84 protein-coding genes and 4 pseudogenes (1 of these 88 running past the window's edge) are annotated in these 115,343 nt (G+C 61.4%); 35 read left to right on the top strand and 53 right to left on the bottom strand.

All coding sequences use genetic code 11. The features are described from left to right. From CWE01_RS04345 to CWE01_RS04325, 5 genes are all read left to right on the top strand, one after another. A protein-coding gene (locus tag CWE01_RS04345; protein WP_100939303.1) for an ABC transporter ATP-binding protein crosses the window boundary here: on the top strand, window positions 1–790 show its 3' portion. Its footprint begins 791 nt before the window's first position; only the last 790 of its 1,581 coding nucleotides appear in the window; the start codon falls outside the window, past its left edge; its stop codon occupies window positions 788–790. 36 nt (window positions 791–826) lie between these two features. Beyond that, on the top strand, window positions 827–2,242 hold the full coding sequence (locus tag CWE01_RS04340) for a sigma-54-dependent Fis family transcriptional regulator (RefSeq protein WP_100939302.1): 1,416 nt from the start codon (window positions 827–829) through the stop codon (window positions 2,240–2,242). Window positions 2,243–2,572: 330 nt separating this feature from the next. Next, complete coding sequence (locus CWE01_RS04335; RefSeq protein ID WP_100939301.1) at window positions 2,573–3,964, top strand: GntP family permease; 1,392 nt, start codon at window positions 2,573–2,575, stop codon at window positions 3,962–3,964. A gap of 10 nt (window positions 3,965–3,974) precedes the next feature. Beyond that, a complete protein-coding gene (hbdH, locus tag CWE01_RS04330; protein WP_100939300.1) occupies window positions 3,975–4,745 on the top strand; it encodes a 3-hydroxybutyrate dehydrogenase in 771 nt (256 codons plus the stop codon). A gap of 177 nt (window positions 4,746–4,922) precedes the next feature. Beyond that, complete coding sequence (locus CWE01_RS04325) at window positions 4,923–6,878, top strand: acetoacetate--CoA ligase (protein ID WP_100939299.1); 1,956 nt, start codon at window positions 4,923–4,925, stop codon at window positions 6,876–6,878. Window positions 6,879–6,920: 42 nt separating this feature from the next. On the opposite strand, the gene CWE01_RS04320 is transcribed toward CWE01_RS04325, so the two are convergent. From CWE01_RS04320 to CWE01_RS04275, 10 genes are all read right to left on the bottom strand, one after another. Continuing rightward, the gene (locus CWE01_RS04320) at window positions 6,921–8,438 is read right to left on the bottom strand and encodes a tyrosinase family protein (protein WP_100939298.1); all 1,518 of its coding nucleotides are present in this window, start codon (window positions 8,436–8,438) and stop codon (window positions 6,921–6,923) included. Window positions 8,439–8,536: 98 nt separating this feature from the next. Next, a complete protein-coding gene (locus CWE01_RS04315) occupies window positions 8,537–9,043 on the bottom strand; it encodes a hypothetical protein (protein ID WP_100939297.1) in 507 nt (168 codons plus the stop codon). Between the two features lie 74 nt (window positions 9,044–9,117). After that, a complete protein-coding gene (locus CWE01_RS04310) occupies window positions 9,118–10,401 on the bottom strand; it encodes a hypothetical protein (protein ID WP_100939296.1) in 1,284 nt (427 codons plus the stop codon). A 195-nt stretch (window positions 10,402–10,596) separates the two neighbouring features. Next, window positions 10,597–11,631 carry an arginine N-succinyltransferase gene (gene astA, locus CWE01_RS04305; RefSeq protein WP_100939295.1) on the bottom strand — a complete coding sequence of 345 codons (1,035 nt, stop codon included), beginning with the start codon at window positions 11,629–11,631 and terminating at the stop codon, window positions 10,597–10,599. Further along, window positions 11,628–12,566, bottom strand: coding sequence for a citrulline utilization hydrolase CtlX (gene ctlX, locus CWE01_RS04300; protein WP_100939294.1), 939 nt, complete (start codon window positions 12,564–12,566; stop codon window positions 11,628–11,630). Before ctlX ends, astA begins: the two co-directional genes overlap by 4 nt. A gap of 320 nt (window positions 12,567–12,886) precedes the next feature. After that, window positions 12,887–13,366, bottom strand: coding sequence for an Lrp/AsnC family transcriptional regulator (locus CWE01_RS04295; protein ID WP_100939293.1), 480 nt, complete (start codon window positions 13,364–13,366; stop codon window positions 12,887–12,889). 12 nt (window positions 13,367–13,378) lie between these two features. After that, the gene (locus CWE01_RS04290; protein ID WP_100939292.1) at window positions 13,379–14,140 is read right to left on the bottom strand and encodes an ABC transporter ATP-binding protein; all 762 of its coding nucleotides are present in this window, start codon (window positions 14,138–14,140) and stop codon (window positions 13,379–13,381) included. Window positions 14,141–14,292: 152 nt separating this feature from the next. Beyond that, window positions 14,293–15,003: an ABC transporter permease gene (locus CWE01_RS04285; protein WP_100939291.1), complete on the bottom strand. Its 711-nt coding sequence runs from the start codon at window positions 15,001–15,003 to the stop codon at window positions 14,293–14,295. After that, complete coding sequence (locus tag CWE01_RS04280) at window positions 15,000–15,725, bottom strand: ABC transporter permease (RefSeq protein WP_100939541.1); 726 nt, start codon at window positions 15,723–15,725, stop codon at window positions 15,000–15,002. The genes CWE01_RS04285 and CWE01_RS04280 overlap by 4 nt, the downstream gene beginning before the upstream one ends. A gap of 76 nt (window positions 15,726–15,801) precedes the next feature. Next, on the bottom strand, window positions 15,802–16,581 hold the full coding sequence (locus tag CWE01_RS04275; RefSeq protein WP_100939290.1) for a transporter substrate-binding domain-containing protein: 780 nt from the start codon (window positions 16,579–16,581) through the stop codon (window positions 15,802–15,804). Between the two features lie 495 nt (window positions 16,582–17,076). Between CWE01_RS04275 and CWE01_RS04270 the strand changes: the two genes are divergently transcribed. Together CWE01_RS04270 and CWE01_RS04265 are read left to right on the top strand one after the other, a co-directional pair. Then, window positions 17,077–18,183, top strand: a complete 1,107-nt coding sequence (locus CWE01_RS04270; protein ID WP_100939289.1) for an enoyl-CoA hydratase/isomerase family protein — start codon at window positions 17,077–17,079, stop codon at window positions 18,181–18,183. 3 nt (window positions 18,184–18,186) lie between these two features. Next, window positions 18,187–19,338, top strand: a complete 1,152-nt coding sequence (locus CWE01_RS04265) for an acyl-CoA dehydrogenase family protein (RefSeq protein ID WP_100939288.1) — start codon at window positions 18,187–18,189, stop codon at window positions 19,336–19,338. Here CWE01_RS04265 and CWE01_RS04260 read toward each other — a convergent pair. The 7 genes from CWE01_RS04260 to CWE01_RS04230 all read right to left on the bottom strand — a co-directional run bounded on the left by CWE01_RS04260 (window position 19,262) and on the right by CWE01_RS04230 (window position 27,421). Next, complete coding sequence (locus CWE01_RS04260; protein WP_256579302.1) at window positions 19,262–20,512, bottom strand: transporter substrate-binding domain-containing protein; 1,251 nt, start codon at window positions 20,510–20,512, stop codon at window positions 19,262–19,264. The two genes, CWE01_RS04265 and CWE01_RS04260, sit on opposite strands and share 77 nt — an antisense overlap. A gap of 176 nt (window positions 20,513–20,688) precedes the next feature. After that, window positions 20,689–21,462 (bottom strand): enoyl-CoA hydratase, encoded by a 774-nt coding sequence (locus tag CWE01_RS04255; protein ID WP_100939287.1) that lies wholly within the window; start codon window positions 21,460–21,462, stop codon window positions 20,689–20,691. 15 nt (window positions 21,463–21,477) lie between these two features. Next, window positions 21,478–22,605, bottom strand: coding sequence for an acyl-CoA dehydrogenase (locus CWE01_RS04250; RefSeq protein ID WP_100939286.1), 1,128 nt, complete (start codon window positions 22,603–22,605; stop codon window positions 21,478–21,480). A gap of 8 nt (window positions 22,606–22,613) precedes the next feature. After that, window positions 22,614–23,804 carry an acetyl-CoA C-acyltransferase gene (locus CWE01_RS04245; protein ID WP_100939285.1) on the bottom strand — a complete coding sequence of 397 codons (1,191 nt, stop codon included), beginning with the start codon at window positions 23,802–23,804 and terminating at the stop codon, window positions 22,614–22,616. 11 nt (window positions 23,805–23,815) lie between these two features. After that, window positions 23,816–24,583, bottom strand: coding sequence for an SDR family NAD(P)-dependent oxidoreductase (locus tag CWE01_RS04240; RefSeq protein WP_100939284.1), 768 nt, complete (start codon window positions 24,581–24,583; stop codon window positions 23,816–23,818). Window positions 24,584–24,630: 47 nt separating this feature from the next. Then, entirely contained in the window at window positions 24,631–26,277 is a 1,647-nt protein-coding gene (locus CWE01_RS04235) for an AMP-binding protein (RefSeq protein WP_100939283.1), read from the bottom strand. A 127-nt stretch (window positions 26,278–26,404) separates the two neighbouring features. Then, window positions 26,405–27,421 (bottom strand): AraC family transcriptional regulator, encoded by a 1,017-nt coding sequence (locus CWE01_RS04230; RefSeq protein ID WP_100939282.1) that lies wholly within the window; start codon window positions 27,419–27,421, stop codon window positions 26,405–26,407. Between the two features lie 154 nt (window positions 27,422–27,575). Here CWE01_RS04230 and CWE01_RS04225 point away from each other — a divergent pair, with 154 nt between their 5' ends. The 3 genes from CWE01_RS04225 to CWE01_RS04215 all read left to right on the top strand — a co-directional run bounded on the left by CWE01_RS04225 (window position 27,576) and on the right by CWE01_RS04215 (window position 31,016). Further along, a complete protein-coding gene (locus CWE01_RS04225) occupies window positions 27,576–28,451 on the top strand; it encodes an alpha/beta fold hydrolase (protein WP_100939281.1) in 876 nt (291 codons plus the stop codon). 113 nt (window positions 28,452–28,564) lie between these two features. Further along, window positions 28,565–29,878, top strand: a complete 1,314-nt coding sequence (locus CWE01_RS04220; protein ID WP_100939280.1) for a dicarboxylate/amino acid:cation symporter — start codon at window positions 28,565–28,567, stop codon at window positions 29,876–29,878. A gap of 223 nt (window positions 29,879–30,101) precedes the next feature. Further along, entirely contained in the window at window positions 30,102–31,016 is a 915-nt protein-coding gene (locus CWE01_RS04215; protein ID WP_100939539.1) for a LysR substrate-binding domain-containing protein, read from the top strand. Between the two features lie 268 nt (window positions 31,017–31,284). Here CWE01_RS04215 and leuD read toward each other — a convergent pair whose 3' ends face one another. The 7 genes from leuD to CWE01_RS04180 all read right to left on the bottom strand — a co-directional run bounded on the left by leuD (window position 31,285) and on the right by CWE01_RS04180 (window position 36,689). Next, window positions 31,285–31,899 (bottom strand): 3-isopropylmalate dehydratase small subunit, encoded by a 615-nt coding sequence (gene leuD / locus CWE01_RS04210; RefSeq protein ID WP_100939279.1) that lies wholly within the window; start codon window positions 31,897–31,899, stop codon window positions 31,285–31,287. Beyond that, on the bottom strand, window positions 31,896–33,317 hold the full coding sequence (leuC, locus tag CWE01_RS04205) for a 3-isopropylmalate dehydratase large subunit (protein ID WP_100939278.1): 1,422 nt from the start codon (window positions 33,315–33,317) through the stop codon (window positions 31,896–31,898). The genes leuD and leuC overlap by 4 nt, the downstream gene beginning before the upstream one ends. 200 nt (window positions 33,318–33,517) lie before the next feature. Then, window positions 33,518–34,018, bottom strand: coding sequence for a hypothetical protein (locus CWE01_RS04200; protein WP_100939277.1), 501 nt, complete (start codon window positions 34,016–34,018; stop codon window positions 33,518–33,520). 327 nt (window positions 34,019–34,345) lie between these two features. Continuing rightward, a complete protein-coding gene (locus tag CWE01_RS04195) occupies window positions 34,346–34,813 on the bottom strand; it encodes an RDD family protein (protein ID WP_100939276.1) in 468 nt (155 codons plus the stop codon). Window positions 34,814–34,941: 128 nt separating this feature from the next. Next, window positions 34,942–35,601 carry a DUF799 domain-containing protein gene (locus CWE01_RS04190; protein ID WP_100939275.1) on the bottom strand — a complete coding sequence of 220 codons (660 nt, stop codon included), beginning with the start codon at window positions 35,599–35,601 and terminating at the stop codon, window positions 34,942–34,944. Beyond that, on the bottom strand, window positions 35,598–35,969 hold the full coding sequence (locus tag CWE01_RS04185) for a DUF4810 domain-containing protein (RefSeq protein ID WP_100939274.1): 372 nt from the start codon (window positions 35,967–35,969) through the stop codon (window positions 35,598–35,600). The genes CWE01_RS04190 and CWE01_RS04185 overlap by 4 nt, the downstream gene beginning before the upstream one ends. Window positions 35,970–36,005: 36 nt before the next feature. Beyond that, window positions 36,006–36,689, bottom strand: coding sequence for a CsgG/HfaB family protein (locus tag CWE01_RS04180; RefSeq protein WP_100939273.1), 684 nt, complete (start codon window positions 36,687–36,689; stop codon window positions 36,006–36,008). 759 nt (window positions 36,690–37,448) lie between these two features. Between CWE01_RS04180 and CWE01_RS04175 the strand changes: the two genes are divergently transcribed. Continuing rightward, window positions 37,449–37,796, top strand: coding sequence for a DUF6124 family protein (locus CWE01_RS04175; RefSeq protein WP_100939272.1), 348 nt, complete (start codon window positions 37,449–37,451; stop codon window positions 37,794–37,796). A gap of 195 nt (window positions 37,797–37,991) precedes the next feature. On the opposite strand, the gene CWE01_RS04170 is transcribed toward CWE01_RS04175, so the two are convergent. The 7 genes and pseudogenes from CWE01_RS04170 to CWE01_RS04140 form a co-directional block, all read right to left on the bottom strand. Then, the gene (locus CWE01_RS04170) at window positions 37,992–38,270 is read right to left on the bottom strand and encodes a hypothetical protein (protein WP_371917128.1); all 279 of its coding nucleotides are present in this window, start codon (window positions 38,268–38,270) and stop codon (window positions 37,992–37,994) included. 249 nt (window positions 38,271–38,519) lie between these two features. Further along, window positions 38,520–39,215 (bottom strand): annotated as a pseudogene (locus CWE01_RS04165) (transposase). Between the two features lie 83 nt (window positions 39,216–39,298). Continuing rightward, entirely contained in the window at window positions 39,299–39,826 is a 528-nt protein-coding gene (locus tag CWE01_RS33245; RefSeq protein ID WP_157815183.1) for a hypothetical protein, read from the bottom strand. 634 nt (window positions 39,827–40,460) lie between these two features. Continuing rightward, entirely contained in the window at window positions 40,461–40,694 is a 234-nt protein-coding gene (locus tag CWE01_RS04155; RefSeq protein WP_100939269.1) for a toxin C-terminal domain-containing protein, read from the bottom strand. Between the two features lie 70 nt (window positions 40,695–40,764). Then, window positions 40,765–41,001 (bottom strand): annotated as a pseudogene (locus tag CWE01_RS04150) (transposase); the annotation flags it as partial. Window positions 41,002–41,455: 454 nt separating this feature from the next. Further along, the gene (locus CWE01_RS04145; protein WP_100939268.1) at window positions 41,456–41,707 is read right to left on the bottom strand and encodes a hypothetical protein; all 252 of its coding nucleotides are present in this window, start codon (window positions 41,705–41,707) and stop codon (window positions 41,456–41,458) included. Window positions 41,708–41,709: 2 nt separating this feature from the next. Beyond that, entirely contained in the window at window positions 41,710–53,034 is an 11,325-nt protein-coding gene (locus CWE01_RS04140) for a hemagglutinin repeat-containing protein (RefSeq protein WP_100939267.1), read from the bottom strand. 594 nt (window positions 53,035–53,628) lie between these two features. Between CWE01_RS04140 and CWE01_RS34155 the strand changes: the two are divergent. From CWE01_RS34155 to CWE01_RS04080, 13 genes and pseudogenes are all read left to right on the top strand, one after another. Beyond that, window positions 53,629–54,762, top strand: a pseudogene (locus tag CWE01_RS34155) (cache domain-containing protein); the annotation flags it as partial. A 333-nt stretch (window positions 54,763–55,095) separates the two neighbouring features. Then, window positions 55,096–55,623 (top strand): annotated as a pseudogene (locus CWE01_RS34150) (methyl-accepting chemotaxis protein); the annotation flags it as partial. A gap of 138 nt (window positions 55,624–55,761) precedes the next feature. Further along, on the top strand, window positions 55,762–56,226 hold the full coding sequence (locus CWE01_RS04130; RefSeq protein ID WP_100939265.1) for an SRPBCC family protein: 465 nt from the start codon (window positions 55,762–55,764) through the stop codon (window positions 56,224–56,226). Window positions 56,227–56,302: 76 nt separating this feature from the next. Next, window positions 56,303–57,322 carry an alpha/beta fold hydrolase gene (locus tag CWE01_RS04125; protein WP_100939264.1) on the top strand — a complete coding sequence of 340 codons (1,020 nt, stop codon included), beginning with the start codon at window positions 56,303–56,305 and terminating at the stop codon, window positions 57,320–57,322. Between the two features lie 14 nt (window positions 57,323–57,336). Then, window positions 57,337–58,290, top strand: coding sequence for a D-2-hydroxyacid dehydrogenase family protein (locus tag CWE01_RS04120; protein ID WP_100939263.1), 954 nt, complete (start codon window positions 57,337–57,339; stop codon window positions 58,288–58,290). A 512-nt stretch (window positions 58,291–58,802) separates the two neighbouring features. After that, window positions 58,803–60,368, top strand: a complete 1,566-nt coding sequence (gene glgA, locus CWE01_RS04115; RefSeq protein ID WP_100939262.1) for a glycogen synthase GlgA — start codon at window positions 58,803–58,805, stop codon at window positions 60,366–60,368. Window positions 60,369–60,382: 14 nt separating this feature from the next. Further along, window positions 60,383–62,191, top strand: a complete 1,809-nt coding sequence (gene treZ, locus CWE01_RS04110) for a malto-oligosyltrehalose trehalohydrolase (protein ID WP_100939261.1) — start codon at window positions 60,383–60,385, stop codon at window positions 62,189–62,191. Continuing rightward, on the top strand, window positions 62,188–64,269 hold the full coding sequence (gene malQ / locus CWE01_RS04105; protein ID WP_100939260.1) for a 4-alpha-glucanotransferase: 2,082 nt from the start codon (window positions 62,188–62,190) through the stop codon (window positions 64,267–64,269). Before treZ ends, malQ begins: the two co-directional genes overlap by 4 nt. After that, a complete protein-coding gene (locus tag CWE01_RS04100) occupies window positions 64,266–67,007 on the top strand; it encodes a malto-oligosyltrehalose synthase (RefSeq protein WP_100939259.1) in 2,742 nt (913 codons plus the stop codon). Before malQ ends, CWE01_RS04100 begins: the two co-directional genes overlap by 4 nt. A 16-nt stretch (window positions 67,008–67,023) precedes the next feature. Next, window positions 67,024–67,293, top strand: a complete 270-nt coding sequence (locus tag CWE01_RS04095; RefSeq protein WP_100939258.1) for a DUF2934 domain-containing protein — start codon at window positions 67,024–67,026, stop codon at window positions 67,291–67,293. A 193-nt stretch (window positions 67,294–67,486) separates the two neighbouring features. Continuing rightward, the gene (gene glgX / locus CWE01_RS04090; RefSeq protein ID WP_100939257.1) at window positions 67,487–69,646 is read left to right on the top strand and encodes a glycogen debranching protein GlgX; all 2,160 of its coding nucleotides are present in this window, start codon (window positions 67,487–67,489) and stop codon (window positions 69,644–69,646) included. 140 nt (window positions 69,647–69,786) lie between these two features. Next, window positions 69,787–70,539, top strand: a complete 753-nt coding sequence (locus CWE01_RS04085) for a PIG-L deacetylase family protein (protein ID WP_100939256.1) — start codon at window positions 69,787–69,789, stop codon at window positions 70,537–70,539. Between the two features lie 306 nt (window positions 70,540–70,845). Further along, window positions 70,846–71,883 carry an autotransporter outer membrane beta-barrel domain-containing protein gene (locus CWE01_RS04080; RefSeq protein WP_100939255.1) on the top strand — a complete coding sequence of 346 codons (1,038 nt, stop codon included), beginning with the start codon at window positions 70,846–70,848 and terminating at the stop codon, window positions 71,881–71,883. A 3-nt stretch (window positions 71,884–71,886) separates the two neighbouring features. Here the strand turns inward: CWE01_RS04080 and glgB are convergent, their stop codons facing one another. From glgB to CWE01_RS04065, 3 genes are read right to left on the bottom strand one after another with little or no spacing between them, the layout of a single operon-like run. Further along, window positions 71,887–74,115: a 1,4-alpha-glucan branching protein GlgB gene (gene glgB, locus CWE01_RS04075; RefSeq protein ID WP_100939254.1), complete on the bottom strand. Its 2,229-nt coding sequence runs from the start codon at window positions 74,113–74,115 to the stop codon at window positions 71,887–71,889. Beyond that, on the bottom strand, window positions 74,115–77,447 hold the full coding sequence (gene treS / locus CWE01_RS04070; protein WP_100939253.1) for a maltose alpha-D-glucosyltransferase: 3,333 nt from the start codon (window positions 77,445–77,447) through the stop codon (window positions 74,115–74,117). The genes glgB and treS overlap by 1 nt, the downstream gene beginning before the upstream one ends. Before the next feature lie 40 nt (window positions 77,448–77,487). After that, window positions 77,488–79,485 (bottom strand): alpha-1,4-glucan--maltose-1-phosphate maltosyltransferase, encoded by a 1,998-nt coding sequence (locus CWE01_RS04065; protein WP_100939252.1) that lies wholly within the window; start codon window positions 79,483–79,485, stop codon window positions 77,488–77,490. 251 nt (window positions 79,486–79,736) lie between these two features. Here CWE01_RS04065 and CWE01_RS33510 point away from each other — a divergent pair, with 251 nt between their 5' ends. The 4 genes from CWE01_RS33510 (at window position 79,737) to mapR (ending at window position 83,396) form a co-directional block, all read left to right on the top strand. Then, the gene (locus CWE01_RS33510) at window positions 79,737–79,895 is read left to right on the top strand and encodes a hypothetical protein (RefSeq protein ID WP_177101859.1); all 159 of its coding nucleotides are present in this window, start codon (window positions 79,737–79,739) and stop codon (window positions 79,893–79,895) included. Between the two features lie 71 nt (window positions 79,896–79,966). Continuing rightward, complete coding sequence (locus CWE01_RS04060; protein ID WP_100939251.1) at window positions 79,967–80,206, top strand: DUF3203 family protein; 240 nt, start codon at window positions 79,967–79,969, stop codon at window positions 80,204–80,206. Window positions 80,207–80,413: 207 nt separating this feature from the next. After that, window positions 80,414–81,826 (top strand): cytochrome c oxidase accessory protein CcoG, encoded by a 1,413-nt coding sequence (gene ccoG / locus CWE01_RS04055; RefSeq protein ID WP_100939250.1) that lies wholly within the window; start codon window positions 80,414–80,416, stop codon window positions 81,824–81,826. Between the two features lie 151 nt (window positions 81,827–81,977). Further along, window positions 81,978–83,396 carry a GntR family transcriptional regulator MpaR gene (gene mapR / locus CWE01_RS04050; RefSeq protein ID WP_100939249.1) on the top strand — a complete coding sequence of 473 codons (1,419 nt, stop codon included), beginning with the start codon at window positions 81,978–81,980 and terminating at the stop codon, window positions 83,394–83,396. A 6-nt stretch (window positions 83,397–83,402) separates the two neighbouring features. On the opposite strand, the gene CWE01_RS04045 is transcribed toward mapR, so the two are convergent. The 11 genes from CWE01_RS04045 to CWE01_RS03995 form a co-directional block, all read right to left on the bottom strand. Next, window positions 83,403–83,978 carry a GNAT family N-acetyltransferase gene (locus CWE01_RS04045; RefSeq protein WP_100939248.1) on the bottom strand — a complete coding sequence of 192 codons (576 nt, stop codon included), beginning with the start codon at window positions 83,976–83,978 and terminating at the stop codon, window positions 83,403–83,405. 122 nt (window positions 83,979–84,100) lie between these two features. Further along, window positions 84,101–84,847, bottom strand: a complete 747-nt coding sequence (locus CWE01_RS04040) for an SDR family oxidoreductase (RefSeq protein WP_100939247.1) — start codon at window positions 84,845–84,847, stop codon at window positions 84,101–84,103. A gap of 95 nt (window positions 84,848–84,942) precedes the next feature. Then, complete coding sequence (locus tag CWE01_RS04035) at window positions 84,943–85,296, bottom strand: gamma-glutamylcyclotransferase family protein (protein ID WP_100939246.1); 354 nt, start codon at window positions 85,294–85,296, stop codon at window positions 84,943–84,945. 63 nt (window positions 85,297–85,359) lie between these two features. After that, window positions 85,360–85,632, bottom strand: coding sequence for a DUF971 domain-containing protein (locus CWE01_RS04030; RefSeq protein WP_371917127.1), 273 nt, complete (start codon window positions 85,630–85,632; stop codon window positions 85,360–85,362). Beyond that, the gene (locus CWE01_RS04025; RefSeq protein ID WP_100939244.1) at window positions 85,632–86,600 is read right to left on the bottom strand and encodes a HEAT repeat domain-containing protein; all 969 of its coding nucleotides are present in this window, start codon (window positions 86,598–86,600) and stop codon (window positions 85,632–85,634) included. Before CWE01_RS04025 ends, CWE01_RS04030 begins: the two co-directional genes overlap by 1 nt. Next, the gene (locus CWE01_RS04020; RefSeq protein ID WP_100939243.1) at window positions 86,597–87,451 is read right to left on the bottom strand and encodes an ABC transporter ATP-binding protein; all 855 of its coding nucleotides are present in this window, start codon (window positions 87,449–87,451) and stop codon (window positions 86,597–86,599) included. The genes CWE01_RS04025 and CWE01_RS04020 overlap by 4 nt, the downstream gene beginning before the upstream one ends. After that, window positions 87,448–88,245: an ABC transporter permease gene (locus CWE01_RS04015; protein ID WP_100939242.1), complete on the bottom strand. Its 798-nt coding sequence runs from the start codon at window positions 88,243–88,245 to the stop codon at window positions 87,448–87,450. The genes CWE01_RS04020 and CWE01_RS04015 overlap by 4 nt, the downstream gene beginning before the upstream one ends. Window positions 88,246–88,255: 10 nt before the next feature. Next, window positions 88,256–89,662 carry an ABC transporter substrate-binding protein gene (locus CWE01_RS04010; RefSeq protein ID WP_100939241.1) on the bottom strand — a complete coding sequence of 469 codons (1,407 nt, stop codon included), beginning with the start codon at window positions 89,660–89,662 and terminating at the stop codon, window positions 88,256–88,258. A gap of 137 nt (window positions 89,663–89,799) precedes the next feature. Continuing rightward, complete coding sequence (locus tag CWE01_RS04005) at window positions 89,800–90,045, bottom strand: ferredoxin family protein (RefSeq protein ID WP_017125004.1); 246 nt, start codon at window positions 90,043–90,045, stop codon at window positions 89,800–89,802. 136 nt (window positions 90,046–90,181) lie between these two features. Beyond that, window positions 90,182–91,906, bottom strand: a complete 1,725-nt coding sequence (locus tag CWE01_RS04000; protein ID WP_177410452.1) for a fumarate reductase/succinate dehydrogenase flavoprotein subunit — start codon at window positions 91,904–91,906, stop codon at window positions 90,182–90,184. 5 nt (window positions 91,907–91,911) lie between these two features. Then, the gene (locus CWE01_RS03995; protein ID WP_100939239.1) at window positions 91,912–92,661 is read right to left on the bottom strand and encodes a GntR family transcriptional regulator; all 750 of its coding nucleotides are present in this window, start codon (window positions 92,659–92,661) and stop codon (window positions 91,912–91,914) included. Window positions 92,662–92,894: 233 nt separating this feature from the next. Between CWE01_RS03995 and CWE01_RS03990 the strand changes: the two genes are divergently transcribed. After that, on the top strand, window positions 92,895–93,860 hold the full coding sequence (locus tag CWE01_RS03990) for an aliphatic sulfonate ABC transporter substrate-binding protein (protein WP_100939238.1): 966 nt from the start codon (window positions 92,895–92,897) through the stop codon (window positions 93,858–93,860). A 4-nt stretch (window positions 93,861–93,864) separates the two neighbouring features. On the opposite strand, the gene CWE01_RS03985 is transcribed toward CWE01_RS03990, so the two are convergent. From CWE01_RS03985 to CWE01_RS03955, 7 genes are all read right to left on the bottom strand, one after another. Further along, complete coding sequence (locus tag CWE01_RS03985; protein WP_100939237.1) at window positions 93,865–95,310, bottom strand: efflux transporter outer membrane subunit; 1,446 nt, start codon at window positions 95,308–95,310, stop codon at window positions 93,865–93,867. Then, window positions 95,307–96,368, bottom strand: a complete 1,062-nt coding sequence (locus CWE01_RS03980; RefSeq protein WP_100939236.1) for an HlyD family secretion protein — start codon at window positions 96,366–96,368, stop codon at window positions 95,307–95,309. The genes CWE01_RS03985 and CWE01_RS03980 overlap by 4 nt, the downstream gene beginning before the upstream one ends. 20 nt (window positions 96,369–96,388) lie before the next feature. Next, the gene (locus tag CWE01_RS03975) at window positions 96,389–97,930 is read right to left on the bottom strand and encodes an MFS transporter (protein WP_100939235.1); all 1,542 of its coding nucleotides are present in this window, start codon (window positions 97,928–97,930) and stop codon (window positions 96,389–96,391) included. Window positions 97,931–98,081: 151 nt separating this feature from the next. Further along, window positions 98,082–98,987: a LysR family transcriptional regulator gene (locus tag CWE01_RS03970; RefSeq protein WP_100939538.1), complete on the bottom strand. Its 906-nt coding sequence runs from the start codon at window positions 98,985–98,987 to the stop codon at window positions 98,082–98,084. 101 nt (window positions 98,988–99,088) lie between these two features. Further along, entirely contained in the window at window positions 99,089–99,475 is a 387-nt protein-coding gene (locus CWE01_RS03965; RefSeq protein WP_100939234.1) for a nuclear transport factor 2 family protein, read from the bottom strand. Window positions 99,476–99,625: 150 nt separating this feature from the next. Next, window positions 99,626–102,514: an acyltransferase domain-containing protein gene (locus CWE01_RS03960; protein ID WP_100939233.1), complete on the bottom strand. Its 2,889-nt coding sequence runs from the start codon at window positions 102,512–102,514 to the stop codon at window positions 99,626–99,628. A 483-nt stretch (window positions 102,515–102,997) separates the two neighbouring features. Further along, the gene (locus CWE01_RS03955) at window positions 102,998–104,122 is read right to left on the bottom strand and encodes an MFS transporter (RefSeq protein ID WP_100939232.1); all 1,125 of its coding nucleotides are present in this window, start codon (window positions 104,120–104,122) and stop codon (window positions 102,998–103,000) included. A 196-nt stretch (window positions 104,123–104,318) separates the two neighbouring features. On the opposite strand from CWE01_RS03955, the gene CWE01_RS03950 reads away from it, so the two are divergent. From CWE01_RS03950 to mrdA, 5 genes are all read left to right on the top strand, one after another. Next, the gene (locus tag CWE01_RS03950; RefSeq protein ID WP_100939231.1) at window positions 104,319–107,339 is read left to right on the top strand and encodes a UvrD-helicase domain-containing protein; all 3,021 of its coding nucleotides are present in this window, start codon (window positions 104,319–104,321) and stop codon (window positions 107,337–107,339) included. Window positions 107,340–107,642: 303 nt separating this feature from the next. After that, window positions 107,643–108,635, top strand: coding sequence for an aliphatic sulfonate ABC transporter substrate-binding protein (locus tag CWE01_RS03945; protein WP_100939230.1), 993 nt, complete (start codon window positions 107,643–107,645; stop codon window positions 108,633–108,635). Window positions 108,636–108,669: 34 nt separating this feature from the next. Then, entirely contained in the window at window positions 108,670–109,515 is an 846-nt protein-coding gene (locus CWE01_RS03940; protein WP_100939229.1) for an ABC transporter permease, read from the top strand. Further along, a complete protein-coding gene (locus CWE01_RS03935; RefSeq protein WP_100939228.1) occupies window positions 109,512–110,225 on the top strand; it encodes an ABC transporter ATP-binding protein in 714 nt (237 codons plus the stop codon). The genes CWE01_RS03940 and CWE01_RS03935 overlap by 4 nt, the downstream gene beginning before the upstream one ends. A gap of 592 nt (window positions 110,226–110,817) precedes the next feature. Continuing rightward, the gene (gene mrdA / locus CWE01_RS03930) at window positions 110,818–112,710 is read left to right on the top strand and encodes a penicillin-binding protein 2 (RefSeq protein WP_100939227.1); all 1,893 of its coding nucleotides are present in this window, start codon (window positions 110,818–110,820) and stop codon (window positions 112,708–112,710) included. 150 nt (window positions 112,711–112,860) lie between these two features. On the opposite strand, the gene CWE01_RS03925 is transcribed toward mrdA, so the two are convergent. After that, window positions 112,861–113,490 (bottom strand): LysE family translocator, encoded by a 630-nt coding sequence (locus tag CWE01_RS03925; protein ID WP_100939226.1) that lies wholly within the window; start codon window positions 113,488–113,490, stop codon window positions 112,861–112,863. A 177-nt stretch (window positions 113,491–113,667) separates the two neighbouring features. Between CWE01_RS03925 and CWE01_RS03920 the strand changes: the two genes are divergently transcribed. Beyond that, window positions 113,668–115,293 carry an NADP-dependent glyceraldehyde-3-phosphate dehydrogenase gene (locus CWE01_RS03920; RefSeq protein ID WP_100939225.1) on the top strand — a complete coding sequence of 542 codons (1,626 nt, stop codon included), beginning with the start codon at window positions 113,668–113,670 and terminating at the stop codon, window positions 115,291–115,293. Window positions 115,294–115,343: the final 50 nt, after the last annotated feature.

Below are 115,343 nucleotides of genomic sequence, written 5' to 3'. Positions count from 1 at the left end.
CGACAACGAGGTAGTCTTGCAGGCCGAGGATATGCGTGTGCGCTTCCAGGTCGGTGGCGGGCTGTTCCAGCGCAAGGAATACCTGCAGGCGGTGGACGGCATCAGCCTCAGCGTGCAGCGCGGCAAGACCCTGGGGATTGTCGGCGAGTCCGGTTCCGGCAAGTCGACCCTCGGCCAGGCGATCCTGCGTCTGCTCGATTCCAAGGGCAGCATCCGTTTCCAGGGCACGGCCCTCGACGGCCTGAACCAGAAACAGCTGCGGCCCTGGCGCAAACAGATGCAGGTGGTCTTCCAGGACCCGTTCGGCAGCCTCAGCCCGCGCATGTCGGTGGCGCAGATCATCAGCGAAGGCCTGGAGGTGCACTGCGCCAACACCCCCGCCGAATGCGACGCCCTGGTGATCCGCGCGCTGGAGGAAGTCGGTCTCGATCCGCAAAGCCGCCACCGCTATCCCCACGAGTTTTCCGGTGGCCAGCGCCAGCGCATCGCCATTGCCCGCGCCCTGGTGCTCAAGCCGGCGCTGATCCTGCTGGACGAACCGACCTCGGCGCTGGACCGCACGGTACAGAAACAGGTGGTCGCCCTGCTCCGCGATCTCCAGGAAAAACACGGCCTGACCTACCTGTTCATCAGCCATGACCTGTCGGTGGTACGCGCCCTGGCCCATGACCTGATCGTGATCAAGGACGGCCAGGTGGTCGAGCGCGGCGCTACCTGCGCGGTGTTCGATGCGCCGCAGCATCCCTATACTCGGGAACTGCTCGCCGCTACCCTGCTGACCCCGACCTGATCGATCGCCGCCTTGCCGGCAATGGACGAACCTGCCATGACCGACACTGAAAGCCTCAAGGACTACCAGCAGGTTCGCCTGCTGGCGATTCGTTCGCTGTTCGAAATCATCGAGCAATCCAGCGAAGGCACAGTGATCGTCGACCGTGATGCCAATATCGTCTGGATGAACGAGCGTTATGCCCGCCGTTTCGGCCTGGCCAATGCCAGCGAAGCCATCGGCCGCCCTTGCGAGAGCGTGATTCCGAGCAGCCTGCTGCGCGAGGTGGTACGCACCGGCCAGCCGATCCTGCTGGATTTGCAGGACACGCCCAAGGAACCCCTGGTGGTCATGCGCCTGCCGATCCACGACGCCGCCGGGACGGTGATCGGCGCCATCGGCTTCGCCCTGTTCGACGAGTTGCATAGCCTGTCGCCCGTGCTCAAGCGCTACCAGGGCATGCAGGCCGAGCTGGCCTCGACCCGTTCGCTGCTGCGCTCGCGGCAGACCAAATACAACTTCGCCCATTTTATCGGCACCAGCGCCGCCAGCCTGGAGGTCAAGCGCCGGGCCCGGCGTGGCGCCAGCAGCGACTCACCGGTCCTGCTGCTGGGGGAAACCGGCACCGGCAAGGAACTGCTCGCCCAGGCCATCCACAGTGCTTCGCCTCGGGCGCACAAGGCCTTTGTCAGCATCAACAGCGCGGCGATTCCGGAGACTTTGCTGGAGGCCGAGTTCTTTGGCACCGCGCCTGGGGCTTTCACTGGCGCCGATCGCAAGGGTCGGCCCGGCAAGTTGCAGATCGCCCAGGGCGGCACGCTGTTTCTCGATGAGATCGGCGATATGCCGCTGCCGCTGCAAAGCAAGTTGTTGCGGGTGTTGCAGGAGAAGGAGTTCGAGCCGGTGGGCTCCAACGAGGTGCTGCGCAGCGATGTGCGGGTGATCGCCGCTACGTCCACCGATCTGGAGGCGGCTATCCAGCGCGGCGAGTTTCGCGCGGATCTGTATTACCGGCTCAATGTCTTGCCGATTCAGGTACCGCCTTTGCGTGAGCGTCTGGAAGATTTGCCGGCGTTGAGCGAAGCGATTCTCGAAGAGCTGCGCAGTCATCATGAGCTGGCAGCCGAGGCCCTGGAGTTGCTGGGCCGGCACGCCTGGCCGGGGAATGTCCGCGAGTTGCGCAATGTGCTGGAGCGGGCGGCGCTGTTGAGTGACGCGCAGGTGTTGAGTGCGGCCGATATTGGTGGGGCGATTGGCACGTTCAAGGCGTTGGAGCGGCCGCCGGTACGGGCCATGGAACCGCTGGGCAACGAGACGTTCAGCGCGGCCCGTGAGCGTTTTGATCGGCAATTGATTGAAGCGACGTTGGCGCAATGTGCCGGAAAAGTAGAAGACGCCGCGAGCAGGCTGGGCCTGGGAAGATCGACCCTGTACAAGAAAATGCTTGCCTTGGGTCTCTCGCATTCTCAATAGCGAGACACAATTCCCAATATGGAGACACTCTCCTGTGGGAGCGGAGCTTGCCCGCGAAGAACGATAACGCGGTCTCCCTGAAAGACCGCGTCGCCTGCATTCGCGGGCAAGCTCCGCTCCCACAGGAAATCAGCGACCCTGATCATGGGGAACACTCTCATGATCGATTCGAGAGGCAGATCGTCTCACTTCAGAGACAGGCTCATGAAATACCTTTATAAAAAACAATAAATCCCTTTTATTTCAACGACTTAAATAAATGGCACAAAACTCGCAAACCCCACAGGAGATTCAGACCTAACCTACAAAAATAACAATTGGAGACACACCATGAGTGTGATCATCGCCCTCGCGGCGCTGGCATTACTGATGCTGGCTGCCTACCGTGGCTACAGCGTCATCCTGTTTGCCCCCATCGCCGCCCTCGGCGCCGTCCTGCTCACCGACCCTTCCGCCGTCGCCCCCGCCTTCACTGGGGTGTTCATGGAAAAAATGGTCGGCTTCGTCAAACTCTACTTCCCGGTCTTCCTGCTCGGCGCCGTGTTCGGCAAGCTGATCGAGCTGTCCGGTTTCTCGCGCTCCATCGTCGCCGCTGCCATTCACCTGTTCGGCACCCGCCAGGCAATGCTGGTGATCGTGCTGGTCTGCGCCCTGCTCACCTACGGCGGCGTCTCGCTGTTCGTGGTGGTGTTCGCGGTCTATCCCTTCGCCGCCGAGATGTTCCGCCAGAGCAATATCCCCAAGCGCCTGATGCCGGCGACCATTGCCCTCGGCGCGTTCTCCTTCACCATGGACGCCCTGCCCGGCACGCCGCAGATCCAGAACATCATTCCCAGCACCTTCTTCAATACCACTGCCTGGGCCGCGCCCTGGCTGGGACTGATCGGTACGATCTTCGTGTTCTGCGCCGGCATGCTGTTCCTCCAACGCCAGCGCAACAAGGCCCAGCACGCCGGCGAAGGCTATGGCACCGAACTGCGCAACGAACCGGAAACCGCCGAAGACATCCGCCTGCCCAACCCCTGGATCGCCCTCTCGCCGCTGTTGCTGGTAGGCATCATGAACCTGCTGTTCACCCAGTGGATTCCGCTCTGGTACGGCAAGACCCACACCCTCAGCCTGGCGGGCATGGCCACGCCGGTCCAGACCGATATCGCCAAGATCACCGCCATCTGGGCGGTGCAGGCCGCTCTGTTGGTGGGCATCATCATGGTGCTGATCTTCGGCTTCCGGACCCTTCGCGGCAAGCTGGCCGAAGGCAGTAAAAGCGCGGTGAGCGGTGCCCTGCTGGCAGCGATGAACACGGCCTCGGAATACGGCTTCGGCGCGGTCATCGCCTCGCTGCCGGGCTTCCTGGTGCTGGCCGACTGGCTCAAGAGCATTCCCAATCCGCTGGTCAACGAGGCCATCACCGTCACCCTGCTGGCGGGGATCACCGGTTCCGCTTCCGGCGGCATGAGCATCGCCCTGGCGGCGATGTCCGACAGCTTCATCAGCGCCGCCCACGCCGCGAATATCCCGCTGGAAGTCCTGCACCGGGTCGCGGCCATGGCCAGCGGCGGCATGGACACCCTGCCCCACAACGGCGCGGTGATCACCCTGCTGGCCGTCACCGGGCTGACCCACCGGGAAGCCTATAAAGATATTTTCTGCATTACCCTGATCAAGACCGCAGCGGTCTTCGTGGTGATCGCAACCTTCTATGCCACCGGCATCGTGTGAGGAATCGACTATGAGTCTCAAAGGTAAAACCGCCCTGGTCACCGGCTCCACCAGCGGCATCGGCCTGGGTATCGCCCTGGGTCTGGCCCGGGCCGGGGCCAACGTGGTACTCAACGGTTTCGGCGACGCCAATGCGGTGATCGCCGAGGTCGAGCAGTTTGGCGGTCGGGTCGGCCATCACCCGGCCGATGTCAGCGACCCGGCGCAGATCGCCGAGATGTTCGCCTACGCCGAGCGCGAGTTCGGCGGGGTGGATATCCTGGTCAACAATGCCGGTATCCAGCATGTCGCCACGGTGGAGGAGTTCCCGGTGGAGCGTTGGGATGCGATTATCGCCATCAACCTGTCGTCGGTGTTCCACAGCACGCGCCTGGCGCTGCCGGGAATGCGCGCCAAGGGCTGGGGGCGGATCGTCAATATCGCCTCGGTGCATGGCCAGGTCGGTTCCGTGGGCAAGTCGGCCTATGTCGCGGCCAAGCACGGGGTGATCGGCCTGACCAAGGTGGTGGGCCTGGAAACCGCCACCAGCAATGTCACCTGCAATGCCATCTGCCCGGGTTGGGTGCTCACCCCGCTGGTGCAGAAACAGATCGACGACCGCGCCGCCGGCGGGGTCGATCCGCAACAGGCGCAACACGATCTGTTGGCGGAGAAACAGCCGTCGCTGGAGTTTGTCACCCCGGCGCACCTGGGCGAGTTGGTGCTGTTCCTGTGCAGCGAGGCCGGTAGTCAGGTGCGCGGCGCAGCATGGAATATCGACGGGGGCTGGTTGGCACAATAGTTGATTGCCTGACATGAGCTCCTGAGAGCACCACCCCACCTGTAGGAGCTGGCTTGCTGGCGATGGCGTCCGTGAATTCAACGCTGGATTCACTGGCCTCATCGCCAGCAAGCCGGCTCCTACAGGGCTGCGGGTGTCAATAAAGGTTGTGTGCAGAAAAACAACAAAGGAAAGACCATGGCCGAAGTCCTCTGGCGCCCCGACGCCGAGCGTGTCAGCAAGACCCGGATCGAAGCGTTCCGGCGCTTCGTCAATCATCGCCACGACCTGCAACTGGACGACTACCCCACCCTGCACCGCTTCAGCATCGAGCGCCGGGAGGATTTCTGGCAGGCCATCGTCGATTTCTTCGACGTCGAATTCCACAGCCCGGCCAGCGCGGTATTGCGCGAAGGCCCGCAGATGCCCAGTGCCGAGTGGTTCCCGGGCGCCACCCTGAACTTCGCCGAACACCTGCTGCGCCGCCGTGACGAGCACCTGGCCGTAGTCGCGGTCAGCGAAGACGGACGCCGGGAAACCCTGACCCACGGCGAACTCGCGGCCCAGGTCGCGGGCTTGCAAAAAAGCCTGCGGGCCGCCGGCGTCGGTATTGGCGACCGGGTCGCGGCCTGCATGCCCAACACCTGGCAAACCCTGGTGGGCATGCTCGCCACCACCAGCCTCGGTGCGATCTGGTCCTGCTCCTCACCGGACTTCGGCACCCAGGGCGTGATCGACCGCTTCGGCCAGATCGAACCCAAGGTGTTGATCACCTGCGCCGGCTATCGTTATGCCGGCAAACTGATCGACCAGACCGCCAAGCTCAACGAAATCCTCGAACGCCTGCCCGGCTTGCAACAACTGGTGATCGTCCCTTACGCCCGTCCCGAAGCGCGCGTCGAAGACTTCCGTACCCAGGCCAACGTGGCGCTATGGAACAACTTCTACCAGGCCGGCGGCGATCCCGAATTCACCCCGGTGCCGTTCGCTCATCCGCTCTACATCCTCTATTCCAGCGGCACCACCGGGGTGCCCAAGTGCATCGTCCACAGCACCGGCGGGGTCTTGCTGCAACACCTCAAGGAACACGGTCTGCATGTCGATCTCGGGCGCGACGACTGCCTGTTCTACTACACCACCTGCGGCTGGATGATGTGGAACTGGCTGGTCTCGGGCCTCGCGGTCGGCGCCACCCTGGTGCTCTACGACGGCTCGCCGTTTCACCCCGGCCCGCAACGCCTGCTGGACCTGATCGACAGCGAAGGCATCAGCGCCTTCGGCACCAGCCCCAAGTACCTCGCCGCCCTGGAGGACGCCGGGCTCGCCCCACGCCAGAGCCATCGCCTGGACAGCCTGAAAACCCTGCTGTGCACCGGCTCGCCGTTGTCGCTGCGCAGCTACGACTACGTCTATCGGCAGATCAAGGAGGAACTCTGCCTGTCCTCCATGTCCGGCGGCACCGATATCGTTTCCTGCTTCGTCAGCGGCAACCCGACACTGCCCGTGGTGCGCGGGCGGATGCAGAGCAAGAGCCTGGGCATGGCGGTGGAGGTCTGGGACGATAACGGCCAGCCGGTGCTCGATGCCAAAGGCGAGCTGGTCTGTACCCGGCACTTTCCGGCCATACCGGTGGGTTTGTGGAACGACCCCCGGGGCGAGAAGCTCAAGGCCTCCTACTTCAGCCAGTTTCCCGGAGTCTGGGCCCAGGGCGACTATGCCGAGGAATTCGCCGACGGCGGGATGGTGATCCACGGCCGTTCCGACGCTGTGCTCAACCCCGGCGGCGTGCGTATCGGCACGGCGGAAATCTATCGGCAGGTGGAAAAGGTTGAACAGGTGCTGGAGAGCATCGCCATCGGCCAGCAATGGCAGAGCGATGTGCGGGTGGTGCTGTTCGTCCGCCTGCGCGATGGCGTCGAACTGGACGAGGCCCTGGAGCAACAGATCCGCCAGGTGATCCGCGCCAACACCACGCCTCGGCATGTACCGGCGAAGATCCTCGCGGTCACGGACATCCCGCGGACCCTCAGCGGCAAGATCGTGGAACTGGCGGTGCGTAACGTGGTGCACGGGCAGGCGGTGAAAAACACCGATGCCCTGGCCAATCCCGAGGCACTGGAACAGTTCAGGGACCGGCCGCAGTTGCGTGACTGATGCCTCCTGTAGGAGCGAGCAAGCTCGCTCCTACAGAAAAGCTCACAGTGTTTGCAGCGAGATATTACCGATCGTCGGCGCCGACCCAGGGTTGGGATCGCCCACCGGCACCAACGTGACCGCAGGCGCATCGGTGAGGGTGCCGACCTTGAGCAGTTTCTGCATCTGTTCGCTGACCAGGAAGGCCACGTCTTTCGACCCGGCATGATGACCACCATGCATCGCCTGGTTACCCACTCCGAACATGCTGATGGAACCCACCCGGTACTCAGGATCCGGCGCGGCACCTGCCGGCAGTCCCAGATACACGTCATAGCTGTTGCCAGGTTCGCTGTCGGCCGCAATCGCCTCGAACGACAAGGCATATTCACGGATCGCCGGCTGGGCCTTCAATTGCAAGGCAAAGGTGCGGGCCGCCGGTTGCGCGGCGTTGGTGCTGGTACTGAGCGAGTGGGTCACCAGGGCCACCGTCGTCGCCTTGCCACCCAGACTGATGGCATTCGCTGTGGCGGACGGTGCGGCGGCCACCAGGCTTTGCGCCTGCAACTGGAATTTCTTCTGCGTCGTGGTGAACTGCAGGCTTGCCTTGGGTCGCTGCGGATATTCCGAATAGATGTAGGGGTACGGGCAGGTTGTCGTATCGAGCACCTGGCTGACCTTGGTGGTCACGGCCTTGCCCGCCTTGTCGGCAAACACCCAGGACTCACTGAGGAACTTGCTATCGCTCGGATTTTTCCCGCCGCTTCGGTTCCAGCCGGCCCAGATGCGATCGATATTGGCGTGGTGAACCCAGAAGACCGGGTCGTAGGCCGCCCATGGAACCGCGCCCATCCCCAGGCTGTTGCCCACGTCACCGTGAAGGCTGCCGTGTGGGTTGTTGTCGATGTTGTTGCAGAAACCGAACTTTCCGCTGTAGTCCGACCACTTCATGCAAGACAGATCGAGCGGCGAACCATTGTTGACCACCGGCTTGCCGGCATTCGAATTGGGGTTGCGGTCCGGGCGATAGAGCGAACCGAACACCGGGTCATCCTTGAGCAGGAACTGCTTGGGCATCACGCTGTAATTGTTGCCGGCGGCACTGTAAGGCCCGGTGTAGTCCCAGAACGGAAGGGTAAATTTCGGCTCTCCCGACACTTCACGAATGATCTGCTCGAAATACAGGACATACATCCGGTGCCAGGGCAGGAAAGCGTCGTTGTTGCCACTGGAGTGGGGCTCGCAGGTCCACCACATGGACTGGGCCAAGGCTTTCTGAGGGCTGCTGCCACTGCCGAAGACCTCGGTGATGGTCTGTGCTTTCGGATACTTGGAGGGCATTGCGTGGGTGTACCACTGAAACGTCCAGGACAACGGATCAGTAGTCGGCTTGGCCATCATCTTCTTCACAGCGGCGGCGTAGATCCTTAACATCTTGTCCCCTTCCGGGGAGAGCACGTTATAACGCACCAGAGCCTGGGTTGAACCCGCCCAGGCTTTTTGCATCAAGCCCAGCGGCAACATTGCCATCCCACCGCCCAACGCACCCGCTTGCAGCAATTTCCTTCGACTGATAGTCATACTTCGCTCCTTGACAGTACTAATTGATTTCCCAAATCAACAGCAAGGTCAGACTAGCAGCGAGTGAAGATTCCTCAACGAAAGATGGAACTTTTACATCAGTGCGGAGTCTCGACGATCGACACTGCCTCGATCCTCGGCTTGCGGCCTTGCTCCTCGATGGCCACGGGGATCAGTGTCAGGGTGGGCAGCGCCGCCAACCGTCCGGCTTTGCGCAGACGCGCAAGGGTTTCGTCGAGCAGGAAAGCCACCTCTTTGGGGCGCTGGGTATCGAAGTGGTCGGGGGCCCCATAGAAGCTCACATCACCGAGATACCCCGGGTCCGAGTCATCGGGTTGCACGCTTGGCGGCAGATTCAGGTAAAGCCGGTAACCGGCCGCCGGTGCTTCGAGCGCCCAGATCCCGGACAGCGCCAGCGCCAGTGGCCGCGCCCCTTTCCAGGCAAGCAAACCGCCCTTCCCCGCGCCGCTACTAGAACGCAACGCCACCTCGGTTCGCGCCGCCCCCAACTCGACAGGCTGTTGCGTACGATAGAGCACGTTTTCCGCCCAACTGTTGGAAGACAGCAACAACAGCACGCCGGCCAGCGCCTTGAGTCGCCACATGATTCGTTCTCCGCAACCGATCCCTCTTCACTATGGCACCGCCACAGCGTCAGCAGGACATTGCAGCCCAACGGTCAGCCCCGGTAGCGCACCACCACCGCCCTGAAACCACCGAACAACGAATGGCCGGCCACCAGGATCCGCCCATCGTCTTGCACGGCCAGGCTGGTGACCGTATCCAGGCTGTGACCCAGGCTCGTGCGCACCCAGCCGCGCCCGGCGGCGAAGTCCCGATCCAGTTGCCCATCGGCCAGGTAACGCGCCAACACAAAGTCCGAGCCAAAACCCATTACCGTCGAGCCCGCCACCAGAATCGAACCGTCGGGCTGGACCACGAGATCGGCCCAAAGGCTGCCCGGGGTATCAAGCTCAAGCAGGGCCGCATCCGCATCGTTAAAACCGAAGTCCGTGCCGCCATGGGCGCTGAACCCCTGCAAGGCACCGCGCATGGGGCTGAAACGGTTGCCGACACAGAGCAGTCGCCCGTCGTTGCCAGCAGCCAATTTCGTCACCAGGGAACTGGCCCCGGCAAAACCGAACGAGAGAAATCCCAGGTCGCCAAAGCCATGATCGAGACGCCCGTCGGCCTCGTAGCGCACCATCAGTCCCAGTTGGGGAAAGTCCACCGAGCCGCCCACCAGGATCTTGCCGTCGGCCTGGACCCGGACGCAGCTCAGCCAGGAGTTCATCAACAAATGCCGCACCACGACAAAACCACGCCCGTTGAACGTCGGGTCCAGGGTGCCGTCGGGCTGAAGACGGATCAATAGTCCGACATAGTCGGCGAAGGTGTAGGTGTGATTGGCGATCAGCAGGATCTTGCCGTCCTCCTGCACCGCGCCCGCGCAGGCCTCGACGCCCGGCAGCCCTGGCGGCAACCAACCGTCCCGCGGGCCTTCGGCGAGGCCGCCGGGCAAACGCAACACCTTCACGCCCTGGTCGCCGAAGGTCGGGTCCAGGCGCCCATTGGCGTCGAACCGCGCCACGCCCGGCAAGGAATGCTCGTGGTCCAGGTAGTGCAGGCCGAACAGCAGGATGCGTCCATCGGCGAGCAACTGCACACTGCTGGCCATGGCCTCGACACCGGCCTGGAAGCAGCCGGAGACAAAACCACCGTGACCGAAGGAGGCGTCTGGCGCGCCGTCCTCATGCAGTCGTGCCAGGCCAAAACGACAACCGTCGGCAAAACCTACCTTGAGCGCCACCAGGACCTTGCCATCGGCACAGGCCACCACGTCATTGGCCAGGCTCGACAGACACCCGGGGAACTGCAACCTGACCATACCCGACTGCCCAAACGTCGAATCCGCTTCGCCCGCCGGGCCAAGTCGATAGCCTCGCAGCTCCTCCAGTATCATGAGCGGGTCCTCCCTGGGATTGGCGCCCTTTCATGCCGCGCCGGCAGGCAGGGCTGCCGGGTATTCAATCGCTCATCCCCGCGTTCCACAACTGTCAGAAATGACAGTTCTACCGTTTTTTCGAGCCAGAACACTGACTTTGCGATCCTTTTTCACTCCCCCGGGCATTCGAAGCGTTTTCAGGGCAGGAACCGGTCAAGCGGCAGCCTGTTGCACGCGGCGCGCCGACAGGGTCACGGCGCGCACCGAAGCCCCCGCCTCCAGCCCAAGCGCCTTGGCGGTCCGGGCCTCGACCACCAGGGTTCCCGCGGCGACCCGGGCCGGCGCCGCCGCAATCCGACACTCGGCGAACTGGCGATTGTGGATCAGGTAGGGCTCCGCCTGCTCACCGGGCGTACCGATACTCAGCACCAGCACCTGGCTGTCGCGCACGGCGCGAATCTCATCGGTGGCACACTCGATCAACGGCCCGCCGTCGAAGATGTCGACGTAGTCCTTGAAGCCGAACCCTTCGGCCTTGAGCATGCCCAGCGCCGGTTCGGTATTGGGGTGGACCCGGCCGATCACCGCCTGCGCGGTTTTCGGCAGCAGGCAGGTGGGCAGCGGGAACTTGGGCATCAGTTCAGCGATAAAGGTCTTGTTGCCCTGGCCGGTGAGGAAGTCGGCGTCGGCAAAGTCCATCTTGAAGAAGTGTCGCCCCAGGCCTTCCCAGAACGGCGAGATGCCCTGCTCGTCGGAGTAGCCGCGCATCTCGGCGATCACCTTGTCGCCGAAGCATTCGCGGAATTCGGCGAGGAACAAAAAGCGCGCCTTGGACAGCAGTCGGCCGTTCAGGCCCTCACGGTGCCTGGCACCGAGAAACAGCGAGCACAGTTCGGAATGACCGGTCATGTCGTTGCCCAGGAACAGGGTCGGCAGATGCCGGTTGATCGACAGGTTCTTCGACGCAGCGACCAGCAAACCGACCCGGTAGTTGTACCAGGGTTCGCGCAGGCCGACCGCGCCGGCCAGGGCGCAGATACCCACGACTTCGCCTTCGGCGGCTTCAAGGACGAACAGGTAGTCGGCATCGCCCCGCTCGGCGATGCCGGCGAAGGTTTTCTGCGCCCATTCCAGGCGATGTTGCAGGCGCTGCGGGTCGGCGGGCAATGTGGTCAGGCCGGCGCCGGCGCTTTGTGCCAGGGACAACAAGGCCGGGAGGTCGGACAGGCGGGCAGGACGGACAATCATCGGGCGCACTCCACGGTGGTGGGATGTCTGGGCAGGAACACTTCGGCCAACATGCAGCGGGCACTGCCGCCGCCAATCCGTTCGATGGTGTCGATCTTGACCGGCAAGGGCGTGGCATGGCGTTCGATTTGTCGTCGCTGCCCGGCATCGAGCGCCACCCAGGCCGTGCGCGACATCACCAGCAGCGGCTCGCCCCGGCGGTTGTGCACTTCCAGCATATTGCCGGCGAAAGACTCCAACTGGTTCCAGTCCAGGGCCAGGACTTCCTTGCCGCTGGACTCCAGGCGCTGCTGCAGGCCAACACGCTCGGCCTGATCGCTGACGGCCTGCAGGCAGGCCACGGCCAGATGTCGGCCGACGCTCATCATCACGTTGGTGTGGTAGATCGGCACCCCGGCCCGGTCCACGGCATTGAACGCGCACAGTTCGTAGCCCAGGTGATCGAGCACCGGCTGCAAGGCCGCGGCATGGGTGCGGGTGGAATAGCCGGCGTAGCAGATCCGTTGTTCGCGGTCGAAGACCATGCTGCCGGTGCCTTCGAGAAACAGGCCCTGGGCTTCCAGGCCGGAAAAATCCGCGCACTGCAGCACCTGATGCTGCTCACGCAGCCAGTCGAGCACGCCCTTGTTGCGCTCCAGGCGGCGGTTATGTCCTTGCATCGGATAGATCACCAGGGTGCCGTCGGGGTGGCTGCTCCAGCAGTTGTTGGGAAAGATCGAATCCGGGGTATGGGGCAAGGCGCGGTCGTGGTGTACCAGGACCTCGACATTGTGCGCACGCAAGGCCGCGACATACTGGTCGAATTCCTCGAGCGCCTGCTGCTGGACGTTTTCGTCGGGCAGGGCCTGCTGCTGGAAGCGGTTGTTGGCGGCGGTATCGGGATTGAAGGCGAAGCTCGCCGGACGAACCATCAAGACGGTGTGGGTGGTTTGCATGGGCACGAATTCAATGAGGGGTTGAGGTGCTCATTGTCTGTTCGAGACGGGAGAAAACCCGGTTGATAAGGTGGGGGCGAAGGCTGGAAACGGCTGAAAGATTTGCGTGGTGCAGCAGAATCGGCGAGCGGATGAAACACCTCACAAGAGTGACATTCAGCGCCGTTCTTTAGGGCCTCTTCGCGGGCAAGCTCCGCTCCCACAGGATCTCGGTTGTACGCCGACTTTGAGCATGACACCGACATTGTGGGAGCGGAGCTTGTCGGAACGCCGCACCGCCGCGAAGGACTATAACGCGGTCCCCCGCCAGGCACCATTCGCTATTCCATCGAGGTCTTGACCATGGCCAACTCAGGGTGGCTGACCAGCTTGTCGATATGCAGCTCCGGGTCTTCCAGCCAGGTTTCCGTCAGGACCCGGTAATGCTCCATGTCACGGCAACGCATGCGCAGGCTGTAGTCGAACGCACCGCTGATCAAGCGACACTCCAGCACCTGCGGGCAGGCCCGGGTCTTGGCCTCGAAAGCCTTCTGCGCCGCCCGCCCGCTCTGGTTCGACAACGCCACCAGCACCAGCAGCGACAAGCCCGCCGAGAGTTTCTTCTCGTCGATAATCGCCCCGTAGCCGCGGATCACACCCAACTGCTCCAGCTTGCGCACCCGTTCCAGGCAAGGCCGGGGGGTCAGGTGCACACGCTCGGAGAGCTTCTGATAAGTGATACGCCCATCGTGGCGCAGCACCTCGATAATTGCCTGGTCGATGCGATCCAGGACGATCGACAGGTCACGAACATCCGCCATAAATGGCTTGCCTCACTTCAAACGGCCAGAAAGAAACTGTTGTAGACGCTCGCTTTGCGGATCGTCGAGCATCTGGGCACTGCCCTGCTCTTCGACCCGGCCTTGATGGAGGAACAGCACCTGGCTGGAGACCTGCCGGGCAAAGCCCATCTCGTGCGTCACCATGAGCATTGTACGACCTTCCTCGGCCAACGCCTGAATCACTTTCAAGACCTCGCCCACCAGTTCCGGGTCCAGCGCCGAGGTCGGCTCGTCGAACAGCAGGATCTGCGGCTCCATGGCCAGGGCCCGGGCAATCGCCACCCGCTGCTGCTGACCGCCGGAGAGAAACGCCGGATGCTGTCCGGCCACCCGCTGGGGCAAGCCGACCTTGTCGAGATAGGCCCGGGCCCGCTCCTCGGCGTCCTTGCGCGCCACGCCCAGCACCCGGCATGGCGCCAGGACAATGTTCTCCAGTACCGTCAGGTGGCTCCACAGGTTGAAATGCTGGAACACCATGGCCAGGCGGGTATGCAGGCGCTGCAACTGCGCCGGGCTGGTGACCTTCATGCCGCCCGGCGCCGGATGGGTGGCGATCAACTCGCCGTCCAGCTCGATGCGACCTTCGTCGGCGCGTTCGAGGAAGTTGATGCAACGCAACATGGTGCTTTTGCCCGAGCCGCTGGCGCCGATCATGCTCACCACATCGCCGGAGCGGGCCTGGAGCGATACGCCCTTGAGGACTTCGTTATCGCCGAAGCGTTTGTAGAGGTTTTCGATATTCAATTTGTACATGGAGTACTCCCGGGCCACGACCCTGGAAAAATGGGAGAAACACGGTCCCTGTAGGAGCCGGCTTGCTGGCGATGGCGTCCTCGAATTCAACGCTGGACTCACTGGCCTCATCGCCAGCAAGCCGGCTCCTACGGGTTGTGCGGTGTGTGCAGTCAATGCGCCGGGCCGAGGAAACCCAGCCAGCGCCGTTCCGCCAGCCGGAACAGACCCACCAGGCCGAAGGACAAGCCCAGGTAGAGCAGCCCGGCAATCCCGAAAGCCTGGAAGGTCATGAACGTGGCGGAGTTGGCGTCCCGGGCGACCTTGAGGATGTCCGGGATGGTCGCGGTGAACGCCACCGACGTCGCATGCAACATCAGGATCACTTCATTGCCGTAGTACGGCAGCGCCCGACGCAACGCCGACGGCAGGATCAAACGCACGGCCAGGCGCCAGCCGCTCAGGCCATAGGCGTGGGCCGCCTCGATCTCACCATAGGGAATGCTGCGAATCGCCCCGGCGAAAATCTCCACGGTGTAGGCACAGGTGTTGAGCACGAACGCCAGCAAGGTGCAATTCATAGCATCACGGAAAAAAGCTTCCAGCAAGGGCTGCTCACGAACCACCGCCATGCCGTAGACCCCGCTGTAGCAGATCAACAGCTGGATATAGAGCGGCGTACCGCGAAAGACATAGGTGAAGACCTGCACCGGCCAGCGCAGCAACGGGTTGCGCGACACCCGCAGCAACGCCAACGGCAACGACAGCACAAACCCGATGGCGATGCTCGCGCACAACAACCAAAGGGTCATGGCCAGGCCCGTCAGGCCCTCGCCGTCGGTGAACAGGAAGGGTTGCCAGTATTCCCGGAACAACTCGATCATCGCGCCGACTCCCGCACACCGAGGTTGAAACGCCGCTCCAGGCAACGCAGCACGTAGTTCGAGGCGCTGGTGATCAGCAGGTAGAGCAGCGCCGCCAGCACCAGGAAATACATCATGTTGAAGGTGCTTTTACCGGCGTCCTGGGCGACCTTGACCAGATCGGCGAGGCCGATGATCGACACCAGTGCCGTGGCCTTGAGCAAAACCAGCCAGTTATTGCCCAGGCTCGGCAAGGCGAAACGCATCATCTGCGGGAAGACCACACAGCGAAACCGCTGCCAGGCGCTGAGCCCATAAGCCGTCGCGGCCTCGGTCTGGCCCTGGGGAACACTCAGGATCGCGCCACGAAAGGTCTCGGTGAAATACGCGCCGTAAATAAAGCCCAGCGTCACGACACCCGCCACGAAGGGATCGATTTCCAGGTAGGGCCAGCCCATGGCCTCGGTCAGATGACTGAGCCAGCCCTGCAGGCTGTAGAAAATCAGCAGCATCAGCACCAGGTCCGGAACACCGCGCACCAGCGTGGTGTAGAGGGTCGCCGGCAGATTGAGCAGCCGCAGCGGCGACAACCTGGCCGTGGCACCGAGCAAGCCCAGGATCATGCTCACCAGCAGCGACAGCGCCGAGAGCTGGGCGGTGACCCACACGCCATGCAGCAGCAGCGGGCCATAGCCTTGCAGGCCGGAAGCATCCAGGCCTAAGAATTCGAGAAAGGTCGTCACATCGATCACCCGTCTTCCAGCGCCACGACCCCGCGCCGCACGGCCAGCAGCCGTACGGGGGGCATGGTCGTTGGGATCAGTTGTTGTAGAGGTCCAGGTCGCCGAAGTATTTCTTCTGCAGTTGGGCGTAGATGCCCTTCTCATGCAGCGCCTTGATCGCGCCGTTGAGCATGCCTTCAAGCTCGTCGTTGCCTTGGCGCACACCGATGGCGATGTCCGTCGGAATCATCGGATCGCTGATCCCCACGCTGTTCTGGAAGGCCGCGCCCTGGGGCGACTTGAGGAAGCTCATCTCGGCTTGCAGCTTGTCCTGGATCGAACCGTCGAGACGGCCGTAGACCAGATCGGCATAGACCTGATCCTGATTCTGGTAGGCACGGATCCTCACTCCACCCGGCGCCAGGCGCGCCTTGGCGTAGGCTTCCTGGATGGTCCCCTGCATATAGCCGATGGTCTTGCCCTTCAGGGATTCGGCGGTCGGTTGCAGCCCCGAATCCCTGCGGGTGACGATGGCGGTCGGGCCGGCGTAGAGCTTGTCGGTGAAGTCGATCTGCTTCTTGCGCGGTTCGGTGACGGTCATCGACGACTCGATGGCGTCGAACTTGCCGGCCTTGAGTGCCGGGATCAGGCCGTCGAAATCATTGCTGACCCAGACGCACTTGAGCTTCAGTTCAGCGCAGATGGCATTGCCCAGGTCGATACCGAAGCCCTGCACGCCACCGTCGGCGGTGCTCGATTCAAACGGCGGGTAAGACGGATTGGTGCCAAAGCGCAGCTCTTTCCATTCCTTGGCGCTTGCGCCGCCACAGCAAAGCGCCAACGCCAGTACAGGTAAGGTCAGCCATGTATGAGTCATCTTCAGAGTCCCGGATTATTTGGAGTTATTGCATGCAGGCGCGGGCCAGCACACTTTTGGACAGGGGCAGAGAATGGTCGCGGCCGAGGCCGCGCGATCGTTCTTGTTGTTATTGAATGAGCCCTGGCCTGCAAGGATCGGGGCTCGTCCTCTTGCGGCCGTTCGGCGAACGTCACCGCAAGGAGGCCAGAATGCCAACTCGAAGCACCGGGCGGGTGTCGTAAGACCACGCCGAAACAGCCGGAAAAAGCCCGTGACGGGACGGTCACAGCCGATCCTGTTGCGACGCGCTTCCCAGTGGCGGCGTTATTCGCGTTGAAGCCCAGGCACGGCTAAGGTCTAGAGACGGCATCCGCACACGGAATCGATCCAGGCAAAAATGCAGATTCGACCTGCGAATATTCGGGTTGTACACGGCAAATTTGCACTGTTACGATCGGGCATCGTTCGCCCGCCGAACACACCAAAAAAGACAATAAAAGCAGGGAGTTAGTAATGACTGCTCGGGTTTCATCCTCCGCCACCCCGGACCTCGACACCACCGGCGCCGACGTCCTGGCCGACGTGCGCAACCATATCGGTCACCTGACCCTCAACCGCCCCGCCGGCCTCAATGCCCTCACCCTGGACATGATCCGCGCCCTGCAGCAGCAGCTCGACGCCTGGGCCCATGATCCCGAGGTGAACGCGGTGGTGTTGCGCGGTGCCGGTGAGCGGGCCTTCTGTGCCGGCGGCGATATCCGCTCGTTGTATGACAGCTACCAGAGTGGCGGGCGCCTGCACGAAGACTTCTTCGTCGAGGAATACGCACTGGACCTGGCGATCCACCACTACCGCAAACCGGTGCTGGCGCTGATGGACGGCTTTGTCCTCGGCGGCGGCATGGGCCTGGTGCAAGGCGCCGACCTGCGGGTGGTCACCGAACGCAGTCGCCTGGCCATGCCGGAAGTCGCCATCGGTTATTTCCCGGATGTCGGCGGCAGTCATTTCCTGCCACGCATTCCCGGCGAACTGGGCATCTACCTGGGGGTCAGCGGCGTGCAGATCCGCGCCGCCGATGCCCTCTATTGCGGCCTGGCCGACTGGTACCTGACCAGCGACAAACTGGCCCAGCTGGACGAGCGCCTCGACCACTTGCAATGGCACGAAACGCCGCTCAAGGACCTCCAGGGCCTGATGGCGAAACTCGCCGTGCAAATCCTCCCCGATGCGCCGCTGGATGCATTGCGCCCAGCCATCGACCACTTCTTCGCCCTGCCGGATGTTCCGAGCATGGTCGAGCAACTGCGCGAAGTGACCGTTGCCGACAGCCATGAATGGGCCCGGGAAACCGCCGACCTGCTGGAGACCCGCTCGCCCCTGGCCATGGCCGTGACCCTGGAAATGCTTCGCCGTGGCCGCCACCTGAACCTGGAAGACTGCTTCGCCCTGGAACTGCATCTGGATCGCCAGTGGTTCGACCGTGGCGACCTGATGGAAGGCGTGCGCGCCCTGCTGATCGACAAGGACAAGTCCCCGCGCTGGAACCCACCGACCCTGCGCGAACTGGATGCCGAGCATGTCGCCAGCTTTTTCCATGGCCTCGAAGTGAGCGGAAACTGAACCATGCACGATATCGAACTGAGCGAAGAACAAGTGATGATCCGCGACATGGCCCGGGACTTCGCCCGTGGCGAGATCGCGCCCCATGCCCAGGCATGGGAAAAAGCCGGCTGGATCGATGACGGCCTGGTCGCCAAGATGGGCGAGTTGGGCCTGCTGGGCATGGTGGTGCCCGAAGAATGGGGCGGCACCTATGTCGACTACGTGGCCTACGCCCTGGCCGTGGAAGAGATTTCCGCCGGTGACGGCGCGACCGGCGCGCTGATGAGCATTCACAACTCGGTCGGCTGCGGCCCGGTCCTCAACTATGGCAGCCAGGCCCAGAAGGAAACCTGGCTGGAACGTCTCGCCACCGGCCAGGCGATCGGCTGCTTCTGCCTCACCGAACCCCAGGCCGGCTCCGAAGCCCACAACCTGCGGACCCGCGCCGAACTGAAGGACGGCGAGTGGGTGATCAATGGCGCCAAGCAGTTCGTCAGCAACGGCAAGCGTGCCGAACTGGCGATTGTGTTTGCCGTCACCGATCCCAATCTGGGCAAGAAAGGCCTCTCGGCATTCCTGGTGCCCACCAATACGCCAGGTTTTATTGTCGACCGTACCGAACACAAGATGGGCATCCGCGCCTCCGACACCTGCGCGGTGACCCTCAACCAATGCCGCGTGCCTGAAGCCAACCTGCTGGGTGAACGTGGCAAGGGCCTGTCCATTGCCCTGTCGAACCTGGAAGGCGGTCGTATCGGCATCGCCGCCCAGGCGCTGGGCATTGCCCGAGCCGCATTTGAAGCGGCGCTGGCCTATGCGCGGGAGCGGGTGCAGTTCGACAAGCCGATTATCGAGCACCAGAGCATCGCCAACCTGCTCGCCGACATGCACACCCGGATCAATGCCTCACGCCTGCTGATCCTGCATGCGGCACGCCTGCGCAGCGCCGGGCAGCCGTGTTTGTCGGAGGCTTCACAGGCCAAGCTGTTCGCCTCGGAAATGGCCGAGAAGGTCTGCTCCTCGGCCATGCAGATTCATGGTGGGTACGGCTACCTGGAAGATTACCCAGTGGAGCGCTATTACCGGGATGCGCGAATCACCCAGATCTATGAAGGGTCCAGTGAGATTCAACGGATGCTGATTGCCCGGGAACTGAAGCACTATCTGGTTTGACCAACGCCTGGCACTCCACCTCCACCCGCGCATCCATCAGTAGCTTGCCGGCCTGGAAGGTGGTCCGTGCCGGTCGACTGCCGGCCTTGAAGTGCTGCATGTACACGTCGTTCATCGCGGCAAAATCCTTGATATCGGCGAGGATCACCGTACACCTCGCGACGTTTTCCATGGACGAGCCGTTGCGCTCCAGCGTCCCGCGTATCCGCTTCAAGGTCTGCTCCATCTCCCCCCGAATACCGCCACTCACCAGCTTGCCGGCATCATCGCTACCCAGCACACCCGACAGATATAGCCACTCGCCGACACGGACCACTTCGGAAAACGGCAGACTCGGTTGTTCGCCCAGAAATTGCAGCTTGGGCCGCCGCGTGGCAGCAGACCACTCAGGCAGATAACGGGAAACAATGGCCGCGTACTGGCCTGAATCCTTGAGCGACTGCAACGCCCGGTTCAGTGCTTCGCGCAGCTCCCGGTCCTGCTGACGCACACCGATGGCAACCGCGCTGCCCAGGCGTTCATCGATCACCACGGGGCCGGTAAATTCGAAATCCTTGCCCTGCGGTGTTTTCAAAAAGGCTTCGGCGATTTCCAGGGTGTCCTGCAACGTGGCGTCGATTTCACCGGCCTGCAAGCTGCGAGCAAGTTCATCGTTCAAGGCGTAACTGCGAATGGCAATACCCTGCGCTCCCCACCGGGCTTTTGCGTAAGCCTCACGGTTGGTCCCCCTCAACACACCGATCGTCCTGCCCTTGAGCGAGGTGACATCCGGTAGCAGGCCGCTGCCCTTGCGCGCAACCAGGCGGCTGCTCAGCGAGTAGAGCGGATCGCTGAAGTCGATCTTCTGGCGGCGCTCGGGCGTCGGGGTCATGGGCATGATCGCATCGAATTTTCCGGCTTCGAGCCCCGGAATCATTCCCCCATAGTCCTGGTCGACCCAGACGCAACTGCGCTTGAGCTCGGAACAGAGGGCATTGCCCAGCTCGATGTTCAGGCCAACCAACTCGCCTTGTGCATTGCGACTTTCGAACGGAGGGACCAGGGCTTCGACACCAAAACGGATCTCGGCCCCCGGGCTTGTGGCGGCCACACAAACAGTGGAGGCGCTCAACAGGACAATCGCGATAAAACCGCCCCTGCAGAACATACGTGACCACTTGGCAAAAACATCCATAGCAACGTCCTTCAGATAGAGAGATCGAAGGGTGCCGATGACACCCGCCTGTAGTGAACAAGCGATCTTTCTACGAAGGCGTTACTGCCTCAACAGGACCTATCTTCAAAGATTGTGGGACAGGTCCGAGTTTACTCGCGTAAATCCAGACCCATCCCTGACGGGAACAGGACGCCTCAACGATCCTTGAACTGCGCCTCACGCTTGGCAACAAACGCCGCCATGCCTTCCTTCTGATCCTGGGTCGCGAACGCCGCGTGGAATACCCGGCGCTCGAAACGCACACCTTCCGACAGGCTGACTTCAAACGCGCGATTGACGCTTTCCTTGACCATCATGCTGATCGGCACCGACTTGCTGGCAATCAACGCCGCCACCTTCAGCGCCTCCTCCAGCAGCTCATCGGTCGGCACGATCCGCGCCACGATCCCGCAACGCTCGGCTTCCACGGCATCGATAAAGCGCCCGGTCAGGCACATTTCCATGGCCTTGGCCTTGCCCACCGCGCGGGTCAGGCGCTGGGTGCCGCCCATGCCCGGCAGCACGCCGAGGTTGATTTCCGGCTGGCCGAACTTGGCGTTGTCACCGGCCAGGATAAAGTCGCACATCAGCGCCAGTTCACAGCCGCCGCCCAGGGCAAAACCGGACACCGCGGCGATAATCGGCTTGCGTCGGTTGGCCACCCGGTCGCTGTCGCTGAACAGGTCGTCCAGGTAGATCTGCGGGTAGGTCAGCTCGGCCATTTCCTTGATATCGGCACCAGCCGCAAAGGCTTTTCTCGATCCGGTCAGGACGATGCAGCCGATGTTCGGATCGGCTTCGAGGGTGTCCAGCGCCTGGTTCAGTTCGCTGACGATCTGCGCATTCAGGGCGTTGAGCGCCTGCGGGCGGTTCAGGGTAATCAGGCCGACACGGTCCTTGATGTCCAACAGAATGGTTTCATAACTCATCGATAGATTCCTTGATCACAGGTTGCGCGAAATGACCATGCGCTGAATGTCACTGGTGCCTTCGTAAATCTGGCAGACCCGCACGTCGCGGTAGATCCGCTCCAACGGGAAGTCGCTCAAATAGCCATAGCCGCCCAGGGTTTGCAAGGCTTGGGAGCAGACCTTCTCGGCCATTTCCGAAGCGAACAGCTTGGCCATGGAGGCCTCCACCAGCGCCGGTTTGCCGCTGTCACGCAGGGCGGCGGCGTAATGCACCATCTGCCGGGCCACGGCGATCTGGGTGGCCATGTCCGCCAGGCGGAAGGCCACGGCCTGGTGCTCGATAATCGGCTTGCCGAAACTTTCCCGCTCTCGGGCATAGTCGCGGGCGGCCTCGAAAGCGGCCCGGGCCATGCCCACCGATTGCGCGGCGATACCGACCCGGCCACCTTCCAGATTGGCCAGGGCGATACGGTAACCCTCGCCCTCCTCGCCCAGGCGGTTGGCCACGGGCACCTTCACGTCTTCGAAGAGAATCTGGCAGGTGTCGGAGGCATGCTGGCCGAGCTTGTCCTCGACCCGGGCGACGATATAGCCCGACGAGTCGGTGGGTACGATAAAGGCGCTGATACCACGCTTGCCCGCGGCCGGATCGGTCACGGCGAAGACGATCACCACCCCGGCGTTCTGCCCGGAAGTGATGAACTGCTTGCAGCCGTTCAGCACATAGTGGTCGCCCTCAAGCCTGGCGCGGGTCTTCAGGCCGCTGGCATCGGAGCCGGCCTGGGGTTCGGTCAGGGCGAAGGCGCCGAGCATGGCGCCGCTGGCCAGTGGCGGCAGGAAACGGGCTTTCTGCTCCTCGGTACCGAACTTGAGGATCGGCACGCAGCCAACCGAATTGTGCACGCTCATGATGGTCGAGCAGGCACCGTCGCCGGCGGCGATCTCTTCCAGGGCCATGGCGTACGCCAGGTAGCCGGTGTCGCAGCCGCCCCACTGCTCCGGGACCAGCATGCCGAAAAAACCCAACCCGGCCATTTCGCCGATGGCCTCCTTCGGAAAGCGGTGCTCGCGGTCCCATTCGGCGGCGAAGGGTTTCAGGCGTTCCTGGGAAAAATCCCGGGCCGCTTCGGCGATCTGTTGTTGTTCATCGCTGGGTAACATGACAACTCCTAGTACAGGCACTCGACGGCCATGGCCGTGGCTTCACCGCCGCCGATGCAGATGGCCGCGACCCCACGCTTCAGGCCTTTCTGGCGCAGGGCCGAAAGCAGGCTTACCAGGATCCGCGCGCCGGACGCACCGATCGGATGGCCGAGGGCACAGGCGCCGCCGTGGACGTTGACCTTGTCGTGGTGCAGCTCGAGCTTCTGCATGGTCACCAGGGTGACCACGGCGAAGGCTTCGTTGATTTCAAAGCGATCGACCTGGTCCAGGGACCAGCCAGTCTTTTTCATCAACTTCTGGATCGCGCCCACTGGTGCCACCGGGAACAGGCCCGGGGTATCGGCGAACGCCGCATGCCCGCGAATCACCGCCAGGGGGGTGAGGCCACGTTTCTGCGCTTCGGACTGACGCATCAACACCAACGCCGCTGCGCCGTCGGAAATCGAACTGGAGTTCGCCGCCGTGACCGTGCCACCCGGGCGGAACGCCGGTTTCAGGCTGGCAATCTTGTCCAGCTTGGCCTTGGGTGGCTGTTCGTCGTCGCTGATCAGCCGCTGCTCCTTGCCCACGGTGACCGTCAGCGGCACGATTTCCGCACGGAAACGGCCCTCGCTGATTGCCTCTTGGGCACGGGTCAGGGAGGCCACGGCAAAAGCGTCCTGGGTTTCACGGCTGAAGCCGTGGCTTTCGGCGCAGTCCTCGGCGAAGGTGCCCATCAGGCGCCCCTTGTCGTAGGCGTCTTCCAGGCCGTCGAGGAACATATGGTCGAGCACCTGGCCGTGGCCCATGCGGTAGCCGCTGCGGGCGCGGTCCAGCAGGTACGGCGCGTTGGACATGCTTTCCATGCCCCCGGCCACCACCACATCGGCGCTGCCGGCCACCAGCATGTCATGGGCGAGAATGGTCGCCTCCATGCCGGAACCGCACATCTTGTTCAGGGTGGTGCAGCGGGTCGACTTGTCCAGCCCGGCGCCGAGGGCTGCCTGGCGGGCCGGGGCCTGGCCGAGGCCGGCGGACAGCACGCAGCCGAACAGCACGTGCTCGACTTCGTCCGGCGCCACTTCCGCGCGCTCGACGGCGGCACGGATCGCCGCGGCGCCCAGTTGCGGCGCTGTGAGGCTTTTCAGGTCGCCCTGGAAGCCGCCCATGGGGGTGCGCACGGCACTGACGATAACAATGGGATCGTGGGTAGTCATGATCGATTCTCCTATTTCGCGGCCATGCGCAAGGCACCGTCGAGACGGATCACCTCGCCATTGAGCATGCTGTTTTCAATGATGTGCCGCACCAGCGCGGCGTACTCGGCAGGCTTGCCCAGGCGTGGCGGGAATGGCACGCCGGCCGCGAGCGAGGCGCGGACTTCGGGGCTCATGCCGGCCATCATCGGGGTTTCGAAAATGCCCGGGGCGATGGTCATTACACGGATGCCGAAACGCGCCAGTTCACGGGCGGCCGGCAGGGTCAGGCTGACAATGGCGCCCTTGGACGCAGCGTAGGCGGCCTGGCCGATCTGCCCGTCATAGGCGGCGGCGGAAGCGGTATTGATGATCACTCCACGCTCGCCGTCGGCATTCGCCTCGGTCTCGGCGATGGCGGCAGCAGCCAGGCGCAACAGGTTGAAGCTGCCGATCAGGTTGACGTTGATCACCTGACTGAAGCTTTCCAGCAGGTGCGGGCCGTTCTTGCCGAGGATCTTTTCGCCGCGCACGATACCTGCGCAGTTGACCAGCCCGTGCAGGCCGCCGAAGGCCTCGACCGCGGCCTGGACCGCCGCCTGGGCCTGGGCTTCCTGAGTGATGTCCGCGACCACGCTGCGGGCTTGCGCGCCGAGCTTTTTCGCCTGGGCGGCGACAGCCTCGGCATTGAGGTCCACCAACATCACCTTGGCGCCGGCGGCTACCAGCATTTCGGCGGAGGCCGCACCGAGGCCGGAAGCCCCGCCACTGACCATGAAAGCCTTGTCTTTGATATCCATTGCATTGTCCTTCGTTAAAACCGTCAATAATTCTGATGACCGTGTATTCAGGTCCCGGCCTGGGCCTTGGCGATTTCCTGATTACGCAAGATAAAACGCTGCAACTTGCCGCTCGGGGTCTTGGGCAGTTCGTCGACGAATTCGATTTCCCGTGGGTAGGCATGGGCCGCCAGGCGCTTGCGCACATACAGGCGCAACTCCTCGGCCAACTGTGGCTCGGCACGGTAGCGCGCGTTGAGCACGACAAAGGCCTTCACCACCTCGGTGCGCTCCGGGCAAGGCTTACCGACCACCGCCGCCTCCACCACGGCCGGGTGCTCCACCAGGGCGCTTTCGACATCGAACGGGCCGACCCGATAGCCCGAGGTGGTAATCACATCATCGCTGCGCCCGACAAAGCTGATACTGCCGTCCGGATTCAGTTCCACGGTGTCACCGCTGAGGTAGTACTGGCCGACAAAAGCCTTGGTCTCGAAACCCTGGTAGCCGTTGAACCAGAACATCGGCGACCGGGAACGATCCAACGCGAGAATCCCCGGTTGCCCGATATCCAGCTCGCGCTGCTGTTCGTCCAGCACCACGATACGATGCCCAGGGGACGCGAACCCCGCGGAGCCGATATGCACCGGGTGCTCAAGGCCGTGGTGATTGCACAGCACCATGCCCATTTCGGTCTGGCCGTAATGGTCGAGAATGGTCACCCCCAGGTTTTCGGCGAACCAGCGGATCACCTCCGGGTTGAGCGGCTCGCCGGCACTGCTGACCACCCGCAGGCGGCCCTTGATCTTGCTGGAGAAGGCCTCGCCGGCGGCAATCAGCAGGCGGTAGGCGGTGGGCGACCCGGTGAGGTTGGTGATGCCGTATTTCTCGATGATCCGGCAGGTGCTTTCCACCGTGAACGGGCCATCGTAGAAGGTGATCGGGTGGCCCATACCCAGCGGCCCGGTGATGCCGAAGTAGAGGCCGTAGGCCCAACCCGGATCGGCGACATTCCAGAACGCGTCTTCAGGGCGCAGGTCGACCGCGTCGCGGGTGTAGTTCTGGAACGCGATGATCGCCTTGAGCGGTACTTCCAGGGGTTTCGCCGGGCCGGTGGTACCCGAGGTGAACATCAGCAGGAACGGGTCTTCGCCGGTGAGCAATACCGGCTCGCAGTAGGCCGGATGGTTATCCAGTTCGGCCCAGAAGCTGAAATCACCGCGCACGATGCCCTGCCCTTTGGGGCCGCCGACCGTGACGATGGCCGGGCAGTCGGCGACTTCGCTGAGCTTGTCGCGGTTGGCGGCATCGGTAACCACCAGCTTGGCCCCGGAGCTGCCCAGGCGGTGCTCGATGGACTTGGGGCCGAAAGCGGTAAACAGAGGCTGGTAGACGGCGCCGATGCGCCAGGTGGCGAACAGCGTGATCAAGAGTTCGACATTGCGCGGCAACAGCGCGGCGACCCTGTCGCCACGGCGCACGCCCTGGGTCAGCAGGAAGTTGGCGAAACGCGCGGCCTTGTCCTGCAATTCACTGAAAGTGTAGATCGCACTGCTGCCGTCGCGGCCTTCCCAGAACAGCGCAATATGCCCCGGCAAGGCATGCCGGTCGCAGCATTCGATACAGGCGTTGAGCGCCGTCAAAGTCCCTTTGAGGCCCGCTTGGGCCGCTTGCTGATAATCGAATTCCGCGGTAGCAGTCTGATAATCGCGCATATCCAGAATCTCTCGGTCTTGTTATTGGAAGGAACCGTAGAAAAATCCTGGAAATAGTCGCGCTGTCAGGGACTTGGGACAATGGTCAAAGCTTTCAACCTGATTGACTGGTTTGGCCAATAACGGCCTAGTGCGCCTCGTTGAGAATCAGGCTGCGGTAATGCCCCGGGTTGGAACCGGACCATTTGCGAAAGGCCTTGTAGAACGAACTGGCGTCGGCAAAGCCCAGCCGGGTGGCGATCTCGGCAAAGCTGATCGACGGCTCCGCCAGCCAGGCAATCGCCCACTCCTTGCGCACGTTGTCCTTGAGGCCCTGGTAGGTCTGCCCCTCTTCCGCCAGCCGCCGGCGCAAGGTCGAGGCCGACATGCACAATTGCACGGCCAGGCCTTCGGTTTCCGGCCAGTCTTCAGCCGGCAGCTGGCGCAGGTCCAGCTTGATCCGGCTGGCCAGGCTCTGGGCATCGCGGTACTTGACCAGGATATTGGCCGGCGCCAGCGCCAGGAAGCGTTGCAGTTCCTCGGCACTGCGCTTGATCGGCAGATCCAGGCAGTCGGCGGAAAAGATCATCCGCGTGCGCGGCCGGTCAAAACGCAGGTTCTCGGAAAACATCACCCGATAGTCCTCGCAGTAATCCGGCTCGGCGCAGTGCAGCTCGATGGCCAGGATCGGAATACGCCGCCCGGCCAGCCAGCAGGCCACGCCATGGACGATCATCCAGTAGGCGAAATAGGTAAACGGCCGTCGCCCCTCGCCTTCCGGCTCCAGCAGGACGATTTCCGCCAGGCTTTGCTGGCGCACCAGTTGCGCCGGCAGACGTTCAAGCATCAACGAGAGGAAATCCAGCACCGAGTCCAACCCGGCTGCCACCGTCGGCTGCGCCATCCCGGCGCGGCACAGGTAGGCGAAGCTGCCGGCGCGCAGCTTGCGCGGGTCCATGCCGAAGAATTCGTCATCGTTGCGCCGCGCCAACAGACGCCACAAGCGCGCATAGTCGCTGGCCGGCACCCGGGCATCAGGCTGTTCCAGCAGCGTCGAGTCGATCCCGACCTTGTCCAGCACCTGCACGGTGTCCGCACCGGGGGCGCAACTCTGCAACAGTGCCTCATGCACCAGATGGATGGAGATGGTGTCTTTTTCCGACATTGGCCGTCACTCGAGCCCTGTACTGATCCGTGTGCCGGCTATCTTAACAGTGCCGCGACCCAACACACTTCATGAACAAGCGCACCACGCTTTGCGCCTTGCCCCGTGCGCTGTGGGTCTTAGGATGTACACAACAATCATAAGGAGTCACTCCATGTTCGCCGGATTCCAGAAAGACCAGCGCCACGTCAACGGTGTGGACATTGCCTACCGCATCGGCGGCAACGGGCCGGGCCTGCTCCTGCTGCACGGCCACCCGCAGACGCATGTCATCTGGCACAAGATCGCAGGCGACTTGGCCAAGCACTTCACCGTGGTCGCCGCCGACCTGCGCGGCTATGGCGACAGCGCCCGGCCAGCGGCCGACGAGCAACACCTCAACTATTCCAAACGCGAGATGGGCCGCGACGGCGTGGCCCTGATGGACTCCCTGGGTTTCAGCGAATTCTCGGTCCTGGCCCACGACCGCGGCGCCCGCGTTGCCCATCGCCTGGCCCTCGACCACCCTCAGGCCGTGCAACGCATGGTGCTGCTGGATATCGCCCCGACCCTGTCGATGTACGCCCAGACCGACGAAGCCTTCGCCCGCGCCTACTGGCACTGGTTCTTCCTGATCCGCCCGGCACCGCTGCCGGAAACCCTGATCGAAGCCAATCCGGAACAGTACCTGCGCAGCGTGATGGGCAGCCGCAGTGCCGGCCTCAAGCCCTTTACCGACGAAGCCTTCAGCGAATACGTGCGCTGCATCAGCCTGCCCGGTAGCGCCCGGGGCATCTGCGAAGACTACCGCGCCAGCGCCACCGTCGACCTGGAACACGACCGCGCCGACATCGAGGCCGGACGCCAGTTGAATATGCCGCTGCTGGCGCTCTGGGGTGCCGAAGGCACTGTCGGCCGCTGCTTCAACCCGCTGCACGAATGGCAGCAGGTTGCTACCGATGTACGGGGCAAGGCCTTGCCCGGCGGTCACTACCTGGCCGAAGAAATCCCGGAACAGCTGCTCGGCGAAGTCCTGACCTTCCTGCGCTGAACAGCCTGACTCAAAGGACCTGATCCACCCCTTCCCCCTGGGCTGCCGCCAACGGCCCGGACGGGATTGGCTTGCCCGCTCTCCCCCCCGAAACCCGCGACGAGACAATAACAATGACAATCCGCAAACTGCTGGGAACCCTGTATATCCAGGTGGTCATCGCCATCGTGCTGGGGGTGCTGATCGGCCACCACTGGCCGCAGACCGGCATCGACCTCAAGCCCCTGGGCGACGGTTTCATCAAGTTGATCAAGATGATCATCGGCCCGATCATCTTCTGCACCGTGGTCTCCGGCATCACCAGCATGCACGACGTAAAACAGGTCGGGCGGGTCGGCGGCAAGGCCCTGCTGTACTTCGAGATCGTCTCCACCTTCGCCCTGGCGATCGGCCTCGTGGCCGCCCATGTCCTGCACCCCGGCTCGGGTTTCAACGTCGATGTGAAAACCCTCGACACCTCGGCCATCGCCAACTTTGTCGGCCAGGCCCAGCATGGCGAAGGCATCACCGGCTTCCTGCTGCATGTGATTCCCACCACCTTCTTCGACGCCTTCTCCCAGGGCGAGATCCTGCCGGTGCTGTTCGTCTCGATCCTGTTCGGCCTGGCGCTGGTGATGGTCGGTGAAAAAGCCCGTCCGCTGGTCGGCGTGATCCACCAGGCCAGCGAGGTGTTCTTCCGCATCGTCGGCATGATTGCCCGGGTGGCACCCATTGGTGCGTTCGGCGCAATGGCCTTCACCATCGGCAAATACGGCCTGGGCTCGCTGCTGCCGCTGATGAAGCTGGTCGGCACCTTCTATCTGACAGCCTTCATCTTCATCACCTGCGTACTGGGCAGCATCGCCCGCTATGCCGGTTTCAGCATCTTCCGCCTGCTGGGCTACATCAAGTCGGAACTGCTGATAGTGCTCGGCACCAGCTCGTCGGAGTCGGCCTTGCCGCAGCTTATCCAGAAGCTGGAAAGCCTGGGCTGTTCCAAGGGCGTGGTCGGCATCGTGGTGCCCACCGGCTACACCTTCAACCTCGACGGCACCAATATCTACATGACCCTGGCGGTGCTGTTCCTGGCCCAGGCGACCAATATCGACCTGACGCTGGAGCAGCAGCTGACCTTGCTGGCGGTGACCATGCTCACTTCCAAGGGCGCCGGTGCGGTGGTCGGTGCCGGGTTCGTCGCCCTGGCCGCGAGCCTGGCGGTGGTGCCGACCGTACCAGTGGCGGCGATGGTGCTGATCCTCGGGGTGGACCGATTCATGGCAGAATGTCGCTCCTTGACCAATATCATCGGCAACGCCGTCGCCTCGCTGGTGGTGGCTGCCTGGGAAGGCGAACTGGACCGCAGCAAGATGGCACCGATTGCCCTCAAGCGTGGGCGCAAGGCCCTCGAAGCCCAGGCGGCGGCCGATTCCGCCAAACAGAGTGCATAAACCTGCTGATACCGTCCACGGCTAACGCGGTCATTGCAGGAGCCGGCTTGCTGGCGATTCAGACGACACAGTTTGACAGGACACCGCGTCGATCCCATCGCCAGCAAGCCGGCTCCTACAGGGTTCGTGCCGCTCTCGAAATCTCGCTGGAGCGACGATCATCGGCCCAGCTCATCCAATGCTATTCTGGCGGCTCCTGCCGCCAGCGTTCGTTGCTTTTCCCATGAACCAAAAGAAAGACACCGTGCCCCTGCCCGAAGACCTGCGCGTATTCCTCACCGTTATCCGCAAGGCCGGTTTTGCCGCCGCGGCCGATGAGCTGGGACTGTCGCCCGCCTACGTCAGCAAACGTATCCAGATTCTCGAAACCACCCTCGCCACCCGCCTGCTGCACCGCACCAGCCGACGTATCGCCCTGACCGAAGACGGTGAACGAGTGCAACGCTGGGCCGTGCGCATTCTCGAAGATTTCCAGCAACTCAACGACGAACTGTCCGAGGCCCACGACAGCCCCAGTGGCCGCCTGCACCTGTGCAGCAGCTTCGGTTTCGGGCGCAATCACGTGGCCCCGGCGCTGTCACTGTTGGCCGAGCGTTACCCGGACCTGGAGATTCGCCTGGACCTGTTCGACCGCGTGGTGGACATCGTCAGCGAGGGTTTCGACCTGGAGATCCGCGTAGGCGACGACATTCCCGGCCAGCATATCGGCCGACGCCTGGTGAGCAATCGCCGGGTACTCTGCGCGGCACCGGCCTACCTGGAACGACGTGGCACACCGCAGCAACTGGGCGACCTGGAACAGCACGACTGCCTGGTGCTCAAGGAGCGCGACAACGCCTTCGGCATCTGGAACCTGGAGCGCGACGGCAGCCAGGACAGCGTGCGGGTGCGCGGGCCGTTGTCGTCCAACAGCGGTGAGATTGTCCTGCAATGGGCACTGGACGGGCGCGGCATCCTGCTGCGCTCGCTATGGGACGTCAAACCGCTGCTGGAACAGGGCCGACTGGTGCGGGTGCTGCATGACTACACCCAGAGCGCGAATGTGTGGGCGGTGTATCCGACGCGTCTGGCGTATTCGGGAAAATTGCGGGTGTGTGTGGAGTTTTTGCAAGAGCATTTTCGACAGTTGTCGATCTAACCGCCTTCGGGACTCGCCAAATAAACCCCATGTGGAGAGCGGACAATCTCTAATGCCGTTCAATTAAGGCAGTTTGAAGTCAAACGCGGACTTGTGGTGAGCGGGCTTGCCCGCGCTCGGCTGCGAAGCAGTCGCAAAACCTGTAACTACGTTCTATCTGATACACCGCGGTCATAGGTTTTAGGGCCGCTCCGCGCCCCAACGCGGGCAAGCCCGCTCGCCACAATGAATCGGTGGTCCCCTCCGAATCGGCGAGCCGGCCCAGGGTTCAGCTCAACCAGGGATTCGCCTGCAAATGCGCCCGCTCGAACGCCTTGATTTCCTCACTACGCTGCAAGGTGCTGCCAATGGCATCCAACCCCAGCATCAACGCCGTCTTGCGCAACGTATCGATCTGGAACTCGATGACACTGCCATCCTGCAAACGGATCTGCTGAGCCTCAAGATCAATGCTGATCTCGGCACCCTGCGGCTGGCTCACCACCTGCCCCAGACGCTGCGCAGTCGCTTCGTCCAACGTGATCAACAACACCCCGTTGCGCTGGCAGTTATCGTAGAAAATCCCGGCAAAACTGCTGCCGATCAACGCCCGAACCCCCATCTGCTTCAACCCCCACACCGCATGCTCACGACTGGAACCACAACCGAAGTTCGGTCCCACCACCATGAAGCTCGCGCCTTTCCAGGCCGGCTGATTCAGCACGAACTCGGGATTGAGTTCACCCGAAGGTAAAAACCGCAAATCGAAGAACAACCCACGATCCAGCCCGTTGCGATCGATCCCCTTGAGAAACTGCTTGGGCATGATCACATCGGTGTCGATATTGGCCGCCAGCATCGGCGCGGCCTTGCCGGTGACTTGGGAAAACGGCTGCATGCTCATGGCCTTGGCTCCAGGTGGCGAATATCGGTCAGGTGTCCGGCAATGGCTGCCGCGGCCACCATCGCCGGGCTCATCAAATGCGTGCGAGCCCCGGCGCCCTGGCGTCCTTCGAAATTGCGGTTGGTGCTGGAGGCGCAGCGGTCGCCGGGCTCCAACACGTCATCGTTCATCGCCAGGCACATCGAGCAACCCGATTGCCGCCACTCGAAACCGGCGTCGATAAACACCGCCGCCAAGCCTTCGGCCTCGGCCTGATCGCGTACCTGGGTCGACCCTGGCACGATCATCGCCCGCACATGCTTGGCCACGTGCTGGCCACGCACCACACGGGCCGCGTCACGCAGGTCCTCGATCCGCGCATTGGTGCAGGAACCGATAAACGCATGGCTGATCACGATCTCGTTCAGCGGCATGCCGGCTTCCAGCCCCATGTAGTTCAGGGCACGGCGCATGTCCTGGCGCAGGATCAGGTCGCTGATGTCCTGCGGGTCCGGCACGTTCGCCCCGATGGGTGCGGCCTGGTCCGGGCTGGTGCCCCAGGTGACCATGGGTTCCAACACGCCGGCATCGAGTTCGACTTCACGGTCGAACTGCGCACCGGCATCCGTGTGCAGCTCCCGCCAACGGGCCACCGCCTGCTCCCACAGCTCGCCCTTGGGCGCCCGGGGCTTGTCCTTGAGGTAGGTGAAGACTTTCTCGTCCGGCGCCATAAAGGCCCCGCGTGCCCCCGCCTCCACCGCCATATTGCAGATGGTCATGCGCGCCTCGACGCTCAGGGCATCGATGGTCGAACCGCAGAATTCAATGGCGTAACCGGTGGCCCCGGAAGCGCCGATCTTGCCGATCAGCGCCATGATCACGTCCTTGGACGTCAGCCCCGGTGCCAGCTCACCGCTGACCGTCACCCGCATCGTCTTCAGGCGCTTGTAGACCAGCGTCTGCGAGGCCAGCAGATGTTCGATTTCCGAAGTACCGATCCCGAAGCCAAATGCACCGAGAGCGCCATAGGTGGTGGTATGGCTGTCACCGGCGGCGACCACCATGCCTGGCAGGATAAAGCCCTGCTCCGGGGCGATCACATGCTCGATGCCCTGGCGTTTGTCGAGCACATCGAACAGTTCGATACCGAAGTCGGCGCAGTTCTCGGCCAGGTACGACACCTGCCGGGCACCACCGGCGTCCGGCATGGCGGCGACGCGCTTGGGCGCGGTGGGATTCACATGGTCGACCACCGCCAGCGCGGTTTCGGCGCGCCAGACACCCCGCTTGGCTTCGCGCAGGCCGCTGAAGGCTTGCGGGCTGGTGTATTCATTGATGACCTGACGGTCGATATACAGCAGGACATGGCCCTGGTCATCGAGGCGACACACCGTATGGGAATCGATGTGCTTGTCGTAGAGGGTTCTTGTTTGAGTCATGGTGGCGCTCGCAGAAATGAAAGTACGCGAGGCTGTCGGATCACGGCGGCAGGCCGACAGACGTCACAGTCATCATAGGCGGCGGGAACGGACCATCAATGGCGGGAGGGTGATGGCTGGGAACATGGATCGTGTTTGATCGGCGCTTGCGTTGCGCAAGCGCCTGGCCGACGAAGACGGCCATCAATACGGCAAGGGTTTCAGACCTTGGTATTGATCGACATGCTGGCGCCGGAACTGGCGAACTGCTGCAGGTTCAGCAGCACGTTAATCGCCTTCTTGTATTCCGGGATCATATGGTTGGAGAACTGATCGCTCGAACTGCCGCTTTGCAGTGTGCTGATCTGGCTGGCGAAATAGTCCAGCGCGTTGAATTTCTCGCCGGCCTTGCCTTTCGCCCCGGCGCTGGACAGCAGGCCGGCGGTGGTGGCGCTGATCAGGCCATTCTCCTGGAGGATAGTGCTGTACTTGGCCAACTGATCCGGGGTGACCGATTTCGGGTCGAAGCCCTGGAACTGCGACTGCAGCTTGTCCTTCTGCATCTTGGTGGTGTCGAGGGCGGTCGGATCCCTCGGGATGTTGTTGAGCACCTGCTTGTTCTTGATTTCCTGCATATTGGCGCTCTTCGCATCGGCGGCCTTGCGCTCAAAGACCCGTGTACTGAGCGCCGTGGCCCAGGCGACTACTGATCCGCCGCTCATGCCTGACCTCCGGCCATACGGCCGCGGGGGGTGTCACCGTGCTGCTGAGGTCCTTGCAAGGCGGGCATAAGCTGAGTCCTGTCAATGGTGGAAATAAGGGATGAGTAGGATCATGTAACGAAACTGTACCAGTGAATATACAATCTTTGTTACAGATCGCCCATCGAAAAGATGTATTGGAATTGTGGGGTGGTTTGGGAGCGCCAGCGGGCTCCTAAACAGGGGGTACTAGACCTTGGCGGACCCAGAATGTGCGATGCAGCGCAGACCTGTAGGAGCCCGGCCTGTCGGCGATGATGCTGACTCTGCCCCTATCTCCCTTCATTCTCAGTTAGCGTTTTCAACCGGAGGTGTCTTTCTGGCGTTGATCACCATGGTCATGGCAAGCATGTCGCCAAGGCGCCGTCGGAAGCCAAAAAACACGAAAACCGCATCCAGCATGCTGAATAGTACCTTCGGCACGTTGCGCAAGAACGACTGGAACACCGAGCATGGGGTATTAAACGGAAAGCCGACAACCGAAATATTCATCAGTCGTTTGCCCACCGTCTGCCCATTCGGCAACGCATCACCGAACAAAAAATAAACAAAGGCTGCAATTTGCAAAGCATTTCCCGTCCAATAAAACATAACCCCCACAAAAGTGTAATGGGGGAAAAAGAAAAGACCCAATACACGCTTCACAACGATAAGTAGAAAAACAATAAACAGGTCAATCATGCAAGCAAGCAATCTCTTCCCGGGACTGGCAAGATCATAGAAAAATGTTGAAGTATTAGTATCCGAGATACCCATCGCAGGTTTCCTTGGTTCAAATTTGTGGCTCAGCACCCTGCTATAAATCCTGGTGCGAAGCGAAGTGCGGGGGATAAAAGCACTATAAAGGGGGCAGATTGCGATCCGCCTCCCTTTTACTCTCGGCCTCAGTCCGTGCCGTACTTCGGCGAGCGTGGGCCATACAACAAACCTGCTGGATGCCCCGCGGACAACAGCCGCTGACTGGTGATCCCGGCAATGGGATGGCTCACGTCGTTGGCACTGTTGATGATCTGCTTGACCGCTGCGGTGATCAGCGCACCGACCAGACCGCCACCACTGTTGTTATTCCCCTCCTCGCTGGAAGCCGTGGCGCTGCCGGTCCAAAGCGCGGTCCCGGTCTTGAGGTCCACCAGCCTGGCACTGGCCGTCACAATGGTCGCGCTGCTGATCACCCGGTACTGCGTACCGTACTGGGTCACCGTGATGTACAAGGCCGCATCCGCGCCGAAGATTTCCTTCAGCTTTGCCGGCGAAGTGTTGTGGATGTCGGTTGGCGTGTTCAGGCCGTTCTGCTGGAAAGTTTCATCCACCAGCGCCACCGGCATGACGTAATAACCGGCTTCCGCCAGCGGGAATGTCACCTGGGACAACAGGCTGTAGGTGGCCTTGATATCCGGAGATTCGTTCAGGGGTGGCAATACCAGGATCGTCCTTGGGCGAGCCTGCTTGTAGGCCGAATAATCCACCGTCTTGGGGGCTGCGCAACCACCCAGCAGACTCACCAGCAGCAGAGCGGCCAATGCATTCAGAAAACGCGGATTCATTGCTTGATCCCCTTCTTGGCGTTGCTCAACAAAAAGTCCATGTAAGCCGTCGATTCTGGGAACAACGCTTTCTCGGTCTGGAACTGCTGCACCATCTGGTCGTCCTTGCCAAGGCTGCCGTAGAGCATGCCCAGGTGGGCGTGATAACCCGGTGGCGCGGCTCGATTGGTGGCCTTGATCTTCTGCAAGTCGGCTTCCAGGGCCTCGACTTGCGCCTCCTTGGCCTCACCGTTGAAGTACTGGTAAACCTGAGGCTGATAGCCTTCCCACTGATACAGCGTCTTGACCTGCGGAGCGCAGCCCGCCAACAAGGCGCCGCCTGCTGCTATTGCCACGATGTAACCTAGCAAACCGAACTTTTTACCCATGACGCGTGAAGCTCCCTGTCCTTGTTGTAGAAATACTTATGGCCGGCCCGGTTTCCAGGCACCACTGTCGATCGCCTGAACCATCTTGTTCACGGCTTCGCGCATGGCCAGGTCCAGGACCTTGCCATTGAGGGTCGAGTCGTAGCTGGCAGTCCCGCCGAAACCGATGACTTCGCGGTTGGACAGCGCGTACTCACCCGCGCCCTGGCTGGAATACACCACTTCCGAGGTGACGATATTGACGATATTCAGGGCGACCTTGGCGTAAGCCACCTGGGTCTTGCCGCGACCGAGAATGCCGAACAACTGGCGATCGCCGGTTTCCTTGCGGCCGAACTCGGTGACGTCGCCGGTGACCACAAAATCCGCGCCCTTGAGTTTCTGGGACTGGGACTTGATATTCGCTTCCTGCTGGATCTCCGCCAGGTTGTCGCGGTCCAGCACGCTGAAGCGGTTGGTCTGCTGCAAATGAGTGATCAGGATGGTCTTGGCCTGACCGCCGAGACGGTCGACACCATCGGAAAAGATCCCACGCATATAGCTGGAACGGTTATCGAACTTGCCGACGGCGATGGGGGTACGAACACCGGCGTAAGCCTGGTTGGCGGTTTCCACTTGCTGCACCGGCAACGCTCGTGAGCTCTCGGTGGCACAGCCGCCGATGGACGTCAGCGTGATCGCTGCCATCCCAAAAATGACGACCTGTGAGATTTTTTTCATGCAACACACTCCTGGGAAAAATCGGACCTGGGGATATTGGGAAACGGACGGATATTTCAGGCGAACAGCAAGGCTACGGCCTTCACCGTGGGCGAAGCCGGACCTGTGATCATCAAGGGGCTATCACCGGAGGCTGCTGAAAGCGCTCCAGGGTTTTGAACGGGGAGATTTCGAAGAAACGAAGAGGCTCGGGTAACGGCACGGCATGGCCGCGGGGGACCTCATCCCGAGGGTGGAAACACACATGTTCATTCCTTGAAACATTTGATATCAAATTAGTGGCCGCATCATAAGGTGGTGACAATATGGCGTCAAGAAATCAGAAGGCTGAATGCGGGCCAAGCGCACAAGCCACGCAAGGCCCTCTGCGCCAAATATCGACGATATATTCCGCAAGCTTTTTTATGTGGAGAGATAAGTGAGGTTGCAATCGGGTTATCCAACCAAGATAACTCTCTTTCCCTTGAGTGAAATTTCCTAGAAAATCCTGAGCGCTTGTTTGTGCCTGATCTCGCGGCTAGGCTTCATTTCGTCACTGCCAATTCAGTGATCGGGTTTAGCAGCCCAGTGAGATCAGGCGCACGGCGCCACCTTCTACGAGGCGCTTTTTTTCAGCCTCCGTTTTATGGTGGTCGTGCGCAGGGCACTTCGGTGCGCCGGGTTTCCTGATCACCGGTCTGCTAACCTGCGTACGGCTGCCACCCTCTCGTTTAGCAGCGATGGTGACGGCTCCCTCAACAGATCGGGAGTACTCACTCTATGTTCAAGGTCACCCCCAACCCACCTACTTTATCCAGTGCCGATGCCATCGATCCGCAAGCAGCTGAGCGTGCATTTGCCCATTACAACCTGACGCCCGGTGCAAGTCCGAACCCCACCCGTGCGACCTCCACACGGGATCTGTTACCTGAGGCGAAAAGCCAGGAAGAGGCCTTGGTCAATGCTTACTCCATCCTACAATCCGCTGCGGCCACGGCCTATGAAAACGCCGACAACCAGACCGGCGCCAATCGCAAGGTGGCAATGGGTGTGGTGCATTTGATTGAACTGGCGCAATTGTGGGTGGATTCGGTGCTGGATAAACGTATGACAGATGTCAGTGGCTGATACCACATCGGGTCCGGGACGGGGAGCAAGCCTCCCCGTTTCGTGAACACCACTCGACATTTCAGCTTATTGCTATAAAGAAACGTGGGTATGTTGGGCTCAGTTACCCCTTCTCTCGAAGACCGGTCTGCTTCACTTTCTGCTTTCGACTCAAGTACTTAGCTGTTAAGTAAGCGCCATCACCCACCTTCTCCTTTAATATTTAAAGTTAGTCACAACCTTTTCACCGCGCTTATAAGAAATCACAAACGAAGTCCAGTCCTCGCCGCGCTCCTTTGCACTGCTCTTTAGTTTTCTTACCAAGCCATATAAAACCGCGCCATTGAAATCGGTTTCGGCATTTGTCACCTCAACATCATTATTCTCAACGGTAAGCTCGGCGTCCATATAACCCTCACCAACTTCAATTTCATAACGAAAAGAGTCATAGCCATTCACAATCCCGCACTCAACCAAAGCAAAAATCTCTTTCACCAACTCAAGATCCTTACTAATCATTCAATACCCCCAGAAATTTTATTAGCCTCATTCTCAAAGAATAAAGTCTTAGTTTTTCCATCTATAGTATAAGTCAATTCCATGGTATCAGGTCTCGCCGAACCAGGATCTACCCGATTAAATTTTACGGTCGTCTGCCCCACAGTTTGATTAGGGAAAAAGGGACGGGAAAAAGCGGGAAAAAGGGGATGGGAAAAAAGGGGACAGATTTATTTTTCAGATTTTTTAGATACAACGGGCTGGCCTTCCTTGCCCACGCAGCTCTATCCGTAAGCCCATAGCCGCCTCAATTTCATCAATAAAACGAGTGCTCCCAGTCAGCTCCCCGCGCTGTAAAGCTTCTCGAATCAATCTCAACTCTCCAGATGAAACACCCTGACTCACAAAGTCCCAATATTTAAGTCTCCGTTCCTCCAAGGTATGAGCGAGAGCTTCAAAACAAGGATCCGTGTCAAGCCAATTATCGCGAGCCTGCTCACCAAAGTGTAACGAGTAACTTGACCAAACATAATCTTCGGGTTGAGAAACCATTCTAGCGCGAACTGGATTTAGCTCAATGTAACGACTGCATGCAAGCAGATAGCAATCTGATTACACAAGGCTTGATTTGTAACGACCTTCCCACAGCGTGCCGGAACGCCCTTCCAGCTTATTTCGATAGCGCGTCATTCGTGCAGCCAAAGCTTTCATCAACTGCCCTAGACCAGCAGTAGACTCATCGGGAGCCAGTAACAGATGTACATGATTAGTCATCAGACAGTACGCGTAGACCTTGACCCCGAATGCGTTCTTAAGCTCACGCAAATCGTACAGATAACGCTGAAAATCACCAGCCTCCGCAAACACAACCTGACGATTGTGCCCTCGCTGAACAATGTGATGAGGGTAGTTTGGTAAGACAACACGTCCCATTCTTGGCATAAAACCTCCTTCCGTGGAGGTATCAGCATAGCAAACGGAGGAGAAAATAAATCTGTCCCCTTTTCCTCTGTTCCTCTTTTCCTCTATCCGCCCACTACAACAAAACTCTCCAAATACCCCACACCCAAACCAGCATTTATAGAAGCCGCCACTTTTCTTAGCCGAACTAAAAAACCATCAAAGTCCACAGAAAATCTCAAACACTTATTTTCGAAATACATAGAGACCTCTCCACCTTGGGCACCAACCCCCAATAATACAGATGGAACATCTACACCTCGAAGTGCAAATCGAACGTCATGCCGAGTACGATACTCATACAACAAATCCTCTTCAACATCGGATAGTTCATTGTCCAATGCGCTACAAACTGACTCAACCAGAGCGCCCGCTTCAACAAAAGGAAACCTCTCAGACAAAATATCCTTTTCATTAAGAAGAAGCCAATCAATCAAGCCCCAAGCACCCCAATTTACATTAAAAATTATAAATTCGACTCCAGCACAATCTCGCACCTTCAATACAATCCGCGACAGTAACTCACCCTTTGCCGGAACGATATTTCTATCGCCGCTTTGAATCGGATAAAGCTCCAAAGTTAAATTACTCACATTTTCCCCTTCCGCAATCGGTTATACTCAGCCGAACCAAAAAAGAGACTGGGCGTGAACCATGAAGCCCGAGTGGCGTCCGGCTATCCCCGCCTGAGCGTGTTGTAACCTGGTCGTCTCCAAGTGAGCCCGCTGGGTCTGAACGTGCTTTGCCGAGCCACAGTTCTGTGACATGTTTTGAACATTGGCGGCATCAACGTTTCTCTGGGTAGTTACTGTCAGGGCGGCATATATTGTATCGCGGCCGTTTGATCCATATGGGCGTCAGGCACGACTCGTTCGTAGTCAGCAAGGAGGAAACAGGTTCAACGGTCAATTTGAGCTGAAGAGTAAACCCTGCAGTTAAAAAACCGCAGGGAATGGTTATTTTCAGACTTGACTCAAGACTGGCCAATGAGCGCCCCCCCTTTCGCTCTTAATTCCTGCGAATTATACATATCTCGTCTCGCAATTCACCAGCAGACATACCCCTCCATATTTTTTGACGAGACTTATAGGTTTTTTTGTCTCCCCGTCATCAACTGAAATTTCGACCAAGAGTTCCTGATCCTCGAACCCTTGAAGCTCCTTTATCAATTGTTTAACTGTCTTTCCCCTGACAATCCAATCCGGTTGCCCAGCATCATTTTTCATATTAATCACCTATACGGTTGAGATTGACATCAAAAGTTCCTGCCCGCGTTTCCTTACTCCCAAGAGCCTTAACCGAATCTGCCATTTTCCACGTTCCACCATTATGCCCATCAAGATCTCTAGTAATGTAATCTTTCCCGTTCTTAAATACAGCCTGGCCACCGTGAACAGTTTCATTAATCTTCTCAAAGCCTAAGCAGAAAAAGCAGAAACAGGGGACAGATTTATTTTTCAGATTTTTTAGATACGACGGGCAGGCCTTCCTTGCCCACGCAGCTCTATCCGTAAGCCCGTAGCCGCCTCAACTTCATCAACCGCCCTAGACCAGCAGTAGACTCATCGGGAGCCAGTAACAGATGTACATGATTAGTCATCAGACAGTACGCGTAGACCTTGACCCCGAATGCGTTCTTAAGCTCACGCAAATCGTACAAATAACGCTGAAAATCACCAGCCTCCGCAAACACAACCTGACGATTGTGCCCTCGCTGAACAATGTGATGAGGGTAGTTTGGTAAGACAACACGTCCCATTCTTGGCATAAAACCTCCTTCCGTGGAGATATCAGCATAGCAAACGGAGGAGAAAATAAATCTGTCCCCTTTTCCCGTCCCCTTTTCCGGATTGAAATGGCGCAACTGTGGGTGGATTCGGTGCCGGATAAACGTATGACAGATGTCAGTGGCTGATACCACATCGGGTCCGGGACGGGGAGCAAGCCTCCCCGTTTCGTGAACGCCATTCGACATTTCAACTTATTGCTATAAGAAAAAGTGGGTATGCTGGGCTCAGCGGCCCCTTCTATCGAAGACCTGTCTGCTTCACTTTCTGCTTTCGACTCAAGTACTTAGCCGTTAAGTAAGCGCCATTAAAATCCGCCCCCTTTTTCCAGTAACACTCTTCATATTAATCACCTATACGACACGCGATCTTGCTACACTGACCGGTTGAGCCTGACACTCGATCTCCTGCAACTCGGTCAGTTTTTAAATCCCACTACAACTTGCCTTTAAACCTATCGGGCAGATACTCCTGACGCACCATTTCCTTCAGAGTATCGGTCACTCCTGAAAGAAAATATGAAAGCTCCTCTTTGGACTCACAAACAGTTAAAGCAGCAATATCGGAGTCGCTAAACCTCTCCATGACAAGCCTCATACAATCGGCAAATACCATTAACTCGCCCTCTGAAACCTTAAGATCAAAAAGTGTCACGCTTGCTATGCACTCTTTACTTATAATTTCCATAATCACCACTTTACATAATCAGAAAATTGATTTTCAAATTTTTTCAACTCATCTTGAGAGGCCCGAGCCCACTCCCCCCTCTGAATCCGGCTGTTTGTATTAGCGTTAGGATTTGAAAACGAAGTCACCACCTCCCCATTTGGCTCTAAAATATGTATCCGACCATTACCACCCTTGATGACCCAACGCCCATCATCTTGAACGAGAATATCTGATGGGCGTGCCGTTTGAATATCATTGACGACCAATCCTACTGGACGCCCTTCAGCATTCCTAATTTTAGCATGCTCGCCGTATGTGATTTTGCTGCCATCGCTATTATACATAACGTCAGGCGAAGGAAGGTCCGTCACCGGATTGGTATAGCCAGTCCCTTTAGAGTCAACGATTTGACTGCCACCAGTATTCGTAGGCGAGGAAGGTTGAGCCCCCCCCAAAAATCCTCCACTCGCAGGGTTGGGGCCCTGAATATCGACAATCGGGTTGACCAGCTTTTGATTTTCATCATTAAGCAAGAAACCAGGGAAATGTGTACCAAATAGAAACTTCCAAAGTTCAATCGATATCCTGGCCTGCTCTGTCGCTGACTTTCCCACTTTAGAAGCAGCACTTGCAACAGCATTAGCGGCCTCTCTCATACGCTCTAAATTCTCAGGTGTTGCTGCAGCAGAAGCAAGCAACGCACCTAAAGCGGAAGCAGCACCAAGAGCAACAGGGACTAATGGACCAAAATACAAGACATCTAATTTTTCCTGCTTATTCAGTTCAGCCAGAAGCTGTATAGACTTCAAAGCACCGTTAAGATCCGTGCCAGACATGTCGGTAAGGCGCGCCAAAAGAGCTTCCGCATTTGCATCAAACTCCACATTTGCATTAACTAATAGAGCCCGCAGCACCTCAGCCCTTTTGACAGGATCACTGCTCATGAGTTTCTGACGATTCTCCCTTGCCTGCATGTAGAAAATGGTGCTCTTCATTTCCTTATCATTAATTGAATCATCTACTAGCAGCGGCATTACCATAAGCAAATCGATCAGACTAATCGCAGCGTTTTCGCTTTTCTCACCGTACGACGCGATATTTTTTTGCCACTGATTAAATGTTTCTTTCGGACTTAACACCGCTGCTACAGATGTGCCTGAAGCGTAGATATCAGTTCTCTTTTCTTTATCCCTAGTGACTTCATACGATTTATCTACATTTCGATTTAATCCTGCGACGGAGTTACTACCTGTCTCAGCATCTTTACGAACGGCAACTTCACCAGCACCCACAGTTGCTCGCACAATTTGTTGACGATCTTTTTCATAATTATAACCCTCAATACTCCACCCATTCTTACCCTCCGCCCCCTTACCGACCTGGCTACTATCTTGGACACCACCATCGCCGTTATTGTAAGAGCCGCCAATATTCAGGTAATAGCCGTGTTCTTTGTCCTTTCCGGCAATATCGCTGAAGCCTAAGGTGCGGGTATCCAGTTTAAGATTACCGCTATCAGAAGCAATGAGTGCGCCATCAATTTGGGTGTGGCTTTCTGTACGAACATCAACTTTATCTTTCGCAGTAATGCTTGTTTGCTGCTGGACCCAATTTGTTTTACCCGCTGTCTCACCGTAACCAACCGAACCGCTAGCACTCACTCCCAGCCCTACAGTGACGGTAGCGTTGATGTCAAACTCTTTGCCTTTGATCGTCCCCGTATCCACTGCCGAGGAAACATTGAGATCACCACCAACTCGGCCGACAACCTCATTGCCACGTAAGTTGGCACCTTTAATATTTGTGTCCTTCCCACTGGTAAAGCTGAGGCGATCTCCAGCATAAAGATAAGCCTCCTGCTGATGCTCTCCCTCTCGTTCAAGATTGCCCTTACCCAGACTGACACTGGCATATACACCCACCCCCTGAGAACCGACGGAAAAACCAACTTCTCCACCTCCGCTGCTCCTGTTGTTCTCGCTGGAACTACTGTTCTGAGCAGAACGAATATTCAGTTCATTTCCGGCATTGAGATCGATATCCCGACCGGTATTGACTTGGGTCCCGATAAGACTCAGGTCATTGCTGGCCTGCAGATTTACATCCCTTCCGGCACCAAGCTGGGTGACCGCTGATGAGCTTTGGCTGCTATCACCGCTCGCTACGCCATGGCTCCCGCCTATGCCGACTTTAAAGCCACCACTGGTCCCGCCATGGATCCCTCCCCAACTCTGACTTTCCTGGGTATCCTGACCGGTACTGCCTTTAGCAACATCAAGAGTAATATCACGCCCCTTGATGTTGATGTCGCGCCCAGTATCCAATTGGCCGCCGCGCATCAATACATCATTGTTTGCAGTGATATTAAGATCGTTACCTGCATTCAGCGTGGAAGAGCGGTTGGTTTGCTCAATGACCTGCTGGGTAGCACTTTGCTTGCTATTGCCGATCTTATCGTCAGCAGTTGGGCCTGCGAGAAACTGACTGACCGCATCTACAGCCTTAAGCGTGCTTGAGCCCTTGCTGACATCGTCCTCTCCCTTGCCAGCTCCGTTGACGGCGTCTTTAGTTTTACCGAAATTGTGGTTGATGGTCGCACTAACCCCGTTCCGTTCGACCTCGCGCTGTTGTTCTGTAAGCAGTGTTTCACGGGCTGCATCAATGTTGATGTTGCGTCCAGACGCCAGATTGATGTCATTGGCGGCTCTGAGATCAGAGCCAACCTGATTGATATCGCGCTTGGCGTTAACAGTCAGGTTCTCACCTGCATCGATCTGACTGGCGGCGGCAGTTTGTTGCTCTTTCCGATTTTTCTCGTTCTTGATCTCCGTCCCGACAAAAGCAGTGATGCCGTTATCGTCACCGGAAAACCCAATGCCAGACTGTTTTTTCTTTTCCCAGTCCTGCTGCGCAGTGCTGTTCTGTGCCGCAACGACATTCACATCGCGCCCAGCATCCAGACTGACGTTACGCCCTGCCTTGATACCGCTGCCACTCACGTTGATATCGCGCTCGGCCTGCAAGGTTGCGTCACGATCAGCAATGACATGACTGCCCACACTGGTACTGCTTTGAGCCTCACGACCGGCCTCTTTGGCCGAGGAGAAGGAAATGAAACCGCCCGAGACAGAAAGGCCGGTTTTCTTCTTGTATTCCTCAGTTTTGCTGTAGGCGGTGTCGTTGGCCGAAACCAGGTTGATGTCACCCGCCTTGTTAACGAGGCCTGCTCTCAACTCAACATCGTTACCAGCCGCCATCTGACTGGCGCGAAGACGGATATCGTTGCCAGATGCTACAACCACATCGTTGCCAGCATCCAGCTCGCTACCTACCTGAGAAGCCGTCGTTTGCAGTTGGCTCTTTCCGCTTTTGGAGAGCCCCAGGAACCCAGAGCTGGTTTTCTTGCTATAGGAACCGTGTTCTTCAACACCTGAAAGCACCGCCACATTATTGGTCGCAGCCAATATCAGGTCGTCACCCGCCTTGAGTTTACTACCAATGATGCTGAGGTCCCGGCCGCCGTTGATGCTGACGCTGCCGTTTGCTGCCTTGGTAGCGTTAACCGTCAGGTCGTGTCCAGCATCGATCACCGAAGCTACGTTGGTGCTGTCGTAGCTCTCAACCTGCTTACTGCTGCTTCGACCAAACGACCCACTGCTCTTTTTGTAATAGTAATAAGAGCTTTCGTTCTTGGCGGAAGCGATGGTCATGTCCTGGACCGCATCCAAGGCAATATCGCCACCTGCCTTTATACGACTGGCAATAATGTCGAGGTCTTTACCTGAGTCGACAGAAATATTGCCCCCCGCTTTGAGCTCGCTGGATTGCTGGCTGACACTGCGCGTTTCCAGTGTGCTTCTGCCCCGTGAGGCAAATTGACTTTCGTTTGCAGCAGACTCAATGCGGATGTCGCCATCGGAAGCTAACGCCATATCGCGCTTGCTTTCGATAGCACTGGCGATCGCACTGATATCACGCCCAGCACTCACTTGCAGGTCACGGCCAGCCGTCACGACCGCGCCATGCTGGGTGATCTGTTGATTCAGATAGAAGTCGCCTCGAGCGTCCATCGTGCGCTCTGCTACCGCGTTGACGTTCACGTCGCGACCAGCGCTGAGCTTCATGTCCGAGCCGCTGCTGAGCACGGATGCACTGTTGGAAATATCTCGACCGGCGCTGATGCTCAGATTGTTGGAAGCTTCAATGCGCGCAGAGCTGTCCAGGAGGTCGCGGTGCTCGCGGTCTTGTGCGAAACCTGAATCGAAGTGGCTGATATCGCGCTGGTTGAGCACATCTGCATGCGTTGCGGTAAGACTCACATCGCGCCCGGCAATGATGCCGCCTGACTTGTTGACGATGCTGTTGCCCGCCAACAGATCCAGGCGATTGGCCGATTCGATCAGACCGTTGTTGACCAGATCATTGTCCGCAGAGGCCTTGAGGTTGTTACTGGCACGCAAGGTCCCGCTGCTTTCCAGGTTCTCCCCGGCAATCAGGGTGACATCCGTACCCTGAATCAACGCTCCATTCGGCGCCAAGCGGTTGGTGGCTTGGGCCAGGTAGAGAACCGGCACCAGCACTTCCTCGCCGTTTACGACCTGCCTTTCCATCCAGACGATGTCGTGAGTCAGGGCCGCGACCTGCTGGGCCGTCAGGCTTACGCCGACCGACAGATCAAGCTGCTGCTTGCTACTGATGGCATTGTCCATCAGGTACTTGAACAGTTTTTCGTCCGAGGTTTGTCCGTCGATAAAACGTTGCCCGGTACGCGCAACCACCGCCTGCTGAATCAGTTTCTGCTCGTAGAAACCGTCCCCCAGGCGCTTGGCGCTTTCATCGGGTTTATAGCCCAATCCGGCTAACAGATAGTCCGAGCTCATGAACTGTTTGAGGTCGGTCAAAACCGGGTTGGTTTCAATCAGGTACTTTTGCGGATTGGACCTGCCTGAAGTGTCGGGCAATCCCTGAACACGGGTCAAATTTTGGCCGCCCACAGAAGCGACCACACCCTCTGCCCCCGATAGCTGGACGCCACGCACCTGCGCATTTGGCAAGCTTTGCTGACGTGCGACAGTACTGATCGTGTCGCCTATGTTCCAGTTTGGTAACCCGGCGTTAGTTTGGTCTCCCTGCTGACCCGACCCACTCTGACCACTTAGGCGAAACAACCCATTTGAACCGCTCGGGAGCGTAAAGCCAGGCAACGACAGTGGATTGACCTGTTGCTTAGCTAAATCAGGTGGCAGCTGTGAATTCAAGCTAGTGACAGTCGCACGGGTCGCTTTTTCTACGGCCGTATTTTGCGCGCCATTATCCTTCCCAACGAAGGCAGTACTATTATATAGAACCCCATTTTGAATAGTGTTTTTTGCATTAATTTCTACGGCCTGTCCCGCTTGAACAATCGAGGCCACATTTGCGCCACGCGTATATATTGTAGACATACTGTCTAGCCGGAAATTTGTAATAAATGCCGGGACCGGGACTTCTGGACCAACCCCAAACATTGGATTATAGCGCCCCGAATCAGCGTCCCGGCCATAATTAATTTGCTGAAAACAAGCGGCATCACCGCCTCCACAGTTTGGATCTTGATACCGGTACTCAGTCCTTGAATTTCTCTCCGCATAACGTGTCAACACTCCATATGATCCCGCATAGTCGGCGATAACAAGATTATAAAGAGCCCAAGGGTCCCCCGAACTCACATAGTTCCTAGTACGGGTAAAGTCTCCCGATTCTATCGATGTATTCTCAAAAGAATCAACGTTCAGTCTTATATTTTTACCCGCAGAAATAACAGAGCCAAAATTTGAGAAGACGGTTGCATCACCCAAAAAGTCTCCCCTAACCGAAACCGACGACACGTCCCCTACGGCCTTTGAGTCAGAGTGCCCAGCCTCAATCACTTCAAACACAAGTGGAGTGTCCCACATATTGCCGGGACCAGCCCCGAGAGACATCTTTATGTCACCCGATATGATTTTCTCCTGAGTTTCAAAAGACTTGACCCTATTATCAAACAGTTTTGTCGCCAGCAAAAAATCACCGTCAACACTAATGGTGGACGCGAGATTTTTTACACTATTAGCCCTACCACCGTCCGTCCCTGTCAGGTTTAAGTTTCCGAGGCTATACAGTGCAGCATTGTCGTTGGTGAAATCGTTCACCCTCACATCCATATCCGAGCCACTGAAAATCAACCCGTGATCATTCAGTAGTGCCGGTGTACTCAGCGAAAGTGTCTTTGAGCTGCCCAGCGTTCCGTAGTTATTGACTCCCCCTGCACTAACACTCATCCCAGCCGCAGAAGTGATCCGACCAGAGTTGTTCAATTGACTACCGACGTTGAGGGTCGTATCACCACCACCGGCGATGCTGCCGGTACTGCCCAGGCTCAGTTGCGCAGCACTCAGGCCCAAGGTGCCCAGACTGCTCAAACGGCCATTGCCGGTATAGCTGCCACCCAGGCTCAGGTTGACGTTGCCGTCACTGGCAATCAGACCATCGTTGTTCCAGTTGCCGCCGGTACCGGTCAGGCTGTTGGCCGCCAGCAACTGTCCGCTGCCAGTCTGGGTCAGGTTGTTGACGTTGAGCGTCAGGCGTCCGGCCTGAATCACGCTGCTGTTGGTCCAGCTGTCAGCCGTCAGGGTCAGGCCGCCACGTGTGATAAAGCTGCCACCGGCGTTGGTGATGTTGGCGGTGGCGGTATCAAAGGTGCCATTTCCCAGGTGCAACAGACTGCCACCCTGGTTCATGAAACTGCCAACGCCCAGGGTCAGATCGCTGTTGGCGGTTTCCAACTTGCCGTTGCTGTTGTCGAACAACCCGCCGATCTGGAATTCGGTCTTGCCGCTACCGCCCAGTGCACGCAACTGGCCCGTCTGGTTATCCAGGCTCGCGGCAGTGATCGAAAGGGTACTGTCACTCTCGATAATGCCCAGGCGGTTGTTCAGGGCGCCCACGAGGTTCAGGTTGATCTGGCGGCCGGAAATCTGACCGTCGTTATCACCGCTGTTATCGAAGTTGTTGCCCGAGACCTGGACCAGGCCTTGGGCATGGATCGCGCCATTGCGGTTGTCGAAGTCCCCTGCCCCGGTGTCGACCAGCGCATCACCCGTTTGCGCGGCAATGCGACCACCGTAGTTATCGAGTCCGCCCCAAGCTTGCAAATCCAGGCGCTGGGCCTGAATCAGGCCGCCCTGGCGGTTGTTGTTCAGGTCATAGCCGTTTTTCAGTACGCCGACGACACGGGTCGTCAACGCTCCACTGATGCTCGACAGCAGGCCACCACGGCTGTCGAGGTTGGTCGTCTTGATGAACAGGTCGCCGTCCTGGGCGATCACCTTGCCACTCTGGTTGTCGATATCACCGCTGACGTCGAGGCTGACCGCGCCCTTCCCTTGCAGCGAGCCTTTACCGTTGCCGAGGCTGGCGGCGCTCAGTTGCAGGTCGCCGTTACGGCTGGCGATCAGGCCGCCATTGCCGTTCTGTACCGCACCGGCTGAGGTGATCAGCAGCTTGTCATTGGCACTGACAAGGCCGCCATTGCTGCTGTCCAGGCCACCGGTGAGCAAGGTCAGCAGGCTTTGACTGGAGAGTTCCCCCCCCTGGTTGTTGATCTGGTTGCTGCGTTGCACCACCAGCGGACCGACGCCGGAGAGTTTGCCATGAGTGTTGGTCAGCGTACCGAGCAGATCGAGGGTGACCGCCGCACCGCTACTCAGGCTGCCGTTGCTGTTATCGAGGTCGGTACCGGTGAAACTCAACGCCTGTTGCGCCTGAACCGTGCCGTTATTGTTCAGGGCCATGGCGTTCAGCGTCAGCAGTGTTCCGGCGTCGATCAGGCCACCCTGACCGTTATTCAGCAGCCCCGTGATAGTCAGGCTTTGAGCGCCCGCACTGGAAAGCGTACCGGCGCTGTTATCGAGTCTGCCCGCCTTGATGGTCAAGGCTTGCTGGCTGGCCAGTGCACCGGCATTGCTGTTGAGCAGTGCGCCGCTGACGGTCACATCGACATTGCCGCTACGGCTGGAAACCGTGCCGCTGTTGCTGTTATCGAGCGAACCAGCCTTGATCGTCACACCTTGCCAACCCGACAGCAAACCAGCGTTCTGGTTGATCAGGTTGTCGGCAGTCAAGGTCAACTGGTTGTTGCTGATCAGCTTGCCGGAATTGCTGTTATCCAGCGTACGCCCGATCAGGTTGAGGCTTTGCGCACTAGTCAGCTCGCCGCCTTGGTTATTCAAGTCGCGCAGACGATTGATGCTCAACTGACCATCACTGGTGATATGGCCGGCAGCGTTGTTCAGGTCGCCGTTAGCCAGGTCGAGGCTAATCGCACTGCCTTGCAACCTGCCGCCCTGGTTGTTGAGTCCAGCACTGCTGATGGTCAGACCATTGGTGGCACTGATCAGCCCCAGGTTCTGGTTGATCAGTTGACCGTCGACAGTCAGTTCCAGCCCGGCACGGCTGCTCAGGGTGCCGGTTGTGTTATCCAGGCTGCCCGCACGCACATCAACGGCGGCAGCGGCGATCATGCCCTTGATATTGCTCAGGGCCTGGTCGATACGCAGGGTCAGGGGCTGGTTGCTCAGTAACTGGCCGTTATCGTTATTCAGACTAGCGGCGGCCAGCGTGAAATCCTGGGCGCTGGAGATTTCGCCGCCCTGGTTGTTCACCTCCTTGAGGTTGTTCAACACCAGCAACGGCGCTCGAATCACACCGCCCTGGTTGTTCAACTGGCCATGGTTGAGGTCCAGGGCAACAGAGGTGTCACTCTTGAGTTCGCCACCCTGCTGGTCCAGCCCGCTGACTTTGGCGGTCAGGGCTTTTGCGGCGCCAATACGGCCGCCATTCTGGTTGGTCAGTTGGGCGGTGGTCAGGTCCAGGTGGTCAGCACTGCTGAGGAAACCGCTGTGGCTGTTGTCGAAGTTGCCAGTGGTGATCGACACCGGGCCTTGGCCGCTGATCGTGCCTTGCTGACGGTTGTCGAGGCTGGCGCTGTGCAGGTCGATGCCGCCGTCGGTCACCAGTCGGCCACCCTGGTTGATCAAGACACCGGTGCTGGTGACGCCCAATTGACCGGCGCTGGAGAAACTGCCGCCCGAGTTATCCAGGCTGGCGGAATGAGCCGTCAGGGTGCCTTCGCTGCTGATCAAGCCGGAGAGCTGGTTGGTCAGGGCACCGTCGAGGGTGATCACCAGGCCCGACTGGGCGCTCAGTTTACCGCCGCTGTTATCCAGGCTGCTGCCGGTCAGCGTGGTGCTGCCCTGGCTGACCAACTGGCCCAGGCTCTGGTTGATCACTTGCGCGACCTTCAGGCCCAACGCGGTGTCGGAAAGGACCTTGCCGCCTTCGCTGTTATTTAGGAACTGACCGTTGAGGTTGACCGCCTGCACGCTGGAGATTTCCCCGGCGCGATTGTCGATATTGCCGACGTTCAGGGTCAGCAGCTTTTTAGCGGAGATCAGCGCCGCGTTGCGGTTGTCCAGGGTACTACCGGTCAGGGTCAGGTTACCGTCAGTGACCAGCGCGCCATCCTGCTGGTTGAAGGTGGTGACATTGGCAGTCAGGTCGCCCTGGCTGGAAATCCGGCCCGTGGCGTTGTCCACGGTGTCGGCGGTCAGGTTCAGCGGGCCATTGGTGATAACCGAGCCGCCGGTGTTATCAAGATGGGTCGCGGTCAGGTCGAGGCTTTGCTGCGCGGTGACGCGCCCCTTCTGGGTGTTGTCGAGAGACTGGCCCTTGAAGGTGAAGATATTGTTCGAACCCAGGCGACCGTTCTGGTTGTTCACTGCACCGCTGGCGGTAATGTCCAGAACGTTATTGGCCATGACCAGGCCGGTGAGGTTGTCCATCGAGCCGAGGATCAACGTGGTGTTGCCTTGGCTGGAGACTTCACCGGCGTTGTTGTTCAGATGACCGAGGGTGGCGATCAAGGCATTCTGGCCTTTGATCAAGCCGCCCTGGGCGTTGAGCACGGTGTCTGCGGTCAGATTCAGGGTGTCGGCGCTGATGACCCGGCCCTTGTTCTGGTTATCCAGGGTGGAAGCCACAACCGTGGTTTTCCGCTGACCACTCAGGGTCCCACCTTGGTTGCTCAGGGCTTGCGTGGCGCTGACATTCAGATCACGGCTGGCGATAACGCTCTGGCCGTTGTTGGTAACGTTCTGTGCAGTGATACTGACGTCAGCAAGCGCATTGCGGGTTTTGTCGGCGTTGACCCCGGCTTCGATAATGCCGTTGTTGGTCAGTTGGCCGCCGCTGGTGAGGCTGATGCGATCCTTGGCCACCAGATTGTTCTGACTGGTCAGATCGCCCTGGGTTTTCACATCCAGGGTCGTACCGGCGTACATCGGACCTTTGGCTTCAAGGCTCGCGGCGTTGACATTGATCGCCCCGCTCGCCCCCGTCTCGACCATGCTCAGATGACCATTGGCATCGAGCTGGATATCCCCACCACTGGCAACCATCTTGCCGTCAAGTTTTACCCCCACACCGGCCTCAGTACCGACCAGCCGGATAGCACCCGCATACATACCGCCCAATGCCGAAGAGTCGATCGCCAGTTGCGGCGCATCAGCCGGATTCGCCGCACGAGCCGTGGCCTTGAGCGTCTTGGCATCGACATCGTTGGCACCGGCAATGATCGCCAGCTTCTTCGCATTGATCTCGGCATTGAGCTTGGCCGAGCGGGTGATGATTTCGAACTGGTCGATATTGCTGGCGTTCAGGCCTGCACCGTCGATGGACACGCTACCCCGATCAACCTGATACCCCGTGAGCTGACCGTTGCTGATCACTGGCTTACCGGTGGTCAACGTCGCCTGCGGAGTGTTGATAAAGCCGCAACCGTTGCAACTGATCCCATACGGGTTGGCCACGATCACATGGGCCGACTGCCCCGCCACCTCGGTATAACCGCGCAACTGGCTCGGACTCGCGCCATTCACCTCGTTGAGGATGATATTGGCCGATCGGCCATTGAGGTTCTGGTTGCCGAGAATGATCCCGCCCAGTTGCGTCGACTGGGTCCGCCCCGTGGCGTTATTGAGGATGACCCCGTTGGCCCCGACGTTGTAATCGGTGAACTGGTTGTGGGACAGCCCCTGGGCATTCGGCGCGGCGATATTGACGATGGGGACGCCATTGCCCGCCTGGCCGAGCGTGGTGCCCGGCGCACTGACTACAATCCCATCCGCCTGCACCAGCAACGGCTGCCAGAACATCGCGTTCGCCAGAATGAATGCCAGCCCGCGCTTGGGCAGTCCCCAAAAGTGCTCACGGCTTTTCAGGGCAGCAGAAGGCTGACCCACGAGGAAGGCAAACTGGCGAACATCCATGTCGGAATCTCGATGCAACGAAGGCAATAAATTGAATTAAAAGAAGCACGGCGCTTCACGCCCGATGGCACCGCTCATTGAGCAGCGCTAAATCAGGGCATGGATCGATACAGGGCTTGAGCCGGCGCTCGCAAACGCGAGTCAGCAACGTGCAGGTCGATGGTCTTGATGGGGAAACGGCGTCGCGCCTGCCCCCACATCGCAAATCCTTTTGGATAGCCTTATGCCATCAACGGGGCGCGATCATAGGGTGGCCATTTAATGACGTCAACGAAATGTACCAATTTATTTCAACTAAGATATATACACCCTAAAAAGCGCTCAGAGTGCCCTGGAAATAGACGCGGATTGGTCAAGGTTCCAGCTGATAACAGCAGACCAGAGCTGATTGATATCGGCGAGCGATTATTTCAAAAAACATACATTCAACTCGCCGCTGTTGAGTTTGTTTCTCTCTAACCACCTTACCGGTGTTTTCTCGGCTTTCTTGCACGATCGTACCTAAAGCTCGATCAGCTCAAGCCGATAACCCAACGAAGCCCTGACTCGATCAGGCGACCGAACAATAAAAGCCGCTTTGCAAGGACAGGTCCCATGCCTATGTTCCGTACGATCCAAGCCCGCTACACGCTGTTTCTGGTCCTGTTCGTTCTGCTGCTGTTTGTCCTGACCGTGGTCGGGATCAGTCAGTTGGTCGCGCCCACGTTGCGCAAGACCGAGGAACAGGTCGTACTCAACCGCGTGGCCGAAGTGGCCGAGCAGATCAAGAACGAGTTGAACAAGGTCCAGGCCCAGCAGCGCAGCATCACCCAGACCATTCCCCTGCTCGACAGCGACACCATCGACAAGGTCCTGCCTGGCCTGGTGGATCAGTACGGCGAGCTGAAGGTCTTCGGCGGCGGCATCTGGCCCCTGCCCGGCCAGCGCACGCCAGGACGGAACAAGCACAGCACCTTCTGGCACCGCGATGCCAACGGCCAGTTGCAGGTCAACACTTTCTGGAACAGCGCCGAAGCGCCCAACTATTACGAACAACCCTGGTACAAGGGCGGCATGGCCACCCCACGCGGCCAGTGCGCCTGGGCGGCGGCCTACAAGGATGACGCCAGCCAGGAGCCACGCACCAACTGCGCCATGGCCATCCAGCGTGACGGCGTGCCCTACGGCGTCTCGACCATCGACGTGACCCTGGGTTTCTTCAACGACCTGGTGGCGCGCAAGGAAAAAGACATCGGCGGTGAAATGCTGATCGTCGAAGCCGACGGCAAGATCATCAGCAACAGCACCCATATCAACAGCCCGGTGGTGCTCAAGAACATCAGCGACCTGGCCGGCAGCTCGGCCTTCGCCGCGCAGGTCAAGACCGCCCTGCAAAACCGCGACGCCGCGTCCCACCGCGTGGAGTTCAACAACGACGGCGTGGCCAGCACCTTCTTCATGCGCCCCATCGAAGGCACCCCCTGGTTCCTCGCCACCGCCCTGCCGACCCAGTTGATCACCGCCCAGCGCGATGACGTGCTCAATACCCTGGCCCTGCTGCAGATCCCGATGATCGTGCTGCTGGTGCTGTTGCAGGTGTATGCCATCAGCAAGCTGATCAACCGGATGCGCGCGCTCAAGACCAATATCGACGCACTGTCCGCCGGCGATGCCGACCTGACCCGACGCATCACCATCCGCGCCGAAGATGAACTGGGGGCCATCGGCCACTCGGTGAACCGCTTTATCGTCTACCTGCAGAACATGATCGGCGAAGTCACCCAGGCCACCGGTGACATGGCCTCAAGCCTGGACAAGCTGCAGAAGACCTCGGCTCATACCAACCAGATCCTCACCCGCCACGCTTCGGAAACCGAGCAGACGGTCACCGCCATCACCGAGATGAGCGCCACCGCCGACACCGTGGCCGAGAACGCCGCCGAAACCGCCGCCTTCACCCAGCGCGCCAACGAACACGCCGACCGTTCGCGGGTGGTGGTGGGCGAGGCTTCCAGCAGCGTGGTCGCGCTGATCGACGAAGTTTCCAGCGCGACCCACAAGGTCGAGAGCATGCAGCAGGACGCCCAGCGCATCACCGAGATTCTCGGGGTGATCGGCGCCATTGCCGGGCAGACCAACCTGCTGGCCCTGAACGCCGCCATCGAAGCCGCCCGCGCCGGCGAGCAAGGTCGCGGCTTTGCGGTGGTGGCCGACGAGGTTCGCGCCCTCGCCGCCCGGACACAGGCCAGCACCTCGGAAATCAACGAGATGCTCACTCGCCTGACCCAGGGCGTCAGTTCGTCGGTAGCGGCCATGGAAAACACCCAGGCCAGCTGTCAGTCCGCGGCCGACGCCACGGCGCGGGTCAACGCCGGGCTCGATGAAATGGCCGGCTCCGTCAGCCATATCAACAGCCTCAGCACCCAGATCGCCACGGCCGCCGAACAGCAGAGTTCGGTCACCGAGGAGATCAACCGCAGCATGGTGCAGATCCGCCACATGGTCGAAGAACTGGTCCAGAGCGGCCACGCCACCGACGACAATACCCGCAGCCTGCTGGACGCCAACAACCGCGTCAGCGCGCTGATGGGCCGCTTCAAAGTCAAATAAAACACTGATGGTCGTGCCCCGCAGTCGGGGGCACGACCGCCGGTCTTGTACCGATTTTGTACATCACGAAATATTTTGTATCACCTATGCTCATCATTGTTTCCGCCCTTTAACAAGGAACGCAGTCGGAGCAGAGCCATGGAACAACCCTCTTTCCAGCCTTATGCCAAGACGCTCAGTAACGAAATCTACATAGAGGCCGCAATCGAGACGGTCTACGCCTACGTGACCCAGCCTGATCGCTGGCACGAATGGCACCCCACTTCCGTCAGCGCCGAGACCGGTATCCGTGGTCCCTTGCCCAAGGATCACCGCTTTACCGAGGTCATTGACCTGCTGGGTTTGCGAATCGAGATGAACTATCGGGTGGTCATCGCCAATGCCCCGGTCGAGTTCAAGATGGCCTTTACCTCCTCGGTGGTCGATGGCTGCATTTATTACAGCCTGCATCGTCACGGTTATGGCACGCAGTTCACCCGCACCCTGCAATACATCACCGAACTGAACCTCAGCGGTTTGCACGCACGCATGGTCGACCTCTCGACCCGGGCGATGGACAACCTCAAACACCTGATGGAAACGCCGAAGCGCTCCACCGCCTGACGCTCTCGGGCGCCTCCGTTAATCCAGGGTTAATCGCGGGTCACCAGCATCGGGACGATTCTTACGGAGATCCTGTATGTCGAATGCCCGCGCACTCATGCTCGGCGGCCTGTTCCTGGCCGCGTCCCTCCCTGTCCTGTCCCACGCAGCCGAAGGCCCGGCCTATGGCCCGGAACTGCAAGGTTTCGAATACCCTTACCCGGTTCAGCATTTCGCCTTCCAATCCCAGGGCAAATCCCTGCAGATGGGCTACATGGACGTCCCGCCCAGCGGCAAGGCCAACGGCCAGAACATCGTGCTGATGCACGGCAAGAACTTCTGCGGGGCTACCTGGGACTCGTCGATCAAGGCCCTGAGCGCCGCCGGCTACCGGGTGATCGCCCCGGACCAGATCGGCTTCTGCACCTCCAGCAAACCCGACAACTACCAGTACAGCTTCCAGCAACTGGCGAATAACACCCACGCCCTGCTGGAAAAACTCGGCATCGAGAAAACCCTGATCCTGGGCCACTCCACCGGCGGCATGCTCGCCACCCGCTATGCCCTGCTCTACCCGCAACAGGTCGAACGCCTGGCGCTGGTCAACCCCATCGGCCTGGAAGACTGGAAAGCCCTGGGCGTCCCCTATCGCAGCGTCGACCAATGGAACGAGCGCGAGCTGAAGCTCAACGCCGAGGGCATCCGCAATTACGAACGCAGCACTTATTACGCCGGCCACTGGAAACCCGAGTTCGACCGCTGGGTCGATATGCTCGCCGGCCTGAACAAAGGCCCCGGTCACGTCGCGGTCGCCTGGAACTCGGCGCTGATCTACGACATGATCTTCACCCAGCCGGTCTACTACGAGTTCAAGGACCTGAAGATGCCCACCCTGTTGCTGATCGGCACCGCCGACACCACGGCCATCGGCAGCGATATCGCGCCGCCCGAGGTCAAGGCCAAAATCGGTCACTACGACGTACTCGGCAAACAGGTGGCGAAACTGATCCCACGTTCGACCCTGGTGGAGTTCCCAGGCCTGGGTCACGCACCGCAGATGGAAGAACCGGCACGTTTCCACAAGGCCCTGCTCGACTGGCTGGCCAGCAAACAATAATGAGGAAAGAGTGAATGACCCTACAGATCGCGGTAATCGATGACTGGCAAGGCGTGGCCGCCGAGGCGGTGGACTGGAGTGCCTTGAACGCCGTGGGCCAGGTCAGTTTTCTCCACGACTACCCGGCCGATACCGCGACCATGGCCGAGCGCCTTGGCGGTTTCGAGGTGATCTGCGTGATGCGTGAGCGCAGCCCGTTCAACGAGGCCCTACTGCGCCAACTGCCCCGCCTGAAGCTGCTGGTGACCGGCGGCATGCGCAACGCCGCCCTCGATATCAAGGCCGCCAACGCCCTGGGCATCCAGGTCTGCGGCACCGATAGCTACAAGCAGGCCGCGCCGGAGCTGACCTGGGCGCTGATCATGGCCGCCAACCGCAATCTGCTCAAGGAGGCCAACTCCCTGCGCGCCGGACACTGGCAGCAAGGCCTGGGCGGCGACCTGTATGGCAAGACCCTGGGCATTCTCGGCCTGGGCAGCATCGGCCAGCGCATTGCCGGCTACGCCAAGGCCTTCGGCATGCGGGTCATCGCCTGGAGCGAGAACCTCACCGCCGAACGCGCCGCCGAATCCGGAGTGGAATACGTCAGCAAGGCCGAACTGTTCAAGCAGGCCGACCTGCTCTCCGTGCACCTGGTGCTCAGCGAGCGTTCCCGCGGCCTGGTGGACGCCGAGGCCCTGGGCTGGATGAAACCCACGGCCTACCTGATCAACACCGCGCGCGGGCCGATCGTCGACGAACAGGCGCTAATCGCCGCGCTTGAACAGGGCCAGCTGGCCGGTGCCGCCCTGGACGTCTTCGAACAGGAGCCGTTACCCGCCGACCATCCGTTCCGCACCCTGGACAATGTCCTGGCCACCCCCCATGTCGGCTATGTCAGCCAGAACAACTACCGGCTGTTCTACAGCCAGATGATCGAAGACATCCAGGCCTGGGCCGCCGGGCAGCCAATCCGCCTCCTGGGTTAAACACGCAACGACCGGGGTGAGGTAATGGACAAGCCCCTCCACCCCGGTCGCGCGGCCTCGTTTACTCGCGCCCAGCCACCCACGCACCATTCTTGAGCGGTTGGACTTCGAGCCTGCCTCAGCAAGGTGCGACCGTTCAGGGACGGTCGTTCCAGGTGTCCGTGCTATCGATTGAGCCTTAGGTCAAGCGCGCGGGATTTTTCCAATATTCGTCTAAACAACGCCCTTCACGGCGACGACATCTCTCCTACACTGATTTTCGGGCCTGCTGACCGCTCAGTCATTTCGTCGCAAAAAAGTCGAAACTTCTGATGCTGCGGTCGGTCAGGTTAAAGGTAGGGCCTCTAGTTCGGGTGTATTACGGACAGAGGCTTCCCCACTCTTTCTTGCCTCCGTGCGACGAGCATTCTTCGCCCAGTCGCCCGGAACCGGTGTGTCCGACCAAAGGAAGCGGTTTGGGCACGCTGTATGAAAGAAAGGAAGAACCAGATCAAATAAGACGGGAGAGACACATGATCAGCGCTGCGTTGGGAACTCAGGGAGAGCATTTGAATCAGGCCAGCGAAGCGGTCCCCGTGTCAGTCCCCTTGGCGGGAGGAAAGCCCGTGTTGGCGGCACCCGCTGTCAATCCCAACAAGAAAAAGGTGCTGTTCGTCACCTCCGAATTCGCCGACCTGGTCAAGACCGGCGGCCTGGGCGACGTCTCCGCGGCCCTGCCGCGGGCGATGCTCCACCTGCACGATGTGCGGGTGCTGATCCCCGGTTATCCGCAGGTGATGAACAGCGATAACCCGATCCATATCATCGGCGAGCTGGGGGGCCACGCCGCACTGCCACCGTGCAAGATCGGCCGCATGGACCTGCCCGACGGCCTGGTGATCTACGTGCTGATCTGCCCCGAGCTGTTTGAGCGGGAAGGCACGCCCTATGGCGCCAACAACGGGCGCGACTGGCCGGACAACCATATCCGCTTCGCCCGCCTGGGCCTGGCCGCCGCCGATATCGCCGCCAACCTGGCGCAGATCCACTGGACCCCGGACCTGGTCCACGCCCATGACTGGCCGGCCGGCCTGGCCCCGGCCTATATGCACTGGCGCGGCCAGCGCACCCCGACCCTGTTCACCATTCACAACCTCGCCTATCAGGGCGTGGTCAGCCTGGCCTGCTGCCCGGAACTGGGGATCCCACCCCACGCCCTGCAACAGGAAGGCATGGAGTTCTACGGCAAGCTGTCGTTCCTCAAGGCCGGCATGGCCTACTCCAGTCATATCACCACGGTGAGTGCCACCTACGCCCAGGAAATCACCACGCCGCAATTCGGCTGTGGCCTGGACGGTTTCCTCGCCAGCAAGACCCACCAGGGCCTGCTCAGCGGCATTCCCAACGGCATTGACGAAAGCTGGGACGCCGCCACCGACAGCCATCTGGTCCACCCCTTCACTCCGGGTGACTGGGAAGGCAAGGCGGTCAACGCCGCCCATGTGCGCAACCTGTTCGGCCTCGATCCGTCGACCGGACCGCTGTTCGCGGTGGTTTCGCGGCTGGTCTACCAGAAAGGCCTGGACCTGACCGAAGCGGTCAGCGAAATGATCGTGGCCGAAGGCGGCCAGATCGCGATCATCGGCCGTGGCGAACCGGAAGAAGAACAGGCCATGCGCCAACTGGCCTTGCGTTTTCCAGGCCGGATCGGGGTGCGCATCGGCTTCAATGAAACCGACGCCCGACGCATGTTCGCCGGCAGCGACTTCCTGCTGATGCCTTCGCGCTATGAACCCTGCGGCCTGAGCCAGATGTACGCCCAGCGCTTCGGCTCGCTGCCGGTGGCACGCAATACCGGCGGGCTGGCCGACACCATCGATAACGGGGTCACCGGCTTCCTGTTCGACGAGTCCACGGTGGAAAGCTACACCGAGGCGCTGCGCCGTGCATTCAAGGTGTTCGCCTATCCGCCACTGCTCAACGCCATGCGCTGCCGGGCCATGGCCGCGCCGTTCAACTGGTGCAAGGCGGTGGAACCCTACGCCGAGCTGTACCAGAACCTGGTGACCAAATCCCGGAGCAGGTCGGGCCAGCACTGAGGAGGTCTTCATAGATGCCGTTACGGACTCTGGAAACCTGGCCTCATGGCGCGACCCTGCTGGACGCCGAGCACACCCGCTTTGCGCTGTGGGCACCGGACGCCTATTACGTCAGTGTCGAGCTGGACGATGGCCGTTCACTGGCCATGCTGCCGCAGCACGACGGCTGGTTTGTCCTCGAGGCCCGCTGCCCGGCCGGCAGCCAATATCGCTTCCATATCGACGGCGAGCAACTGGTGCCCGACCCGGCCTCGCGGCGCCAGGTCGGCGATGTGCACGGGCCGAGCCAGGTGGTCGACTCCCTGGCCTATCACTGGCAGCACAAGGACTGGCAGGGGCGGCCCTGGCACGAGGCGGTGATCTACGAGCTGCACGTCGGTGTCCTCGGTGGTTATCGCCAGGTCGAAAGCCAACTGGCACGCCTGGCCGAACTCGGAGTCACCGCCATTGAGCTGATGCCCCTGGCCCAGTTCCCCGGCGAACGCAACTGGGGCTACGACGGCGTGCTGCCCTATGCGCCGCATGCCGCCTATGGTTCGCCCGAAGACCTCAAGCACTTGATCGACACGGCCCACGGGCATGGCCTGATGGTGCTGCTGGACGTGGTCTACAACCACTTCGGCCCGGACGGCAATTACCTCGGCCAATACGCCAAGGACTTCTTTCGCGACGACCAGCAGACCCCCTGGGGCGCGGCGATCGATTTCCGCCGCCGCGAAGTCCGCGACTTCTTTATCGACAACGCCCTGATGTGGCTGCTGGAGTACCGTTTCGACGGCCTGCGCCTGGATGCCGTGCACGCGATCAATGACAGCACCCTGCTCCACGAGCTGGCCTACGCGGTACGCCACCAGGTGGACACGGCGCGGCACGTGTGGCTGACCCTGGAAAACGAACGCAACCAGGCCAGCCTGCTGGAGGAGTCCTTTGACGCCCAGTGGAACGATGACGGCCATAACGCCCTGCACGTCCTGCTGACCGGCGAGACCGACGCCTATTACGCCGACTATGCCCGGGAAACCACCACCAAACTGGCCCGCTGCCTGAGCCAGGGCTTCGTGTTCCAGGGCCATCCCGACCGCCACGGCCATAGTCGCGGCGAACCCAGCGCGCATCTGCCCCCCAGCGCCTTCGTGCTGTTCCTGCAGAACCATGACCAGATCGGCAACCGGGCCCTGGGCGAGCGCCTCAACCAACTCTGCCCGGCCCCGGCGCTGCGGGCGGCCACGGTGCTGCTGCTGTTGTCGCCGATGATCCCGTTGCTGTTCATGGGCGAGGAAACCGCGGCCCGCGAACCCTTCCTGTTTTTCACCGATCACCACGGTGAACTGGCCGACGCCGTGCGCGAAGGCCGGCGCGCGGAGTTCGCCGATTTCCCGGCCTTTGCCGACCCCGCGCGCCGGGCGCATATTCCCGACCCGAACGCCGCCGTCAGCTTCAACGACTCGCGCCCCGACCTGAACGACGCCAGCGACGACTTCAACCGCCAGGCCACGGTACGCCTCTACCGCCAGTTGCTGGAACTGCGCCACCGCGAAATCATCCCCCGACTCCCCGGCGCCCAGGCCCTGGGCACCGATGTCCTGGCCGACGGCGCCCTCAGCGCGCGCTGGCGCATGGGCGATGGCAGCCTGCTGCGCATCGACCTCAATCTCAGTGCCGAGTCCGTCGACCACAGCCCACCCACCGAGGCCCGTTTATTGTTCGAAAGCACTGCCGGCGCCAGTCGCCAACTGGAAGAAGGTCATCTGGCCCCCTACTGCGCGCTGGTTACCCTGACCCCCGGGGACGTCACGCAGTCACCCACCGGAGAGCACCCATGAGCGACGCGCAACTGGAAATACTCGCCAGCCGAGCCGGCCTGGCCGTCGATTGGATCGACGCCAATGGTCGGCCACAGAAAGTCCGGCCCGAGGTCTTGCGCAAGGTCCTGGCCGGGCTCGGCCATCCCGCCGACACTGACCAGGCCATCGAGAACAGCCTGCAGGAACTGCAACTCGCCCAGCAACAGAAACACCTGCCACCGCTGTTGACCGCGGACGCCGGCAAGGGCCTGGACCTGGCCCACTATTTCGCCGCCGATACTGCCTGCGAGGTGCACCTGGAAAACGGTACGGTCCTGCATTTGCACCTGGACCAGGACGCGGTGCTGCCGGGCAAGGTTCCGGTGGGCTACCAGACGGTGCATATCGCCGGCCAGCACTTCACCCTCGCCGTCGCCCCGGCGCAGTGCCACAGCGTCGCGGCGGCCACCGATAGCGCGACACCCCGCGCCTGGGGCCTGACGGTCCAGCTGTATGCCCTGCAACGCGCCGGCGACGGCGGTTTCGGCGACACCCTGGCCCTGGAGAGCCTGGTCCGCGCTGCCGGCGAACGCGGCGCCGACGCCCTGGCGATCAGCCCGCTGCACGCCATGTTCAGCTGCGACCCGCAACGCTACAGCCCCTATTCGCCGTCCAGCCGGCTGTTCCTCAACAGCCTTTATGCGGCGCCGGAGGCGATTCTCGGCGAACGGGCCCTGCGCCAGGCCATCGACATCACGGGACTGGCCGATGAACTGCAGCAGTTGGAAGCGCTGCCATTGATCGACTGGCCCCGCGCCGCCCGCGCCAAACAACGGCTGTTGCGCGCGTTGTACGACGGCTTTCGCCTCGGCACTCACGCGCTCGCCACGGACTTCGCGCGCTTTCGCCAGAGCGGCGGCGAAGCCCTGGAAAATCACTGTCGCTTCGAAGCCCTGCAAGCAACCTGTACCGCCCGCGGTGAAAGTACCGACTGGCGGCACTGGCCCGCGGCCTGGCACCATCCCGACAACCCGGCCCTCGTCACCTTCGCCGAGGAGCAGGCCGAGGAGATCGGCTTCTACGCCTTCAGCCAATGGCTGATCGCCCGGAGCCTTGAACGCGCGCAAAACGCCGCCCGGAACAGCGGCATGGGCATCGGCCTGATCGCCGACCTCGCCGTGGGTGCCGATGGCGGTGGCAGCCAGGCCTGGAGCCGGCAGGACGAGCTGCTGGCCGAACTCACCGTCGGCGCACCGCCGGATATCCTCAACCGCGCCGGGCAAAGCTGGGGCATTTCAGCCTTCGCCCCGGAGGGCCTGAAGCGCCATGGTTTCCGCGCCTTTATCGAAATGCTGCGGGCCAACTTCGCCCATGCCGGCGGCCTGCGCATCGACCATGTGATGGGCCTGCAACGGCTCTGGGTGATCCCCCTCGGTTCCCCGCCCAGCGACGGCGCCTACCTGTATTACCCGGTGGACGACCTGCTGCGCCTGCTGACCCTGGAGTCCGCGCGCCACCAGGCGGTGGTGCTCGGCGAAGACCTCGGCACGGTGCCCGAGGGCCTGCGGGAAAAACTCGGTGCCCGGGCGATCCTCGGCATGCGCGTGCTGTTGTTCGAGCAGGAATACGACCATCGTTTCCGGCCGATCCTCGACTGGCCGGACGACGCCCTGGCCATCACCAGCACCCACGACCTGCCCACCCTCAATGGCTGGTGGCATGCCCGGGATATCGACTGGAACACCCAGCTCGGGCTGATCGACAACAGCACCGCCGATCACTGGCGCGAAACCCGCGAACGCGAACGCGAGGGCTTGCGTCGCGCCTTGAGCAACGACCCGCAGAATTTCAGCGACGAATCCCACGAGACCGACCAGGTCCTCGATGCCAGCGTGCGTTTCCTCGGCCATACCCGCGCGCCCCTGGTGTTGCTGCCGCTGGAGGACGCCCTCGGTGTCGAAGAACAGGCCAACCTGCCCGGCACCCTCGACAGCCACCCCAACTGGCGGCGGCGCCTGCCCGGTGACAGCAGCCAGTTGCTCGACGATGTCGACGCCGCCCGCCGTCTCGAACTGCTGGCCTGTGCCCGACTCCAGGCTGCCGAGCGTGACCGATGAAACCACCCTTGCGTGCGACGGTACGCCTGCAGTTTCACAAAGGCTTCAGCCTGGATGACGCCGTAGTGCTGGTGCCCTACTTCGCCCAGCTGGGCATCAGTCATGTCTATGCCTCGCCGCTGCTCACCGCGCGCGACGGTTCCATGCACGGCTACGACGTGGTCGACCCGACCCGGGTCAATCCGCAACTGGGCGGCGAACCGGCGTTGCGGCGCCTGGTACAAGCCCTGCGCCAGCACGATATGGGCCTGATCCTCGACATCGTCTCCAACCACATGGCCGTCGGCGGCGCGGACAATCCCTGGTGGCTGGACCTGCTGGAGTGGGGCCGGTTGAGCCCCTACAGCGAGTTTTTCGATATCCAGTGGCACTCGCCCGATCCGTTGCTCGAAGGGCAATTGCTCATGCCCTTCCTCGGCAGCGACTACGGCGTGGCCTTGCAGGAAGGCAGCATTCCCTTGTGCTTCGATGCCGAGCACGGCGGCTTTCATATCGAGCACTACCAGCATCGTTTTCCCATCTGCCCCCGGGACTACGCGCAGATACTGGCCGACATCCCTGAACTGGAAACCCTCACCGGGCACTTCAAGGCCCTGAACAGCCTGCCTGACCCCTATGCCCAGGCCCAGCTCCTGCGCGCCGAACTGTCGCAACGCCACGAGCTGCATGACGCCATCGAGCAGAACCTTGCCCGTTATGACTCGCGCCAACCCGAAGGTTTCCAGCGCCTGCACCGGCTGCTGGAGCGCCAGCACTACCGCCTCGCCAGTTGGCGCACCGCCGCCGACGATATCAACTGGCGGCGCTTCTTTGATGTCAACGAACTGGGTGGCTTGCGGGTCGAGCGCCCGGCGGTGTTCGAGGCCACCCACCAGAAAATCTTCCAGCTGATCGAGGACGGCCTGGTGGACGGGCTGCGCATCGACCATATCGACGGGCTCGCCGACCCACGCGGTTACTGCCGCAAGCTGCGCCGACGGGTCGACAGCCTGGTCCCCGGGGAGCACCTGCCGATCTATGTGGAGAAGATCCTCGGCCAGGGCGAAAGCCTGCACCGCGACTGGCGGGTAGACGGCACCACCGGCTATGAATTCATGGACCAGCTGTCGCTGCTGCAACACGACCCGCGTGGCGAGCAGCCCCTGACCGAACTCTGGAGCCAACTGAGCGAGCGCCCCGGCGAGTTCGGCGAGGAAGCCCGACTGGCCCGCCAGCAGATCCTCGCAGGTGGACTCGCGGGCGACTGCGAAAGCGTGGCCCAGGCCCTGCTGCAAGTGGCCCGGGACGACGTGATGAGCCGTGACCTGACCCTCGGCGCGATACGCCGGGCCTTGCAGGCGCTGATCGTGCATTACCCGGTGTACCGCACCTATATCAACGCCGGTGGCCGCCCGGCCGAAGACGAAGTGTTTTTCCAGCAAGCCCTGGCCGGCGCCCGCACCACCCTCGGCGAGGCCGACTGGCCGGTGCTCGACTACCTGCAACAGTGGCTCGGCGGACAACCCTGGCGCGAGCGCCCACCGGGACGTCAGCGCAAACTGCTCAAGCATGCCTGCGTGCGCTTCCAGCAGCTGACCTCACCGACAGCCGCCAAAGCCGTGGAAGACACCGCGTTCTATCGCTCGGCGGTGCTGCTCTCGCGCAACGACGTGGGCTTTTCCACCGAACGCTTCAGCGCCCCCGTGGAAGACTTTCATGCGGCCAACCGAGCCCGCCTGGAACACTTCCCGGACAACCTGTTGACCAGCGCCACCCATGATCACAAACGCGGTGAAGACAGCCGCGCGCGCCTGGCGGTACTGAGCGAATGCGCCCCGTGGTACGTCGAACAGGTGCAAGGCTTTCGCGAGTTGGCCCAGGCGCTGCGTGACGATCCCCAGGCACCGTCGGCGGCGGACGAGCTGATTCTCTATCAGGCACTGCTGGGCAGTTGGCCGCTGGCCCTGTCGAGCGACGATTCGGCCGGCCTGCAGGATTACGCCGAGCGTCTCTGGCAATGGCAAAACAAGGCGCTGCGCGAAGCCAAGCTGCACAGCAGTTGGAGCGCCCCGAACGAGGCCTACGAACAGGCCTGCCGCAACTTTCTCGAAGCGCTGCTGACCCGCCCCGTCGGCCTGCCGCTGCGCCAGGCCCTGGTCGCGACGCTGGAAAAAATCGCACCGGCCGGGGCCCTCAACAGTCTGGCCCAGTGTTTGCTGCGCATGACCGTACCGGGTGTGCCGGACCTGTACCAGGGCAACGAGTTCTGGGACTTCAGCCTGGTGGACCCGGACAATCGCCGGCCGGTGGATTTCACGGCCCGGCAACAGGCGCTGCAACACTCGACATCGCCCAGGGCGCTGTTGACGGACTGGCGCAGCGGTCGGCTCAAACAGGCCTTGATCGCCCGTACGCTGGCGGTGCGGGCCGAATGTGGGAGGGTCTTCAGTCACGGCGATTATCAGCCGTTGGAGGTACTCGGCGAACAGGCCGAACACGTACTGGCCTTTATGCGCAGCACACCAACGCAGCGGGCCATTGTGATCGTACCCAGGCTGGCGGCCGGACTGCTGGCCAGCGATCAACTGCCGTGGGTACCGGCACCGGTTTGGGGCGATACGCGGGTCAAACTGCCGTTCGCCGCACCGGGTAGCAAATTAAAGGGATTATTTTCGATGTGCGCAGTCACAAACCATAGCGAGCTGATGGTCGGTGAGGCACTCGGAGATTTCCCGGTCAATCTCTTTACCCAAAATTGAGTTCAGGAGCATGGCGATGAGTACCGACGAAAAACGCATCCGTGAGTTTGCTTATCAGATCTGGGAATCGGAAGGCCGCCCCGAGGGTGAGGAAGCCCGGCATTGGGAGATGGCGCGCAAGCTGGCGGAAGCCGAGGCCCTGGCACCGAAAAAGCCGACAGCGGCCAAACCCGCCGCCAAGCCCAAGGTCGCCGCCAAGCCGGCGGCTGTGCCGAAACCCGCGACCAGCACCAAACCCGCCGCCGAAAAGAAACCGCGAGCACCGCGCAAGCCGTCAGCCAGCTGAGCCGTGTACGGTACTGAAGACCGCACGTACTAATGTGGGAGCGGAGCTTGCCCGCGAAGAGGCCCTGAAGATCGCCAAAAGCTTCGCGGGCAAGCTCCGCTCCCACAGGTATGTGCTGTTTTGCCAGATCGCATCGCCAGCATGACCCTTCGGTCCGTACACCGCCCCATCGAACACACCCGCAGGAGCGCCGATGACCAAGCCGAAAAAGCCCGCCCCCACCCCCGAAGCCCAGACCTCGCGAATCCGTGAAGGCCTGCCCTTCCCGCTTGGCGCCACCTGGGATGGCCTGGGGGTCAACTTCGCACTGTTTTCCGCCAACGCCACCAAGGTCGAACTGTGCGTGTTCGACGACAGTGGTGAAGTGGAACTCGAACGCATCGAACTGCCCGAGTACACCGACGAGATCTACCACGGCTACCTGCCCGACGCCCATCCCGGACTGATCTACGGCTACCGGGTCTACGGCCCCTACGACCCGCCGAACGGCCACCGCTTCAACCCCAACAAACTGCTGATCGACCCTTACGCCAAGCAGTTGGTCGGCCAGTTGAAATGGTCCGAGGCCCTGTTCGGCTACACCATCGGCCACCCCGACGCCGACCTCAGCTTCGACGAACGCGACAGTGCGCCCTTCGTGCCCAAGAGCAAGGTCATCGACCCCGCCCACACCTGGGGCCACGACCAGCGCGTCAGCGTGCCCTGGGAACGCACCCTGCTTTATGAAACCCACGTACGTGGTATCAGCATGCGCCACCCGGCGGTGCCGGACGCAGTGCGCGGGACCTTTGCCGGGCTGATGGTCGACGAGGTGCTGGAGCATATCCGCAAGCTCGGCGTGTCCTCGGTGGAGCTGCTGCCGATCCACGCCTTCGTCAACGACCAGCACCTGCTGCAAAAAGGCATGACCAACTACTGGGGCTACAACAGCATCGCCTTCTTCGCCCCCGACCCGCGCTACCTGGCCAGCGGCAAGATCGCCGAATTCAAGGAGATGGTCGCGCACCTGCACGAAGCCGGCCTGGAGCTGATCCTCGACGTGGTCTACAACCACACCGCCGAAGGCAACGAGCAAGGCCCGACGCTGTCCATGCGCGGCATCGACAACGCCTCCTACTACCGCCTGATGCCCGATGACAAGCGCTTCTACATCAACGACTCGGGCACCGGCAACACCCTGGACCTGAGCCATCCCTGCGTGCTGCAGATGGTCACCGACTCGCTGCGCTACTGGGCCACGGAAATGCACGTGGACGGTTTCCGCTTCGACCTGGCAACCATCCTCGGGCGCTATCACGACGGCTTCAACGAACGCCACAGCTTCCTCGTCGCCTGCCGCCAGGACCCGGTGCTGAGCCAGCTCAAGCTGATCGCCGAGCCCTGGGACTGCGGCCCCGGCGGCTATCAGGTCGGCGGTTTCCCGCCGGGCTGGGCCGAATGGAACGACCGTTTCCGCGACACCGTGCGCGCATTCTGGAAAGGCGACGACGGCCAGCTCGCCGACTTCGCCCGGCGCATGACCGCCTCCGGCGACCTGTTCGACCAACGCGGCCGACGCCCCTACACCTCGGTCAACTTCATCACCGCCCATGACGGCTTCACCCTGCACGACCTGGTGTCGTACAACGACAAGCACAACGAAGCCAACGATGAAAACAACCAGGACGGCAGCAACAACAACCTGTCCTGGAACCACGGCGTCGAGGGGCCCTCGGACGATCCGGCGATCAACGCCCTGCGCCTGCGGCAGATGCGCAACTTCTTCGCCACCCTGCTGCTGGCCCAGGGCACGCCGATGATCGTCGCCGGCGACGAGTTCGCCCGCACCCAGCACGGCAACAACAACGCCTATTGCCAGGACAGCGAAATCGGCTGGGTCAACTGGACCCTGGACGACGACGGCAAGTCGCTGCTCAAGTTCGTCAAGCGCCTGGTCAAGCTGCGCCTGGCCTACCCCATCCTGCGCCGCGGACGCTTTCTGGTCGGCGACTATAACGAGCAACTGGGGGTCAAGGACGTCACCTGGCTGACGCCGGACGGCCAGGAAATGACCACTGAGCACTGGCACGACGGCAACGGTCGCAGCCTGGGCATGTTGCTCGACGGCCGCGCCCAGGTCTCCGGCATTCCCCGCACCGGCGACGATGCGACCTTGCTGATTGCGGTCAACGCCCACCATGACGGGGTCAACTTCCGCCTGCCGGAGGTGCCGCAGGGCATCGACTGGACCTGCGTGCTCGATACCAACGACCCACAGGTCAAGGGCCAGGAGCATTTTGCCTTCAACCGCGAATACACCCTCACCGGACGTTCGCTTGTCCTGTTCGAACTGCAACGAGACGAAGAAACCTGACGTTTTTTCAGCAATAAAAGTCGCATTTCGGCCTATATGCGCGATACTCAGTCGCGCATTCCCGGGCCGCCTTGCGACACCGGACGCATCAGGGCTGATGGAGGATGCGTGCACGTTCACACAAGGAAGTGACAGACATCATGAGAATCCAAGCTGCACGCAACGAAGTTGCACCGCTGATCTGGAACTCGCGGCAGTTGGCCCGTGTCCCGACCATTGGCCTGCACCGTCTGATCCGGCCCGGTGCGCGGGTGGTGGTGATCGCCCCGCATCCCGGTGACGAAGTGCATTGTTGCGGCGGTCTGCTGCAACTGCTCGCCACCCTCGAACATCCGCTGCTGTTGATCTCGATTACCGACGGCAGCGCCCTCTACCCCGGCTCCACCCTGTGGCCTTCGAGCCGCCTGAGTGTGGTCTGCCCCCAGGAAAGTGCCGAGGCCCTGCGCCGCCTGGGCCTGGAACTGCACCGGCTGAAATGGATTCGCGGCGGCTTTCGCCATGGCGCACTGGAGCGACAGGAACAGCCGCTGAGTCAATTCCTGCGGCGCTACCTGCGCCAGGGCGACGTGGTGCTGACCACCTGGCGCGAAGACGGGATTGCCGATCATGACACCGTTGGTCGGGCCGCCGCCCAGGCCTGCGCCGCCAGCGGCGCAACACTCCTGGAGATACCGGTGCACTCCTGGTTCCGGCCCTTGCGCGACGAAGGCCTGATCCCCTGGCACCGGGCACGCAAGATCCGCCTCGACACCTGGGGCATCGCCCGCAAGCTGCATGCCGCCCATGCCTACCACAGCCACCTGCAAGGCGATCCGGAACTGGGGCTGCCACCGGTCCTGGTACCGGCCCTGCTCGAACGGGCACGGCAACCCTTCGAGATGGTGTTTATCTGAAAAACACGGAGAAAACCCTTTTTCCCGGGTTTGCTCAGAATCAGCCTGAATAGACCAAATAGCCGATTGATCAATGACTTGAAAAACCCGATCAAATGAATCTATTTATTCGCTACTTTCTTGACGTCGACCTGCACCTCTCCTTAGCTACAAGTGACTACCCCCGGTTTTAAAACCCAAGGGGCAAGCCTTCGGATACTCGCCAAAGCGGGTCGCCGGGGTTTGCCTCGATGATTTCGGCCGTCCCTCGTTCGGGGGCAGGAGAGACACCAATGCAGGTATTTATGCGACCGCAAGGAACACCCGATGAAAACGTCCATGACCCACCCCAGCCTGAGGACGGCGCTTTATACGATTTCGACCGCGCTTTTGCTGTGCTCCCCCCTTGAGCTCCGAGCAGCGCCTTTCGAAGAAGACCTTCAACCCTCATACCAGGGCGACACGCCCTTGCCACTGGGTCAATTACCCATACTGAGCAACAGCGGCACATTACCGGGTTGGCGGTTCGCCGGTATCGTCCCGAACATCGGTGATCCCGATCCGACGGTTCACTTCCTCGACCGTACCCTGGGCCAGGGCGAGGTCGGTAACCTCGACCCGCTGTTTGCCGGCGCCTTTGGCAACCTGCTGATTGTTCCCGGCCTCTACAGCAATCACAGCGGCGGCCAGACTTTGACGGCCGGGGTCTTTACCGGGAGCAGCGGCCCACTGGATCGGACTGACGCTTTTGTCACCGGGCCCCGCGACCCGCGCATGGACGGCCTGAGTCCCCAAGGGAACAATCTCGGGGCGTTCTGGAGCCTGACCGGGCAACAGGGCTGGCACGTCAACCTGACGGCCATGAACAACCAGACCACGGTCTATACCCGCTCCGACCAAGGCAACTTGCAAAGCCTGGCGGCGCGGCAAATGACGTTTTCGCTGGAGGGCGGGTTCCCGATCGGGCTGGGGCAACACTGGATCATCGAACCCCAGGCCCAGGTGGTGAACCAGCAAGGTAACGTGGACGCGCTCGGGCAGGCGAATATCTCCGACTCTCCGACCTGGAGCGGCCGGATCGGCGCCCGTCTCAATGGCAGCTATGAAGTCAGTGGCCTGCCGCTGGAACCCTATCTGCGGACCAACTTCTGGCATACGTTCGGCAGCGGCAGCCCGGTGAGCCTGGAGCCGGTCGACAAGATCGCCATCAGTCGCAACAGTTCCACCGTGGAACTGGGGCTGGGCCTGGTGGCCAAGGTGTCGCCGACGGTCAGCCTGTATGTCAGCGCGGACTACAGCGGCACCTCCGATGACACCGGCCTGAACGGCATCATCGGTAACGTCGGGGTGCGAATGCGCTGGTAGGTGCTAGCCCTCCGGCCGCAACATCAGCACCGCCAGTGGCGGCAGGTTCAGCACCAGCGACGCGGCCTGTCCATGGCTGGCGTGGTCTTCGGTGAAGGCCCCGCCGCCATTGCCATAGTTGGAGCCGGCATACATCGCCGCATCGCTGTTGATCACTTCCTTCCACTGCCCGGCGAAGGGCACACCGACCCGATAGGCCTCGCGCGGCACCGGGGTGAAGTTGGCGACCACCAGCAACGGCCGCCCTTCCCGACTCCAGCGCAGCCAGGCATAGACGCTGTTGGTCGCATCGTCACCGATCAACCACTGGAAGCCCTGGGGCACATCGTCCTGGTCATGCAGCGCCGGCTCCTCGCGGTACAGGTGGTTCAGGTCGCTCACCAGTTTCTGTACCCCAAGGTGCTCGGAATACTGCAACAGGTACCAATCCAGCTGCTGATCGTGATTCCACTCGCGCCACTGGCCGAACTCGCAGCCCATGAACAGCAGCTTCTTGCCCGGATGCCCCCACATGAAGCTCAGGTAGGCCCGCAGGTTGGCGAACTTCTGCCAGCGGTCGCCGGGCATCTTGTCGATCAGCGAATGTTTGCCGTGCACCACTTCATCATGGGAAATCGGCAGGATAAAACGCTCGGACCAGGCATACACCAGGCCGAAACTCAGTTCGTTGTGATGATGGGCACGGTACACCGGGTCCTGCTGGATGTAATGCAGCGAATCGTGCATCCAGCCCATGTTCCATTTGTAGGCGAACCCGAGACCGCCCTGCTGGGTGCCCTGGCTCACACCCGGCCACGCCGTGGATTCCTCGGCAATCACCAGGGCACCCGGTGCTTCGAGGGCGACCACGTCGTTGAGGTGACGCACGAAATCGATGGCCTCGAGGTTTTCCCGACCGCCGTTGCGGTTCGGCACCCACTCGCCGGCCTTGCGCGAATAGTCGCGGTAGAGCATCGACGCCACCGCATCCACCCGCAGGCCGTCGACGTGGAAGTGCTTGAGCCAGTGCAACGCCGAGGCCAGCATAAAGCCGTGCACCTCGGTGCGCCCGAGGTTGTAGATCAGGGTGTCCCAGTCCTGGTGGAAACCTTCCAGCGGGTTGCCGTACTCATACAATGCCGTGCCATCGAACTGTGCCAGGCCGTGGGTATCGGTGGGAAAATGCGCCGGCACCCAGTCGAGGATCACACCGATTTCAGCCCGGTGGCAGGCATCGACAAAGGCGGCGAAATCGTCCGGGCTGCCATAACGCGCACTCGGCGCGAACTGCGACAGCGGCTGATAACCCCAGGAACCGCCAAACGGATGCTCCATGATCGGCATCAGTTCGATATGGGTGAAGCCCAGTTGCTGGACATAGGGAATCAGCCGATCGGCCAGCTCGCTCCAGCTGTACTGGCGGGATACGTCGCCGACTTCATCGATCTCGCACTGCCAGGAGCCGGCATGCAACTCATAGATCGACAGTGGCGCATCGTGCCGATGCCGGGCGCCGCGCGATTCCATCCAGGCCTGGTCCTGCCAGTCGATGCGCAAGGGCGAAGCGACGCGCGAAGCGGTGTCCGGCGGCAGTTGGGTGGCCAGGGCCATGGGGTCGGCCTTGAGCGGCAGGATCGCATCCTTGCCGAGAATCTCGTATTTGTAGGCCTCGCCCGCCTGCAGGCGCGGCACAAAGATTTCCCAGACACCGCTGGGGTGGCGCAGGCGCATCGGATGCCGGCGCCCGTCCCAGACGTTGAAGTCACCAACCACCGAGACCCGCCGGGCATTCGGCGCCCAGACCGCAAAACGCACCCCGTCGATGCCGTCGACCTGGGTCACCTGGGCGCCGAGACAGCTGCTCAGGTCACGATGGTTGCCTTCGGCGAACAGGTAGAGATCCATCTCGCCGAGCAACGGCCCGAAGCTGTAGGGGTCCTCGCAGACCTGCTCCCCCGCCGCCCACTGGATACGCAACAGATAGGGCTGGCGTTGGGTGAAATGGCCGACAAACAACCCCGGCACATCAGTGCTGTCGAGACTGCCCAGGACCTCATCGCTGTCGCGGGCCAAGGCCTGGACACCCAGGGCACCCGGCAGGAAGGCACGGATATACTGCCCGCCGGTATCGTCGTCATGGGGCCCGAGGATGGCAAACGGGTCATGGTGTTCGGCCCGCACCAGAGCTTCGATATCCTTCTTCGCGGGCAATGCACGGTTCACAGGTTTACCTTGTTCCTTGCTTAAACTCATCACTGCTCTCCACCGGACAAGGTTTTCACTTCACTCAACAACCCGCTCAAACCGTTCAACGGCACGCCGAGCCAGGTCGGGCGATTTTCCGCCTCATAGACAATTTCATACGCGGCCTTCTCCAGGCTGAACAGGGTCAGGGCGGCTTCTTCGCCGGCCGGATCCTGCCATGTCTGAACAAGACTAGCCGTCGCGCGCCGATATGCCTGGATAAAGGCTTTACGCGCGTCTTTCAGATAACGCTGGGTGACCCGCCGGCTGGCCGGCCCGGCGCTGGACGGATCGAGGTGCGTGGCGCTGTTGCAGGCCATGGCCGCGGCGTAATCGAACGAACGCAGCACACCGCTGACGTCCTTGTAGGGACTGTGTTTGCCACGCCGCTCCTGCAACGAGCGGGCGGGCTCGCCCTCGAAGTCGATCAGGTAGGCATCGCCCTGCACCACCAGCACCTGGCCCAGGTGCAGGTCGCCATGGACCCGCAGGCGCAGGCCGCCGACCACCTGGCCGGCGAGCTTCTGGATATAGCCGAGAATGGCTTTTTTCTGTTCCAGCAGGCGACCCACCAGTTCCTGTTCCTCCGCCGGCAGCGCCTTTTGGTGCTGCTTGAGCAACTGCAGGGCATGCTCCATCTGCTGGCTGATGGTCTTGCTCCAGCGCTGGGCGTCCTTGTCCGTGCTCACCTGGGCACTGAAGGCCGGATCGACGGTGGGCGCCGCCAGCACCAGGTGCATCTCGCCCAGGCGTTGACCGAGCAAGGCGGCGAAATCCGCCAGCTCGCCGAGGGCATTGAAATGCTGCTCATGGTCCGAGACCGCGTCAGCCAGTTCATCGCGGATCGCCCGTTCCAGGTTGTTCTGGGTCCAACTCCAGGCATCGCCCTGGTTGTTGAGCAGCCCCTGGGCAATCATCAGCAGGCTGTCTTCGCCCTTGGCATCGCGGTGCACCAGCGAGCCCAGCAACGGCGAAATATGCTGGAAACCGGCGGCGGTGAGGTAGGCGCTCATTTCCAGTTCCGGGTGCACGCCGGCACTGACCTTGCGGATCAGCTTGAGCATGATGCGCTCGGCCACCACCACAGAACTGTTGGACTGTTCGGATGACAGGTAACGCACACTCATGTCGGCGGGCAGTTCCAGGGTCTTGAGTTCGGGGGCGGCCTGGAAATGCAGCTCGCCACCGCCAGTGACCAATACCGTGTCGCCGCGCATGCCGTCGATCACCGCGCGGATAAACGGCTCAAGGCTGAACGCATCGGTGATCAGGCCGACCTGTCGACCGCGACGGACCCGGGCCATGGCCAATTGTTGCGGCAAGGCAGCGCTGGCCTGGTCCTCGGCGAGAAACCCGAACGGCAACTGGTAACGGCTGATCTGGCCGGCCGCCGTGACTTCGACTTCAGCAAGCAGCACCGGATGCTGCGGGTCACCGAAGCGCACACCATAGACCAGGCGCACCTGTTCGAGCGCCGTGTCCTTGCCGGCGAACCAGCGCCGCTTGGGCAGCCACTCCGGCAGAACCGTCTGCTCCAGGGTTGTGCGCGAAGGGCTTTCGAGCAGTTCTTCCATGCGTTTCTTCAGCACCAGGGTGGTGAAGTCCGGCAGGCTCTGCACCGGCTCCACGTGCCAGCTGGGCATCTGCGTTTCCGTGGCGAGCAGGAACCAGTAGAAACCGTAGGGCGCCAGGGTCAGCAGGAAGTTGAGCTGGCCGATGGGCGGGAACGCGTTGCCGCCGAGCATCTCCACCGGCACACGGCCGGCGAACGCGGACAGCTCCAGCTCCGCCGCCTGGGCGGTGCGGGAAACGTTGGCGACACAGAGGATGATCTCGGTCTTGCCGTCGGCATCGGTGTATTCGCGGGTGTAGGCGAGGATGCGGCGGTTGTTCGGCGAGAGCATTTTCAGGCTGCCGCGGCCGAAGGCTTTCTGCTGCTTGCGCACCGCCAGCAAGCGACGGGTCCAGTTCAACAGCGAATGGGGATCGCCGGCCTGGGTCTCGACGTTCACCGTCTGATAGCCGTAGAGCGGGTCCATGATCGGCGGCAGCACCAGGCTGGCCGGGTCGGCGCGGGAGAAGCCGCCGTTGCGGTCGATGGACCACTGCATCGGGGTGCGCACGCCATCGCGGTCGCCCAGGTAGATATTGTCGCCCATGCCGATTTCATCGCCGTAGTACAGGGTTGGCGTGCCCGGCATCGACAGCAGCAGGCTGTTGAGCAACTCGATGCGGCGACGGTCGCGCTCCATCAACGGTGCCAGGCGCCGGCGGATACCGAGGTTGATCCGTGCCCGGCGGTCGGCGGCGTAGTAGTTCCAGAGGTAGTCGCGCTCACGGTCGGTGACCATTTCCAGGGTCAGTTCATCGTGGTTGCGCAGGAAGATCGCCCACTGGCAATTGGCGGGGATTTCCGGGGTCTGGCGCAGGATGTCGGTGATCGGGAAGCGATCCTCCTGGGCCAGGGCCATGTACATGCGCGGCATCAGCGGAAAGTGGAAGGCCATATGGCATTCGTCACCGTCGTCGCCTCTTTTGTCGCCAAAGTACAGCTGGGTGTCTTCCGGCCACTGGTTGGCTTCGGCCAGCAGCATGCGGTCGGGATAGTGCGCATCGATTTCAGCGCGGATCTTCTTGAGCACCTGGTGGGTTTCGGGCAGGTTCTCGTTGTTGGTGCCGTCACGTTCGATCAGGTAGGGAATGGCGTCCAGGCGCAGGCCGTCGATGCCCAGGTCGAGCCAGTAGCGCATCACCGCCAGTACCGCTTGCAGCACCGGCGGATGGTCGAAATTCAGGTCCGGCTGGTGGGAATAGAAGCGGTGCCAGAAATACTGGCCGGCCACCGGGTCCCAGGTCCAGTTGGACTTCTCGGTATCGAGAAAGATGATCCGGGTATCGGTGTATTTGTCGTCGGTGTCGGACCAGACGTAGAAGTTGCGGGCGCTGGAACCGGGCTTGGCCAGGCGCGCGCGCTGGAACCAGGCGTGCTGGTCGGAGGTGTGGTTGATCACCAGTTCGGCGATCACCCGCAGGCCGCGCTTGTGGGCTTCGGCGATAAAACGCTTGGCATCGGCCATCGTCCCGTAGTCGCTGTGCACCCCACGGTATTCGGCGATGTCGTAGCCATCGTCGCGGCGTGGCGAGGGGTAGAACGGCAGCAGCCAGATGGTGTTCACGCCAAGGTCGGCGATGTAGTCGAGCTTGGCGATCAGGCCGGGGAAGTCGCCGATGCCATCGTTGTTCGAGTCGAAGAAGGATTTGACGTGAACCTGGTAGATCACCGCGTCCTTGTACCAGAGCGGGTCGTCGATAAAGCTGGCTGGGCGGGTTTTCTTCGCCATGGGTAACTCCTTGGAATTCAGTGTGGCGAGGGGCACATCATCAGATCCTGGTGATGCGCCAGATCCCGAACGGCTGGTGCCAGGGCTCGATACGCATCCACTGGGTCTTGCCGTACCAGGTCCAGGTGTGGCCATTCATCAGGTCTTCGCCATGGGTAGCGGCGTCATCCGGCAGGCCGAACTCCCACAAGGGCAATTCGAAGTGCGCTTCCTGGGCGTTATGCGGATCAAGACTGACCGCCACCAGGATGAAACTCTCCAGGTCCGCCGTGCGTTTGCCGAAATACAGGATGTTGTCGTTCCAGGCGTTGTAGACCTGCAACCCCAGGTGCGTCTGCAAGGCCGGGTGCTGACGGCGGATACGATTGAGCTGGGCGATCTCGGCAATGATGTTGCCCGGCGCATTGAAGTCCCGCGGACGGATCTCGTATTTCTCCGAATCCAGGTATTCCTCCTTGCCCGGCAACGCCGCCGATTCGCACAGCTCGAAGCCCGAGTACATGCCCCAGAGCCCCGAGCCCATGGTCGCCAGCGCCGCGCGGATCAGGAACCCGGCACGCCCGGAATGATGGAGAAAGGCCGGGTTGATATCCGGCGTATTGACGAAGAAATTCGGCCGGAAGCAATCGCGCCAGGGCGATTCGTTCAGCTCGGTGAAATAGGCGGTCAGTTCGGCCTTGGTGTTGCGCCAGGTGAAATAGGTGTAGCTCTGGGAATAACCGACCTTGCCCAGGCGCGCCATCATCGCCGGCGTGGTGAACGCCTCGGCGAGAAACATCACTTCGGGATGGGCACCGCGCACATCGGCGATCAACCATTGCCAGAACGGCAGCGGCTTGGTGTGGGGGTTGTCGACCCGAAAGATCTTCACCCCCTCCTCGACCCAGCCCAGGACGATATCCCGCAGCTCGACCCAGAGGCTGGGAATCGCCTCGGCGGCATAGAAATCGACGTTGACGATGTCCTGGTATTTTTTCGGCGGGTTCTCCGCGTATTTGATGCTGCCGTCCGACCGCCAGTTGAACCAGCCGGGATGCTCCTGCAACCAGGGGTGATCCTGGGAGCACTGGATGGCAAAATCCAGGGCGATTTCCAGGCCGTGCTCGGCCGCGGCACTGACCAGCCGGCGAAAATCCTCGCGGCTGCCCAGTTGTGAATGAATCGCCTCGTGCCCGCCCTCCTCGCTGCCGATCGCATAAGGGCTGCCCGGATCGTCGGGGCCGGCAATCAGGGCATTGTTCGGGCCCTTGCGGTAACTGCGGCCGATGGGATGGATCGGCGGGAAATACAGCACGTCGAAGCCCATGTCGCGAATCATCGGCAGGCGACCGTGCACATCATTGAAGGTGCCATGACGCAATGCCCGGTCGGTGACCGAACGGGGAAACAGTTCATACCAACTGGCGAACTGCGCCAGGCCGCGCTCCACCTCCAGCGGATAGTCGTAGCTGTGGCTCAGGTAGGCATGGTGGTCGGCCTTGCGCATCAACCGCGCCGTGGCGGGCTTGAGAAAGCGCTCGACCTGGCCATCGTTCGACAGGTGCAGCAATTCCTCGTGCAAGGCCGTCAGGCCCATGGCCACATCGTCCTGACTGCGTTCGATGGCGTGCAGCACTTGCGCCCGCCCTTCCTGCAATTCGAGATCGATGGTGACTCCGGCGACGAACTTTTTCTCCAGTTCGTAGCAGAAGCTGGCGAACTGGTCGATCCAGGCTTCGATCCGATAGACATAACGCCCCTGGTCACCGACCCGCAAGCGGCCCTGCCAGGCGTTGTTGCCTTTATCGGTCATGGCCGTGCGTTGCCAGTCGGCGTCGCCCAGGTTTTTCCAAGCCAACAGCACGGCCAACTTGTCGTGGCCGTCGGCAAACACCTTGGCGCTCACCACCAGTTCCTGCCCCGCCACGGCCTTGACCGCGAACTGCCCGCCATCGACGGTAGGCACCACGTCTTCAATGGCGATGCGTGGCAGCAGCAACGCCTGGGACAAAGGCAGGACTTCAGTGCCCTCCTCGTCCAACGGTTTATCGGCTGACATCGAGCATCACTCCTTACGCCCCATGGACGCTCTACTCTGCGTAATCTGCATGGCAACCGGCTTCATCCTGAAACAAGGTCACTTCAGTTCGGAGCCCGCTGCCGGAACAAAAGTTCAGACGGATTTGTCGGGAAACTCCACTCGTCATAAAGCGGGAGTCAAAAGCACCTGGGCAGGGTCCATCGTTATACGGGGTGCCCTGATCCATGACAGGGCGCCCATCTGAAGCACGCATAAAGGAGGCCAGCTTCATGAATATTCCGATTCCGGCAGAAACGCCTGATCCCAATATCGACAAACCCACCCTGCCACCGACGGAGCCACAGCCGATCCCCGAGCAGGAACCGCCGGGCAGCACACCGCCGCCCAGGATCGATCCGCCGACCACCATGCCACCGGTGATCGCCTGACGCGGCGCGCCTGAAGCATAGACGGGAATGTCGCCCCAGCCGCGCCGTCCCCTGAACATAAGGAGAGCACCATGCCCGTGCATATCGAACCCTCGAACCAGACCTGTGCCCTGGAGCAAGGCGATGTCCGCGTCCACGGACCGGCCAGTGCCGTGCGCATCAGTACCGACGACGGCAAAAGCATGTCCCGCGCCGAACTGGACGGTCGGTTTATCTGGATCACCGAAGCGGAAGCCGATGCCCTGACCGTCGCCGGCGCCTTCGACGGCCGTCATCATGTAAAGGTCGATGACGGTGATTCGGTGATTTGATTGACCTGTGTCAGCACCGGCGCCCGGCATTTACGCCCGGCGCCACAGGGCACGATGACAGGGAGCGGCACGGGGGTAGGACAAGCTGTCGCAGGCCCTCGCGCGCGGCCATCTGATCCGCTTTTTATTCAAATACCTGAGTCTGTTATGCAAACAGTTCGCTCGGCATAGTGCCCAGGCCTGATGGAGGCTGACGAGCGACAGACCATGAGCGAGAGAATCCCCGTCCAGAGTGTTGAAACCTTCGAGCCCTTGCGTCCAAGGATGAAGGCCAAGTCCACCGACCAACTGATCCATACCCGCAGCTTCAGCGGGCTGTTTCGTAACCTGCGCCTGGGTGGCGCGGGCTTTCTGTTCCTGCTGTTCTTCGGCACGGTATGGCTGAACTGGGGCGGCCGCCAGGCGGTGCTCTGGGACCTGGCTGAAAGCCGCTTCCATATCTTCGGCGCGACCTTCTGGCCCCAGGACTTCATCCTGCTCTCGGCCCTGCTGATCATCTGTGCCTTCGGCCTGTTCGCCATCACCGTGTTCGCCGGGCGGGTCTGGTGCGGCTATACCTGCCCGCAAAGCTCCTGGACCTGGCTGTTCATGTGGTGCGAGAAAGTCACCGAAGGCGAGCGCAACCAGCGCATCAAGCTGCAAGCCGCACCCTGGGGCCCGAACAAGCTGGCCCGGCGCGCGGCCAAACATACGTTATGGCTGGGCATCAGCCTGCTGACCGGGCTGACCTTTGTCGGTTATTTCACGCCGATCCGGCCCCTGGCCCAGGAACTGATGACCCTGCAGATCGGCGGTGTCAGCCTGTTCTGGGTGGTGTTCTTCACCGCTGCCACCTACATCAACGCCGGCTGGCTGCGGGAAGCGGTGTGCATGCATATGTGCCCCTATGCGCGGTTTCAGAGCGTGATGTTCGACAAAGATACCCTGACCATTTCCTACGACCCCACCCGAGGTGAAAGCCGCGGTCCGCGCAAACGTGATGTGGCGCCGGCCAGTGTCGGCCTGGGGGACTGCATCGACTGCCAGATGTGCGTGCAGGTCTGCCCCACCGGCATCGATATCCGCGACGGTTTGCAGATGGAATGCATCGGCTGCGCGGCATGCATCGACGCCTGTGACTCGATCATGGACAAGATGGGCTACGCCCGTGGACTGGTGAGCTACACCTCCGAGCACCAGTTGCAGGGTGGCAAGACCCATCTGCTGCGCCCACGGCTGATCGGCTACAGCGCCGTGCTGCTGATCATGATCGGTGCACTGGCCCTGGCCCTGGTGGAACGGCCCATGGTTTCGCTGGACGTGAGCAAGGACCGCGGGCTGTTCCGGGAAAACAGCCAGGGCCAGATCGAGAATATCTACAGCCTCAAGGTCATCAACAAGACCCAGCAGTCCCAGCGTTATCGCCTGGAACTGGTGGACAGCGAGGGCTTCCAGTTGCAGGGCAAGACCGAACTGAACCTGGCGGCGGGGGAAATCGCCGACCTGCCGGTATCGGTGGCGATGCTCGGCGACAAGCCGAAAAGCAGCTCGCAGGAGGTGAGTTTCAAGGTGGTCGACAGCGACGAGCCCGAGGTCTACAGCGTGGCGAAGAGCCGCTTTGTCGCCCCGCTGAACCGTTGATGCCTTAGAATCCCGATCAATCAACACCGAACCTTGTAGGAGCCGGCTTGCTGGCGATGAGGCCAGCAAGTCTTGCATTGCCTGATCGGCCGCTATCGCCAGCAAGCCAGCTCCTACAGGTTATGCGGTGCTTTCAACATCCAGAGTTGCCATGAAACGCTACGAAAAATTCGCCGACGACATCGCTGAACTGATCCGCACCGGCGTCCTCGGCCCCGGCCAGCGCGTGCCGTCGGTGCGCTATGCCAGCCAGACCTACGGGGTCAGCCCGTCCACCGTGTTCCAGGCCTACTACCTGCTGGAGCGCCGCGGCCTGATCCGCGCCCGACCGCGCTCCGGCTACTTCGTCAACGCCCACACCCCGAGCCCGTTCTCGGAGCCGGCAATCAGCAGCCAGGTCAACGAGTCCACCGAGGTCGATGTCAGCGAACTGGTGTTCTCGGTACTGGACTCCATCAAGGACCCCGCCACCGTGCCCTTCGGCTCGGCCTTCCCGAGCCCGACGCTGTTTCCCCTGCAACGCCTGTCCCGCTCCCTGGCCAGCTCCAGCCGCGAGATGGACCCGCGCATGGTGGTCACCGACCTGTCGCCGGGCAACCCGCAACTGCGCCGGCAGATCGCCCTGCGTTATATGGTCGGCGGACTGATGCTGCCCATGGAGGAACTGCTGATCACCAACGGCGCCCTGGAAGCGCTGAACCTGTGCCTGCAAGCCGTCACCGAGCCGGGCGACCTGGTGGCCATCGAGGCCCCGGCGTTCTATGCCTGCCTGCAAGTGCTGGAACGGCTCAAGCTCAAGGCGGTGGAGATCCCGGTGCATCCGCGTGACGGCATCGACCTCGGGGTGCTGGCCCAGACCCTGGAACGCCATCCGATCAAGGCCTGCTGGTGCATGACCAGCTTCCAGAACCCCCTGGGTGCGACCCTGCCCGAGGCGAAGAAGCAGGAGCTGGTGGAACTGTTGCGCCGGCATCAGGTGCCGCTGATCGAGGACGATGTCTACGCCGAACTCTATTACGGCCAGCAGGCACCGAAACCGGCCAAGGCCTTCGACACCGAGGGCCTGGTGATGCACTGCGGTTCCTTCTCCAAGAGCCTGGCGCCGGGTTATCGCATCGGCTGGGTGGCGGCGGGACGTTACGCGCAGAAGATCGAACGGCTCAAGCTGATGACCTCGCTGTGCGCGTCAATGCCGGCCCAGGCGGCCCTGGCCGACTATCTGCAAAACGGCGGCTACGACCGGCACCTGCGCAAGCTACGGTATGCCCTGGAGGAACAGCAGAGCGCCATGCTGTCGGCGATTGCCCGCTACTTCCCGGCACAGACCCGGGTCAGCCAGCCGAGCGGCGGTTACTTCCTGTGGCTGGAACTGCCGGAACAGATGGACTCGCTGAAGCTGTTCCAGATCGCCCTGGCCCAAGGCATCAGCATCGCCCCGGGACCGATCTTTTCGCCGACCCGGCGCTTTCGCAACTGCATCCGTTTGAATTACGGCAGCCCGTGGAACGAGGTCTCGGAACAGGCAATGGAGACCCTGGGACGGATTGTGCGGTCGCTGCTGGAGCAGTGAGCCGTCTTACTCCGCCAAGGGCCAGTGCATCAGATACGCCGCCCCAGTCACCCGGATCATCGGATGCGGCACGATCTGGCACTCACCGACAATCGTGAAACCATGACGCTGATAGAAGCGGCAGGCGCCGCTGTTCATCGCGTAATCGATCAGGCTCAAACCCTTGAGTTCAAGCGCCTGGCAGCGCTGACGGGCATATTCAAGAAAGCGTGGGCCCAGCCCCTGGTTACGCCAGCCCTCGTGCAAGGCCAGGCTGGAGATGTAGAGGGTGTCGGGAATCTCCAGATCGGCATAGGGCGCCAGCACCGGATCGGTACTCGGTGTTGCCTCCGGGTCTTCAAACATCGGATAGCTGTGCAACATGCCGATCACCTGGCCATCCGCCTCGGCCATCCAGCAGTTCTCATAGGAAAAATCCACACCCTCACGGGCATAACGCCGCTCGCCGACATCCAGCAAGGACTCATCGCCCTCAGCCAACTGGCTCCAGATATAGTCGGACGCCCCTTCCGAGGAAATCTGGAACAGGCGGGCAATCTCGCGGGCGTCCGAACGTAGCGCCGGACGAAAGATAACGGTCATTCGAGGGGTTCCCTGTAACGGTCGGTCAGAGCCAGGCAAGACCCTGGCTCCGGCGTTACAGTGTGGGGCGTATGACCGACGGGCCTATACGCCCGAACGACGTCCCTGGGGCAAAAACCGACTCAGCGTCCACCCGCCAGGTCGATAAAGGTCCCGGTGGCGTAGGAAGCCTTGTCCGAGAGCAGCCAGACAATTGCCTCGGCCACCTCTTCAGCGCGACCGCCACGGCCCATGGGAATGGCCGACTCCAGCTTGCTGACCCGGTCGGCGTCGCCGCTCAAGGCGTGGAACTCGGTATAGATATAGCCAGGACGCACGCCATTGACGCGAATGCCCTCGCCCGCCAGCTCCTTGGACAAACCGAGGGTGAAGGTGTCCACCGCGCCCTTGGAGGCAGCGTAATCCACGTATTCGTTGGGCGAGCCGAGACGGGCCGCCGCCGAGGACACATTGACGATATTGCCACCCTGGCCACCATGGCGTGGCGACATCCGCCGCACCGCATGCTTGGCGCAGAGGATCGGCCCCAGGACATTGACCTTCAGGGTTTGCAGGATACGGAATTCGGACATCTCATCGACCCGGGACTTGTGCCCGACGGTCCCGGCATTGTTGACCAGGGCGGTGACCGGCCCCAGCTCGGCGTCCACCCGATTGAACAGGCGGATCACCTCGTCCTCGATACTGACATCGGCGCGCACGGCAATGGCCACGGCGCCCAGCCCGCGCACCTGCTCCAGCACCCGCAGGGCCGACTCCTCATCCGCCAGGTAGTTGATACAGATACGATAACCCTGCTTCGCCGCGAGCAGCGCGGTGGCGGCGCCGATACCACGACTGCCGCCGGTGATGACAATGACTTTGTCCATGAACCCGTTCCCTCGATCAAGCATGTAACCATGCCGCAAAAGCATACCCGTAGGCGGCCTTGTTTGTGTAGTCGCCGAAGGTCGCAAGCGCTGTACTAAACGCTCACATAGACCCAGGCATCCAGACCGGAGGCCAGACGGACCGAAACGCGCTGGTAGTCGGAAACTTCATAGGCATCCGCCGCCACCAACTCTTCGGCGCTGATCTGGAAAACCATGCCGCTCACGCTGTCCTCGGGGTTGCTGCTGGGACGCACGATGGGATGGTGGGACTTGCCGCTGGTGGCGAGGACCTGGGGATCAGTGATCTCGACCCAGGATTGAGCATAGCCGAGCATGCGATCGGCGTTGCCCGCCAGTTCGCGCCCGAAGTTGGACAGTTGCACGGCCTTGTCCTGCAAGGTGCCGTAGGAAAACAGCAGTACCGGTGTTGCCGTGGAATCAGTCATGAAGGCCTCGTCTGTCAAAGAGGTGAGACAGTCTAAACGCTCCGCGCCCGGATGCCGAGTCGATCAGCCCAACTCCCGCAAATACGCCCAGGGATAGATCCCCTGCTGGTGCCCGTCATCGAACACCAGCTGGACGCCATAGCCCTGCGGGTTGACCTCCAGCAGGCGCACATCGGCCTGAACCAGGTCGATCCGCCCTTGCAAGCGGGCGGCCCGGCACTGCGCACAGGGACAGGCCGCCCGTAGCCGGGCATAAGCCAATAGCTGCGGGCCGTCGGCCCAGGTCAGCAGCAACAGCCCTTCGCTACGCCTATGGCGCACCGCCAGGGGCTGCATCAGGCGCCACCGACGCCAAGCTGGGCCAGGGCGATGCGCACCGATTTGCGCACTTCCGGATCACCGTCGTGCTGCGCCGCCTGCAACGGCGCAATCGCTTCCTGCAACCCCAACTCGCCCAACGCCAGGGCCGCTTCCTTGCGCAGATTGCTGATGCTGTGACCGAGCAGTTCGATCAAGGCCGCCAGGGCCCCGCTGTAACGCAAACGGCCCAGGGAGCGCGCGGCGCGCAAACGCACCTGCCAGTAATCGTCGCCCAGCGCCGCCTCCAGGGCCGGGCCGGCCTGGGCCAGACCGACCTTGCCCAGGGTCGTCGCGGCCTCTTCGCGAACCTGCCAGGCCGGGTCGAGCAAGGCCGACTGCAACGCCGGCAGCAGCGCAGGGTCGCTGGCAAGGCCCAGGGCCCCGGTCGCCACACGGCGCACTTCCGGTTCGGGATCGGTACTGGCCAGGCGCGCCAAGGCCGGCAAGGCATCGAGTTGCTTGAGCCAGCCGAGAATCCCCACCGCCTCACGGCGGACGCTGGCCTCGGGGTCCAACAGCGCTTGCAGGGCCACTGGCGCGCTCGCGGCCAGGCGCAACTCTCGCAAGGCCCGCAGGGCGCTGCTGCGGACAAACACATCGGGATGCGCGGCCCAGGGCAGGATCACCTGCCCGGCCTCTTCGGTCTTCAACAGGCTGAGACTCTGGGCCGCCACCACGCGAACCTTGTGGTCCCAGTCGAGCAAGGCCTTGCACAAGGCGCTGACCACCTGCGGTTCTTCCCAGGCCTCCAGCAGGCGCGCGGCTTCGGCGCGCACATCGCCCTCGGGGTCGGCCTCCAGCGCCTGGATCAGCCAGGGCAAGGCATCCGGGTCCTCCAGGTCGGCCAGTTCGATCAGGGCGATACGGCGCACACCGGCGTCTTCATGTTGCAGGCGCGGTTGCAGGTCGAGAATGTCGGGGTTGTCGCTGATCAGGTCGGTCATAGGGCAAATCGCGGTTGAGTGTTTTCAAGGGGCAGCCCGAGGGGAGTCAGGCGCGGTAGTTGGCGGCCATCCTGGTGCCGGAGCAATTCCAGGCAATGCCGCTTGAGACGGACGAACTCCGCGCTGGTGAGCAGTTCCGGCTGGCGTGGCCGGGGAAAATCCAGGCGCAGGTCTTCGATAAAACGTCCCGGACGCGGGCTCATCACCAGGATCCGGTCGGCCAGGAACAGGGCCTCGTCGATGTCATGGGTGACAAACACCACGGTGGTCTGGATCCGCCCCCAGATATCCAGCAGCAGCTCCTGCATCTGGCTGCGGGTCTGGGCGTCGAGGGCGCCGAAGGGCTCGTCCATCAGCAGCAGCTTCGGCCGGTTGATCAGCACCCGGGCAATCTCGACCCGCTGCTGCATGCCACCGGACAACTGGCTCGGCCAGTGCCCGGCAAAATCCTCCAGGCCGACCCAGCCGAGAAACTCCCAGGCCTGGCGCTGCCGCTCGGCCTTGCCGATGCCCTGCATCTTCAGGCCGAAGGCGACGTTGTCCAGCACCCGCCGCCAGGGCAACAGGGTGTGTTGCTGGAACACCATGCCGCGGCTCGGCGACGGACCCAGCACCGGCTGACCGTCAACCTGCAACGAACCGCTGCTGGGGGTGAGATGGCCGGCCAGGGCGCCGAGCAGGGTCGACTTGCCACAGCCGGACGGTCCGAGAATGCAGACGAACTCCCCGGGCGTCACATCGAAGCTCAGCGCCTGGACCGCCTCGAAGGCATCGGGGCCGCTGCCCAGGTGAATCGACAAGCCGTCGATGGCGATCCGCCCGGCTGCGGAAAAACGTTCGGCGACACTCATCCGTGTTTCTCCTGCGGGCGATACCAGGGTGTCAGTCGCGCCCCGAGGCGTTTGACCAGGCCGCTGCTGGCCATGCCAAGCACGCCGATCAGCAGCATGCCGACAATAATGTCCGCGTAGTTCTGCAAGGTGTAGGCCTCCCAGGTGTAGTAACCGATGCCCCATTGCCCGGAGATCATCTCGGCGGTCACCAGGCAGAACCACGACGTGCCCATGCCAATGGCCAGGCCCGTGACGATGCTCGGCGCAGCACCGGGAATCACGACTTCCCGCAGGATCGCCAGGCGCCCTGCCCCCAGGCTCCGGGCCGAGGCGATCAGCCGGCGGTCCACCGACTCGACGCCATGCACGGTATTGAGCAGGATCGGGAACAGCGCGCCGGTGAAGGTGATAAAGATCATCGACAGCTCCGAGGACGGGAACATCAGGATCGCCAGGGGAATCCAGGCCACCGCCGGAATCGGTCGCAGTACCTCCAGGGGTGGCAGCAGCAGGTCCTCGGCCCACTTCGAACGGCCGATCGCCAACCCCAGCGCAACCGCCACCAGCGCCGCCGCCAGGTAACCGCTGGCGACACGGCCCAGGCTGCTGAGCAAGTGTCGCGGCAAGGCGTGGGAGTTGAACAACGCCCAGGCCGCCTGCACCACCTCGACCGGCGACGGCACGTTGCGAAAGGTCACCAGTCCCAGGTCCAGGTGCATGCGAGCCGCTACTTGCCAGAATCCCAGGCAGAGCAACAAGGAAGCGAGGCGCAGACTCCAGCGGCGCCCGAGATCGACCGACAAGCGACTCATGCCATTCACCTCAACGCTGGGCCAGGACTTGGCGGCTGGCGTCGGTGAAATCCCGCACCTCGCCGCCATGGGCCTTGGCGAATTGCTCGGCCTGGTCCCGGAGCAGGAAAGCCTTCAACTGGCCCTTGGCATCGCTGACAAACCAGGCTTGCGGCGCGAGCAGCTTGATCCCGCTGTCACTGGCCTGGGCATAGACCGCGCGGACTTCCTTGCCGGCTTTTTTCAGGCTGGCCAGGTCGCTCAGTGCGGCCTGGGGCGAGGCATAACTGCGCACCTTCGGCTCGCCCTTGAGCCAGATCTGCGCGACTTGCCGTGGGTCCGCGATCGGCTTGCCGGTCACCGCGTCATTGGCGATCAACGGCTGCTGGGCGTAGTTGGCCAGTTGCTTGTCGTAGTCGAGACCGGACTCCTTGAAGGCCTCGCGGATAAAGTGATCATCGATAAAGGTGTCGGTGTTCAAGCCACGGTCTGCCTTCTTCAGCAACTTCAGCGTGTCGATGGCCGTGGCAACGGCCTGGCGGTATTCCGGCTTCCAGGTCAGGTCGCGGGTCTGCAGGCCCAACGGACCGTGGAACAGGTAATTGACCTCGGCCTCGACACCGGCGACCTTCTCGATCAGTTCGCTGTACTTCTCCGGCTCCGCCGCCAGCAACTGATTGGCCTCGATACTGGCGCGCAGGTAGGCGACGACGATTTCCGGATAACGCCTGGCGTAATCGCTGTCCACCAGGGCGCCATGGAAGGTCGGCGCCTTGGCCTGGGAACCGTCATAGATCTTGCGGGCGAAGCCACGGTTTTCGAACAGTTCGGCGAACGGCACGAAATCGGCGTGGGCGGCGATCTTGTTGGCTTGCAAGGCGGAACCGGCGACCTCCGGTGGCTGGGCGATCACCGTCACGTCCTTGTCCAGGTCCCAACCCTGGGCCGCAATGGCCCGCAGCAGCATGCCGTGGGCGGTCGAGGCGAAGGGTACGGAAATCGTCTGGCCCTTGAGTTCGCTGAACGACTGCACCGGCGAATCCTTGGGCACCACGATGCCGTTGCCGCTGCCCTCGATGCTGCCCGACAGCACGCTGATAAACAGGCTGTGCTTGCCCGCCGCCTCATGGGCCACACCATTGAGCGCGCCGGGGAAGTCGGCCATGGCGCCGAAGTCGAGTTTGCCGGCGACCATTTCATTGGTCAGTGGCGCACCGCTGGTGAAGTTCTTCCACTGGATATCGTAGTGGGCGTCCTTGTAGGCGCCGTCCTTGGGCAGGTACTTGTCGAGCAAGCCGAGCTCGCGGATCAACAGGCCGCCGGCGGCGCAATTGATGGTGCTGTCCTGGGTGCCGATGGCAATACGAATGGTCTCGGCCTGGACGCCAAAGGCGCTCAGGGCCAGGACCAGGCCGGCAAAAGTGATGCGTGCACGCATGGGTGTTTCCCCTCGAATCATGAAAGATGGAATCGTCTCCGCCGCCGAGAACCGGGGTGGGAAACGAGGGGTGCTGGATCAGGCGTCCGGTGGTGGGCCGGTGGCGGTCTTTTCTTATGGGTACGGCGTGGATCGGCTCAGCGCAGCAGGTAGGGAATCTCCACCTTCACCGCGCCGGTCGGGCAGTCCTTTTCACAGGGCATGCAGTACCAGCATTCGTCGAAAGCCATATAGGCCTTCTGGGTGGCCGGGTTGATCGCCAGCAGGTCCATGGGGCAGACATCGACACAGACGGTGCAGCCCTTGTGGGCGATGCACTTGTCTTCATCGACGGTGACCGGCGCGTTGCTGCGAAAGAATATTTCCTGGGGCTGGAAGGCCATGGCACGCTGTCCTCGGTAAAGTTCGCTCATCTAAAAACAATGCAGAACCTTGTAGGAGCCGGCTTGCTGGCGATCCAGGCGACTCGGTTTAACAGGTACTGCGCATCGATATCATCGCCAGCAAGCCGGCTCCTGCTCAGGCCGCTTCGGTGGCGACTCGCAAACGGTTGTAGGCTTGCTTCTCGTCGGCATCGAGGGCGATCAGGTAGGGTTCGACCGGCTTCTTGAAGCTGACCATCCCGCCGTTTTCGTCCTTCTTCAGGTGGCAATGGCAGAACCACTCGGCGTCATTGCGCAACGGATAGTCGACCCGGTGGTGATACAGGCCCCAGCGGCTTTCCTTGCGGAACAACGAGGCACGGGCGGCCATTTCGGCGCAGTCGCGGATCACCGAAACTTCCAGGGCACGCATCAATTCGTGGGGGTTGTTGGCCTTCATCTGCTCGAGGTCCGCCTCGATGGCGGCGAAACGCTCCAGGCCGATTTCCATCTTTTTCGTGACCTTGGGCGGTTGCAGGTAATCGTTGACGAAGCGCCGCAGCTTGTACTCGACCTGGGCCGGCGGCAGGCCGTGTTCGCGCTGCAACGGCGCATAGACCCGGGCTTTTTCCTTTTCGATCTGCTCGGCGTCCAGCGCGCTGAACTCCCGTCCGGCGACATAATCCGCGGCGTTGAAACCGGCGAACCAGCCGTAGGTGAACGCGCCGAGCATGTAGTTGTGCGGCACGGCGGCCATGTCACCGGCCGAGTACAGGCCCTTGACCGAGGTTTCCGCCCGTTCGTTGACCCACACCCCCGAAGCACTGTGACCGCTGCAAAAGCCGATCTCGGAGATATGCATCTCGACCATCTGCTGGCGGTAATCGGTGCCACGTCCGGCATGGAACTGGCCACGGCTGGGGCGTTCGTTGCTGTGCAGGATTTCCTCGATGTTCTGGATGGTTTCCTCGGCCAGGTGATCGAGCTTGAGAAACACCGGGCCGTTGCCGCCTTCGAGTTCCTGGTGGAACTCCCACATCATCTGGCCGCTCCAGTAGTCGCATTCGATAAAGCGCTCGCCCTTGTTGTTGGCGGTATAACCACCCAAAGGGCCGGTGACATAGGCGCAGGCCGGGCCGTTGTAGTCCTTGATCAGCGGGTTGATCTGGAAGCACTCCAGGTTCGCCAGCTCGGCCCCGGCGTGATAGGCCATGGCGTAACCGTCGCCGGCATTGGTCGGGTTCTCGTAGGTGCCCATCAGGTAACCCGAAGCCGGCAGCCCCAGGCGCCCGGCGGCGCCGCAGCAGAGAATCACCGCCTTGGCCTTGATCACATGGAAATCGGCGGTGCGGCAATCGAAGCCCATGACGCCGTTCACCGTGCCTTCGGCGTCGGTCAGCAGACGGGTTGAAATCAAGCGGTTGGTGATCTGCACCCGGGCCCGTTTGAGCTGGCGGTAGAGGACCTTCTTGATGTCGTGGCCCTCGGGCATCGGCAACACGTAGGCGCCCATGTGATGGACCTTTTTCACCGCATAGTCGCCGGTTTCATCCTTCTCGAACTTGACGCCCCAGCGGTCCAGTTGCTGGATGGTTTCGTAGCTGTATTCGGCGTAGGCCAGCACCGCTGCCTGGTTGACCACACCATCGTTGGCGACAGTGATTTCCTTGGTGTACTGCTCCGGCGTGGCGTGCCCGGGAATCACCGCATTGTTCAGGCCGTCCATGCCCATGCTGATGGCGCCGCTGCGCTTGACGTTGGCCTTGTCGATCAGCAACACGCGCAGGTCGCGGTTCTTTTCCTTGGCCTTGATCGCCGCCATGGGCCCGGCGGTACCGCCGCCGATGACGACAATGTCGTATTCCTGTTCGAGGGTGTTGATCGGGCTCATGGGCGTGGCTCCTTCTGACGGTCGATACGCAGGCGGTACTGGAAGGAATCGCCACGGTAGTAGAGGTATTCGAAGTCCAGCGGCGCGCCCTCGGCATCGTGGGTCAGGCGTTCGATGCGCATGATCGGCGCGCCCTCTTCCACGTCCAGGGCCTGGCTCAACTCAGCATCGGCGAGCACCGCGTCGACGGCCAGATCCGCGTGGCCCAGGGCGATGCCGCAGTCGTTTTCCAGGATCAGGAAGATGTCCCGGGTCGCCAGGTCGGCCTTTTCCAGTTTTTCGCCGACGCTGTGGGGCAGATAGGTGATTTCCAGCGACACCGGCTCACGGTTGATCAACCGCACGCGCTTGATTTCAGTGACCAGGCTGCCCTCGGACAGCGCCAGCCGTTCGGCGACCCGGGCCGAGGCCGGAACCTGCTTGAAACTGCGCACCCGGTTGAGCACCTCGTAGCCCATTTGCGTCACCGATTCGGCCAGGCCTTGCAGGGTGGAGACGTTCTGGAACGCCTTGGGCTTGGCGACAAAGGTGCCCTTGCCGTGGATCTTGAAAATCAGCCCTTCCTTCTGCAGATCCCCGAGAGCCTGGCGCACGGTGATGCGGCTGACCGCGAAGGACTGGCCCAGGTCGTTCTCCGAAGGCATGCGCGCCAGGGGCGGATAGGTGCCGTCAAGGATGCGTGTACGCAGCAATTCCTTGAGCTGGCTGTAGAGCGGGACGGGAGACAGTGGAAGCAATTGCGCCATGGGCTGGGTTCTCGACCTGACTTGTTATAACAAGATATGGCGTGAACGATATAGGAGATAACCTGCCCGGCTGAAATACCCAAAAGACATATGCATATGGAAAAACACGAAACCGTCGTGCCGGCTTAAACATATTCAAATACGTTATTTAAAAAATAAAAATCAAACCCATAAGCTCTAACGACCGGACCACCGGCCCCCGCCCTTCTCACTGCTGTCTTTGCGAGGTGTCCATGGTCGCCCTGGTTCCCGGCATTACCCGTTCCCGTTTATTGCTTTCAGCACTGGCCATTGCCTTGTCCCTGGCCGCCTCCACCGTCGACGCCAACGAAACCCTGCGCATCGGCTACCAGAAATCCTCGACCCTGATCACCTTGCTCAAGAACCAGGGCACCCTGGAGAAAGCCCTGGCCAGGGAGCATATCGACGTCAGCTGGCATGAGTTTCCCAGTGGCCTGCCCCTGCTCGAATCGTTGAACGTGGGCAATGTCGATATCAGTGCGGATGTCGCCGATACGGTGCCGGTCTTCGCCCAGGCGGCCCAGGCCAAGCTGACCTACTTCGCCCAGGAGGCCGCCTCCCCCGAAGCCCAGGCGATCGTGGTCAAGAGCGATTCACCGATCAAGACCCTGGCCGATCTCAAGGGCAAGAAAGTCGCGGTGACCAAGGCTGCCGGTAGCCACTACCTGCTGATCGCGGCACTGGCCAAGGCCGGGCTGAAGTTCAGCGATATCACGCCCGCCTACCTGACCCCCGCCGACGGGCGCGCCGCGTTCGAGAACGCCAAGGTCGATGCCTGGGTCGCCTGGGAACCCTTCCTCAGCGGCGTCCAACGGCAACTGCCGACCCGCACCCTGGCCGACGGCAAGGGCCTGGCAAACTACAAACGTTATTACCTGGCGAGCACGCCTTACGCCCAGTCCCATCCGCAAGTCTTGAAGCAGGTGTTCGCCGAACTGCAAAAGTCCGGGGCCTGGATCAGGACCCACCCCAAAGAGGCCGCCGAGATCCTCGGTCCGCTATGGGGCAACCTGGATGCGGCGACGGTCGAGGCCGCCAACCGCCATCGCAGCTATGACGTGCAGGCAGTCACGGCCGACCAGCTGGGCGAACAGCAACAGATCGCCGATGCGTTCCTCGCGGCCGGTCTGCTACCGCAGAAGATCAACACCCAGGACGTCGGTATCTGGCAGCCCTGATCCTCTAGCGCCGTGCCTGTTCGGGCAGCACCTGTTGCCAGCCGCCGCCAAGGGCACCGTACAGCCCGACCAGGGACAACGACACCGCCGCCGTGCTGTCGACCAACGCCTCTTCGTTGGCGAGCACGGCGCCTTGTACGGTCAGCACATTGAGAAAATCCACCGTGCCCTGGGCATATCGCTGGCGCACGCTGACCAGGGCCCGGCGGCTTTGCTCCACCGCCTGTTGCAGACTGTCGCGACGACGCTGCCGGGCCTGGTAGGCGCTCAGCGCATCGTCCACTTCATGCCAGGCGTCGAGCACGGTCTTCTGGAAACGTAGCGCAGCCTCCTGCTGACGACTTTCGCGCAGTTGCAACTGACCTTGCAGGCGCCCGCCCTCGAACAGCGGCACACTCAGGCTCGGCCCCACGGCAAAGGCCCGCGAGCCCCAGCTACCCAGGTCGGACAATTGCAGCGCCTGGAAACCCAGGTTTCCGGACAAGGTGATACGCGGGTAGAAATCCGCCTGGGCCATGCCGATGGCGGCCGTGGCGGCATGCAGGTCCGCTTCGGCGCGACGAATGTCCGGGCGCCGCCGGGCCAGTTCGCTGGGCAAGCCGACCGGCACGCTGGCCGGCGGCGCCGGAATGCTGCCGGCGACACTCAACTGCGCCTCCAGCGCCCGGGGCTCAAGGGCCATCAAGCGACTGAGGGCGTTGATCAGTTGTGCCTCGCGTTGCTGCAACGTGGGCAATTGCGCCTCGATCAGCGCAACCTGCGCCGTCGCCTGGGAAACCTCCAGCTCGGTGGCGACACCCTCATCGTATTGCAGATGGGTCAACGCCTGGGTGTGACGGGCAATCTCCAGGTTCTGTCGGGTCACCGCCTGCTCGTTCTGGGCGGCGCGCAGCTGAATGTAGTCACGGGCGGTTTCGGCCATGACCGCGATCAGTACTCCTCGGCGATCCTCCTCGGCCACCTGGACATTGGCATCCGCTGCTTCCACCGAACGTTTCACCCGCCCCCATAGATCGGCTTCCCAGCTGACCGCCAGACCGGCGTTCCAGAGGTTATAGGCGCTCTTGCCATTGAGGTTCGACGGATCGGCCAGGCCGTCCTGGCTGTTACGCGCACGACTGTAATCAGTACCGGCGGTTACCCCAGGCAGCGTGTCGGCGGCCACGCTGCGGCGCGCCGCACGGCTCTGCTCCAGGCGACTGGCCGCCAGTTGCAGATCAAGATTGCTCGCCTGAACCTGACGTATCAGCGCGGACAACTGTGGATCGGCGAAGCTGTCCCACCAACGGGTCTCCAGCGCGGCAGCAAGCGGCTGGCTATGTCCCGCCGGGCTCTGCGGGATCTGCCACTGGCTACCCAGCTTCGCCTGTGGCGGCTGGAAATCCGGTCCCAGCGTACAACCGTCCAGCCCCAGTGCCGCGATCAATATCGGTAGAAAATACCTGTTCATCGCGCGCTCACCTCAGGCACCGCACCCGAATCGGTATCGATCCGTGCTTCCACCGACATCCCCAGGCGCAGTTGCTTGACCAGCGGCTGCCCGGGATCCAGGAGGATCTTCACCGGGATGCGTTGCACCACCTTGGTGAAGTTGCCGCTGGCATTCTCCGGGGCAATGGCGGCAAAGGTCACGCCGGTCGCCGGGGCGATGCTGTCGACGGTCCCCATCAGGGTCGTGCCGGCAAAGGTATCGACGTTGATGCTCACCGACTGGCCGGGGCTGACGTGGGTCAGCTGGCTCTCGAGGAAATTGCCGATCACATACACCTCGCTGACCGGCACCACCGCCAGCAAGGTATCGCCCGGCTTGACGTACGCCCCTTGCCGTACACTGCGCCGTCCGGCGACGCCGTCGAACGGCGCCACCAGCACGGTGTGCGACAGGTCCAGTTCGGCCCGGGCCTGGAGCGCCTGGGCGTGTTGCAGCGCCGCCTGCGCGGTATCGCACTGGGCCTGCAACACGCGAGTCTGTTTGCGCGCCGCGTCCAGCGCGGCACGGTGTTCGGCCAATCGTGCAGCGGCAGTCCGGCGGCGGGTCTCGGCCTGCTGGGCATTCTGCAAGGTCCCGGCGCCCTGCCCGGCCAGATGCTGGTAACGCTGCCCTTCATGCTCGGCGAACTGCACCTCGGCCTGATCGGCGTCGACCACCGCCCGCGCCTGATCGATCAACGCCTGCTGACGCTCAAGGGTCGCCACGGCGTTGGCCAATTGCGCGCGAGCGCTCGAGGCACTGGCCTTGGCGGCGTCCAGGTCGGCCTGGTAGTCCTGGGCATCGATGCGCACCAGCGCCTGCCCGGCGTGGACCCATTGGTTGTCGCGCACCAGCACCTCGCCAATGAACCCCGCGACCTTCGGGGCGATCAGGGTGTAGTCGGCGCTGATATAGGCGTCGTTGGTGCTCTGTACCGGACCGCTGGCGAACAGCAGGCGCCAGAGCCCATAAAGCACGGCACCAAGCAGGACCGCGGCGAGGACCAGCCAGGGTTTACGTGAAGTTGAAGTGGTCATGTCTGGGTATCCGAAAGAGATCAGGAGGCCGCACGCGGCGGATAGATGCGCGTCGGCAGGATGGGAATCAGCAGGATCAGCGCCAACGCCAGGCCGGCCATGTACAGGTAGAGATCGGCAGCGGTCAGGGCCACGACCTGCTCGTGGAGACGCCGGGCCAGTTGCCCCAGGTCCGCGCCCTCGGCGAGCCACGGTGTATTGCCCAGGCGGTCCACCAGATGGCTGGAATGCAGATGCTCGCGATGGACCGTCAGCGTCTCCAGCACACTCCCCGCCAGCACGGCGGCAAAGCCCTTGACGGTGTTGAACCAGGCCGAGGCAAACGGGCCGTCGGCCGGGGTGATGCTGCCGGTGGAGAGCATCAGCAAGGGAATCACCGCCATGGGTTGGGCGAAGATCTGGATCCCTTGCAGCAGGTAGAAATTCTCGCGATTCCAGACCGTGGTGAGCTGGGAGCCCAGTACACAGGCCAGCGCCAGCAGGCCGAGGCCGGTCGCCAGGACCCAGCGGCAGTCCACCACCCGGTTGTTGCACAACGCGACCACCAGCGGCAGCGCCAGCAATTGCGGCAGCGCGACCCAGAGCATCACCGGGGCCGTCTGCAAGGGCCGATAGCCTTGGACCTGGGCCAGGTAGCTGGACGGAATCATGATCACCGCGAGCAACACGAACAGCACGCCGCCAAGGGTCACCAGGGCGTGGGTCAGGTTGCGGATCCTGAGCATCTGCAATTTGAAGAACGGCAGCGGATGCGACCACTCGTTGATAAAGAACAACACCAGCAGCAACAGGCCGCCGCCCACCAGGCCGCCTATCAACTGCGAGTCGAACCAGCCCAGGCGCTCGCCCTGCTCCAGTCCGAGCACCAGCATCACCAGGCCGGGAAAGCCCAGCAGCAGCCCGCGCCAGTCGAACTGACGAAAGCGCTCCAGGCGCAGCGGGTCCTGGGGCATGCCCCAGGCGACGCAGGCCATGGCCACCAGTCCCAGGGGAATGACTTGCCAGAACGCCCACTGCCAACCGGCATACTCGACCCACCAGGCAGCCAGCGGTGTGCCGAAGCTCGGGCCGAAGGTCGCGGTCAGGGCATAACCGCCCAACCCATAGAGCTTGATTCCGGGCGGCAGGAAACGCAGGGCCACGGACATCAGCATCGGCGGCAAGGCGCCACCGGCGAAGCCCTGGACCACCCGCATCAGCATCAGGGTCTCGGGGTTCGCGGCGAACGGACAGAGCCATGCAAGAAGCAGCAAGGTGCCGATGGCGCAGAGGGTGAAACGACGCAGGGAAAAGGTCGCCGCGCACCAGGGGGCGAAGGCCATGGCACTGACCGACATCGCCGCGTAGGCCGCAATCAGCCAGGTGCCCTGGTCGTAGCTCAGGCCCATGGCGCCACGAATGTCCGCCATCGCGACCTTGGTCACGTTCTCATTGAAGCCCGAGGCCAGCACGGCGAGCAGCACGCCGACCAGGCCGACACCGATGCGCAGGCCGAAAGGCGCGGCAACCGGCGCGGCCTTGGCTGCAATCAGGGTCGGCAGGCTGCTTTGCAAGGCGGTCATGTGCCTGCATCCCGGGCAGGCACGAAGACAGGGGGAACAAGCCAGTACATGGTGGGAAACTCCGGTTTCACTAGGAAACCCGAGTCTAAGCAGCGTCAACCGCTATAAAAATTGATAAATAGCTATCTCTGGAGTGCACCGGACGCAATCCTCAATCCGCGGAACTGCACATGTCCTTCAGGCTCCGCCGCAACCAGCGGTGCGCATGATCATTGTCCAGCCGCGGGTGCCAGGCCTGGACCATCACAATGGTTTCCACCGGCAGCGGCAACTCGAAAGTGCGCAGGCGCAAGCCCAGCCCGCTGAGGTTGCTGATCATGGGGCGTGGTATCGAGGGCAGGATCAGGTCGGAGCCGGCCACCGCGAACATCGCCGAATGGAAGGTCGGCAGCACCAGTGCTATCCGTCGTTGCAGGTTCAACTCGTCCAGCAGCGTATCGATCGGCCCCCGCGCCCGGCCCCGCCGCGAAACGCTGATATGGTCGTATTGGACGAAGCGCTCGACATCCAGCTCCTCGTCGAACAGCGGATGCCCCTCACGGGCGATGCCCACCAGCGAGCTGTTGAACAGCCGCTGCACCTTGATATCGGCGCCGAACTTGCGGGTGGCGCAGACCGCCAGGTCGATCCGCCCTTCGTTGAGTGCATCGTCGTCGGTATCACCCTCGGGGACCATGCGCAAAGTGGCATTGGGCATGTGCCGGGCCAGGTGCTTGAGCAACTGACCGCCGTAGGCACCGAAGAACATGTCGTTGGCCCGCACGCTGAAAGTGCGCTCCAGTGAACTCAAGTCGGTTTCCTGGCCGGGGCTGAACACCCCATGGGCCAGCTCCACCACGCCGCGCACCTGTTCACGCAACTCCAGGGCCCGGGGCGTCGGCACCAGGCCACGTCCGGAGCGCACCAGGATCGGGTCGTTGAGGACTTCACGGATGCGTGTCAGCGTACGGCTCATGGCCGGTGCGCTGAGGTTCATCCGCCGCGCGGCCCCCGTCACCGAGCCCTCTTCGAGCAGGATATTGAGGGCCACCAACAAGTTCAGATCGGGTATTTGCATGGCGCCCAGCATAGCGAGCGCCTGCGGTAATCGCCAGCGGTGATAGATGCGTCACACGCAATCAGCAGTTGAGCAATATCCTGCCGAGTCAATCCGTAGCCCTAGGCGGCAACACCCGGTTTGCTCGGAATGCGTTGCTGCGGATCATAGAAAAACTGCTCCTCGGCGATACGCTCGCCCTCCCAACGCTGGTGGGCGATTTCCTCCATGCGGGTGACGCTGCCGTCGGCCCACTCGAAGCGGAAAATCCAGCGGATGGCCACATGGTCGCCATCAAGAAAGGCCGGACGTACGCAGGTCGAGCTCATGGAGCGCACCCGCGACATCATCGCCCGCTCCTTGGCGATATGAAAATCACGCCCGACTCGCGGCGGTTCCTGGTTCTCTTGCAGGGAAGCATCGGCGGTATAGAAGGCTTCGACCGCTTCGGCATGGGCATTGGCCTCGACCTGGGCGATAAAGCGTTCGAGGGTTTCAAGGGTCGGCATGGTCAGCTCCTGGCTGGGGTGATCGGCATTCATCACCCCAGCGAGGCTAAGGTCAGCGACCGGCGATGGAAAGGTCCATTTCCGCCGATCTGTGCGGTACCAATCGGCTAACGCCGCCAAACCACGCAACTCATTGCACGCCCGGCAGCTTTAGCCGACCGCGCCGACATTCCAGCGCAGGGCCGCCGCCAGGGCACTGGCGTAGTCCGTGCGTGGATCGGCGATGGGCGCCTGGGTTGCACTGTCCGGGTAACCAAAGGCATCAATCAACACCGAGGTATGCTCGGCCAACTGGCTGCAGAGCTTGTCCTGGCTGGACTCAAGGCTGCGGTAGCACGCGTCGTCGAGCAGGCCTTCGCTCATGAACCAGGCCGCATGACGACTGATTCGCCCAAGGGCAAACAAGGCGCTGAGCAGGCCCAGCAAGGTTTTCGCCTGCGACGATTCGACGGCCTCGACGGCCCTTGCGGTACTTTCCATCATCACCCGCAACCCGTGGGCCTCACCCACCTCGCGAGCACTGACCAGCAATGGATTCCAGACATCCATGGGGTCGCTGTACAAGGCGCTGTTCGCCTCGACATGCTCGCGCAGGGACTCGACCAGCCGCTGTTCCCGAGCCCGGAAGAGGTACAGCCAGACCTGCGGATCCAGCAGGTCATCCATCCGCACAGGGCTGACCGGGGCCGACAAGGGCGAAGTCATCAGCCCTCGGGCGGTATCCAGGATAATCAGCAGGTTATTGCCGCCGGCGTCATTGAAGACATGCCCCAGGCCCTGGTATTCGAGAAAGCGATTCAAGGTCAGGTCACCGGCCACACCACAACGCAGCCGGCATTCGGCGGTCACCTCTTCCGCTGTCCAGGCGCTCAGGGCCTTGGTCAACGCCAGTGCGCGATTGGCCGAAGACCAGGGCGCCCACGTCAGCAAGCTGGTATCGGCATGTCCCGAAACATTGCGTTCATCGAGTTGGCGCATCCAGATCCGCGTCGAATCGTTGACCAGGCACGTCACGGCATAGGCACTGGCCAGACAGCCGAACAACGAGCGACGCTGTGTGTTGTAACGCAACAGGCTGGCTTCGGGGGCGATCCTGGCCATGGTCGAGCGACGCGTCGAATGGCTCAGCGCCAAGGCAACGCTGGCCCGGGTCGCGGCCGCCAAGGCAACGGACGCCATCACCCAGACATGGGCCGGCGCCACCAGCGTGCGAACCAGGCGCTTGTCATGATCGCCCAGCGGGTCGCTGAATACCCCGTGCTCGTCGATCCTGGCCTGATCGGACAGCCAGGCGAAAAACGGCAGCCGGACCTGATCGAACCCCGCCAGGCCATAGTCGAAGGGCACCAGCGCGATTTCCGTCGGCAAGGACATCCGCACCCCGGGCCGGGGTCCGTTGTGATCGCTGATATCCAGGACGAAGGGAAACACCCCACAGTCCTTATCACCCACCCGCAGACGCGCGCATACCACGCCGACCTTGACCTGGTCGCCGATCCCCACGTTGGTGAACTTCAGGGCTCCGTTGTCGGGCGTATGCAGGACAAATTCGCGGGTGACCGGGTCAAAGACCGCTTCGGTCCGGGTCGCTATCTGGCTATTGCCGCCACCGATCTCGGTGATCATGTAGGCGCTGACCTTTTCCCCCGACTCCAGTGCCTCGCGCATCTCGACCGCCAGCGGATTGCCCTGCTCGAACTCCCTGATAGTGCCGATGCACAGCCCGTATTGAATGGAGAAGGCAATGCACAGCGAGACATCGACCACCCCCGTCCACTCCGCCAGCGCCAGGAGCAGGCCGGGGTCGCTGAACAGGCCTTTCGGCAAGGCTGCGATCAGCAGGCGCAAACGTTCATAGCTGCCCCGGTGCAACGCCAGGGTGTCCTCGCCGATCCGGTGCCTGAAGGCATCGGCGGCCAATACAGAGGCCGCCAACTGACGTGACGACGCCGGGACCGGACCGAAAAGCGCGGTTTTCAGATGCTCGACCAACGCCTCGGTAGCAGGCGCTGACGCCGGCTTATCGCGGTCCTTGACCGGGGCGATATCGGCAAAAAGCGCCGTCAACTCTGCCGAGCTTTTCGCCAAGGGCGCCAGTGCGCGTCCCCCGGCCAAGGTACTGCCCACGCACCGGGCCAGGCTGTCGCCAATGCCCATGTCGACGAACAGGGTCCGCGCCGTCAGCGGCACGCTCAGCAGCGCATGGGGCAGGTCAGCCGGTTTGATCACGCAATCGGCCATGGCCTGCTGAAGGTCATCCGCGTCGGTGTAGATCCTGCGGCCAACGCTGGAATGAATCGCACCCCGCAGCGGCCGTTGCGGCAGGGCCCGGAGTTCATCGAGGAAACGCATGGCAACTGAAACCTGCGCCGGATGATGTGACGCGTAAGGGAGTGCCAGACGATGCAACCTGGGCTTGCCATCAACCGCTACCGCCTCGAACAGCGCCTCGATGGCCGGGTTGGGACCGCTGACCACGCACTGCCGCGCCGTATTGACGCACGCCAACACCAGGTCCGGGCGCCCCACGGCCTGCAGCAAGCGCTCTGTGTCCTCTGCTGAAGCACCGACCAGCACCATGGCGCCCTGGCCCTCATGGTCCAGATAGGCATTGTTCAATGCACAGACCGCATCGACACCATGGCCGATATCGAACACATCCGCACAGACCAGTGCGGCAATCTCACCCAGGCTCTGGGCCACGATGGCCCTGGGACGAATCCCCATGGCCAGGAGTACCTGCTGCAAAGCCACGGAGGCCGCATAACCGGCCATTTGTGGAAGGCCGACGGGGAGCTCCAGCGTTCTGTCCTCATTCAACAGGACAGCACGGACCTGTCCCTGTCTGATCGGCCTCAATTGCCGGGTATTACGCTCAAGTGCGGTGTCCACCTGGGCGAGGACATTCTCGATGATGTCGGCGATCCTTGGGCTGACCGCATAGAGCGCACACAGTCCACCGCGTGGGTCGGCCCCCTGCCCCGGAAACATGAAAACAAGATCGTCGCGCTGAAGTTCAACAGTAGCAGCGGTGGTCATGGCCAATCCCTCCACAGGATCAATCAATATCCATCTCGCCTCTCGTCGCACGGCAGAATCAACGGGGCAAGGGCTCGAACAGACAAGTACTCCTCACTCCTCAAACCTCCTGTCAACTCACCGTAAAACCGTAAAACCCAGAAAAAAAAATGACAACTGTCAATCTTGACAGTTGACTGGCGAACAAAAACAGGCATGTTCAGGCCACGAGAGCGAGCCCGAACTCAAGTCTTTGATTTGGAAAAACCGACGTTTTCAGGGGAAACGACAGGCGGCATGACTAACAGCTATTCCTATTTATGTTGTCAGTCCAAGTCCCACCGTTTATCACTTCATGCTGATCACCCAGAGATTATTTCTTCATATAAGAAATCACATTGGGTTTGCCTGAAATGCTCGCTGTTCAAATAACAAATTCGAATGGCGATATCACCACCAGCGCAGTACTTACCCTCATGCCGTGACCAAACCACTGTCACATCCCTAACGCCGCCAGACCACACAACCCAGCGCACTCAGTGCAATCGCCAGACCGGCCAGGGAATAGACCCAACTGGCCGAGGCCACCGGCAACAGCACACCCGCCAGCAAGGGTCCGACACCGGCACCGATATCGCGCCACACCGCATTCGAGGCCAGGGCCTGGACCCGTCCGGCCCCCGGATTGCGCTCGGCCACCAGGGTCACCACCAGCGGCAGTTGCAGTGCCCGCAGAATCAGCACCGCACCGGCACCGAAGATCAGCCAGTGGCTGCCGAAAGCGGCCAGGGCCAGGCCGCTGAGGATCGAGAACAGCAGCAACATGCGCACCACGCCATAACTGTCGGCCGCCCGACCGCCCAAGGGGCTGAGGAACATTTCCGAGGCATAACGCAGGGCCATCAAGAGCCCGGCAATGATCACCGCATTGCCGCCCAATACCGCGGAGGCCTGCACCGACAGGCCGAAGATAAACAGCCCGTCCAGCGCCACGCCCTCGACAAAGGACCACATTGCCACGCTGTCCGGCCGCTTGAAGCGCCGCCCGGAAGGCGCCGCCAGTTCATGCCCCACCGTCGGCAACCCGCGCGCCACCCACAGGCCAACCAGGGCCGAGCCACACAGCAGCAGGAAAATCAGCCGCGGCCCGAAGTGCAGGCTCAACCAGCCACCCACGGCCAGCGCGATCATCGGGCCGATGGCGATCACTCCCCGTGAACGCCCCGCCCGGCGTGCGGCACCGCTCGGCTCCAGGGTTGCCAGCACCTGGGTGGACAGGTTCATCGCGGCAAAGGCCAGGCCCCAGACCAGGCGCAGCAGCAATAACCAGCCAAAACCGGAGATCAGCGAGTTGCCCAGGGCGCAGAACGCGGCCGCCCCGGCCGCCAGCATCAGGGTCGAGCGGTCGCCGTGACGGGCGTAATAACGCAGCACATAGCTGTAGCCGAAAATCCGCACCAGTCGGTTGGCCGCCAGCAACACCCCGGCCTGGGCCAGGGTCACGCCGAAGGCCTGGGTGTTCATCGGCAGCAACAGGTAAAGCAGCACGTCGCTGGGCAGGCACAGGGCCAGGACGGTGGCGGAACGGCGGGAGGCGGAATCGGTCGGGTGAGCAGCCACGGCAGGCATCTGGGACGGGTCTCCGCAGGGGTAGGAAGCCCGCCAGCATGCCAACTAGAAACAATTTATGACAATATTTTTTTGTTCTCCATTGCCCATTCCAGGACAGCCAATGGCTCACGATAGCCAGGTAGCCACTTAAGCGGTTAGAGTCGGCAAAGTGCCATCTTTTTGCCATATCTCGCCAGGTTGATTCTCTTTGAATATGCCCACCACCGCTCTACCGGTGAACACACCCATTTCTTTCAAATACCAGGAACCCGGTTGGGTAGAAAAATTCAACTTGCGAGTACGCAAGACTCTCAGCATCGAATCCAACCAGATGATCCTCTGCCATCAAACAAAGATGACGTTCGACCTTTTCCGAGTGACCGGAATTTCCACCAGGTATCCAAGGTTACTTGGTTTGCTGGGACTCGGCTGTCTGCAGATCACCCGTGTCTCGAAGCCCAAAACGGCTCAAGACAAACCTGACATTAAAACCTTCACGCTCCTGGGATCTCGTCGATCCATAACCGACTTCCAGGAACGCTTGAAGCGCCATTACACAACACAGAGCTTAGGCTTACTGACGCTAATCAGTCAGGAACTCGCTGCCATAGAGATTGCCAACAAGGCTTTCACACCTCCCGACCGATACATCCGGGCAAGCCGCTACCGGCCCTTCCTGGCTGACTGCAAACGCTTCATTCAGCGCCACCATCAGGCGGTGTCACTCTTGAAATTGTCACCGGTCGTTGAGCGCCACCGCATAGAACAGCTACTCAAGCGTTGGGAGTCGCTGAACCGCCAGTTCACCAAAGATGACCAACACCGTGAGTCAATGAACAATCTGTGGATGCAGCGCGCCGCCCAGGCTCATGAAGACTACTTCAAGAACATAGAGTCCCAGGCCCTGACCAAGGAACAGGTCGAGGCGGCGTTGAGTTTCGATGACTCGAACCTGACGGTCGCTGCCGCCGGCTCGGGGAAAACCTCAGTCATCGTCGCCAAGGCCGGCTTTGCCTTGAAGGCCGGGTATTTCAAAGATGATGAGATGATCATCCTCGCCTTCAACAAAAATGCCGCAAACGAAATCCGCGAACGAATAAAAGATCGGGTAAACCGTGAACTGGGACGCACCGTCAAGATCAAGGCCAGAACCTTTCACTCCCTGGGTTTGCAACTCTGGCTGCACCAGCATGCCTTGAATCAACAAGGATCAGGACCGCGCCGACCGAAACTGGTCCAGTTCAATAAACACCCACATTTGCTCAAGCAACACCTGAGTGAATGCCTTGCATCCAACCCGCAATTTTCCGAAGACTTGTTTGAGTGGGCGACCTACTACCGTTATCCCTTTCCCGGCGATAACGATCCGGCACCCGATACCGCCATCCCGCTGTCAACGCTTGAAAAGCGTTACCACCAGCTCTGTCGTGACTACGTCAAGTCCAAGCAGCGCGAAGGACAATCATGGGATATCTCGGTTCCGACTCTGAAACCGGGTGTATTTGTCCGTTCTCACGAGGAGGCCAGAATCTACAACTGGTTGTACTTACGTGAGGTTGACTTCGCCTATGAAAAGAAGTGCCCGCCGACACTGGCCCTCAAGCTCGCCAGCAAGAAAGGCGCCGACTATGAAGTGGACTTCACCTATACCCCCAGTGATCCTCGGATGGAGCCGGTCTATCACGAGCACTTTGGCCTCGATGCCTCAGGCAAGGCCCCGAAATTCCTGGGGGGACAAAAATATGAACAGCGGGCACAGGTAAAACAGGACATTCTCCAGACACTGCCGGCTACCGAGCTCCAGCCGACAGGCAAGCGTTTCATACAAACCCGCAGTGCCGATATCCGCGACGGCAGCATTTTTCTGAAACTCGAAAAACAACTGAAGGCCTGTGGTATTGCAGTCCACCCCGAAAATCCGAAGCGAAAAAAAGAGGCTCTCCAAGCGTTCGTGCACGATTCGGACCTTCACGCCCTGCTGGCAGACTTCGTCAGCCAGCATCGCGATTCGGGGCTGACGTTCAATGAACTGCAAGATCGCTATGAACTGCTGGACCCGGCCAATAGAGAGCGCAGCCGCCGCTTTCTGAAGTGGATGCAGCCCTATTGCGAGTCCCTCGACCGGTTCATGGCCCAACAGAATCCCCCACTGCTGGATTTCGCCGCGATGATTCGCGATGGCACACAAATACTGAAGAACAACCCACCGGCGAACTTCTCGGTGAAATTCGTCATGGTGGATGAGTTCCAGGACATCTCCCGCGCCAGAGCCAATCTCGTCGCCGCCTTGCTCGATCATGCAAAGGGAGACGCCATGCTTTATTGCGTGGGCGATGACTGGCAAGCCATCAATCGCTTCGCGGGCTCCGACATCAGCGAGTTTCGCGCGTTGCATGACTTCAAGTATTCGCCCGACGCCCAGGCCGTGCCGTCCTCGCGTCTGGCATTGGGCTCCGTCGATGTGCGCAAGCTGTCAGCCACATTCCGCTGCGAGCAGCAAATTGCCAATGTCGCGCGCAGTTTTGTGATGTCACGTCAACAACCCAACAATCGCCACATTGACAAAAAGGTCGTATCGAACCGGCATATACCTGGCCCCACCCTCAGGATTGTGGAACATGCGGATTTGCCGCAGGCGCGTCTGGAGACCCTGCACAGTGAACTGGATGCACTGGCCAAACAACACGCGGGGCGTGAGCCTCTGCAAGTATTCGTCCTTACCCGTAACAAGCGTTCAGGTTTGCCCGATGGACTCACGGTCGATGAACTCAAGGCCCTGACTGCTCGATACACCCCGGCAGGACTGGATGTGCATTGGGACTCCATGCACGCCTCCAAGGGCCTGGGGCGCGATCATGTGATCCTCGTCGGCATGGACAGTGGAAAACGAGGTTTCCCCGCCGACCACGCGCCCATGGACAACCTGATCGAAGCCCTTCTGCCAGTGCAACCTGATCCCTGGGAGGAAGAACGTCGACTGTTTTATGTCGCACTGACGCGTGCAAAACGAGGGGTTTCCATTTTGTGCGCCGCCGAACGCCCAAGCATGTTTGTCAAGGAACTGCTGGAGTCCGAGCATCAAACATCAATCACTCACGCGGCCCTTGAACAGATCAAACGCGTGCTCTGTCCTGTTTGTAAAAAAGGTTGGATCCTGCGCCAGAACAAGTTTCTGAATTGCACCCGATACCCCTATTGCTCCAACACGCTCTTCGATAAAGCGAATGTCGGATAGCCCTTGCCATATCCGCTGTTGCTGGAGCAACAGCGTTTCAACAGAGTGTTCGTGGGACGACATTCGCCCGCCTCTCGCCAATCGACCGGCTGACCGCCTACCTGTAGGAGCCGGCTTGCTGGCGATGGGGCCAGTGAGTCGTGTGTCGATCTTGTGGACGCCATCGCCAGCAAGCCGGCGCCTGCAAGGTCCGTATTCCAGGCAGCTGGCACAGAGCCTGCATTATTCCTTTTAAGCAGCTCATCGGAGTCATGACTGCTTATTCCGAAATAAGCACCGCAGTCCCTCTCCCTGGAGCACCCGATGAAAGCCCTCAACCCGATCACCCAGGCCGCCCGCCTGCTGGCCGCCGCCACTGCTTTGGCGCTGGGCCTGCAACCGCTGGCCCAGGCCGCGGAAAGCGTCCCGGCCGAAGTCCATCTGGACTATGCCTATTACTCCCCCGTCAGCCTGGTGCTCAGGCATTTCGGCTGGCTGGAAAAAGCCCTGCCGCAGACCAAGGTCACCTGGGTCTTCAGCCAGGGCAGCAACCGTTCCCTGGAATACCTGAACAGCGGAGGCGTCGACTTCGCCTCCTCGGCCAGCCTGGCGGCGGTACTCAGCCGTGCCAACGGCAGCCCGATCAAATCGGTCTATGTCTACAGCCGCGCCGAATGGACCGCCCTGCTGGTGCGCAAGGACTCGCAGTACAAGACCCTCGCCGACCTCAAGGGCAAGAAGATCGCCGCCACCAAGGGCACCGACCCGTATCTATTCACCTTGCGCAGCCTGCAACAGGCCGGCCTGAGCAAAGACGATGTGGAACTGGTCCACCTGCAACACCCGGACGGGCGCACCGCCCTGGAAAAAGGCGACGTCGACGCCTGGGCCGGACTTGACCCGCACATGGCCGCCAGCCAGATCCAGGCCGGCTCCCGCCTGCTGTATCGCAATCCCGCCTTCAACAGCTACGGCGTGATCAGCGTCACCGAGACCTACGCCAAGGAACACCCGAAGGCCATTGAAACGGTGTTGGCCGCCTACGAAAAAGCCCGTGACTGGGCACTGCACAATCCCCAGGAGCTGGCCCAGTTGCTGGCCACCGAATCCGGCCTGCCGCTGGACGTCGCCCAGTTGCAACTGTCACGCACCGACCTGAGCAATGCCCGCCTCGGCCCGCCGGACCTGGCGTCGTCAAAAGCGGCGGCACCGATCCTGGTGTCCGAGGAACTGGTGCGCCGTGGCGTCAACGTCGATCAGGTGATCGACCAGTTGATCGACACCCGCTTCAACAACGCCGCCGTCGCCCAGCAGTGAGCCGAGTCGCCCAGGGCCCGCGCCAGGAGTGTCCATGACCAGCAAGAGCAAATCCCTCCCCGCGCTCCTCTCGACGTCCGCGCGCGGGCCCCTGCGCACCACCGGTTGGAAGCGCAATCTCAAGGGCCTGGCCCTGCCGGTGGCGATGATTGTCGTGCTGGAAGTGGTGGTGCGGGTCGGCTGGATACCGTCCTACCAGATGCCGGCGCCCAGCGAAATCGTCCTGACCCTGCGCGACCTGGCCGAAGGCGCCTTGTGGAAACATATCAGCGCCAGCCTGCTGCGGGTCTTGCTCGGCTTTGCCATCGGCACCAGCCTGGCCCTGGTGTTTGCCGCCTGGGTCGGCTTGAGCCGGGAAGCCGAAGCCTACCTGGAACCGACGTTCGCCGGCTTGCGCTCGATCCCGAGCCTGGCCTGGGTACCGCTGTTGCTGCTGTGGCTGGGGATCGACGAAACCTCGAAAATCGTGCTGATTGCCATCGGCGCGTTTTTCCCGGTGTACCTCAATGGCGTGGCGGCCATTCGCGATATCGACCGCAAGCTGGTGGAGGTCGGGCAAATGCTCGGCTTCAGTCGCTATCGCCTGGTCCGCCGGATCCTCCTGCCCGCCGCCCTGCCCGGCCTGTTCACCGGTTTGCGCAGCGGCATGAGCCTGGCCTGGATGTTTCTGGTGGCGGCCGAATTGATCGCCGCCACCAAGGGCCTCGGCTATCTGCTCAGCGACGGCCGGGAAACCTCGCGGCCGGACATCGTGCTGGCGGCCATCATTGTCCTGGCGGTGCTGGGGAAATTGAGCGACGGCGTGCTGGCGGGCCTGGAAAAACGCTTCCTGGCCTGGCGCGATACCTTCACCGGCGAAGACGCGGAGCGACGGACATGAACGAAACCTTGTTGCACATCCATGTCGAGCGCAAAGCATTCGACCGGCACACGGTTCTGGAACAACTGACCCTCGAGCTGGCGGCCCGGGAAACCGTGAGCCTGCTCGGGCCCAGCGGTTGTGGCAAAAGCACCTTGCTGCGGATCGTCGCCGGACTGGAGAAAGACTTTCAAGGCACGCTGCAACAGCACACCCAGGAGATCGCCTTCGTGTTCCAGGAACCACGGCTGATGCCCTGGCTGACGGTGGAGCAAAACATCGGTTTCAGCGAAGACGACCACTACGACCGGGCCTGGGTGACGCAACTGATCGAGGAAGTCGGACTCGGGGGTTTCGCCCAGGCGCTGCCCAAGGCGCTCTCCGGCGGCATGGCCCAGCGCGTGGCGATTGCCCGGGGCTTGTATTCCAAACCACGGATCCTGCTGCTCGACGAACCCTTCAGCGCGGTGGATGCCTTCACCCGGATGAAACTGCAGGATCTGTTGTTGCAACTGGCCGACCGGCACGCCATCGCCCTGCTGCTGGTGACCCACGATATCGACGAGGCGCTGTACCTGAGTGACCGGGTGCTGGTCATGGGCAACCGGCCCGGTTCGATTCGCCAGGAGCTGTCGGTGGAGCTGGTCCACCCCCGTGATCGACGGGCCCCACTGCTGGCGGAGCTCAAGGCTCGCGCCCTGACCGAGCTGCAGCAGGCCCATGTGATCTAGCCCAATGGCCCGGCAGCCGCTTATCAATGATCGAACCCCTGGTGCCAGGGAACGGCAAGTTATTGCCTTCACTGTCCGGCCTGAATATCCACTAGATATAAACCTCGCTCTTTTCAAACCGGTCATATTTGGCAGTAGACGGCCGACGGCCGTTTTGAAAGTGTCTATCGAGAGTTGAACCTCACGCCAAAAGGGCATTTCAGGATGACAAGAGATGATCAATAAGCGTGAATGGGCGAGTCAGTAAGCACCGTTGATCAGGCGGCCCCGGCCAAAAAAAGCGGGCTCGACTTACTCCCGGAATGGAGTGCCCGCCCTTTTGCTCCAGCCATTTGTATCGACCTACTTACAATCACCCAATCCCCGCTGGCTAAACAAGCGCCTTCTCTGGCACTTTCCGGCAAATCGACGGAAGATCGACTTCACCGATCCAGCCCCGTCACTCAAGCCTTTTGGCGGATCAACCGTCAATAAAGCCCCGAAAGCGGGCGCTTCTTGGTATCGTGTGCGCCGATTTAAATAGCCACCTATACATTTTCTTTCTTAGCAGCTCCGTTCATATTCAATTTTCTTTGCACAACACAGGTTCCTCATGACCGATCCCATTCATATCAAGGATCACGAGAACGAAAAGCGCCTGGTCAACAAGCGCCTGCTGGCCTGCGGCATCCTGGTGCTGGGGCTCGCCGGCAGCCTGGTCGCCCGCCTGTATTTCCTCCAGGTGACCGAGTTTTCCTATAACTCCACCGTCTCGGAAAACAACCGCGTCCACGTCCTGCCGATCCCGCCGGAACGCGGGATCATTCTCGACCGCAACGGCCAGGTGCTCGCCGACAACCAGCCCAGCTTCAACATGACCCTGACCCGTGAACGCGCCGGTGATGTCGGCCAGGTGCTGGACACGGTGATGAGCGTGCTCAATCTGCCGGAAGAAGACCGGTCGATGTTCACCAAGATCCTCAAGCAGTCGCGCCACCCGTTCGAACCGGTGACCCTGCTCTATGAACTGACCGAACAGCAGATCGCCCTGCTGGCGGTGAACGAGTTCAAGCTGCCCGGCGTCGAGGTCGAGCCGCAGTTCGTCCGGCACTACCCGTTGGGCGATCATTTCGCCCACTCGGTGGGTTATGTCGGACGGATCAACGAAAAGGAAAGCAAGCAACTGGACCCGGTGGAATACCGGGGCACCCAGTCCATCGGCAAGACCGGCATCGAGCGCTTCTATGAAGACGAACTGCACGGCCATGTCGGCTACGAGGAAGTCGAGACCAACGCCCAGGGCCGGGTGATGCGGGTGCTCAAGCACACCGATCCGATTCCCGGCAAGAACATTGTCCTGAGCCTCGATATCAATCTGCAGGAAGCCGCCGAGAAGGCCCTGGGCGACCGTCGCGGCGCGGTGATCGCCATCGATCCGAAGACCGGCGAAGTACTGGCGATGGTCAGCAAGCCGAGTTTCGATCCGAACCTGTTCGTCACCGGGATCCGCGCCAAGGACTATTCGGCCCTGCGCGACTCCCTCGACCGCCCGCTGTTCAACCGCGCCCTGCGCGGGCTCTACGCGCCGGGCTCGACCATCAAGCCGGAAGTGGCCATCGCCGGCCTGGACAGCGGGGTGATCTCCCCCAGCACCCGGGTGTTCGACCCCGGTTACTTCCAGTTGCCCAATGTCGAGCACAAATACCGTAACTGGAACCACAGCGGCGACGGCTGGGTCGACCTGAACGCGGCGATCATGCGTTCCAACGACACCTACTTCTATGACCTGGCGAGCAAGCTGGGCATCGATCGTCTACACGATTACCTGAACAAGTTCGGCGTCGGCCAGAAGGTCTCCCTGGACATGTTCGAGGAATCGCCGGGACTGATGCCGTCACGCGAGTGGAAACGCACGACCCGGCGCCAGGCCTGGTTCCCCGGCGAGACGGTAATCCTCGGCATCGGCCAGGGCTATATGCAGGTCACGCCGCTGCAACTGGCCCAGGCCACGACCCTGATCGCCAACAAGGGTGTGTGGAATCGCCCGCACCTGGCCAGGACCATCGGCCAGGTCGCGCCGGTGGACCAGAATCCGATTCCCAATATCGTGCTGCATGATCCCCGGCAGTGGGAGCAGGTCAACTACGCCATGCAGTTGGTGATGCACGACCCGCGCGGTATCGCCCGTGCGGCGGCGGTGGGTGCGCAGTACCGCATTGCCGGCAAGAGCGGCACGGCGCAGGTGGTGGCGATCAAGCAGGGTGAGCGTTATGACCGCTTGAAGACCTCGGAGCGTAATCGCGACAACGCCTTGTTCGTCGGTTTTGCCCCGGCGGAAGACCCGCAGATCGTGATTGCGGTGATGATCGAGAACGGCGAGGCCGGTGGCCGGGTCGCCGGGCCCGTGGTGCGGGAGATTCTCGATGCCTGGTTGCTGGACAAGGATGGGAAGCTCAAGCCGGAGTATGCGCGGCCACTCAAGCCGCATGAGGATCCGAAGGTTTAGCCAAGGCTACCGGCCTCCTCACCCTGTAGGAGCCGGCTTGCTGGCGATGGTAGCGACGCGGTGTCTTGCCTGACCGCGTCGCCTGGATCGCCAGCAAGCCGGCTCCTACAAGGCGGTGGCGCATTCAGGAGAGGCGGCATGTTAGCCGCATCAGGCCGCAGCACCCCGCCGATAAAACGCCAACACCCCACCCAAGGTCATCAGCAAACCACCCGTCACCCGGTTGAACGCCCGCAGATGCCCGCCCTGCAACCGGCTCAACAAGCGCGCCCCGCACAACGCGTAAAACAACATGATGCTGACATTGAGCAAGGTCAGCACCAGCGCCAGCAACGCATATTGCGGCAACTGCGGCTGTGTACTGTCGATGAATTGCGGCAGGAACGCCGACATGAACAACAGTGCCTTGGGATTGGTCAACGCCACCACGAAACAGCGCATGAACAAGCCCACGGAGCGATTCGAACCCTGCTCGACCGGCAGTTCGGCCAGGGTCCCGGTCGAACGAAACATCTTCCAGCCCAACCAGACCAGATACGCCGCCCCCAGCCACTTCACCGCCTGGAACAGCGTCTCGCTGGCCTGCAGCAGAATCCCCAGGCCACAGGCCACCGCCGTCACCAGCAGCGCATCGGCCAGCACCGCCCCGCCCATGCCCCAGGCGGCCGCCCGCACGCCGTGGTTGGAACCGTTGTGCAAAGCCAGCAGCACCGTCGGGCCGGGCATGGCAATGATCGCCGCCGAGCTGATCAGGAACAGGAGCAACGTTGCCAGCGTCATGAAGGTCGCCTTGAAAATGAAAAATGAACGTCATTCTGCGGCCAGCACCGCCGTGCTTCAACCGCCGGTACGCCAGCCCGTCGTTTGTGCTGGACGCGACTAAGCTGTTTCGTGATAAAACAGGCCTATTCACTGAAGCGTTTCAGCGTTCTTTCCATCAGACAGGGTGATCGCCCCATGACCGACCAGAAGCTGCTCGACTCACTGTTTCCCGCCGCCGCGGATATCCCGGAAAAGTACCGATTCGAAGGCCAGCTGGAACAACGCGAATACCTGGTCAACGGCACCTTGCGCAGCTGGGACGGCCCGCTGGCCCAGGTGCGTAGCCCGGTGTACCTCGCCACCGCCAACGGCGATGAGCAAGTGATCCTCGGCAGCACGCCGCTGCTGGATGCCGAGACCGCCCTCACCGCCCTCGACGCCGCGGTTCGCGCCTATGACCGCGGCCAGGGCGAATGGCCGACGATGCGCGTGGCTGATCGCATCCAGCACGTCGAAGCTTTCCTGCGGCGCATGCGCGAACAGCGCGAGGCAGTGGTCAAGCTGCTGATGTGGGAGATTGGCAAGAACCTCAAGGATTCCGAGAAGGAGTTCGACCGCACCTGCGACTACATCGTCGACACCATCAATGCCCTGAAGGAACTCGACCGCCGCTCCAGCCGCTTCGAGCTGGAACAGGACACCCTCGGCCAGATCCGCCGCGTGCCCATGGGCGTAGCCCTGTGCATGGGGCCCTACAACTACCCGCTGAACGAAACCTTCACCACCCTGATCCCGGCGCTGATCATGGGCAACACCGTGGTGTTCAAACCGGCCAAGCTCGGCGTGCTGCTGATCCGTCCGCTGCTGGAAGCCTTCCGCGACAGCTTCCCGGCCGGGGTGATCAACGTGATCTATGGCAGCGGCCGGGAAACCGTGAGCGCGCTGATGGCCAGCGGCAAGATCGACATCTTCGCCTTTATCGGCACCAACAAGGCCGCCAGCGACCTGAAGAAACTCCATCCCAAGCCTCACCGCCTGCGCGCGGCCCTGGGCCTGGATGCAAAGAACCCGGCCATCGTGCTGCCCGAGGTCGACCTGGACAACGCGGTCAACGAATGCGTCACCGGCTCCTTGTCGTTCAACGGCCAACGCTGCACCGCACTGAAGATCCTGTTCGTCCACGAAGACGTGGTCGAAGGTTTTATCGAGAAATTCAACCGCAAGGTGCAAAGCCTGGTGCCGGGCATGCCCTGGGACAACGGCGTGGCGCTGACGCCCTTGCCGGAAGCCGGCAAGATCGACTACCTCAAGGCCCTGGTCGCCGACGCCCAGGACAAGGGCGCCAGGGTGATCAACCCCAATGGCGGCCAGACCCGTGCCTCGTTCTTCTATCCGGCGGTGCTGTACCCGGTGAATGCCGGGATGCGCGTGTACCAGGAAGAACAGTTCGGCCCGGTGGTGCCCATCGTGCCCTACCGTGACCTGGAAACCGTGATCGACTATGTGCTGGAGTCGGATTTCGGCCAGCAGTTGAGCATTTTCGGCACCGATTCCGCCCAGGTCGGCCGACTGGTGGACACCTTCGCCAACCAGGTCGGGCGGATCAATATCAATGCCCAATGCCAGCGCGGCCCGGACACCTACCCGTTCAACGGACGCAAGAACTCCGCCGAAGGGACGCTCTCGGTCCACGATGCCCTGCGGGTGTTTTCGATCCGCACCCTGGTGGCGACCAAATTCCAGGACAGCAACAAGGCGCTGATCAGCGATATCATCCGTAACCGCGAGTCGAGCTTCCTGACTACCGATTACATCTTCTGACGCCACCCAAACGAGGGGGGAACAAACGAAACCTGCAGGAGCCGGCTTGC

Source organism: Pseudomonas sp. QS1027, assembly GCF_002814235.1.
Classification (GTDB): Bacteria; Pseudomonadota; Gammaproteobacteria; order Pseudomonadales; family Pseudomonadaceae; genus Aquipseudomonas.
This window is presented reverse-complemented; position numbering and strand designations above follow the sequence as displayed.

Coding starts and splice junctions, on each gene's coding strand:
- CWE01_RS04340 (WP_100939302.1), top strand. CDS start 827: ATGACCGACACTGAAAGCCTCAAGGACTACCAGCAGGTTCGCCTGCTG.
- CWE01_RS04335 (WP_100939301.1), top strand. CDS start 2,573: ATGAGTGTGATCATCGCCCTCGCGGCGCTGGCATTACTGATGCTGGCT.
- hbdH (WP_100939300.1), top strand. CDS start 3,975: ATGAGTCTCAAAGGTAAAACCGCCCTGGTCACCGGCTCCACCAGCGGC.
- CWE01_RS04325 (WP_100939299.1), top strand. CDS start 4,923: ATGGCCGAAGTCCTCTGGCGCCCCGACGCCGAGCGTGTCAGCAAGACC.
- CWE01_RS04320 (WP_100939298.1), bottom strand. CDS start 8,438: ATGACTATCAGTCGAAGGAAATTGCTGCAAGCGGGTGCGTTGGGCGGT.
- CWE01_RS04315 (WP_100939297.1), bottom strand. CDS start 9,043: ATGTGGCGACTCAAGGCGCTGGCCGGCGTGCTGTTGTTGCTGTCTTCC.
- CWE01_RS04310 (WP_100939296.1), bottom strand. CDS start 10,401: ATGATACTGGAGGAGCTGCGAGGCTATCGACTTGGCCCGGCGGGCGAA.
- astA (WP_100939295.1), bottom strand. CDS start 11,631: ATGATTGTCCGTCCTGCCCGCCTGTCCGACCTCCCGGCCTTGTTGTCC.
- ctlX (WP_100939294.1), bottom strand. CDS start 12,566: ATGCAAACCACCCACACCGTCTTGATGGTTCGTCCGGCGAGCTTCGCC.
- CWE01_RS04295 (WP_100939293.1), bottom strand. CDS start 13,366: ATGGCGGATGTTCGTGACCTGTCGATCGTCCTGGATCGCATCGACCAG.
- CWE01_RS04290 (WP_100939292.1), bottom strand. CDS start 14,140: ATGTACAAATTGAATATCGAAAACCTCTACAAACGCTTCGGCGATAAC.
- CWE01_RS04285 (WP_100939291.1), bottom strand. CDS start 15,003: ATGATCGAGTTGTTCCGGGAATACTGGCAACCCTTCCTGTTCACCGAC.
- CWE01_RS04275 (WP_100939290.1), bottom strand. CDS start 16,581: ATGACTCATACATGGCTGACCTTACCTGTACTGGCGTTGGCGCTTTGC.
- CWE01_RS04270 (WP_100939289.1), top strand. CDS start 17,077: ATGACTGCTCGGGTTTCATCCTCCGCCACCCCGGACCTCGACACCACC.
- CWE01_RS04265 (WP_100939288.1), top strand. CDS start 18,187: ATGCACGATATCGAACTGAGCGAAGAACAAGTGATGATCCGCGACATG.
- CWE01_RS04260 (WP_256579302.1), bottom strand. CDS start 20,512: ATGGATGTTTTTGCCAAGTGGTCACGTATGTTCTGCAGGGGCGGTTTT.
- CWE01_RS04255 (WP_100939287.1), bottom strand. CDS start 21,462: ATGAGTTATGAAACCATTCTGTTGGACATCAAGGACCGTGTCGGCCTG.
- CWE01_RS04250 (WP_100939286.1), bottom strand. CDS start 22,605: ATGTTACCCAGCGATGAACAACAACAGATCGCCGAAGCGGCCCGGGAT.
- CWE01_RS04245 (WP_100939285.1), bottom strand. CDS start 23,804: ATGACTACCCACGATCCCATTGTTATCGTCAGTGCCGTGCGCACCCCC.
- CWE01_RS04240 (WP_100939284.1), bottom strand. CDS start 24,583: ATGGATATCAAAGACAAGGCTTTCATGGTCAGTGGCGGGGCTTCCGGC.
- CWE01_RS04235 (WP_100939283.1), bottom strand. CDS start 26,277: ATGCGCGATTATCAGACTGCTACCGCGGAATTCGATTATCAGCAAGCG.
- CWE01_RS04230 (WP_100939282.1), bottom strand. CDS start 27,421: ATGTCGGAAAAAGACACCATCTCCATCCATCTGGTGCATGAGGCACTG.
- CWE01_RS04225 (WP_100939281.1), top strand. CDS start 27,576: ATGTTCGCCGGATTCCAGAAAGACCAGCGCCACGTCAACGGTGTGGAC.
- CWE01_RS04220 (WP_100939280.1), top strand. CDS start 28,565: ATGACAATCCGCAAACTGCTGGGAACCCTGTATATCCAGGTGGTCATC.
- CWE01_RS04215 (WP_100939539.1), top strand. CDS start 30,102: ATGAACCAAAAGAAAGACACCGTGCCCCTGCCCGAAGACCTGCGCGTA.
- leuD (WP_100939279.1), bottom strand. CDS start 31,899: ATGAGCATGCAGCCGTTTTCCCAAGTCACCGGCAAGGCCGCGCCGATG.
- leuC (WP_100939278.1), bottom strand. CDS start 33,317: ATGACTCAAACAAGAACCCTCTACGACAAGCACATCGATTCCCATACG.
- CWE01_RS04200 (WP_100939277.1), bottom strand. CDS start 34,018: ATGAGCGGCGGATCAGTAGTCGCCTGGGCCACGGCGCTCAGTACACGG.
- CWE01_RS04195 (WP_100939276.1), bottom strand. CDS start 34,813: ATGGGTATCTCGGATACTAATACTTCAACATTTTTCTATGATCTTGCC.
- CWE01_RS04190 (WP_100939275.1), bottom strand. CDS start 35,601: ATGAATCCGCGTTTTCTGAATGCATTGGCCGCTCTGCTGCTGGTGAGT.
- CWE01_RS04185 (WP_100939274.1), bottom strand. CDS start 35,969: ATGGGTAAAAAGTTCGGTTTGCTAGGTTACATCGTGGCAATAGCAGCA.
- CWE01_RS04180 (WP_100939273.1), bottom strand. CDS start 36,689: ATGAAAAAAATCTCACAGGTCGTCATTTTTGGGATGGCAGCGATCACG.
- CWE01_RS04175 (WP_100939272.1), top strand. CDS start 37,449: ATGTTCAAGGTCACCCCCAACCCACCTACTTTATCCAGTGCCGATGCC.
- CWE01_RS04145 (WP_100939268.1), bottom strand. CDS start 41,707: ATGGAAATTATAAGTAAAGAGTGCATAGCAAGCGTGACACTTTTTGAT.
- CWE01_RS04140 (WP_100939267.1), bottom strand. CDS start 53,034: ATGGATGTTCGCCAGTTTGCCTTCCTCGTGGGTCAGCCTTCTGCTGCC.
- CWE01_RS04130 (WP_100939265.1), top strand. CDS start 55,762: ATGGAACAACCCTCTTTCCAGCCTTATGCCAAGACGCTCAGTAACGAA.
- CWE01_RS04125 (WP_100939264.1), top strand. CDS start 56,303: ATGTCGAATGCCCGCGCACTCATGCTCGGCGGCCTGTTCCTGGCCGCG.
- CWE01_RS04120 (WP_100939263.1), top strand. CDS start 57,337: ATGACCCTACAGATCGCGGTAATCGATGACTGGCAAGGCGTGGCCGCC.
- glgA (WP_100939262.1), top strand. CDS start 58,803: ATGATCAGCGCTGCGTTGGGAACTCAGGGAGAGCATTTGAATCAGGCC.
- treZ (WP_100939261.1), top strand. CDS start 60,383: ATGCCGTTACGGACTCTGGAAACCTGGCCTCATGGCGCGACCCTGCTG.
- malQ (WP_100939260.1), top strand. CDS start 62,188: ATGAGCGACGCGCAACTGGAAATACTCGCCAGCCGAGCCGGCCTGGCC.
- CWE01_RS04100 (WP_100939259.1), top strand. CDS start 64,266: ATGAAACCACCCTTGCGTGCGACGGTACGCCTGCAGTTTCACAAAGGC.
- CWE01_RS04095 (WP_100939258.1), top strand. CDS start 67,024: ATGAGTACCGACGAAAAACGCATCCGTGAGTTTGCTTATCAGATCTGG.
- glgX (WP_100939257.1), top strand. CDS start 67,487: ATGACCAAGCCGAAAAAGCCCGCCCCCACCCCCGAAGCCCAGACCTCG.
- CWE01_RS04085 (WP_100939256.1), top strand. CDS start 69,787: ATGAGAATCCAAGCTGCACGCAACGAAGTTGCACCGCTGATCTGGAAC.
- CWE01_RS04080 (WP_100939255.1), top strand. CDS start 70,846: ATGAAAACGTCCATGACCCACCCCAGCCTGAGGACGGCGCTTTATACG.
- glgB (WP_100939254.1), bottom strand. CDS start 74,115: ATGAGTTTAAGCAAGGAACAAGGTAAACCTGTGAACCGTGCATTGCCC.
- treS (WP_100939253.1), bottom strand. CDS start 77,447: ATGGCGAAGAAAACCCGCCCAGCCAGCTTTATCGACGACCCGCTCTGG.
- CWE01_RS04065 (WP_100939252.1), bottom strand. CDS start 79,485: ATGTCAGCCGATAAACCGTTGGACGAGGAGGGCACTGAAGTCCTGCCT.
- CWE01_RS33510 (WP_177101859.1), top strand. CDS start 79,737: ATGAATATTCCGATTCCGGCAGAAACGCCTGATCCCAATATCGACAAA.
- CWE01_RS04060 (WP_100939251.1), top strand. CDS start 79,967: ATGCCCGTGCATATCGAACCCTCGAACCAGACCTGTGCCCTGGAGCAA.
- ccoG (WP_100939250.1), top strand. CDS start 80,414: ATGAGCGAGAGAATCCCCGTCCAGAGTGTTGAAACCTTCGAGCCCTTG.
- mapR (WP_100939249.1), top strand. CDS start 81,978: ATGAAACGCTACGAAAAATTCGCCGACGACATCGCTGAACTGATCCGC.
- CWE01_RS04045 (WP_100939248.1), bottom strand. CDS start 83,978: ATGACCGTTATCTTTCGTCCGGCGCTACGTTCGGACGCCCGCGAGATT.
- CWE01_RS04040 (WP_100939247.1), bottom strand. CDS start 84,847: ATGGACAAAGTCATTGTCATCACCGGCGGCAGTCGTGGTATCGGCGCC.
- CWE01_RS04035 (WP_100939246.1), bottom strand. CDS start 85,296: ATGACTGATTCCACGGCAACACCGGTACTGCTGTTTTCCTACGGCACC.
- CWE01_RS04030 (WP_371917127.1), bottom strand. CDS start 85,632: ATGCAGCCCCTGGCGGTGCGCCATAGGCGTAGCGAAGGGCTGTTGCTG.
- CWE01_RS04025 (WP_100939244.1), bottom strand. CDS start 86,600: ATGACCGACCTGATCAGCGACAACCCCGACATTCTCGACCTGCAACCG.
- CWE01_RS04020 (WP_100939243.1), bottom strand. CDS start 87,451: ATGAGTGTCGCCGAACGTTTTTCCGCAGCCGGGCGGATCGCCATCGAC.
- CWE01_RS04015 (WP_100939242.1), bottom strand. CDS start 88,245: ATGAGTCGCTTGTCGGTCGATCTCGGGCGCCGCTGGAGTCTGCGCCTC.
- CWE01_RS04010 (WP_100939241.1), bottom strand. CDS start 89,662: ATGCGTGCACGCATCACTTTTGCCGGCCTGGTCCTGGCCCTGAGCGCC.
- CWE01_RS04005 (WP_017125004.1), bottom strand. CDS start 90,045: ATGGCCTTCCAGCCCCAGGAAATATTCTTTCGCAGCAACGCGCCGGTC.
- CWE01_RS03995 (WP_100939239.1), bottom strand. CDS start 92,661: ATGGCGCAATTGCTTCCACTGTCTCCCGTCCCGCTCTACAGCCAGCTC.
- CWE01_RS03990 (WP_100939238.1), top strand. CDS start 92,895: ATGGTCGCCCTGGTTCCCGGCATTACCCGTTCCCGTTTATTGCTTTCA.
- CWE01_RS03985 (WP_100939237.1), bottom strand. CDS start 95,310: ATGAACAGGTATTTTCTACCGATATTGATCGCGGCACTGGGGCTGGAC.
- CWE01_RS03980 (WP_100939236.1), bottom strand. CDS start 96,368: ATGACCACTTCAACTTCACGTAAACCCTGGCTGGTCCTCGCCGCGGTC.
- CWE01_RS03975 (WP_100939235.1), bottom strand. CDS start 97,930: ATGACCGCCTTGCAAAGCAGCCTGCCGACCCTGATTGCAGCCAAGGCC.
- CWE01_RS03970 (WP_100939538.1), bottom strand. CDS start 98,987: ATGCAAATACCCGATCTGAACTTGTTGGTGGCCCTCAATATCCTGCTC.
- CWE01_RS03965 (WP_100939234.1), bottom strand. CDS start 99,475: ATGCCGACCCTTGAAACCCTCGAACGCTTTATCGCCCAGGTCGAGGCC.
- CWE01_RS03960 (WP_100939233.1), bottom strand. CDS start 102,514: ATGACCACCGCTGCTACTGTTGAACTTCAGCGCGACGATCTTGTTTTC.
- CWE01_RS03955 (WP_100939232.1), bottom strand. CDS start 104,122: ATGCCTGCCGTGGCTGCTCACCCGACCGATTCCGCCTCCCGCCGTTCC.
- CWE01_RS03950 (WP_100939231.1), top strand. CDS start 104,319: ATGCCCACCACCGCTCTACCGGTGAACACACCCATTTCTTTCAAATAC.
- CWE01_RS03945 (WP_100939230.1), top strand. CDS start 107,643: ATGAAAGCCCTCAACCCGATCACCCAGGCCGCCCGCCTGCTGGCCGCC.
- CWE01_RS03940 (WP_100939229.1), top strand. CDS start 108,670: ATGACCAGCAAGAGCAAATCCCTCCCCGCGCTCCTCTCGACGTCCGCG.
- CWE01_RS03935 (WP_100939228.1), top strand. CDS start 109,512: ATGAACGAAACCTTGTTGCACATCCATGTCGAGCGCAAAGCATTCGAC.
- mrdA (WP_100939227.1), top strand. CDS start 110,818: ATGACCGATCCCATTCATATCAAGGATCACGAGAACGAAAAGCGCCTG.
- CWE01_RS03925 (WP_100939226.1), bottom strand. CDS start 113,490: ATGACGCTGGCAACGTTGCTCCTGTTCCTGATCAGCTCGGCGGCGATC.
- CWE01_RS03920 (WP_100939225.1), top strand. CDS start 113,668: ATGACCGACCAGAAGCTGCTCGACTCACTGTTTCCCGCCGCCGCGGAT.